Source organism: Mucilaginibacter sp. KACC 22063 (assembly GCF_028736115.1).
Lineage (GTDB): Bacteria > Bacteroidota > Bacteroidia > Sphingobacteriales > Sphingobacteriaceae > Mucilaginibacter.
The window spans coordinates 1326173-1441515 of sequence record NZ_CP117877.1 but is presented as its reverse complement, the minus strand read 5'-3'; the positions used below and the strand labels follow the sequence as shown (position 1 = coordinate 1441515).

Here is a 115343-nt window from a genome sequence, read left to right as displayed (position 1 = left end):
GGTAAAGTAATACCCCTGTTAAGATTGACATCGGCATCAAAAGATACTTTGTAACCGGCCTTTCTAAGGGTTTCGATAATGGCCTGTACACTTAGCCGCTGCTGCAAAAAAGTGACCTGACCTTTGTCGCTCTGCGCCATAGCCGGGACTGACGTAAGCAGCCAACCGAGGCACGAGCAAAAGATGAAAATGAAGCGTAGAAGTTTTAGATATTTCATGTTTAAATTAGAATAGCATCAATGTATTGGAGTCTTTAAATTGATATTGAAGCCCTACGGCGTAGTTAATGGCGTGCAGTAAACTGTCTATGCCATCGTCTTTTATTTCGCCGCTGAAACGGGCATGCTTGCGGGCAGATGCAAAGACTGTAACCTTGATGTTGTACCAGCGTTCAATTTTTTGCGCGATCTCCTCTGCGTTATCTTCCTTAAAGAATAAAATGCCATTTTGCAATGCGGCTGCATCATGCGTTTCTACCTGTTTTATGGCTATTTCCCTGGTGATTGCTGAATATGTACCCTGCTGACCAGCTTTCAGCAAACTGGTATGATTGTTTGCAGTAACGCCCACTAAACCTGTAGCCACTTTTACCTCTGTATTGGCATTAAGACGATTGTAAACGTTAAAAGAAGTACCCAAAACGGTAACGGTTACCTTATTAGCCGTATGGATGATGAATGGCACATCAGCTTTATGCTTTACATTGAAAAAGGCTTCGCCATTTAATTGCAACTCGCGTTTGTGGATGCCATAATTGCTTTTGTAAATAATTTTTGAGGCAGGTGCCATAAACACTTCGGTACCATCTGGAAGTATTACTTTATTGCGGTTATTAGCCGCTGTTTGCAGCGATAGCTCTTTTACATTAAGGTCGGGGCTTTGCTTAAGATAGATCCAGCCCAGCATGCTTACCAGCAGGATACTTGCAGCTATACCAATTGAGATATATATGTTTTTACCTTTAGCCTTAGTGGTTTCTCCCGAATCAAAGATCCGGCTGAGTAACAGAAGCCATTGTTCATCAATATCAGTTTGTTTAAGCGGTTGCTGAAGCTGGTTTCTTCGCTTTTGCAGATAGGCCAGCAGTGTAGCATTCTCGCTTTGTTCATCAAGCCACTGCTCTACCTGCCGCTCCTCTTCGGCATTAGCTTCGGTGTTTACATATTTTAGTATAAGCTCCCAATTCATGTATGGTGATTTTAAGAGAAGAGCTTATCAGTGGCCGCTTTCACCAAAAGAAATAGTTAAGCGTTTATTAAATATTTGTTAAGGCGTAAAAAAGGAAAAAGCCCCGAAGGGCTTTCTTATGATTGATTTAAATAGCTATTTCTTCGCTGTAGGCTTTGCCAAACCTGTCCGTAGCTACCACTTTTACTTTTTTTGCATTTGCCGATGGCGTAGCAAAAAAGAGGTGGTCGGTTAGTGTAGGATCAACAAACTTGTGCTTTTTAGGCAGTTGCGGCCCTTCGTACAGTTCAACAGCCAAAGGGTCAAACGCCACCTTGCGTTCCATTTCGCCTTTGGGCTGCCCGTCTTCAAACCACTCAATTTTCCATTTAGGGTCCCAATTCCAAACATTGGCAACAACAGCTCCGGGTTCGGCTTTGTACCTTCCCTTTTCATAAACCTTAAGCTGGTAATCTTTGGGTTTACCGGTAGATTTATAATACCAGTTGACATCGCCGCCATTAATTTCGTAAACGGCATAACCTTCAGGCGTACCATCAGTACAAACGGGGCCCGTCCACCAGGCACCACAAACGGTACCATGCACGTGTTCCATCATGTTGTCGCGTTCCCACTTTTCGTTCATGTGCGTATGGCCTGACATGATATGTACTTTATAAGGTGCCAGAATTTTGTAAAGCTGCTCACGGTTTGATACCACACCGCCAATTTCTTCCTCTACTAATTTATTACGTCGTTGGCTGCCTGTATTGGTAGGGATATGCAAAGAAACAATTACCGTAGTGCCGGGCTTTACAGTTGCCAGATCCTGCTCCAGCCATTGTAACTGGTTTTCTGTAATGTAACCGATGTATTTTTTCGCAGTACCGATAAAGAAAACATCATCCAGAACCACGTAATGCACATCGCCACGGTTATATGAATAGTAGGTAGGGCCAAAATTCGTTTTAAATGTCTCTGCTGAATAATCATCTGTACGAGCATTTAAATCCATATCGTGGTTACCGATGAGATTAAAGAAAGGAACGCTGCTTATTTCAACTGCCTGTTTATAATCTTCCAGCAATTCAAAATGATCCCAAACCAAATCGCCGCAGCCTACAGCATGGATCAATGTTCCCGCAGGATATGATTTTGCCAGGTCGCGCAGATCAGGCGCTGCCTGGTTCACCAATACTTCTGCGTCCTTTTTGGAGATGATCTGAGGGTCAGCCCATACTACAAAAATGTGTTTTTTATCATCGGTATTCAGTTTCTCTAAAGCAAAGTCAGCTGTAAAAACATTTTGCGAGGTATCAATCCTTTTATAAAACTGCACCAATCCTTTTTGCTGCGGAAAAGTATATCCCGAAGGCAAGCTGATATAGACAAACTCTGCTGTTTTATTACTCAATAAGGTATAGCGGCCGCTTTTATTGGTACGGGTAATATTTATGCCATCGGTTACCGCTACGCCTGCAATACCTGCACCATTACTATGCACACGGCCTTTAAGTGTTAGGTTGGTAAGGTCCCGCTTATCGTTATTAGTTGCTGATACCGGGGCAGCCTGTACCAAGGTCTCCGGAATGGCTATTGCTGCGCCTGCGATACCCAGGCCTTTCAAGAAATCGCGTCTGTTACTCATCGCTAAAAAGGGTTTGTATTTACAGAGATGAGCACTCCCTGCCCCTTTTCCACAAAAAGAAGAAGTTATATTATTGTTAAGATAAGATTAATCATCATCAAACCACCGGCAACAGTTGCTTTATCTAAATTGCTGTGGCGCACCATATGGCTGAGCTGCTCTATGGCTTCGCGCATATTGTATTCTACCTTTTTTTCGGAGATATCCATGATACCCGCTATTTCGTAGTTCTTTAATCCGAGCAGGCGTAGTTCGATCATTTCTTTACGTGCAACCGGCAAACGGTTAATCAACTCTTCAACGATTTTGATAGATTGCTTGGCAACAAATTTTTCGAAAGGGTTGTAGCTGTCGGCTGGGATATTGAAGGTATCGTCAGATAGTTCTGCAGTTTGCGTACCGCTGATTGCTTTTAAAGCACCGTTTCTGGCTGAGCGGAACAAGTATGCTTTAATATTATTGATCTGAAGTTTTTCGCGCTGTTGCCACAGGTTTAAGAACAGATCAGATAATACATCTTTTGCCAGATCCTGATCTTTTGTAATTGAACTGATATATCTGAACAGCGGCGAATAGTTATCCCTGAAAATATCCTCAAACTTATCAAGCGTAATAATCGAAGGGGTACTAATCAGTTCCATACGGCATGCAAAATAAGCCGCTGCATATTTATTCTGCGAAAGCTTACGGTTAACTTTATGTTAAAATAAAGCTACATACTTGTTACATAAATGCAGAAAGCCCTGTTTAATCAAACAAGGCTTTCTGAAAAAGTCAGTTGCTGATTAATCAGCATTAAGTGTAGTTGCAGGTTTCAGGTGCGACTCATAAATGTATTTGATCTTGTAAGTCTGCTGAGCAGCATCATAAGCGCTCAACTGTTCATCGCGGTTGAAGTATGATTGCACCGCGTACCTGAACTCCGGATTTTTTGGAAATGCGGCAGAAATATTAGCAAGTGTAAGTGGCTGTACTTTTCCATTACCTACGCTAAAGAAATACTGATCTGCAGAAACATAACCTTTATAATGCTGTACAAGTTCGGGACGTGAGTACAAATAAAACCCGGTGGTATCAACTATTGCATATGCCTTACGGTTAAAAAAACGGTAGTCTTTGCCGTTTAAACGATAACCAAAAACATCAGCTTTATTTAACTTATACCTTTTCCCGGCAGATGTAAACGCAATTGTTTTACCTTCAAAAAAAGCATTTAACTGTAGTTTGTCTGCATCTAAAAGATAGTTGATGCGTTTAGACTGGTAGTCTTGAGCAGTAAGATAAACACCATTACCTGTTTGGGCATTGGCAATAAAAGAGGTAGCCATAATGGCTAAAAGCGAAAATATAATACGCAGCGTTTTCATTTTGTTTTTGATTAAAATAATACGTTTCCCATCATCGCGCCAAAATTCAAAATGTGCAATCCCGGACACGTTTTCGGGCTGCAAACATCGTTTTTTATGAATTAAGTTTTGGTGAGTAACGGTTTATTTATCCAAAATGACTTGTTGAATTTATCATTTTGATAATATCATGACTTTTCAAATTGTTTTAATAAAGCAAAATGTTCCAGGTCCTAAAACAAAAAAGTCCTGCAGAAATGGTTTCTACAGGACTTCAATAAGGTTATTAATTTTAATCTACCATTCAAACTCGTTGTCAGGCATACCAATAGGTGCGCCCGGCGGCATATCTAAAGCTTCTGGCGGTGCAAACTTGCCCGGATTATCCTGAAACTCTTTGATCTGCGACAAGCCAAAATACATGGCAGCCCTTTGTTTAGGCATTCCTGTTGCAGATTGTGCGCCCATCCATGCGGCAAGGTCAGTGATTTTAAGCAAGGCCTCTCCCCTTACATTTTCACCGGCATGCGTGTCTGCGGCAAGTGCAAGCAGGTGTTTTAGTACCAGGTTATTCACCATTATTTGCAGTTCGCCTTTATAGCCCGGTTGCAGCGGCGCTTTCCATGTAAGTTCGATCACTTTATCCAGTACAGGTAATAAACCTGGCTGTTTTGCATCACGTGCCTGGTATTCAATTAAGCGTGCTGCGCGTTGCGAGTCGAATAAATAATTCAATGTTGCGTTAGCCGCAGTTTCGGCAGCGCCTATCGGATCAAACGTTACACCGGTATGCCCGCCAAATGTTTCAACTGTTGAAGGATATCCTACCGGCCTCGGCGGTATCTTTTCGATCAGTTTTTCGGGCAGTGCCAAAGCATCAGGCGTAATGGTATTCATCAGCGCATCAACAGCTTTCCACTGCTCTTGCGGCTCAATCATTTTGGTAACTACCTGCCCATCATTTTTAAGTGCATGTGTAAAATATAGCCCACCTAAAGAGTTTGATACGGCTTCTATCTGGTAGCGGTGCAGCAGGTACATCGGCACCAGCACCTCTTCTAAAGTTGCCATTGGCGCATCCTCGCGGATGGCTTTTTCAGAGAAATTATCAAGGATATGCCGACGGATCATCATCAGCTTATTTAACTGGTCAACAGCATTAACGCCGTCATCCCATTGATGTGCCAGCGGATGTACGCCACCACCAATGTCAGGGATAAAGATATGCCCCTGCGCCAGTGTCTCCTTCATGATCTTATCCAGTGCTTCATCTTCATTGGTACCTTTCGGAAATTCGGCATAGCCCCAGGTGATAGCCCTTTTATCCCATGCTCCTATACCTGTTGCATAAGCGTTTGATATATCAATAGAGCCATCTGCCTTCATGGTGAAACGCGGGAAAGGATAATCCATCACCGAAGCACGGTCATGCGTGCTGGAGGTAAAGTTGTGGTACAAACCCAAGGTGTGCCCAATCTCATGAGCAGAGAGTTGGCGGATACGCGCCAAAGCCATTTGTTCTAACTTGTCAGATACCTTTTTACCATCCTCGTAAGGCTGAAGCAAACCTTCGGCAATCAAATAATCCTGCCTGTGGCGGTCTGACCCTAATGTTACTACGCCTTTAATAATCTCACCTGTACGCGGATCAGTATATGATGAACCGTAAGAAAACGCTCGTTCCGGGCTGCCCGAACGATTAACCCAGTTCACTACATTGTAACGGATATCCATTGGGTCGGCGCCTTCCGGTAATTCCTTTACCTGGAAAGCATTTTTAAACCCTGCCGCCTCAAATGCCTGGTTCCACCATGAGCCACCTTCAATCAGCGCTTTCTTAATTAGCGGCGGCGCACCACGGTCTATATAATATACAATTGGCTCTACAGGTTCGCTTACCGCGGCATTAGGATTCTTTTTATGCAGGCGGTGCCTGGCTGTAAAGCGTTTTAAAATCGGCTCGGTCATGGGTGCCGAGAAATCATAATAGGAGAACTGGTTAAAGCCCGACCGTGGGTCAAACTTGCGCATACTGAAATTATTATCAGGCAATTCTACAAAGGCCTGGTGCATGCGTACAGTAACAGCGCTTGGGTCGGCTGCTATACCGCCCCCCCTGCCGAAACCACCACGGCTACCGCTTCCTGCAAATGTAACCAGCGCTTCAAACTCCGAGTTTTTAGGAAAGTTTTTGGTGTTATCCATGTAAACTACCGACCGGGTATCATCAAAACGATAGCCACCGCCCGCATTACCGCCACCTGCACGGTTGCCCGCAGCAATGGCGCTGCCCAGATTACCGCGGCCGGTGCCCAGGTTGTCGCCTATCTTCATCACATCGCGGACGATGAATGGTGTAAGATCGATCAATACACGCCCGTCCTCGGTTGCTACAGGCGAAAACCCGAACAGTATAGATTTTGCAAAGGCATTATCAACGGCTTTCTTTTCATCTTCACTACCATTAACCGCACGGTAATTGGTGATAGGCTGCACCAGGAATACCTTTGGGCCTACCTTAATAAACTTTGTAATCACTGAAGCGGCCTGCCCGCGTTCGGGGCCGCCATTACCCACACCATCAACCAGCGAACTGAAATACAAAAATTCTCTATCAAAATCTTTTATTTCAAGGTAGACTTTGCCGCTACGGTCATCATAATAAAAATTGAAGAAGCCCTCGTACTTTTTAAGGTTTTGTGTAACAGATGCAATGCTTGCTGCAGGCCTGGCTTCGGTATTACGACCCTGGCCTTCTGCACCTGCCTGCCGGTTTTGCGCCGGGGCTGTACCATACACAGCAAGCAGTACTGCGGTAATGGGTAAAAAACACTTCATAGTTTATTGTTATTAAGGGTTTAATTAAGTTTTGGAAACATTATTCGCAAAAAATACCACTTATTATTAACAATAACTATTTGCTTAGCACAGCATAATTGAATTGTTACAATTTAGTTAATAACTTAAAAGTAAGCTTAACAGATACCGGTAGATAAGCTTTTTATTAACTCGTCTATCTGCCGGCAATTTTGTTTAATCATAGACAGCACACTTTGCAGGTCATTATCTTTATCTACCTCAAGCGTATCCATTACGTTGATAAGGCCAAGTATATTAGCTATAGGCCTGCGCAATTCATGCGAATTAAAAGCTGCTACTTGTTGCAGCAACTCGTTCTTAGTTTCAAGTTCCTGCTCATGCAGTTTATGTGCAGTAATATCAATGGCAAGCACTAGCCTTGCATTCTTGTCGCCAAAATCAATCTGATACGAGAAAATTTCAACATATTTGATTTGCCCCCCCTTTGTTACATGCCGAAATTCGCGTTTGCGCAGCTTATCACCGTTAAGGTTTTTAAGCGCAACTTCAAATTTTTTATAATCTTCGTTCGGCCTAATATCCTTTATAGTCATATCTAAAAACTCTGCTTTAGAATAACCATAAGCTTGTATGGCGGCTTTGTTCACATCCAGAAACTTAAGCGTCTTTTCTTCGAATATCCACATTGGCTGTGGGTTAAGATAAAATAGCTTGTTAAAGTCGGCGCTTGAGTTGGGCATTTAGTTCAGATAATTAGTATAAAGTGCCGTAAATTAAACTTAAAAATAAAAAACTCAACCATTTGTAAATTTGTTTTAAAAAAAATTAACATTTAAAACCTTTTACTATTTGCGTACTGGCAAATGACTATTCTGCTACTAAAATTGTTAATCAATTATTAAGGATTTGTATGTAAAAAAATTACAAAGTGTTTTTTTTACAATTAGTAAATCATACTTTTAACCGATTTTAAAAACATATATCATGATCATCATCGCTGACGGCGGCTCTACTAAAACAAACTGGTGTTTAGTTACTGAAGACGGTAAGAAGGTTTATTTCAATACCGAAGGCTACAATCCATACTTTGCAAGTACAGAGTACATTATTAAATCGCTACATGAAGGTTTACCTACCGACCTTGAAAAAGACAAAATCCGCGAGGTTAACTACTACGGTGCCGGTTGTAACGTACCCGAGAAAAATAAAATAGTTGCAGACGCTATGCAAGCCGTTTTCACTAATGCCAAAGTAAGCATTGGCCATGATCTTCTTGCTGCTGCCAGAGCTTTACTGGGCAACAACGAAGGTTTTGCTGCTATTTTAGGTACCGGTACCAATACCTGTACTTATGATGGTAAACAGATCACACAAAATATCGACTCGGGCGCCTACATTTTAGGTGATGAAGGCAGTGGTTGCTACATTGGCAAAAAACTGCTGGTTGATTATTTAAGAGGATATATGCCCGAAGCTGTTCGCAACATTTTCTGGGAAACCTATAAACTTACTCCTGACGAAGTGAACGACCGTGTTTACTCTCAGCCGCTGGCCAACCGTTTCTGCGCAAGCTTCAGCAAGTTTGTTTATGATAACAATGTAAATATCGAATACTCACGTAGTATCGTATATAACTCGTTCCAGGACTTTTTCCGTAACCTGGTAACCCATTATCCAAACTACAAAGATTATACTTTTAACTGTATCGGTTCTGTAGGTTACAACTTCCGCAATGTGCTGGAAGAAGTTGCTAACGAAAACGGAATGAAAGTGGGCAACATCATCCGCTCACCTATAGATAACCTGGTGAAATACCACCTTGAGCTTGCCTCAACTACACAGATCTAAATGAATTTTTAAATATCAGGAAGGCGCTTTGTAACCAAAGCGCCTTTTTTGTTGCAAAAATTAGGCCCTCAATGTTGATCATTATACTACAACAATATTATTTTATATATATTGATAATTTATAATGCTGGGTCAATAGTTCCGGTAGAGTTGCGCACGGAATTGACAAAAAGCTACAATTAGTAGGTATTTTTTTATGAATCTTTCCATCATTTCCATATGTACTTTCTTCTGTAACTATCATTGGATTTTCCCCTGCAATTTTTTGACAATACAACATCAACCTACAGTCTGCTTGGTTAAGATACGTTGATTTTTCATTGTCGACAGCAGCACTATCCAAAGCCTTTGTTTTTATTGCTTGATGATCTCTGAACTCGTTATTTAACAAATTCATAAAATCTCTTGAAGGAATAATACTTTTAGTATTAATATGTAAGTCCGTCCTAGTCTTTATAAAATCTAAGGAATTTAAAATGATGCCCTTCGCAGTGTACTTACATTCTTCGACCACCTCTTGAATCACCCTTATTTCACCGCTTAGATATTTCTCGCAAATTAGATTTTTTAGCTCCCCACTACTATCTAATGGAAGATAGTTCTTAACTAAGCTCATAAAAGAAGAAGTATCAAAAACGGCAACCATTTAAATAAATTCTCCTATATCGTTAATGTTTAGTTTCGAACAAAACTCATATTCGCTGATAAAACCTGAGTTTAAAGCAAATTGTAGTGTATCAAGATATAGAGGAGATCTAATAGGCTTAACAGGCGGAATTATTATTTTAATTCCTTTTGCTTCAGCTTCAATCTTTTTTTGCTCCAAAATTGCACTTTCAGCAAGAGATTTCTTTTCAATCTCGGCCATAATATTTTGAGAAATATTATAGTAAGAACTGGTGTTAATTTTTTTAATTTTTAATAACCTAGTATAAATAGCTAATTCACTTAAGTGAGTTTGTCTCGAAATTTCATTTACTAATTGATGATGATAGTCATTTTCAGCTGAGCCTTCAGTAAGTTCATTAATTATTGAATAATATCTATTACCTGCTAAGAAACCGAAAGCGAAGTTATTACACCAATTTTCTATAGAATTTTGGTTTTGATTTGGCTCATCTATTTCTATAAAATTATCTATATCTTCTTTATCCAGAAGATAATGACCAAGCTCGTGAAGTAAGGTAAATATTTCTCTCTTAATATGTTTTTGCCATTTAATTACTATAACATCTGGCGATAAATAAAATCCAGCAATATTCGCTTTTAAATTTAACCTTGGGCGTTCAACATGTTCCCATACCAATATATTAAAAGACGCCATGTTAGCAATTATTTGTTTTAAAAATGCCTTGTCATCTTTAATATTATTTGTTGGATAAATCAATGATCTAGCATATTCTGAGACAGCCAATGGATCATCCTTAATAGAGAAGTTTTTTAATATCCTATCTTTACGTATGTCTAAGAGCTTTAATAATGTTTCATATGAAATCTTTTCTTGCTCATATTTATTTACTATCTGTTTTGCTGTTAAATTTAAATCAGCATTAAAATTTTCTTTTCTAAAAAAAATACTTTCCTTTTCACTCCGGATAGGATTTTCTGGATCGACATAATATGCTAAACCTTTACCAAAGATTTTATCAACAGCATTTAAAGTACTTACCTTGACCTCTGAATTAAATACACTATCTTCATCCAGTTGCTTTTTCCTATTTTTATTAAGTAGACTTAATAGGTCGCGCTTGGAAAAGTGAAACAATTCCAGTAAGTGAAGCAATCTATGTATGTTCTGTGTTATAACTGGCATTACTAAACAAATATAGACTTTAACGCTGATTTAGCACATTCTTAAGAACACTTATCAATAATGTTTTCAAGAAAAAATAAATATTACCTGCATTTCATAAAACGGGCTACCTATCCAGGCAGCCCGTTTTTTATAATACCATATATATTGATTATTCCATCGTCAGTTCATTCTGGAATATCTTGGCGTATTTGCGTTTATCAAACTTATATAGCTTGGCGGCACGGTAAGATACGCCTTTCTGTTTTTCATCAAGTTCCTTCAAAAACCCATAGCTCAGCATCTTTTTACGAAAATTACGTTTATCCAGCTTCTTGCTTAAAATAGCTTCATAAAGCATCTGCAACTGGGTTAGGGTAAATTTCTCAGGCAAAAGCTCGAACGCTATTGGCTGGTAGCTTAACCGGCGGCGTATTTTGTTAAAGCCTGTTTTAAAGATCTCGCTGTGGTCGAACGCCAGTTTAGGGAGGTCGCTTACGGGGTGCCAAAACGCTTTACGCGCATACTGGGTAACCGGCCGTAATTCTTTTTGCCCGTTAATACGGATAAGCGCATAATAAGCCACGGTAATTACACGCCCCTGAGGGTGCCTGTTTACCTCGCCAAAGGTATGAAACTGCTCCATGTGCAAATCGCGCAGGCCGGTTAGCTCATACAAAATACGTTCGGCAGCATTATCAATGCTCTCGTTCTGGCTAACTATATAGCCCGGCAAAGCGAGCCAATCCTTAAATGGCTCTTCATTTCTCTCGATGAGTAATACTTTTAATTCTCCGGCATCAAAGCCAAATATTACACAGTCGATCGAAAATACCGATTCAAAAGTGGGTAGTGAAACTTCCAAACGTTATAGGTTTTAACTTAGGTTTTAAAGATAGATGTTATTTTGAAATCAAAAAAATAAATAAAAATTCCATCGTGTTAAATATACACGTTATCTTAGGGCGAATTTTTCAGTACCTGAAAAACATGGATAAAGTCTCAAAAATAGCTGTTCTTACTTCTGGTGGCGATGCGCCAGGCATGAATCCTTGTATCCGCGCGGTGGTTCGCACGGCCATTTACAACAATTTAGAAGTTGTTGGCGTGAAACAAGGATACCAGGGTTTGATAGATAATGATATATATGATATGAGCCGTCGGTCGGTAAGTAACATACTCGACCTCGGTGGCACCATCTTAAAAACTGCGCGTTGTCTTGACTTCCGTACTGAAGAAGGTATGGAAAAGGCCTATAAAAACCTGCAGGACCGTGGCATTAACGGCCTGGTGGTAATTGGCGGCGACGGTACCTTTACCGGTGCATTGCGGTTCTCTAAAAAATATCCTGATATTGCCGTAATGGGCGTACCGGGAACCATTGACAATGACCTTGGCGGCACCGATTATACCCTTGGATTTGATACTGCTACCAATACCGTAATTGAAGCATTAGACAAGATACGTGATACTGCAGATGCGCATGACCGCCTCTTCTTTATTGAAGTGATGGGTCGCGATGCTGGTTGTATCGCCTTACGTGCAGGTATTTCAACCGGTGCAGAGGCCATCTTATTGCCTGAGAAAGAAACCGCTATTGAAGAACTGATAGAGGGGCTTAAAGCGGGCGAATACAATAAAAAATCATCGAGCATTGTTATAGTAGCTGAGGGCGATAAACGCGGCGCCTATGACGTTGCCCAGATGGTACAGAAAGAGGTTAAGTTTTACGATGTTAAAGTAACCATTCTTGGTCACATGCAGCGTGGCGGCAGCCCAACCGCTTTTGACCGTATCTTAGGCAGCCGCATGGGCTTTGCAGCGGTAAATGCGCTTATCAACGGCGAAACGCAAAAAATGGTTGGCCTAAGGGGCAACAGCATTGCCACTACCCCGCTCGAAGAAGCATTAAACATGCATGAGTTTAAGCTGGAAGACGACCTGATGGAAATGGTTAAAATTTTAAATATATAAGCACCGGATGATTGCAGTAGTATATAGCGGATCTCATATTGCAGACTGGCGGCTGGCTTCAAAATCAAAGACCATTGCGTCTTTTAAAACGAGCAGCATCAACCCCCAGTTTAATGATGAAAAGCATATTCTGCAACTGCTTAATAAAAATATCAACCTCATACACCACGCCGAAGAAGTAAAGCGTGTGTATTTTTTTAGTGCCGGCGCCTGCACCGCAGAATTAAAGCAAGTTGTTTGCAAAGCTATGGGCGCTTTTTTTAAATTTGCCAAAATCACCGTAGAGCATGACATGCTGGCAGCTGCAATTGCCTCCTGTAAAAACTCACCGGGCATTGTTTGCATTTGCGGAAGCGGATCAAACGCGGCATGGTACGATGGTAAAAAGTTAGCGCCAAACAATTACGGCTTGGGCTATATACTTGCAGATGAGGGATCTGCAAACTGGCTTGGCCGCCAGTTAATAAAATCGTTTATGAACGAAACCCTCCCGGAGCACTTACAGGAACAGTTTGAGCACCGGTATGATGCCGACCGTAAAACGATTTTGGAAAAAGTGTATCGTTTACGCCAACCGGCACTGTTTTTGAGTTCCTTTACCGACTTCTATACAGATAATATGGCTGATCCATATATTCAGAATAAGGTTATTGAAGGTTTTAACCTGCTTACTAAAAATTACCTTCAGCCTTTGCACCAGCAAAACCCCGATGCAGTTGTACACTTCACCGGTTCAGTAGCTACGCTTTTTCAACCGCAATTACTTGCAGTACTTGAAAATGCAGGTATAGAGGTAGGCAATATTATCAGAGAGCCTATCAATAATTTGTTAACATACTACTCAAATAAAAATTAAAAAATCATGAAAATAGGAATTAACGGTTTTGGCCGCATCGGCCGCTTAGCTTTCAGAGCTGCAATTGCAAGACCTGATGTTGAAGTTGTAGGTATAAATGACCTTGTTGAGCCAGATTACATGGCTTACATGTTAAAATACGACTCAACTCACGGTAAATTTGATGGCACTATTGCAGTTGAAGGCGGCCACCTTGTAGTAAACGGTAAAACTATCCGTGTTACTGCAGAGAAAGATCCGGCTAACCTTAAATGGAACGAAGTTGGCGCTGAGGTTATCATCGAGTCAACCGGTTTGTTCTTAACTCAGGAAACTGCTCAAAAACATATTGATGCTGGTGCTAAAAAGGTAGTAATGTCTGCCCCTGCAAAAGATGATACCCCTACTTTCGTTATGGGTGTTAACCACAAACAATTAAAAGCAGATCAAAATATCGTTTCAAATGCATCATGTACTACCAACTGTTTAGCACCTGTTGCTAAAGTATTGAATGATAAATTCGGTATTGAAGAAGGTTTAATGAGCACAATCCACGCGGTAACTGCTACTCAGAAAACAGTTGACGGCCCATCGGCTAAAGACTGGAGAGGCGGCCGTGGTGCTTACCAAAACATCATCCCTTCATCAACCGGTGCTGCTAAAGCTGTAGGTTTAGTATTACCTGAATTAAAAGGTAAATTAACTGGTATGTCATTCCGTGTTCCGGTTGCCGACGTATCTGTAGTTGACTTAACTGCACGCTTAAAAACTCCTGCTACTTATGAGCAGATCAAAGCGGCTATGAAAGAAGCATCTGAAGGCGAACTTAAAGGCATTTTAGGTTACACTGAAGACGAAGTTGTATCAGAAGATTTCAAAGGTGATGCACGTACTTCAATTTTTGATGCTAAAGCTGGTATCGCATTAAGCGAAAACTTTGTAAAAGTTGTTTCTTGGTACGATAACGAGTGGGGTTACTCAAACAAACTGATCGACTTAGTACAAGAGATCGGTAAACTATAATCAGATATTACCCATTAAATAAAAAAGCCTTTCCGTTTGGAAAGGCTTTTTTATTTTAAGTATAAAGGAAAATCAAACTCTTGAAAAATAAGATTTACTATTTGTTCATATCGGGGTTCTACCCTTTCACTTTTAGATAAATAAGCATTAAACTTAAAGTGAGTATATCTATCCTTTTGCTTCAGTTCAATTACATACAATGAGAACGGTTGGTGTAAACCAATGTTAAAATTCTCTTGATTTTTCACTGACGACAAATTCATAGAATCAATTTTTTCTATAAACCGTTTAAACCCACTTTTAGGTGTTAATGTTCTTTGTATAAATTTGTATTGAGGTTGATGTTTTTTAGCTGGCAGACTAAAAATCTCTAAAAGATTTCCTTGGTAACCCAAAATACTATCTTTTGAAATAGTTATTAATCTATCTACAGACGTAGAAATATTAAATGACGCCTTAAATGTGAATTCAGAATTATTTTCAGCGACAGGAAATTGTCTTTCACCTGCATAAGTTAAATTCCGAAAAGGCATGATAGATTTTTTTGGTGAAGAGCAGCTACTAACAACAATAGCACATAGGAAAGTAAAGAAACACTGGCGCATAGGAATAAGGTTGTTTTCGAATATATCAATTAATCGGGTTTCATAATAATTTACAGGCTATCATTATATTCAAAAGCAGGAAAGTTATCTTTCCTGCTTTTGTGTTTCTTGTACTTCCGCTTTTTAGGGTAATACTCTTCCTTGCTGCCATTTGATGTTCCTTGCCGTTTCTGCTGGCGAAACTCCCACGGCGGCGTAGGGTTTGGATCTTGCCACAGCCCTAAATGTTGTTCCCGCGCCTGCTGCTCGTAAACTGCCAACGCCGGGTTGTTTGAATAATGTTTGTATTGCCACGCGTAACCGTTTTTCACCAACTCATAATTTAAGATACGGCCGTCTTCTAATATTACCTTCGCTACAGTGCGCCCGTACCTGTCATGCTCGCTTCCGTCCAGTTTTACACTTTTACCAAAGCACAAATCCGAGGTAAACTGCTTGGCAGCCTGCCCGAATGCCTGGCTTTTCTCTGGGCAGTCTACCTCGGCAAGCCTTACGGTAATATTCTGATGATCGGGCGTAAGCACCACAATCGTATCACCATCCTTCACACCTACTACCCTTAATAAATTGTCTCTCTGGCAGGCAAAAACCAAAGCGATTAACAAGAAAGTAAATGCTTTTTTAAACCTGTTCATTAATAAAGTCATGAAGGGCAAATATATATTTTAGCGTTGACGGCAATCTCTCAAAACCGAATAATTACTTTATGATTTTACCATAGTTCGCCTTTCTAAAACTATTTTCACTTTTTCATACAGGAAATCATTTTTATTATAAATTTGAAACGCAGGAACTGCCCCGGCTGCCTGTTTCCAATTATACCGCTGATAAAAATAATTTTTATGAGAAAATCATTACTTCTTATTACCTGCTGCATGCTTACAGCTTTGGGATTGCGTGCGCAAATACCTGCGCTGGAACGCGTAGAACCCATGTTTTGGTGGACAGGCATGGCAAATCCCAACGTTCAATTACTGGTTCATGGCAACAATATTGCAAGCCGCCAGGTACAGCTTTCTTACCCTGGTGTAAAGCTTGTTGCAGTGCATAAAGTTGAAAATTCTAATTACTTATTCATCGATCTTAAGCTTTTTTCTTCGGCAGTTCCGGGAACGTTCCCGATAAAATTTGTTAAAAAGGGAGAAAAGGATTTAACTTACAACTACACCTTATATCTGCGCAACCGCTCGGCTAACCGGGTACAGGGTGTAACCAACAAGGACCTGATCTACCTGATCATGCCCGACCGTTTTTCAAACGGCGACCCATCAAACGACAAGGTAAAAGGCATGCGTGAAATGGGCCTTAACCGCGACTCGATGTACAGCCGTCATGGTGGCGATATTAAAGGTATCATGAACCACCTGGACTATATCAAAGATCTTGGCGTTACTGCCATCTGGTTAACCCCGGAAATTGAGAACGATGAGCCTCATGCCTCTTATCATGGCTATGCTGTAACTGATTACTATAAAATTGATCCGCGCTATGGCACCAATGAGCTTTATAAGCAATATGTGGAGAAATGCCATGCAATGGGCTTAAAAGTAATTAAAGACCTGGTGCATAATCATATTGGTACCGAATCATTCCTGATACAGGACATGCCGATGAAAAGCTGGGTACACCAGTGGCCAAAGTACACCAACTCAAACTATCGCGATATGGCGGTAATGGACCCTCACGCTGCGGATATCGATAAAAAAATTATGATGGATGGCTGGTTTGACCATCGCATGGCCGACCTTAACGAGAACAACCCTTATGTACAGAACTATCTTACGCAAAACCACATCTGGTGGGTGGAGTATGCCGGTATCGATGGTTTTCGTTTAGACACCTACCCTTACAATGATGCCGCTTACATGGCTAAATGGGCACAGGATGTACAGCGTGAGTTCCCTAAGCTTTCCATCTATGGCGAAACACTTACATGGTCAACCGTTGATCAGGCTTTCTTCTTAGGCGGCAACACCGTTAACCGTGGCTTTGACACCCATTTACCGGGCGTAACTGATGCAGTGATGAAAGATGCCATGATGGAAGCCCTCAATGGTAAAGAAGGCTGGACAGACGGCGTTGGCCGCTTGTATGCTGTACTTACGCAGGACTTCTTATACCAGGACCCTACCCGCAATGTGATCTTTTTGGATAACCATGATATGAGCCGCTTCCTATCGGTTGTGGGCGAGGATTTTACCAAATACAAATCAGGCATGGCCATGCTGATGACTTTACGCGGCATTCCGCAAATGTATTACGGCGACGAGATCCTGATGAAAAACTTTTCGAACCCCGACGGCCTGGTGCGTGAAGATTTTGCAGGCGGATGGGCAGGTGATAAAGACAACAAGTTTACTGCCGATGGCCGCAGTAAAAAAGAAAACGAAGCTTTTAACTACGTCCGCACATTGGCCAACTACCGTAAAAACACCACTGCTTTGCAAACAGGTAAACTGCTGCAATACATTCCGCAAAAAGGTATTTATGTGTATTTTAGGTACGATGATAAAAAGCGTATAATGGTAGTATTTAACGGCACAGATAAAGAAGATTCAATTGAAACGGCTTATTTCTCTGAAGGCATAAAAGGCGCCACTAAAGCTAAAAATGTGATCACCGGTGAAACGGTTGATATTAAAAAACTGACTTTAAAAGGCAGGGAAACCCTTGTACTTGAGCTGATACCGGCAACTGCCAAACAATAACATTCATGACGACAACTATTAAAGCCTGTATTTTCGACCTTGATGGGGTAATTGTAGATACAGCTGTTTATCATTATAAAGCCTGGAAACGCCTAGCTAATGAACTGGGTTTCGATTTTACTGAACACCAGAACGAACAGTTAAAAGGCGTAAGCCGCACCCGCTCGCTCGAACTGATACTGGGTTGGGGCGGTGTCACCAAAACCGCTGAAGAACAGGTAGAACTGGCCACCAGAAAAAACAACTGGTATGTGGAGATGATCAACCAGATGACACCTGCTGAGATTTTGCCCGGAGCAAAAGAATTTTTAGAGGCATGCCGAAATACAGGGTTAAAGACCGCATTAGGTTCAGCCAGCAAAAACTCCATGACCATTTTAAACAAAGTAGGCATTGCCAATTTATTTGATGCCATTGTTGATGGCAACCATGTTACCACACCCAAACCCGATCCTGAAGTATTTTTAAAAGGTGCCGAAGCACTAGGGGTTGCCCCTGCCGAATGTGTGGTATTTGAAGATGCCATTGCAGGTGTACAAGCTGCTAAAAATGGCGGCATGAAGGCTGTAGGTATCGGCTCGCCTGATGTATTAACCGAGGCTGATCTGGTAGTAAGCGGCTTGGACAAAGTAACTATTGAAACAATAAAGGAATTATAAGTAAACCCGCACGTCATTGCGAGGCTTAACGCTGAAGCAATCACCTATTTACAGAGCCGCTCTGTATAGTTAAACGGCATAGTTCGGGATTGCTTCGTTCCTCGCAATGACGGAGGGTCGACGCAAGGGAAGAAATTCTTCCTTACAATAAAAACGACAATTAAGATTAAAAAGATCACAATTACACATACATGAAAGATTATATCAAAGTTGATGAGTGGAAGATCATAGAAGAAGGATTTAATCCTCATTACAATAAAATATCAGAAAGTATCTTCAGCCTTGGTAACGGCCGTATGGGTCAGCGCGCCAATTTTGAAGAGGCCTACAGCGGCGAAACCTTGCAGGGCAATTATGTTGCCGGGGTTTACTATCCGGATAAAACCCGTGTGGGCTGGTGGAAAAACGGCTATCCTGAATACTTTGCCAAAGTACTTAACGCTGCCAACTGGATTGGTATTGATATACGTGTTGGAGGTGAGCCAATTGATTTAGCTACAAATAGAGTTGATGAATTCCGACGGGAATTAAATATGAAAGAAGGATTTCTGAAAAGAACCTTTAGAGCAGATGTAGGTAAAACTTTAGTAGACGCAGAAGTAATCCGTTTTTGTAGTATCGTTGATGACGAAGTAGGCGTAATCCAATATAATTTTCGACCTATAGGTGTAGATTCTGCTCTTACAATTGCAATTACACCTTACATAAATGGCAATGTAAAAAACCAAGACGCTAATTATGATGAAAATTTTTGGAATGAAATAGATAAAAATATATGGTCTGACGGTGGTTACGTCCACATGAAGACCAAGAAGACAGGCTTTGATGTCGTAACGGGCATGAAATGCGTTATCCTAATCGATGGCAAACCTGTAGATGTCAAGCCGGAGCCCGTGGTTAAAGAAAAGTTCATCGGCATTGAATATAAATTATACGTGGAGGATATGCAGGAGGTTACGATCTTAAAATTTGCTGCTAATCTTTCTTCACAAAATCATACCGTTGATCAGTTAATAGATAATCTAAAAACTGTTCTTGAAAAAGCTATCGACAAAGGTTTTGAAACCATGCTTGCCGAACAGGCAGCAGCCTGGGCAGAGAAATGGAAACATAACGACATTATCATTGAAGGCGATGCTTCGGCACAACAAGGCATCCGCTTTAATATTTTCCAGCTTAACCAAACTTATACTGGCGAGGATGACCGCCTGAACATCGGCCCTAAAGGCTTTACCGGCGAAAAATACGGCGGTTCAACTTACTGGGATACCGAAGCTTATTGCGTTCCGTTTTACCTGGCTACTGCACCTCAAAAAGTTACCCGCAACCTGCTGCTTTACCGTTATAAGCAATTAGGCAAGGCTATTGAGAATGCAGCATCGCTTGGCTTTAAAAATGGCGCAGCATTGTATCCAATGGTAACTATGGATGGCACCGAGTGCCATAACGAATGGGAGATCACCTTTGAAGAAATCCACCGTAACGGTGCTATAGCTTATGCTATCTTCAATTATGTACGTTACACCGGCGACGAAGCTTACCTTGCTGATTATGGTCTGGAAGTACTGATTGCTATCGCCCGTTTCTGGTCGCAGCGCGTGAACTGGAGCGAGGACAAGCAACAGTATGTTATGCTGGGTGTTACCGGCCCTAACGAGTATGAAAACAACATCAACAACAACTGGTATACCAGTACCATTGCTGTTTGGTGTATGAAATATGCTTTGGAAGTTGCTGAAAAAGTGAAGTCGGCAGATGCTGATAAATATCACGCTTTAGCAGCGAAAATCAGCTTCAATGAGGCTGAGGAATCGGCAAAATGGAGTGACATTATCGAAAAAATGTACTATCCATACTCAGAAAAACATGGCGTGTTCCTACAGCAGGATGGTTACCTGGATAAAGAACAGATTTTAGTGAAAGATTTACCTGCCGACCAGCGCCCTATTAATCAAAAATGGAGCTGGGACCGCATACTTCGCTCCTGCTTTATTAAACAGGCAGATGTTTTGCAAGGCATTTACTTCTTTGAAGATCAGTATGATATGGATACCATCCGTCGTAACTTTGATTTTTATGAGCCGCGTACCGTGCATGAATCATCGCTTTCACCATGCGTACACGCCATTCTTGCTGCCAAATTAGGCGACGAAACACGCGCTTATGAGTTTTACCTGCGTACATCGCGCTTAGATCTTGACGATTACAATAACGACACTGAAGACGGCTGCCATACTACCTCAATGGCAGGTACATGGATGTCGGTTGTTGAGGGATTTGGCGGTATGCGCGTTAAAGATGGCAAATTATCTTTCCAGCCTTTCCTGCCGGCTAAATGGAATTCATTTTCATTCCATGTAGGCTTCCGCGGCACTTTGCTAAATATCAAAGTAAGCAAAGATGGTGTGCAGATCACTAACCATTCAGAAGCAGAAACTGTAGTGATCGTACACGGTAAAGAACAGCTTGTAAAAGCAAACGACGAGCTATTGGTAGAAGCTTAATTCATCATAATGAAAAGAAGAAAGTTTTTGATACTTGGTTTATTGTTGCCTGCCTTAACTTTACAGGCACAGCATAAGCCGTTATCAAAACACAAAAAGCAAATGGAAGTAGCTACCGACCACAAACTGATCATATACCAAATGTTGCCGAGATTATTTGGCAATACTAAAACCACCAACAAATTTTACGGATCCATTGAGGAAAACGGTGTAGGTAAGTTGGATGACATTAACGATGCGGCACTGCAATCGATCAAAAAAATGGGGTTTAGCCATATATGGTACACGGGTGTAATTGAGCATGCCACCATGACCGATTATTCAGCCTATGGCATTAAGCCTGATGATCCGGATGTTGTGAAAGGCCGCGCTGGTTCACCTTATGCTGTTAAAGATTATTATGACATTGACCCCGATTTGGCTGTTGATGTAAAAAACCGCATGGCCGAATATGAGGCTTTGATCGAACGCACCCACGCCAACGGGTTAAAAGTTATCATGGATTTTGTGCCTAATCATGTTGCCCGTACCTATCACTCAGATGTAAAGCCTGCAGGTGTACATGATTTTGGTGAACAGGATGATAAAACCCAGGCTTTTAGTGCTAAAAACGATTTTTATTATATTCCTGGCCAGTCATTCAAAGTGCCAGGCGGTTATAATCCGGGGGGCGATGATTTTCACTCCCCTTTAAAGGATGGGAAGTTTGACGAAAATCCCGCTAAAGCTACGGGTAATGATGCCTTTACTGCCTCACCGTCTATCAATGATTGGTTTGAGACCGTGAAATTGAATTACGGTGTAGATTATGCGAACGGCCGCACCGGGCATTTCGATCCTATTCCGCCGGTGTGGCAAAAAATGTATGACATTTTACATTTCTGGAGCGAAAAGCGTGTCGATGGTTTCCGTTGTGACATGGTAGAAATGGTGCCGGTAGAATTTTGGCAATGGGTAATTGGGAAATTAAAAGCAGAACATCCCAATCTTATTTTCATTGGCGAAGCTTACAATGTAAACGAATACCGCACTTATCTTTTCAAAGGTAGGTTTGATTACCTGTATGATAAAGTGGGACTCTATGATGGCATTAAACGACTGGTGAGAAACGAACAAAATGCCACCACATGGGATATTAACAAAGTTTGGAACCACGACTGTGCAGGTTTTGACGAACGCATGCTCCGCTTTATGGAAAACCACGACGAGCAGCGCATTGCCTCAGCAGATTTTGCAGGCAACCCCTGGCTGGCTGTTCCGGGCATGATCGTTACCGCCACACTTAATACCGGGCCTGTAATGGTCTACTTCGGTCAGGAAGTTGGCGAACCGGCAACCGTAGCGGAAGGTTTCAGCGGTGCAGATGGGCGCACTACTATTTTCGACTATTGGGGCGTTCCCGAGTTTCAAAAATGGGTAAACAACGGCAAATATGACGGCGGCCAGCTATCAGAACAACAGCAGCACCTGCGCCGGCTTTACAGTAATCTGCTAAACACCGTAAAAACAAGCGATGCATTAAGCAATGGCAAGTTTTATGAATTAATGGTTGCTAATGAGCACAACACCGGCTTTAATACTCGCCTGTATATGTACATGCGTTACACTGATAAAGAAAGGGTACTTGTAGTGGTCAACTTTAACCGTAGCGAGCAGCATGTTAATGTAAAGCTTCCGGCAGATCTTTTGGAGCAGTTGCATTTAAGCGGAGCCGTTAACGCCCAAGACTTGTTAACAGGAAAGGTTTTCCATACCGGTAATATTGAACAGGGCTTTGACCTGGCTTTACCGGCGAGTAGCGGAGTGATGCTAAAGATAAATTAAAGTACACGTCATTGCGAGGCGTGAAACGCCGAAGCAATCCCCGATTTGCAGTTGGCTGTAAGGTTGAGATTGCTTCGTTCCTCGCAATGACATGTGAGATATTGTTTCGGCATCTCATTAAATAAGTAAAGTGTTTTAAAGACACTCGGCAGGTGGGATGCCGAAACAAGTTCGGCATGACAGGAAATACATGCACGGCTTGACTAAAAACAACCAATTAACTATTGAACCAATAAACAGTTATGAGTATTAAAGAAAAACCGCGCCTAACCTTCTGGCAAATCTGGAACATGAGCTTTGGCTTTTTGGGTATCCAGTTTGGTTTTGCGCTGCAAAACGGTAATGCCAGCCGTATACTGCAAAAGTTTGGCGCCGATGTAGAACACCTGTCGTGGTTCTGGCTGGCTGCGCCAATTACCGGTATGATCGTTCAGCCGATTATTGGCCACTACAGCGACCGTACCTGGAACCGTTTAGGCCGCCGCCGTCCTTACTTTTTAACCGGGGCTATATTATCAGCATTAGCGCTTTTCTTAATGCCTAACTCAAGTGCGCTGGCTTCTTTCGCACCTGCTATCATGGTTGGAGCGGGTATGCTCATGATCATGGATGCTTCGTTCAACGTAGCTATGGAACCATTCCGTGCATTGGTTGCCGATAACCTTCCTGATAGCCAACGCGGGCAAGGCTTCTCCATTCAAACCTGCTTAATTGGTTTAGGTGCAGTAATAGGTTCAAACCTGCCTTATGTGTTCACCAATTGGTTTCATATTTCTTCAACCGCACCCGCAGGCCAGGTAGAAGACAATGTTAAATATTCGTTTTACGTAGGCGGTACTATCCTGTTGCTCAGTATACTATGGACCATCATCCGCACTAAGGAATACCCCCCTGCCGAATATGCATCTTTTCACCCCGAAGAAGAAGTTCAGGAAAAACATAAAAGCGGCTTATCAGAGATCCTTACAGACCTTGCACGCATGCCCAAAACTATGAAACAGTTAGGGCTGGTACAGTTCTTTTCCTGGTTCGCGCTTTTCTCAATGTGGGTATTTACCACCCCGGCAATTGCAGCACATATTTACCATGTGCCGCTTGGCGATACTTCATCAAAAGCTTACAGTGAAGCCGGTGATTGGGTAGGTGTTTTATTCGGTGTTTACAATGGCGTTTCGGCTATTTATGCTCTGATACTACCTGCCATAGCAAGGGCTACAAGCCGTAAAAAAGCGCATGCATTTTCACTCGTTATGGGCGGAATTGGCTTATTATCAATCTATTTAATTAAAGACCCGCACTGGCTTATTTTACCAATGATAGGTATTGGTTTGGCCTGGGGCAGTATTCTGGCTATGCCCTATGCGATATTATCCAGCTCAATCCCTGCTAAAAAAATGGGCGTTTATATGGGGATCTTCAATTTCTTCATCACTTTCCCGCAAATTGTAAATGGATTTTTAGGCGGGCCGATCGTAAAACATTTTTACAACGGCCAGGCGATTTACGCCATTGTATTAGCCGGTATTTTTATGCTTTGCGCGTCTGTATCAGTACTTTTTGTTCAGGATAGTAAAGATATCAGCGTTGCTAAAGCGCTGGCCGACTGATAAAACCTTAATCTTTGGCTTAATAATTGGCTGATATGTGGTATATTGGCATTCCCAAAAAGCCATAAAAAGGTTGAATTAGTTAAAACTGTTTGCATGGACGAAAACATACTTAACCCCGAATTAATTACCAGCAAATTAATCGAAGAAGAGGAAGAGTTTCATCACTTAAATAATCCCGTACTGGGCTTAAAGCCCATCGTAAAAAAATATCTGAATGCCGTTACCGGCATTGAACAAAAAGGTAACCGCTTTTACTTTACAGACAGCGAAGCACGTGTAGAGATCAACGTAGTTACAGACGAGATCATCCGGGTACGTTTAGCACCTCATGGTGTGTTTCTTGAAGAGTTTTCATACGCTGTTCCTAAACTTCAGCAAAAAGCACTTGTGTTTTCGTTGCATGAGGACGAGAATGAATACCGCGTATCAACCAATACCGTAAACTGCCATATCAGTAAAAAGGATTTTGTGATCTCTTTTTCTGATACCCAAAACCATATCACCAGCCAGGATGCTGTACCCATGCACTGGGAAGAAAACGTACAGTTTGGCGGCTATTATGTGTTTGGCACCAAAGTTTGTCACAAAGACGAAGCCTTTTTCGGCTTAGGCGACAAGGCATCGGACCTTAACTTACGTGGCCGCCGTTTTAAGAACTGGAACACCGATGCTTATTCATTCGGCTGGAATCAGGATCCGCTTTACCGCAGTATCCCCTTCTATATCAGTTTAAATGAGGGCATGGCTCACGGTATTTTCTTTGATAATACTTTTAAAGCAACGTTCGACTTTGGTTCTGAGGACCGTAGCAAGACCAGTTTCTGGGCTGATGGCGGCGAACTGCAGTATTATTACATCCACGGCCCGCACATGATGGATGTGGTTAAACGCTACCATATCTTAACCGGCACACATCCTATGCCGCCGCTTTGGGCGCTGGGTTACCACCAATGTCGCTGGAGCTATTACCCGGAAGCTAAGGTACGTGCGGTTACTAAAGGTTTCCGCGAGCAAAAAATCCCTTGCGATGGTATCTACCTGGATATTGATTACATGGACGGTTACCGCTGCTTTACCTGGAACCGCAAATATTTTCCTGACCCAAAGCAGATGATCAAAGATCTGGCTGCCGATGGATTTAAAACCGTTGTTATTATTGATCCGGGAATCCGTGTAGACGATAATTACTCAGTATTCAGGGAAGGAAAGGAGAAAAAATATTTCTGCCGCCGCTGCGACGATTACTTTATGGAAGGCCACGTTTGGCCGGGACGTTGCCAGTTTCCTGATTTTACCAACCCGGAAGTACGCGAATGGTGGGGTGGTTTGTTTGACGAACTGGTAGACATTGGCGTAGCCGGTGTTTGGAACGACATGAACGAACCTGCCGTTTTCGGTGCAGGTACTTTCCCTGATGATGTACGCCACCAGTATGATGGCTATCGCGGGTCGCACCGTAAAGCACATAACGTTTACGGTATGCAAATGGTACGCGCTACCTATGAGGGCTTGCGTAAGCTGATGAAAAACAAACGTCCGTTTACCATTACCCGTGCCGGTTATTCTGGCCTGCAACGCTATGCCTCCGTTTGGACCGGCGATAACGTGGCATCATGGGAGCATTTGCGTTTAGGCAATATCCAGTGCCAGCGTTTATCCATGTCGGGCGTTCCGTTCTGCGGAACTGATATTGGCGGCTTCAGCGGAGAACCAGACGGCGAACTGTTTACCCGTTGGATACAGTTGGGCACCTTCTCCCCTTTTATGCGCGCACACTCTGCCGGTGATACTAAAGAGCGTGAACCGTGGAGCTTTGGCGAACCATTTACTGCTATCAACCGTAAATTTATTGAGTTAAGATACCGTTTACTGCCTTACCTGTATTCAACATTTTGGGAACATCACCGTTATGGTTTCCCTATTTTGCGCCCTGTAATATTACAGGAACAGGATGAGCTTACCAACCAGGCACGCCAGGACGAGTTTACCTACGGAGATAAAATATTGGTATGCCCGGTATTAGAGCCGGGGCAAACCAGCCGCCGCGTATACCTGCCAAAAGGCACATGGTTTAATTTCTGGACCAATGAGATGTTTGAAGGTGGCCGTGAGGTTGTTGTCCCTACCCCATTGGAAACTATTCCACTGTTTATAAAAGCAGGTGCAGTTATCCCGGAATACCCGGTAATGCAATACGTAGGCGAAAAAGAAATAGAAGAAGTTAAACTGACCGTTTACTACAGCGATCACGATGTAAATTCCTTCCTGTTCGAAGATTACGGGGAAACTTTTGCTTACGAGCAGGACATTTATCTGGAGAAGAAATTTATTGCAGGCGGTAAAGAAAACCTGTTCACCATACAGCAAAGCATGGAAGGCCTTTACACCCCTCGCTATGAAAATTATCACTTTAAAATAGTAGGGCTACCATTTAAGCCATCTAAAATTATTGCTGATGGCAAAGAGGTAACAGAACTTGAATTTACAGATAGTATCCTCGAATTTAAGTTCACTAAAAACTTCAAGCACATAGACATTATCAAATAACTCAAACGCCCCTTTCCAGGGGCGTTTTTATTTTACATCCTTACCTTTAATCAATTACTTTTTTGTTCCAAACAATATTGCTACTATTACATTAGCAATAAAAACAAGCAACAATTTCATACGTTCAACCTATAAGGCATATATACATAGCCTGTGATCTATCCAATGGCAAAACAAAGCGATAAAGCTAAATCAGAATCAAAAGCTAAAAAGAAACCGACTACCGAAATAGCCGAAACCGATTCTGCACCTATACAAAACACCGCACCGGAAACAGTAAAGCCAGTTAAGAAAAAATCAGCCAAAAGCATTTCACCTGATGCACCTGCTTTTCCTGAGACTGAACCAATAAAGGCCATCAAAAAAAACGGCAAGAAAAAGGATCTGTCTGAACCGCAGGAAACTGGTACCATATCTGCGCCTTCACCTGTTAAGTTCACAAAAAAGCCTGCAGGTAAAAAGAAATCTTCAGCCGCTGTACCCGATACATTTCACGGTCAGGAGGTCTCTGTATTTAACATTCAGCCTGTTGAACACTACACCCGCTTTACCGACTTTGATATACATTTATTCAGAGGGGGTAAACACTATAAGCTTTACGAAAAATTCGGTTCCCACGTAGTGCAGCATAATGGCATAACAGGCACTTACTTTGCCGTTTGGGCGCCTAATGCTAAATACGTTTCTGTTATTGGTAATTTCAATGGCTGGAACAAAGGCTCGCACCCGCTTTTTGTAAGATGGGACCATTCGGGTATTTGGGAAGGCTTTATCCCTAATATCGGTAGTGGCGAGGTTTATAAATATTTCATCAATTCAAATACGGGTGAAGACCTTGAAAAAGGTGATCCTTATGCTTTAAGCTGGGAAATACCGCCGAGCACTGCGTCTATAGTTAAAGATACCTGGTACGAATGGAATGATGACAACTGGATGGAAACACGCCGCCAGCATAACTCATTACATAAGCCTTATTCGGTATATGAATTACACCTGGGTTCATGGGCACGCAGTCCCGAAAGCCCCGACGATTTTTTAAATTACCGCCAGCTGGCCGACAAACTGGTACCCTATATAAAAGACATGGGCTTTACGCATGTAGAGTTTATGCCTGTGATGGAACACCCTTATTATCCAAGCTGGGGATACCAGATCATTGGTTATTACGCCGCTTCCTCAAGATATGGGTCACCGCAAGACCTGATGTATCTGGTAGAGCAGTTGCACAATGCAGGTATAGGCGTAATACTGGATTGGGTTCCGTCTCATTTTCCTGGCGATGCACACGGATTGTATAATTTTGACGGTACGCATCTGTATGAGCATGCCGATGCCCGTAAAGGCTTTCACCCCGACTGGAAGTCCTATATATTCAATTATAACCGCAACGAGGTTCGTTCATTTTTAATCAGTAATGCCATATTCTGGCTGGACCGATATCACATTGATGGTTTACGTGTAGATGCGGTTGCATCTATGCTTTACCTGGATTATTCGCGTAAGCATGGCGAATGGGAACCTAACATTTTCGGAGGCAATGAAAACCTGGAAGCCATATCCTTCTTAAAAGAATTTAACGAAGCAGTTTACCAGCTTTTCCCTGATACGCAAACCATAGCCGAAGAGTCGACATCATTTAAAGGCGTAAGCAAGCCTGTATTTATGGGTGGCTTAGGTTTTGGCATGAAATGGATGATGGGCTGGATGCACGATACCATTAAGTATTTCCATTTAAACCCTATCCATCGCAAGTACCATCACAACCAGATCACGTTCAGTTTGATCTATACCTTTACCGAAAACTTTATGCTGCCGTTCTCTCATGACGAAGTAGTATATGGTAAAGGTTCGATGTTAGGTAAAATGCCGGGCGACGACTGGCAACGGTTTGCTAACCTGCGCCTGTTATATAGTTATATGTTTACGCACCCTGGCACAAAACTGCTGTTTATGGGCAGCGAGTTTGGCCAAAGCGAAGAGTGGAACTTCCAGCATTCGCTCGATTGGCACCTGCTGCAATATGAAAGCCATTTCGGGATCCAATCAACCGTGAAAGCGCTTAATCACCTTTACCGCGACGAACCTGCTTTGTTTGATAAGCAATTTGATTACAGCGGTTTTGAATGGATTGATGGCGGCAATGCAGAAGATTCTATACTGGTTTATGCGCGTAAAGCTAATGACAGCGCTAATGATGTGGTAGTTGTGCTGAACATGACACCAGTTGTACGCTATGACTATCGCGTAGGTGTGCCTGCCGAAGGCACATGGAAAGAGATTTTCAATTCTGACAGGAAAGAATTTTGGGGCAGCGGTTTCGTAAATGAAAATGAAGTACAGTCTGAAAAAGAAAACTGGCATGGCCGCGATAATTCGATCAGGATTAATGTTCCGCCATTGGCTGCAACCATATTTAAAAGAATCAGATAATTATGAACGCGCCTAAATTCTTCTATCTGTATCTTATTATCGGTATCATAGAATTGGCTATAGCCATAGTAACGCTGGTAACACAATACCCGGATGTAAAAAAGCTGACAGTGATCAGCGAGTTTTTGATGGCCATTGGCTTTTTCTATTTAGCTTACAAGGTTTATCATGAAAAGAAAGATCACGAAATGATGTAATTTGCTAACTTGTCATTGCGAGGATAGGCACGACGAAGCAATCCCTACTTTTATCACAGGAAGATTGCCACGCTACGCTCGCAATGACAATACACAACTACTCACTATCATAAAATGAAATACGTTAAGGCAACAATAGCTGTTGTTATTACGCTGGCGCTTATATGGGCATTGCAAACCAAATTCGGGATGCTGCCACCCATTGGAAAATTCCTTAATCCATGTAATGGGTTTTGGCAAAACGCCGAAAGCAAACATCTTAAATCAGAAACGCTTAAAATTGAGGGACTGCAAAAGCCGGTAACCATTAAGTTCGATGAGAACAGGGTGCCGCATATTTTTGCTCAGAACGACCATGACCTTTATCTGGCGCAAGGTTACATTACCGCCAGTGACCGCCTGTGGCAAATGGATATACAAACCCGAAGCGCATCGGGCAGGTTAGCCGAAATTGTAGGGCCAAAAGCTTTAGGCATCGACCGCTACCACCGCCGTATCGGCATGATGTACGGTGCTGAAAATACGTTGCGCGGTTTTATGAAAGACCCGCAAGTGCGCACAGCCATACTGGCCTATACCGAAGGGGTGAACAGTTATATACATAAACTTACGCCGCGAGACTATCCTATCGAATTTAAATTGCTTGACTATAAGCCCGAAGAATGGAAGCCAATTAATTGCGCATTGCTGTTAAAACTAATGGCCGAAACTTTGTCCGGTTATTCAGATGCACCGCAAATGACCAATGTATTGCAAAAGTACGGCCCTGCTGTAACCCGCGATCTGTTCCCGGACTATCCTTTCCGCGAAGACCCCATTATCCCGGCAGGCACCAAATGGAACTTTAAACCGCTACCTATACCGCAGCCTTCTAAACATTTCCTGGCGCAACAATCAGGCATTAACGCTACCGAAAAAGTCGAAGGTATAGGCAGTAATAACTGGGCAATTGCAGGCAGTAAAACGGCAAGCGGCTACCCTATGCTGGCTAATGACCCGCATTTAAGCCTCACTTATCCTTCTATCTGGTACCAGGTGCAGCTTACAGCTCCTGATGTAAACACATACGGCGTGTCTATCCCCGGTTCGCCTTGTATTATTATTGGTTATAACAATAAAGTAAGCTGGGGCGTAACCAATGTGGATGCCGATGTTTTTGATTGGTACCAGATCAAGTTTAAAGACAATAACCGCAATGAATATTGGTATAACAACCGCTGGAACAAAGTGTCCAAACGTGTGGAAATTATCAAAGTACGCGGCGAACAACCTATTACAGATACCGTGCTGTACACCCATCAGGGCCCGGTTACCTGGGAAAGCGAAAGCAAAAAACCGGCACGCTCATACATTGAAATGCCGGTTGGCAATGCTTTAAGGTGGATAGCACATGATGAATCGGACGATTTAAAATGCTTTTATCTGTTGAATAGGGCAAGCAATTATGCAGATTACAGAAAGGCTTTAACATACTACGCTACCCCTGCGCAAAACTTCATTTTTGCCAGCAATGATAAAGATATTGCACTAACACCAAACGGTAAATTACCGCTGAAATATAAGGATCAGGGTAAGTTTATTTTAGATGGCACCGACCCTGCCGACGATTGGCATGGCTGGATTCCTGCCGAACAAAACCCGACTGCCAAAAATCCGGCTCAAGGTTATTTGAGTTCGGCCAATCAATCATCGACAGATCAAACCTATCCGTACTACATCAACTGGCATTTTGGTGCTTATGAACGTGGTAAACGCATTAACACCAGGCTTGCCGCCATGTCAAAAGCTACAGTTGATAGTATGCGTAATTTACAAACCGACACTTACAGCATTTTTGCACAGGATGCATTGCCTGTTATGCTGAAATACATTGATGCAAGTAAGCTTGATGAAGACCAACTGAAAGTGCTTGATATGCTAAAGCACTGGGACAAATATGTTACTGCTGATGCTATTGGCGCTTCTTTTTTAAATGAATGGTGGGGTAATTTTTATAAACGCACATGGAGCGATAATTTCCCCGAAAATCAAAATCTGAAGCTGCCAACCCGCGACCGTACCCTGCAACTGATGATACAACAACCGGATTCAAAATGGTTTGATAATTTGAAAACGCCAGTTGTAGAAAACTGCGGCGATCTGTTGATGCAAACATTTGCTGGTACTATAGCGCAAATGACACATAAATACGGCAAGATGGGGCCTAAATGGCAATGGGGTGATGTTAAGGAAACTTACATTAATCACTTAGCTAATATACCGGGCATGGGTGTAGGAAAATTTAAAGCCGGAGGCACAGGCACTACCGTAAATGCACTGATAGACGGGCATGGGCCTTCATGGCGTATGGTGGTACAATTAGGGCCAAATGTAAAAGGCTATGGCGTGTTTCCCGGCGGCGAGTCGGGCAATCCGGGAAGCTTTTTTTATGATAACATGTTTACCACCTGGCGAAACGGAAAGCTAAACGAGCTACTATTCTTAAATTCGGCTAATGAAAGTTCGAAACGTATAAAAACAACCTTAACACTTAATACCAAATAAATGCTGTTCCTCATCATCTTCATTTTAACATTTGCCAGCGGCTTTGTTTTTACATGGTGGGTTGGCGCTATCATCGCATTTGTTGCTGCGCTTATTACAGGTAAAACAGCAGGCCGTTCTTTTTGGGCTGGTTTTCTTGCCATTGCTTTAGCATGGATGTTACTGGCTTTGTTTAAAAGCATCCCCAATGATCATATACTGGCTGGCCGGGTTGCGATAATGCTGCAATTGCCCGGCTGGATATGGGTCTTAGTTGTAACATGCCTTATTGGCGGCTTAGTTGGCGGTATGTCGGCATTGTCGGGTGTATTAGTAAAACGGGCTTTCAAAAAAGCTGAATAATGTATTTATCTTTGCGCCGTGTACAAACCTGATCAGCAACAAATATTTTCTATCAGCAATCAGCAGCAGTTTACCGAAGCTGCCGTACAGGTGTTTCAGTTCCAGTCGCAGCACAACGAAATCTATGCAAGCTTTGTAAACGGACTGGGTATTGATGCCAATCAGGTAACAAGCATTAAGCAAATCCCTTTCCTGCCGGTCGAGTTCTTCAAATCGCATCATGTGGTTAGCAATAATGATCCTGTCGAAATTACTTTCACAAGCTCGGGTACCACAGGTATGATTACCAGCAGGCACCCGGTTACTGATGTAAGCTGGTACCAGGAAAGCTTCCGCAAGGCTTTTCAACATTTTTACGGCGATATCAAAAATTATTGCGTACTGGCATTGCTGCCATCCTATTTAGAACGGGAAGGCTCATCTTTGATCTACATGGCCGAAGATATGATACGGCAGTCTGAAAACGCTGACAGCGGCTTTTACTTGTATAACCACCAGGACCTTTATCAACAGCTGCAAAAGCAGAAAAGCCTTAACAAACCAACCATTCTGTTGGGAGTTACCTTTGCCCTGCTTGATTTTGTGGAACAGTATCAGATCAATTTTCCCGAACTGATTGTAATGGAAACCGGAGGTATGAAAGGCCGCCGAAAAGAAATGATTCGCGAAGAACTGCACGCTACTTTAACCAAAGGCTTTGGCGTTGCAGCTATACATTCAGAATACGGCATGACGGAGTTACTTTCGCAAGCCTATTCAAAGGGTAACGGCATTTTCAATTGCCCGCCCTGGATGCGGATTGTTACCCGGGACACCAATGACCCGATCAGTAACATTGGCGTTGGCCGCACAGGCGGTATCAATATTATTGATCTTGCTAATATTAATTCGTGTTCTTTTATTGCAACGCAGGATTTAGGCAAGATTTATGCTGATGGTTCATTTGAGGTACTTGGCCGCTTTGACAATGCCGACATTCGCGGTTGTAACCTCTTAATTGCTTGACAGCTAATTTTTTTATATACTTTTGCATCCGGTTTTAAAACATAACCATTACCATGATAGATAAATTTTTATACGATCAGCAGGACATGAAAGCGGTGGAGAAAGTTTACTCACGCCTTCAGGAATTACTACCTGCCGGCGAAGAAACTTTATACATAGCAACCCAAAAGAAACCGTTGGTAAATATTTTACCTGACACTATTGCCGTAACCAACAGGCGCGTATTATTCTTTACCCCTGCAAACCTTGGCCTTTCATTAAAATTTGTTGATTTTACCTGGAAAGACATTGCTGATGTTAGCATGAAAGAAGAGATTATTGGCGCGGTGTTTACAGTTAAAACAACTAAAGGCGCCGAAATGGGTGTTGATTACCTGCCTAAAGTACAGGCACGTAAATTATACCAGTTCTCGCAGCAATGCCGCGAAGAAGAGCGCAAACGCCTGGAAAGACAAGAAGGGCATATCATCAATATCCCTTCAGGCTCACAACAACAACAGCCTGCTGCACCGGTAACTCCTGTTACGCCTCCACCAGCACCAGAACCGGTTGTGGTAGCTCCCCCAACACCTGCGCCAGTTGCACCACCGGCACCAGAGCCTGTTGTAGAAAAGCCGGACGAACTGACTGAAAAACTAAAAAAGCTTAAAACCCTTTTTGATAACGGACTAATCTCTCAGGAAGAATATAACCAGAAAAAACTTGATTTGCTGAGCGATTTCTAATCGCACGGCAATGATAAATTTATAACAACCGCTGGTCAAACGTAAATGGCTGGCGGTTTTTTATTTTAACATTTTTGATAAGAGCATTTAGTGGGTTCAGAAGATAATTAAACTCCTGCGAAACGATTGCCGATGGCACTTTTAGCATCAAATGCTTGTTCTCAGTAATAAACCTGTCGCCAAAATTACGTAGTATGTCCGGTTGCGGAAACTGCTGCCAGCCTTCCGGTAATAGCTTTACATTAAGTTCCTGCAAATCTTCAGGCACTTCAAGAGTAACAATCTCAAAATCTTCAGGAATCAACATTGGTGTCAGGTGCACCAAAACCTCCAGTACAGCTAATGCCCTTGATGAAGCCAGGTACAGCATACCCTTACCTACACTATTCCAGCGGCCGCCGTATAAACGGGCGCCGGTTCCGGCAAGGTCTTCAGCATAAACCGATCTTGTAATACGATAAAGCAGCATTATGCAAAAATACCGTGTTCTATACGGCCCAACTCTTTTAAAACCATACTAAAGCCGATAGAAGTATCCAGTAATGAAACCGGAACCTCATTTTTAAAGGCATAGTTTGGGGTTTTCATCCAGAGCTTAAACTTATCCATTGACCCAAAAACCTCTTCACCACGGGTATAAAGCCGCGCAAGCTCAATGGCCTTTTCGGCATACTCGGTTTTAACAATGTTATCGTCTTCGTAACGCTGAAAAGTACGCTCAGAGATATGCATGATATCTGCAAGTTCCTGAAGGGTAATGGAAATACGCTTGGCCAATGCAACCAGTACCCGCTTAGGTAAACCTTCGCGGGTAAGGTTGATAATATCAAAATCAGAAGATAGCCTGCCGGGGTGAACCCCGCCTAAAAGCTGATAAAATGAACCCTGGGTACTTTGTACAACATAAGCTGCCATAGGTTCATTAACCTCAACATTGGTATCTTGTTTTCTTTTGTGCGACATTTATCCAAAAATATACACAAAATGTCGCAATATCAAATTATTCAACAACAATTAAAAAATAATTCTTCTTACCCTTTTGGGGGATCAGGAATTTATTGTTGATAAGATCAGTTTTTGAGTAAACATGATCTGCCGAAGGCACTTTTGTTTTATTAAGTGAAACACCGCCGGCTTGTATCATTTTACGCGCCTCACCTTTCGAAGGAAAAACGGTTGTTTTGGTTGCCAGCAGTTCTACAACGTTTATGCCATCAGCTAATTCGGCAGCAGTAATATTAAAATGAGGCACACCCTCAAACAACCCGGTTACTTCGGCATCTGTAAGTTCGTTTAAAAACTCGATACCAGTATTGCCAAATAAAAACTCAGATGATTTAATGGCTTTTTCATACGCCTGCTCACCATGCACGCGGATAGTTATATCTTTAGCCAGTGCCTTTTGTAATGCACGCTGGTGCGGCGCCTGGTCATGTTCCTGCTCTAAAGCAAGTATCGACGGCTCATCCAATAAAGTAAATATGCGGATATAGCTTTTCGCATCAATATCGGTTGTATTTAACCAAAACTGGTAAAAATTGTACGGCGAAGTTTTAGCCGGATCTAACCAAACCGCTCCACTTTCTGTTTTACCAAACTTGGTACCGTCAGCTTTTTTAATCAATTGGGTGGTTAAAGCAAAAGCCTCGCCCGCATCTTTACGGCGAATAAGCTCTGTACCTGTTACAATATTACCCCATTGGTCGCTGCCACCCATTTGTAATGAGCAGTTTTTATTCTTCCATAAATAGTAAAAGTCATAGCCCTGTACTAATTGATAAGTAAATTCTGTGAACGACATGCCGGTTTCACCCTCAAGGCGTTTCTTAACAGAATCTTTAGCCATCATATAATTAACGGTGATGTGCTTACCTACATCGCGTATAAAATCCAGAAAACTGAAATTTTTAAACCAATCGTAATTATTAACCATTTCGGCACTATTGGCACCGCTTTCAAAGTTTAAGAATTTAGCCAGTTGCGTTTCTACACACTTCAGGTTATGTTGCAATGTTTCTTCTGATAGCAAATTACGCTCAGCCGATTTTCCAGACGGATCACCCACCATACCTGTTGCACCACCTACCAGCGCATAAGGTTTGTGGCCTGCACGCTGAAAGTGAATCAAGGTCATGATTTGGGTTAAATGTCCCACATGCAATGAATCGGCAGTAGGATCAAAACCAATATATCCGGAAGCCATGCCTTTATTCAGCATTTCTTCGGTACCTGGCATAATCGTATGCAACATGCCACGCCAGGTTAATTCTTCAACAAAGTTCATTAGCGTATAAATAAAGATTGCAAAGATAAGTTTAAAGTTGAAAGGGTAAAGGAGAAAGCACAGAGGTGAAAGCAGAAAGCGGTGAGTTTAAGTTGAAAGTGAAAAGTCGAAAGCAGAAAGAGCATGTGCAGATTTGGGATTGCTCTCCGTCAGCCGACGGATCGCAATGACGTAATTTTTAGTTTTAAGCTTTTTACTTTGAACTTTATACTTTCAACTCTCTGCTTCAAGCTCTACCTCCCCCTTAACACAACCTTAATTTTAGCTTACGGCTCAAATTGGGTATATTGCGATACATCTATGAATTTTTTATCGCACTTTTATTTTGACCGCGATACGGATAATTGCTACTTAGTACTCGGTACCGTATTGCCAGACCTGCTTAAAAATGCGGACAAAACCCTGGTACTTCACCCCGAAAAACTTAGCCACCCCGATCCGCAAATTAATAGCATTATTCATGGCTGGCAAAAGCACCTGGAGGTAGATAAGCACTTTCATTCCTCTGACTATTTTAAACATCATTCGCACCAATTAAAATTAAATCTGCTGCCTGCTTTACAGGGCTCACCGGTTAAACCCTTCTTTTTAGGGCACGTGGCATCTGAATTAATTTTAGATAACTTACTATTAACTACTGACACAGTAAATGTGGCCGACTTTTATGGTCACTTGGGCGGCTGCGATGATGAAATTATTTACCGTTTTCTAAGCTTTAGCGGCATGCCTAACCCCGAAAAGTTTTTAAGGTTCTTCGATAATTTTAAATGCAACCAGTACTTATATAGCTACGCCGAAACCAGCCAGGTAGCTTATGCACTTAAAAGGATTTGCATGCGCGTTTGGGATTCGCCATTTACACCACAGCAGGAAACTGGCTTAAACCAGGTGATAGCCGCTTACCGCGAACTGATGCAGCCCGGTTTTATGGAAATATTCGATCTTATCCGGGCTAACCTTAATCCTGAAAGCTACAATTGATCCTGATTGGCAGCGGGTTGAGCAACCATGGTATTGTTGTTTGATTTTTTGAAAAACAGCCCGAACAATATTGCCGCAAGCAGGCCTGCTACACCCTGAAAAAACAATACATAACGGGCGTTAAAATGATGCGCTGCCAGGCCGGCTAAAAAATTACCGATAGGCTGCACACCCATAAAGGCCATTACATAATAGCTGATCACCCTGCCGCGCATTTGAGGTGCCACATTAGTTTGTATATAGGTGTTGGTACCTGCTATCTGTATCATCATCCCTACCCCAGCTATAGCAATACATATTAAAGCCATCCATAATTGTCCACAAAAAGCAAAAACGGCAATGCCCAAACCGCACAGCGAGGCAGCAATGACTATAGTTTTCCTTAAGTTTTCTGTTGATTGCAGAGATGCCATATAAATAGCCCCGCACAACGCACCCAACCCCGAAAGACTGTTGAGCAAACTATATGTACGTGCATTACCGTGAAAAATATCTTTGGCAAAGATCGGCAGCAGTGTACTGTATGTCATGGTGAAGAAACTGGTACAAGCCAGCAGCATAATAATCAGTTTAATATTATGCTCCGCTTTTAAATATGCCCATCCGCTGCGCAAACCCTCCCAAATGGTTGTGGTAACCCGCTCGCGCACCTGTGGCGTAAGCTTCATCATCATCAGGCATACAATTACAGCCACAAAGCTGAAGGCATTTAACAAGAAACAGATACCCGTGCCAACGGTAGTAAGGAGTATTCCTGCCACAGCCGGGCCTATCAATCGCGCCACATTTACCATTGATGAATTAAGTGCAATAGCATTTTGCAGATCAGATTTATCATCTATCAGCCTGATCATTAAGGACTGCCTTGCAGGTGTGTCAAAAGCATTTACCATACCCAGCACAATGCTTAATGTAATAATCAGCGGCATAGTATAGGTATGCGTTAAAACCAGGGTCGCCATAATGCTGGCCTGCGTCATGGCGGCTATCTGCGTGCGCAGTAAAATCTTATAATTATCGTGCCTGTCGGTTAATGCACCTCCATAAGGTGATAACAAAAACGTCGGTATTTGGCCGGCAAAGTTGACGATGCCCAGCATCAAAGCCGAATGGGTAGTACTGTAAACCAGCCAATTGATGGCGATACGCTCCATCCACGTGCCGATAAGAGAGAGCGACTGCCCGATAAAGTATAAACGGAAATTGGGGTATTTTAATGATCTGAATGTGCCAGCCATAGTATTAAGCGACAATTATCCGGCTTTTAAGTTTAGCAATATCAATTGTTAGGTAAAAATCACGTTATAGTTAATAAATAATCTTTTAAAGCATCTTAATAACAGTTACCCGAACTGTAAAACGGTTTATTTATTGATAATTATGAATGTTGAATGGCGGTTTACGCCGGGAACATATAGTTAAAAGCATATCATTTGATAAAAAACATGCTCAAAATCAGCAATTAACATTAAAATAATTTTTATCTACCAAAAATATATCTGTACCTTTGCAGTCCCAATTGACTTGGGAAAAGGAGACAATTTATTTAATGGCAAAAAAACAAGAAGCAGAAAAAGAATTAAAAGCCAAAGAAGCTGAACTGGATACAGTTGCGGTTTCTAAGGAAAAAGAAAGCATTGAATCAGAAGCTGATTCAATCTCTATTGATGAGATCAAATCTAACATCGCGGCAAACAGCAATGATTTTGACTGGGACGCTGACGACAAAAAATTTGGTAATTACAGCAACGCAGAACGCGAAAAATTTGAAAAAATGTACGATGGTACTTTCAGCTCTATCAACCAGGGCGAGATTATCACCGGTACTGTTGTAAACATCAATAACAAAGACGTGGTACTTAACATCGGTTTCAAATCTGATGGTATGGTATCATTGTCAGAATTCCGCGATACACCAGACCTTAAAGTAGGTGACACAGTTGATGTATTCGTAGAATCACAGGAAGATGCTAACGGCCAGTTAGTACTTTCACGCAAACGTGCAAAAACTCAGAAATCTTGGGAGCGCATTAATCAAGCTCTTGATAATGACGAGATCATCACTGGTTTTGTGAAGAGCAGAACTAAAGGTGGTTTGATCGTTGATATAATGGGCGTAGAAGCCTTCTTACCAGGTTCACAAATTGATATCAAACCTATCCGTGATTATGATATCTATGTGGGCAAAACCATGGAATTCAAAGTTGTTAAGATTAACCACGAGTTTAAAAACGTTGTGGTATCGCACAAAGTGCTTATCGAAGACGATCTTGAAAACCAAAAAACTGAAATTGTTGCCAAACTTGAAAAAGGCCAGGTATTGGAAGGTACAGTTAAAAACATCACTGACTTCGGTGTATTCATCGACCTTGGTGGCGTTGACGGCTTACTTCACATCACTGACATTTCATGGGGCCGTATCGAGCATCCGAGAGAAGTATTATCACTTGATCAAAAAATCAACGTGGTTGTGCTTGACTTTGATGACGAGAAAAAACGTATCGCTCTTGGTTTAAAACAATTAACCCCGCATCCTTGGCAAAACCTTGACGAAGCGATCCAGATTGGTTCGTTAGTTAAAGGTAAAATTGTTACTGTTGCTGATTACGGTGCTTTCTTAGAAATTATCCCAGGTGTTGAAGGTTTGATCCACGTTTCAGAAATGTCATGGTCACAAAATCTTCGTAATCCTCAGGAATTCCTGAAAGTAGGCGACGAAATCGAAGCAAAAGTATTGACATTAGACCGCGAAGAGCGCAAAATGTCATTAGGTATCAAACAATTAACGCCTGATCCATGGCAAAATGCTGCTGACAAATATGCAGTTGGCACTCAGCACGTGGCTACAGTTAAAAACATGACCAACTTTGGTGTGTTTGTTGAACTGGAAGATGGTATTGATGGTTTAATCCACATCTCTGATCTTTCTTGGTCTAAAAAAGTTAACCACCCTAACGAATTCACTAAAGTTGGTGAGAAATTAGACGTGGTAGTACTTGAGCTTGACGTTGAAAACCGCAAACTAAGCTTAGGCCACAAACAACTGGAAGAAAATCCTTGGGATACTTTCGAAACCGTATTTACTCTTGACAGCGTACACGAAGGTACTGTGTTAAAAGTAACCGATAAAGGTGCGATTGTAGCTTTACCTTACGGTGTTGAAGGCTTTGCGCCTACCAAACACCTGGTTAAAGAAGATGGTAAAACATTAAAAGCTGACGACGTTGCAGAATTTAAGATCATCGAATTTAACAAGGACAGCAAACGTATCGTTATCTCTCACTCTCGTATCTGGGAAGATGTTCGCGCAGAAGCCCGTGTACAAGACTTTGAAAACCGCAAAAAAGAAGCAAAAGCTACTACAAGCGCAGTTAGAAAAGTGAAAGATTCGGTAGAGAAATCAACCCTTGGTGATTTAAGCGTGTTAGCTCAGTTAAAAGAGCAAATGGAAGGTGCTGAAAGTAAAGCAGCTGCCAAAAAAACCGCTACCAAACCAGAAGAGGAAGCTAAATAAGTTATTAAATAAATTCCCTTTTATAAGCCCTGTACCTTAAAAGTACAGGGCTTTTTTGTGTTTAATAAATGTTGCTGCATTTCATCGGGTAGCATGAGAGATGTCGAAACAAGTTCGGCATGACGACCTTTTTATCATGGTTTATTGAAAAAACTGGATCACTTAAGCCAAATTAATTATCTTTGCCCAAATCCACCCAAACGATGCAAAATCTTACGTTGCTCGACGGTCAGAAGTTTCAGATAACTATACAACGCCTTTGCAGGCAATTGATCGAAAATCATAACGACTTTTCTAATTCTGTAATTATTGGTATTCAGCCACGTGGCATATTCCTGGCTAAACGCATTGCCGAGGAGCTTCGCAAGATACTTCCCGGTCAAACCATATTACAGGGCGACTTAGATATCACCTTCTACCGCGACGATTTTCGCCGCCGCGAACAATTATTGCCAAATCAAACCCGTATCGACTTTATTACCGAAGGAAAAAAGGTAATAATGATGGACGATGTACTTTGGACAGGCCGTACCATCCGCGCTGCTATGGACGCTTTACAGGCGTTTGGCCGACCGGAAAAAGTAGAACTGTTGGTACTGGTTGACCGCCGCTATTCGCGCCATTTACCGGTAGCAGCAGATTACACAGGCATTGAGGTTGATTCTATTGCATCTCAAAAGGTAGTGGTTAGCTGGAAAGAAGCAGATGCGGAAGATAAAATTACACTGGTTACTGAAGAGAAGCAGTAGCACAAAAAATATCGAACACTGAATGAATGTCATTCTGAACGCAGTGAAGAATCTTCTTAGATAATAAGTGTTAAAAGATTTCTCCTACCGTCGCAATGACAATTAATATAAACCGACATTGCGAGGTACGAAGCAATCCCCGATTAAACATTTATATATAAAGTTTAGGATTGCTTCGTACCTCGCAATGACGGAAAGGGAAAAATAAATTCAACAAATGGGACTTAGCACAAGGCATTTATTAGGCATTAAAGATTTGAATGCAGACGACATTCAACTGATTTTTGAAACGGCCGATACGTTTAAATCGGTATTGAACAGGCCAATTAAAAAAGTGCCTTCGCTGCGCGATGTTACCATTGCCAACATCTTTTTTGAAAATTCTACCCGTACGCGTTTATCATTTGAACTGGCCGAACGCCGCCTGTCTGCCGATGTGGTCAACTTTGCAGCCTCTTCTTCATCGGTAAGTAAAGGTGAAACCCTGATTGATACCGTGAACAACATTCTGGCCATGAAGGTGGATCTGGTGGTGATGCGCCATCCCTATGCCGGTGCAGGCATATTTTTATCAAAACACGTAAAAGCACAGATTGTAAACGCCGGCGACGGTGCGCATGAGCATCCTACCCAGGCACTGCTTGATGCTTTTTCTATCCGCGAGAAATATGGCGATGTTGCCGGTAAAAAAGTGGTAATAGTTGGCGATATCCTTCACTCGCGTGTGGCGCTGTCAAACATACTTTGCCTTAAACAATTAGGTGCCGAAGTAATGGTTTGTGGCCCTACTACGTTGATACCAAAATATATTGGTTCATTAGGCGTAAAGGTTGAGCACGACCTGATCAAAGCCCTTAACTGGTGTGATGTAGCCAATATGTTGCGTATACAGTTAGAGCGCCAGGACATTAAATACTTCCCGTCATTGCGCGAATACAGCATGCTTTATGGGTTAAATAAAGACATCTTAGATTCGCTGGATAAAGAAATCACCATTATGCACCCCGGCCCTATCAATCGCGGTGTGGAAATCACCAGCGATGTAGCCGACAGCAAGCAGTCCATCATTTTAGACCAGGTTGAAAACGGCGTTGCTATACGTATGGCCGTGCTTTATCTATTGGCAGGACAACCAGCATAAACTATAACCCTGAACCCCTAAAGGGGAGTTTTACATATACGCTTAACGAAGAAGTCCCGTTTGATTGTCAAACGGGACTTCTTCGTTTTATTAATCCTACCCTTCAGGCGTTGGGGTATTTATTCACCATCATCATCGCCTTTAGTGGCTGGCTTATCTCTTAAAGGCATACCGTCGCGGATTTCGTCGGTGCCTTTGGTAAGTATCTTATCACCGGCTTTAAGTCCGGCACCAAACACCTCTATTTTATCGCTGCCAGCAATACCCGGATTAACATCTATCCATTTTGCATGGTGCGTATCGTCAACCTTTATCACAAATACCTTTTCGGTAGAGCGTATCACTGCATTTTTAGGAAGTATGAAAGTGCTATCGCGGGACGGCAGCGGTACAGTTACCTCGGCAGACATACCCGGTAAAAGCACCTTATCTTTATTGTATACATCCATTTCCAGGTGTTCTGCGCGTAAACGCGGATCTAATGCCCCAGATAAACGCACTACCCTTGCAGTAAAGGTACGGCCAGGCATAGATCGTACGTTAAACTTAACCTCGTCTTTATTATTTAATCCGGCTGTATAAGCTTCTGGAATAGAAACAATCAAACGCATTTTGTTCTGCTGCTGTAATACTAATAAAGGCAGATCAGAACCTTTGCCCGATGGGCCTACGTATGCCCCTATGTTGACGTTACGCGCGGTTATTACACCATCAAACGGTGCACGTATCTGCAAATAATCAAAGTTTGCGGTAACCTGTTTGTAGAATGACTTAGCGGCTTCAACATTTGCATAATCGGCATCTTTACGGGCAGCGGCCTGGTCAATGTCGTTTTGTGCAATAGTACCCGGTGTTTTGGCTGTATTTACCAAACGGTCGTAATTAGCTTTGCTTGCCAGGAAAATCGCTTGCTGCTGTGCAATGCGCGCTTTAGCTTCTGCCAACTGCGAATTAACTTCAGGCGCATCTAACATCACTAATAGCTGTCCTTTGTGCACTTCAGAACCAACGTCAACCAATAGTTGCTTTACGTAGCTGTTGGTTTTGGCATAAAGGTCTACCTGCTGAAACGGTGCAAGCTCGCCCGGAACCTGTATTACTGATGACAGCTTCCCTTTTTCCAGTACAGTAGTTTCAACAGAAGGCGTGTCAACCGACGCTTCCTGCTGCTCCTGTGCCTGTTCTTCTTTTTCCTTTTCTTTTTTATCTCCACAGCTTGACAAAGCCAGGCCGCAAACGGTTAAAGCCAATAAGGTTCTTGAAACTTTAACCGGTAATTTTAATGCTGTAGTTTTCATTTTTATATCTACTGATAAGTATCAGGGTTGACTGCTGTTAATTAATGTGTTTCAGGATGATCGAGGTGTAACTTTGCGCCTTCTTCGTGGGTTAAAGGAACATAAAACTTGCTCTCTTTATCCTCCGGATCTAAAGATACAGATTGCGTAGTGGCTTTGCCCTGCACCCATGCAAAGATCAATGGTAGTACAAGTAATGCAGCAAAGGTTGATGCAAACAAACCACCGATAACTGCACGGCCAAGCGGCGATGTCTGGTCGCCCCCCTCGCCTAAGCCTGATGCCATTGGTATCATACCCACCATCATGGCCAAACTGGTCATCATGATTGGCCTTACACGCAATGCTGCGGCTTCACGTGCGGCTTGCAACGCATTACCGTTATATTTCCGTATTTCTTCCGCGTTGGAGATCAATAGCACCGAGTTGGATATAGATACCCCCACCGACATAATCATACCCATATACGATTGCAGGTTAAGCGTGGCACCTGTGATTTTCACTAATAATATAGAACCGAAGAGTACGGCAGGTACAGTTGACAATACTACCAATGCTACTTTGAAAGACTGGAAGTTGGCGGTAAGCATCAGGAAGATTACCACAATGGCAACCAATAAACCTGTTTGCAAACTACCTAAAGTATCATCAAGCGTTTGGGTTAAACCACGGGCAGTAATTGTCAAACCACGTGGTAGTTTACCTAATGATGCTATGGCTTTCTGCACATCGTCTGATGCGGTACCTAAATCTGTTTTATGCAGGTTAGCGGTAACCGTAAGCATCGGGATAGCACCAATATCGTCGTTCTCACCGAAAGTGGTTCCCTGTTTAATATCGGCAACGTCGCCAAGTACCGGGCGCGGTTGGTTGCTCATAATCGGGATTTCTTTAATAGAATTGATGCTCGCCATCTGGTACTCTGGCACCTCTACCTGTACGTTATAGCTCAACCCTACTTTTTCATCAAGCCAAACGTTTTTATCCGTAAAACGGGATGATGATGTAGAAGCCGTCATGGAGCGGGTAACATCTGTAAGCGAAACGCCAAGCTGGGCTGCACGTACACGGTCAATGTTGATATTTAACGCCGGATAATTAATGGCCTGGCCGATCTGCACATCGCGCAGGTATTTGATCTGTTTCAGCTTATCCATTACCTTAAAGGCATAAGCAACGTTCTGCTTTTTGTTTTTGCTTGAAATAGCAACCTCTACCGGTGTTGGCGATCCTTGGCTCAGAATTTTATCTGTAAGATCTATCGGCTCGAAAGATATCTTCACATCCGGCTGTTCTTTTGCCATCTGCTTGCGGAACTTCTCTTTAAAATCGTCGAGGTTTACTTTATAGTCTTCGGCAAGGTTCACCTGTAAAACGCCTTCCTGCGGGCCAGCCATAAATAAATATATTGGGCTGGTTGAAAATTGCGAAGGATGCTGACCAACAAATGCTGATGTTACAGCAATGTTTTTGCGCCCTACCATATTGTTTAGCATGTGAAGGGTTTTAATCATGATACCTTCAGTACGCTCTAAACGTGTACCATCAGGCGCACGCAGCCTTACCTGGAAGGTGCCCGAATTTACCTTTGGTAATACATCGCGACCCGTAACACTTAATATCAGGAATGCGAGTCCAAGTGCTCCCACAATGTATAATATACTGATCAATTTACGATTAGGTAACATGCGGTCCATCAGTTTCAGATAGCCTGCCCTGAATTTGTCAAACTTACTGTTTGATTCCGCGGCTTTCTTTTCCGCCAGTTTCATGGCGCGTTCTTTCTGCTCAGCATGTCCTCCCTCATCCTCCATAGCATATCCATCGGCATGGCTATGATCTTCATGATCGTTCTTCATCAGCCAGTTGGCCATTACCGGTACAAAGGTTTGTGCCAGTAAGTAAGATGTGATCATAGAGAAACCAATAGCAAGCGCCAGCGGCAGGAACAACGCACCTGGTATACCCTTCATGGTAAAGGCCGGGGCAAACACCGCAAGGATACAAAACAGGATGAGCAACTTAGGAAAGGCAATTTCCTTACAGGCATCCCAAATAGCTAATGCCTTTGGCTTACCCATATCAAAGTGCTGGTGAATATTCTCAATTGTTACCGTGGATTCATCCACCAAGATACCAATAGCCAGGGAAAGCCCGCTCAGCGTCATGATGTTAATGGTTTGATGAAAAAGCGACAGAAACAAGATACCTGACACGATAGATGCAGGGATAGTTAAAATTACAATCAATGCACCACGACGGTCACCCAAAAACAGTAATACCATTAAGCCGGTAAGTACCGCACCGATAGCGCCTTCTTCGGCCAAACTTTTTACAGCATTGATTACATAGGTAGACTGGTCGAACTCATAAGATAACTTAACATCGGCTGGCAAAAGCGCCTGGAAACGCGGGATTGCTTTCTTCAGATTCTGTACAACCTCCCATGTAGATGCATCAGCAGATTTGGTAATCGGCAGATAAACCGAACGCTTACCATTAACCAATGCATAACTGCTGGTAATATCGGCACCGTCTTCAACTGTTGCTACATCGCGCAGGAATAGTGTTTGGATCCCATTGCGATAGATCGGGATATCACCAAATTCAGGGATTTTTTTGATAGATGTGTTTGCAGGCGTTACGTAGTTGATATCACCAATACGTACGTTACCTGCGGGGGTATTCTGATTATTGTCGCGTATGGCGGCAACAATCTGATCGGGCGTTAAATTATGCGAACGCAACAGGCTTGGATCAACCTTTACCACTACCGTACGCGTATTACCACCAAACGGAGCCGGAGCAACAAGGCCGGGAACTGATGTAAACGACGAACGGACATAAATATTTGCCATATCCAGCAATTCGTTATTTGTCCGTTTGGGGCTGCTAAGTACCAGCTGGCCAACAGGCAGCGTGGACGCATCAAAGCGGAGTATAAATGGCGGCTGCGTACCTGGCGGAAAAATGGCCTGGGCCCTGTTGGTATAGGCCGTCACCTCCGCGGCGGCCTGGGCCATATTAGTCCCTTCGTAAAAGGTAAGCTTTATCAACGTTAAGCCCGAAATGTTACGGGTTTCAATGCTTTTTACACCCGACACATAAAGCAGTAAGTTAACGTATTGCTTACCGAAGTATGATTCCATCTGGTCTGCTGTGTAACCACCAAATGGATGCGAAACATAGATCACCGGAAGGTTCAGATCCGGGAAAATGTCAATTTTGATACTGCGCACCGCATTAAGCCCGAAGAAGAACAGACCGGCAACAAGTACCAGTACTGTAATTGGTTTCCGCAGTGCGCCCTTAATTAATCCCATTTTTATATTGTATGTAGGTAAAAATTACAAGTTGTTAATGAATACGCCGAAATCGCCGGTTGCTGCCGCCTTAAACAGGATAGCCTGCCATACATTGTTGTAGGCAATATCACGGTCTATCTGTGCACGGTTTAAAGTGTAAAGCGCCTGTGTAAAATCAACGATGTTCGATAAGCCGTTTTTATACAGAGTGCTTTTTTGCAGGTAAGCATCGCTGGCGGCCTTTACCTCTACCGGTGCTTCATTATAATTTTTAAGCGAGTTAGCGATTCGTGTCTCCGCAAGAACGCTTTGATCCTGCAATTGCTGGCTGATTAAATTATAATCATCTTTAAGTTGCAGTGAAGTATACTTCTGAGACTTTACCAGGTAATGCGTACGGAAAACACTTGTAAAGTTCCACACTACGCCCACACCTAATAAATAGTTAAAGCGGGTGGGGTCAACACCCGAACCATAGCTGCTGGTGTAATCACTTACATTGGAAGCAATATCTGATTTAAAGCCTGATCCCCTGCCCTGGTAAACACCAAATAAACTAAAAGTAGGCAAAGCTTGCTTGCTATAGTATTTTGCCTGGCTATCGCTTACGCCTATACGGCTTTGATAGTATTTAAGCAAAGGATGATTTTCTAAGCTAATAGCCGGCTGCGGATCGGTAATTTTGGGGATACCGGTTACAAAGGCGCTATCCAGCAGATAACCTTGCGGAGGCAATCCCAGGTACTGAGCCAACTGATTGCTCTGATTGGATTCTGTTTGCTGTGCATTGGTGAGCGCAATTTTGGCGTTCGATACTTCGGCATTGGCTAAAGAAGAATCGACACCCGGATTTAAACCGTTTGACACACGGGCCACCACTACACGACGCAATTCCTGCGCTCGGTTCAGGTTATCCTGCTGTGATTTGACGATGCGTTGCGCGGCAAGCAAATTAAGGTATGCAGATGCCACACGTACCTCATGCTGGAAAAGTTCCTGGTTGTAATCGTTCTGATCGCGGACTACAACATTTTTCTGTACGCCGATCTTGTCTTTGGCGCGGCCAAAAGCAAAGAAATCCCAGTTAATATTAGCCAGGTACAAAGCGCCAAAAGCGGCATTCCAGTTTTGATTAGGTAGTGCAGGGCCCGAAGATGCCACACTTAGGCCACGATAGCCATAAAGCGGGCCGTTTGTACCATTGATGGTACCATAATCCTGTTGGCCGGATAAATTAAGATCGGGAAGATACTCTGTACGTGTTTCGCTTAAGTAAGCCTTTGAGGCATTCAGCTGATTTGCTTTAGCTTTAATTGCCGGATAGTTCTCAAGCCCTATACGTACTGCATCTTTCATGCTCAAAGCCTGCTGAGCATACCCGTTAATACTAAATAGTAAAATTAATACAGTAAAGGTACTGCGGACATAATAGTTATTCAACATGGAGCAGCGTGTAAAAGAGATATGCAAATCTAAATGTTAACCACAAGATTTTTTGCATTAATCCTCTTTACTTCGCTCTTAAATTGAAATATCTGTGTAAAAATATTGTGTCATGTTGACATTATAATAACTTTACATACTTATAAGTCATTAAATGTTTCTGATTTTAACTTTCAAGCAAGCTTTTATCCAACTTTCACAATTTTATTCGATACTCCTATTGCACTTGTCAGCGCTGCCTCAACTGTCCCCATTGATGGGCCCTCATACAGGTATTCGCCCGTAAAAAAAATCGTTTCCTCAACCGGCTGGCTAAGCATTGCGCGGGATTTATATGCTTCGACAGTATCATAGGCATACGCCCCCCTTGTAAAGGGATCAGCCGTCCAGTTGACAATGTATCTTGCCACCAGCTTATTCTTTAAATCATCAATACTCATACGGAAGATATTGGAAAGCGACACCATCGCCATTTCAAATAATTCATCGTCGCTATAATCTTTATAGGCTCTTGCAGGCGGCCCGCCCAGCCAGCCTGTTAACGTGGGCTGGTGCATGGGTGCTTGTGTCCACCAGGTAGGTACCTTTTCTTCAGAGAATAGAAAAGCCATGTTAGTCAGATCTTTCCCATCGGCATGTTCCCAAAATGCTTCATTAAACCTTAATAGCACTTTTATAATAGCGCCAAAACCTAATTGGTTGATAGCTGTCTGATGCTTTTGGATTGAGGGTGAGATTTTAATACTCCCTTTTTCGCCTTCGGACAATTGCAAAATGCCCAGTGGCAAAGCGATTACCAGTTTATGAGCATGATAGGTTTCGCCATAAATGGTTTTCACAGTTACATCATTCGCTTTCCAGTGTATTGCCGTTACCTCTGCATTTAATACCAGTTTTCCGCCGTTTGCTTTAACCTGGTTAACCAGGTAACTGATCATCGTACAATAGCCGGTATCGGGCCGGTGCTGCGCACCTTCGTCCTCGTTTTGCCATTCTTCGCGCAAAGCAAAAGTACTGGCCTCGTCAGGATCGGCAGTATCATAACCTGCTACAAACTGCCGGATCGATTTCTTCATGGCATCATATTTTTCATTAGGGAAACGCTCTGACAGAAACTGATTAATGCTTATGTCCTCTTTTATACTTTGCAACTCGTCCATCAGTTTATCCCACCCTTCAATCTGCTCATCTTCCTGTGTTAAACGACCGTTTTTAAGCCGCCACATTTCGCCGCCTGCCGGGGAATAGGTTATGCCCGCTTCTTTAAACAAATTGAGTGTTACCGGCAGATCGCCATGTACAAACTCGGCACCCAACTCGGCTTTATTAAAGAAAGAGGCATCTTCGAGCGTGTGGATACGCCCGCCGGTACGGCCTCGTGCTTCCAGAACAGTTACCTTTTTGCCTGATTTTGAAAGCTGATATGCTGCCATTAAACCCGATGCACCCGCACCAATAATAATGATGTTTTCCATAAAGAATTTATACCTACAAAGTATCTATACGACTATGATGCGCCATCAACATAAAGAAAAAGCCGCCCCAAAAGTTTGGAAGCGGCCTGTATTTAAAAGTGATTGTTTTTTACTTAACTGCTAATGGCAATGCCAACGTTTGCTTTTCAACGTTCCAGCCGTCAACCAAAATGGTTGGGTTTGCTATACCTAACTTAGCAACAGGCGCACTTACATTTATCGTAATGGTTTCATGCGGGGCCAAGGTAAAATAACTTGCCGACCAATAGCTTGGCATTACTTCCTCACCGTTTTTTATTAACTGCGGGCGAACGAAAAATGCAATCTGATTGGTGTTATTGGTTAACTGTACCGTCCAGGCATTTTGGGTAACTCCCTTAATACCTTTCAATACCTTAGCCGTTACCTGCGTTTGCTTCATTTTGTTAAGCGGGGTAAGGTCATTATTTGGCGCCATCCAGTAGGTATTGTGCGATACTACCTTCCCGGCTGCATTACGCAGGTTAAGCACTACAAAACTTACACCTTTTTGCGCTGCAAGCACATCTTTAAGCGGGATCACTTTTTGAACACCTTCTTTAGCTAAACCCAAATGTTCAAGATGGATATTTTTAACCAGGCGGCTATTGATGTCATAAACGGCAGCATCGGCACTTAACATCCCTGTTGCATGGTGCGTACGGTTAATGACAGCCACGGTCGAATCATTCTGATTTAACTGAATATGCACCGGCTCAACTGCATTTTGCATCGCGTAATAACCTGCGTTTGGTTCAAGGTACCAGTCATAGATCTGCCATGCTACACTTGGGAAAGCCGCATTCAGTTTCCACAGCATAATCCCGCCTGTTTCGGTTAAACGGCTCCCGGCTGCTTCAAATATCCCCTGGTAACCTACCCAGTTCATTAGCTGCATTTTATCCGAAAACTCCACAATATCTGTTGGCTGGCCATAACGCTCAGCCATTTCTTCATAATACTTGCTGTACATGGCCGCACCCTCGGCAGCATCGTGATAACCCCAGCTATTATTCAACGGAAAAGGCAATTTTTTATCCCAGGTAAGATTAGGGATAATTTTAGGCAACGTGGTATAAGGCGGCTGCGAAGGGATACCGGTTTCATCCTTAAACACCCAGTCGTGCTGCAGATCTGCCAGCTTATAATATTCTTTAGGATCTTTCCATGCATACGGGCCGCCGCTGTAAACGCCTGCGTCCATATTATCCGGCCATGATTTATCCCAGTCGGCAGGTAAATGCGCGTGCCCCGAAGAACACGGGATAAAAGGGCGTGTACCATCCAGCTGTATCACATTGTTGCGCATGGCATAGTATAGCTCTTTACGCGCATGGCCTTCGTTACCACCCGTCCAAACTAACAAACTTGGATGATTACGCACCCGCAATATGGTGCTGACCACGTTATTAATAAATACCTTGCTTTCGAGTGGATAATCAGGCGAACCCTTGAACTCACCTTGCGTATCGCCGGTAATCCAGAAATCAGACCATACCATTAAACCATATTTATCGGCAGCATTCCAAAACGCATCCGGCGGAGTAACGCCACCGCCCCATATACGAACCAGGTTAACGTTAGCATTGCGACATAAGTGCATTTCGTAATCATACCTGGCCGAATCACGGTTCACCATCATATCCGGCACCCATGCTCCACCATTCAGATGCACACGCTGGCCGTTCACAAAAAATTCGCGACGTACATATTCATTTACAGTGGTAGCCTTAGTGCTAACCGTGCGAATGCCAAATACAAAAGTAGTATCATCAGCAATGCCTCGGGCATCAGCATATTGTAAGCGTATCCTATATAAATTAGCCCTGCCATAGCCATTAGGCCACCATAAATGCGGCTTGCTGATTAAAAGCTGGCTTATTTTATCTGCATTAAGTGAAACACCTGCAGATGAGCTTCCGCTTACTGAAACAGCCTGCGTAAACTGAACGGATTTGCCTGCAAAGTTTTCAGGTTTTATGGTCACCATCAGTTTACCTTTTGACAATGACGCGGCATGGTTATCCAGCGTAAGCTTTAATGATAGCTTAGCGACACTGGTATCGGGCAACTTAGGCAGATCAGTTACCAGTTTTGGATGTGCGATGGTAACCCCACCGGTAGTACGTAAATAAACCGGCTGCCAGATCCCCATATTACGGTCGCGCACCGGAGGGATCCAGTCCCATCCTACTGAACATAACATCGTCACATTTTTGCCGATATCCCCCGTTGGGCCGCCATTTAAATAAAATGGCCCCATTGCATCCAATTGTTCTTTATCAGGCAGGCCCGGGTAATCCAGCGGATATATTTTTACAGCAAGTGCATTGGTTTGACCTGCTTTTACCTGTTTGGTAACATCCAGACTATATTCGGCAAACATACCAGCCATTTGCGTTGAATCGGCAGCCTGCTTACCGTTAACCCATACGGCTGCACGGTAATTAATGCCCTTAAAAATCAATTGAAAGGTTTTTCCTTTATCGCCCGCAGGTACTGTAAAGGTGGTGCGGTACCAGTATGGCTTTTTCCATGGATTGGCTTCACCTGCCAGGTGCGAATACTGTTCGAGATTATATTGCTTATTAAAATCATCCGAAGCATCAGGGATATACATATTATTCATTCCATGGTAGGGATCCGGATAAATATGATTAGCCACTAAGCCGGTTAATACCGTTGATGGCACCTTTACGGGAAACCAATAAACAGGTGAATGATAGCTGGCAGATGATAGTTCACTTCCTTTTGCTGAGATCAGCGCCGAAGATTGCAACTGAAAACTGCTTAATTTGATCTGCTTAACTCCCGGAGATTGCGCATTTAAACTGAATGGCAATAGGTATGCAGCCATGCTGCATATAACTGCAAGTAATAATTTTTTCATAAGCACTTAATGATACAAACCTACGCAACAAGGACAGTTGTTGGGTTACGAAGATTTGTCCTTTATATGATACTATTTATTTTTTGTCTTGTTCCGGAGAATAACAATTGGTTCGCTCATATCCCACTGTGGCGTAAAACCTTTCTGGTTAAGCAAGCCCCTCTGGCCAATTGAAAAATTACCCAATACAATATCCTGGTCGCCATCGCCGTCAACATCACCAACATCCATGCAAATCCAGCGGCCCATTTTTTCAACAGGTATGTAATGCGATGTAAAACCAAGCTGCTTAGTTTGTTCGAGATAAGTAAAGCCCTCTTCCGGGTGAAATTTAAAATCGCTGAAGAAACCTATCGCAGCAATATCCAAATCGCCATCGCCGTCAAAGTCGGCAGCCATCGCTTTAGTACAACCATCAATATGGTAAAAGTATTGCTGTTTAAATTTCCAGTTACCCTGGTTGATAAAAATATATACCCCATGATATGGTTTCAAAACACGCGAGTAATCGCTGTTATCACCGCTGGTATATAGAATATCCAGCTTACCATCATGGTTAAAATCTACCAACTGAAAGCTGCTTGAGCCATAAATCGGAGGAAAGCGTAATATCGTTTTTTCGGTAAAGCCTCCCTTATGGTCGTTCAGGTACATACGGATACCTTCGTCGGCCTGTGCGTAAAGGCAAATCACATCCGGCCAGCCATCATTGTTATAGTCGCCTGTGGTAAGCTGCGTGCCACCGGGCAAGGCCCGCATTACATGCTTAGTAAATTTATTCCCCGGATGCTGTTCAACGTAGTACAATGCTCCCCTGTCATGCCCGAAACCGCATACCACATAATCAGGCAAACCATCCTTGTTAAAATCGGCGGTTACGGTTTGCACAGGGCGAGGCAAGCTATTGGTTATCACAACCGGCTGCTGTTTTTTACCGGCTGATAAATTGTATTCCTGAATTTTCCCTTTTGATTCGTCCGTTGGCATGATCTGGCCAATTGTTGTTAAAACAGCTACATTATCATTCCCACGCTTAACAAACTGGGCACCTGTAACCGGAGATCCAAAAGTATTTAGCAAGGTCGATTGAGCATTGGCAGTCCAACTGTAGAAACCATTTGCACCATCGCCACTATAGAGCTGGTGATTTATAGAATCAACCGCTACCATGCAAGTCATGGCCGTTGTTTGCTTATTTACGTTTTTAGGGCGTACCGCTGTAAATACTGCCCAATCGCGCAGTGGCTGTACGTCTTGCTTGGGAATAATTAATGAGTCTGGTGCATTTTTAAGATACCATTCTGTAATTTTTGCCCACTCTGCAGTTGATATGGTAGATTGCTTATCGGCAAAGTATTGGCCCATATAATCCTGTAGCCCCAGTTGCTTGGCCATTGCTGGCAAAATACCTTGCTTCCAGCTTCCTTTATCGGCAAGCTTTGGCTCGGGCAGCATGTGGCACCTGGTACAATATTGGGTTGCAAGTGTCCTGCCATCTGCTATCTGAAAAGCTTTTGTTTGATCCTGGTTATGGCAGCCATAAAAACTAACTACACCTACCGTTAAAAGGCCGGTCAAAACGCCTATCAAGGTGATTTTATTTTTAGAAGGCGCGGTCATCCTTTTCACAGGTAGAAATTTCATAGGTATTATTTTTTAGTTTGGTTGAGCAGTACGATAAAGGGTATCCGGGCATTATCATTTAAATTCTTGTTGGTTTCGATAGTTAAACCTTTGCTGTAATTCCCTAAAACTACATCGGGCTTGCCATCACCATTTATATCATTTACATCCATGCTAAACCAGCGGCCATACTTGCTTACAGGCGCAGCATGCGGTTTAAAGTACATGTTGCTATACTGCTCAAAATACACAAAGCTTTCTGCCGGATTATTTTGCAGATCGGCAAAGAAAGCACTGGTGGCAATATCAATATCCCCGTCGCCATCAAAATCTGCAGCAATGGCTTTTGTACAACCATTGATAGGATAAAAATAAGCTTGCTTAAACTTCCAGTTACCCTGGTTTAAAAAGATGTATAAACCATGATACGGTTTTAAGATACGGGAGTTGCGATAATTATAGCCGGCGGTGTAAATAATATCCGGCTTGCCATCGTGATTGACATCAACCAACTGAAAACTTGATGAGCCATACACCGGTGGAAATCTAAGCAACGATTGCTCCTTGAAACCGCCTTTGTGGTCATTCAAGAATAAGGAGATGCCTTCGTCGCCTGACCCAAACAGGGCAATGATGTCCTGCCAGCCATCATTATTATAATCGCCAACGGTTACCTGTACTGCCCCAGCCTGTTTTTTCACTTCCATACGGCTATAGGAATGATCTGCATTTTGTTTCATCCAAAAAATATGGCCGCTTATGTTTCCCTGCGCACATATCACATAATCTGTTAAGCCATCCTTATTAAAATCCCCTGTAGCAGTATAAACAGGCCGCGAAAGATCTGTTTCAATATCTGTTAACTGAGCATTTGGCGATTTCAGATCAAGCTTTAAAACGCGCCCGTTCGGGAAATCCATTGGTTCGAGCTGACCAACGCAAGATATCGCAGCATTGTAACTACCGGCAGCATCCTTATTGATCGACATATCTGCTGCTCCAGAAGGCAGCGAATATTCTTTTTGGATCCTAAGGTACTTACCCCATTTAATTAACTTTTCTATCCCAAAATCACTGGTATAGATGCTATGGCTTGCGGTATCAACTTTTACCATTGAAGTAAAAGCCGAAGCACCTTCAGGTAGCAATGCAGGCATCTGAAGTTGAAACCCTGCCCAATCATTTAACAAAGGCGTGGAACGTTTCTGGCTATCCAGTGCCATTGGTGCAGTGCTTTTATAGTAGGCAACAATATTGCTCCACTCCTGCAAGCTGATACCTACATTGGCAGCACTGTCTCTTTTAAAATAGTCGGATCCATAAGTTGAAATACCTAAATACTTAGCCATCGACGGCAGGGTATGGTATGTCCAAACATCTTTGGTAAGCGCATTAACCGGCACCAATTGGTGGCAGCCGCTGCAATGCTTTTCTGCAAGCGCCTTACCGTCTATAATCGCATTGCCGGTAAGTTTAATTTCTTTTTTATCTGAGGAACTTTGCTGATTACAGGCATTAAACCCTAATGCAGCTACCAGTAAAACAGATAAACCAAGTACATATTTAGATTTTGCAGAAGCCATAAAGATCAATTAGTCAGTTTAAGTTTATTCCAGATATATTCGCCTACTTCATGCCCCTGCACTGCACCCTGGTTTACACTATTGAGATAATGAATACCACCATAAAAACGGCTGATAGAAGTTTCGTCAGAAGCTTTGATAAATGAATCGAAATGCCGCTGCATACTAATATAGCGCAGGTCGCTGGTATCCTGAAAAGCGAAGTTATCACCAAATAAATGTGTTAAAATAGTTGAGGAAGCTGCGCTGATATCACTATGGCCGCTTGGATATTCCGGAAACGGCGGCGTTTGCAGCAGTGGGAGCCAGTTGTGGTCTATTTTATCATTGATCACCGTAACCGGGCGAATATAAGGGTCGAAATATTTATCCTCCCACGAGCAGATAAAGGCATCATACAACGCAATGGCTGTAAGCGCATAAGCCTGCGCTGTTTTCACGGCATCGGCATGTGTTTTTTTACAGGCTATAGCGGTTATACCTATCCAATGGCCACCGGGGGTGATCTTCTTATTGGCGTACATGATATGCCCGGTATGCTGTATCACAAATGGGTTATCGTCCCAATAACGCGCTATCAGTTCTTCATCTTTTGAAAGATGTGTGCATTTATCATAAACCTGCTGCACCTGCTTAAAAAACTCGCTATTTTTGTCCTCGCTGTATTTTGGCGGCGGCGGCAACCTGAACTGTGATGATGAATCCACGGCAAAGGTTTTCATAGTTCCCCAGCAATATTCTACCCCATCAAGATAATCAGGCGGTGTTGGGCGCCATTTACCGGCATCGGTACTGCCTAAAAAGCGTGGCTTTCCACGCGTTTGCGGATAATTATCAACCGCTGCCCGCTTTAATATCAGCTTACCTATGCTGTCCCCAAATGCAGCCGAACGCTCGAAAGTAGAATCGTCAAGGTTGTTCCTGAATTTTTCATAAACCCTTGCTTCGTATTTCTTTAAAGAATCGACCGAGAAGGTTACTTTGTGTGCCACTGTAAAAAAAGCATGGGTAGCAGCTAAAGTAAAATCATACTTCTTTCCTTTCTCCGGTACGGGCGGCTTACCGAAACCCTTAAGCTGAGTAATAAGCGATTTATATTTCGGATCTGTAAAACGAATAGCCTCATAAGCTGCCAATGATGTGTAACCATAAATACGGCTGGCTACCGGCGGCGTAAAAACATCGTATATGATTACCTGCGTTAGCTGGTCTTCATTCTGATGCAGTATTTCGGCAGCATCAATTTTTACAGGGTACTTCTGGTGCGAGCAGCCAAACAATAGGCCTAAAGCTAAAACGGGAACGGCTATCTTTAATAATTTAGGAAGCATCTGTTAGTTAAGTGATATGTTTCTGGTTTGGCCCAGGCTGTTGGTTATTTGCACAGCCGCCATGTTACGCTCAATATTAAAAAATCTGGCTGATTGTGACAAAAACGAAGAACCGTTATAAAACTCCATTTTGGCACTGCTGCCATTTTTATACTTTATACGGGCGCAAATATCTAAAGGCTGCAATGGCACTGTTTTAATCTGCCTGTTTAGTTCAAAAAGTTTCAATGGGCCTAAACGCTGGCTAGCGGCAACAAGATATGCACCTTTAGCATCTCTAAGTTTAACCAGTGCCTTTGCATTACCCGGAATATAAATTCCGCTTTGCAGTATCGACAACGGTTTAAAACCGCCCTTACCATCACCTTTTAGCATTAAACCATTAAAGGCATCGTACCTTCCGCTGGTAACTTCGGTGCCATAATCATTACCACTCATTGCCACATCCAGGTTACCGTCGCCATCAAAATCATCTACCACTATGCCGGATAATTGTGAGATCTGTGCCATTACAGGAAGCGGAACTGCGGTAAACTTGCCGCCACCATCATTTCTTAAATAGCACGACTGGATGTAATTAGCCTTTAACCTGATGGCACCTTTCAGTGCTTCGGGTGCGAACAACTGATCCATGGTAGCTTCGGCGTACGATTTATAGTTTTGGAATTTTATACGCAAACTGATCACCTGTTTAATGGCATCATCGCGGGTGTTAACGGGGTACTCTTTCATCTCCCCATTTTTATCCTTAAAGTACATCGAAGCAAAGGCATCATAGCTGCCGTTATGGTCAACATCGTTTGCAGTCATGTAGACCGGATATTTATCGCTTGCTTTGTAATAAGTGTTTAAGCCAACGTTACCCACTATGTAGTCGATGTCTCCGTCGTGATCAAAATCACCTGAAGCGATGGTATTCCACCACCCTAACTTATCGCTGATACCGCTTTGGCTTGTTACATTTTTAAATTTACCTTTCTCATTTTTCAGGAAGGTAACCGGCATCCATTCACCAGCAAGCACAAGGTCAGGCCAGCCGTCGTTGTCAAAGTCGGTAAATTCAGCATCGCAAACCAAGCCGATGTTTTTAAGTTCTTTGGCAACGGCAGCAGTGACATCTGTAAATTTCACCTTGCCGTTTTTGCTATCATTACGCAAGATCAGGCTTGATACCGGTTTAGGATAATTCCACGGATCAACCCTCCCCGAAACATAAAGGTCAAGGTCACCGTCTTTATCATAATCTATCGCCCTTACACAAAGCTTACTTGTGTAATTAGGCACTATAGCCGATTTATCTTCGGTAAAGTTACCCTTACCATCGTTCAGATAAAACCTGTCGCGATATGGTGCGGAATTGCGGTCGTTAGCATAACCGGCGCCTGCTATATATAAATCAAGGTCACCGTCGCCATCGGCATCAATAAGCAGCAAAGCACCGTCTTTAAAATTATCTGCAATATTTTTTTCCTCCGGATATAACTGCTTTTGCAAAAACTTGCCGTTAGGTTGCTGTAATAAAACCTGCGCCGGGTAACGCGCACTACCGCCGACTATAATATCATCAAGCCCGTCGCCATTTACATCACCCGATGCCATTGCCGGTGTATACTCAGATAGTTTATGGGGTAATAGTTTCTGCACGTTAAAATCCACATAGTCATCATCCTTGTTTTTGTAAGTGATACCTTTTTCGGCAGTTACTTCGGCAAATAACGCTTTAGTATCTGTGACAGGACGATTAAAAGTATATGGCACATGTGCATCCGCCATTTTAACTTTAAGTACCTGATCTGCCTTTACGTTAGTCAATACCTGCTTTTTAAGATTGGGCCAACGCACTACCACAGAATCAAGTTTATCGATCTTCCCTAAGCCGAAATGTGCAAAATTTTGCAGCGTTGATAAATAGCCGCGGTATGGTGTGTTTTCGTAATACTGCTGCTGGCCGTGGTTGTAATATATATTAACCAATGCGCCAAAGCCGTCGATATTTTTGCTATCGCCAACAAAGGCAACCTGCAGGTAATGGTTGCTGCCTTTATCAGCATCATTATCGCGCAGGGTGTTCTTATACACCATAGCTTCATCATTAATGTTATTAATGATCATGTCCATATCGCCGTCACCATCCAAATCGGCATATACAGCGCCATTTGAAAAAGAAGGGACGGTCATTCCCCAATTTTTAGACTCATCTGTAAATTGCAGGTCGCCGTTATTTTTGTAAGCATAATTAGGGATTTTAACTATAGGTATCTGGCTAAGTATTTGTTTAAGCGAAGCTACCTGGTAGGCCTCGTTACGGAAGGTTGTAAAATCATGATCTGTTACATCCCTTGGGTAACCGTTTGTAATGATGATATCGCGGTAACCATCATTATCAAAATCAGTGATCAGCGGGCACCAGCTCCAGTCGGTTTGTGATACACCGCTCAGAAAACCTATTTCGCTGAAAACAGGATGCGCAATGCTATCGCGTTCACCTAAAGACATGCCTTGATTAAGCTGCAAGGTATTGTGCGGATATTGATACTGGTAACCATAGTAATCACTGTTCTGATACATCTGGTATGAGTTTGGCGGCATGAACATCTTTTTACGATAGTTGTCTTCCGGGTTCATGTCCAGTGCGAACATATCCGTAAGGCCGTCATTATTAATGTCCTCAAAATCCTGCCCCATTGCTGTAAGCGATGTATGTTTAAAGTAGCTTTTGGCAGCATCGGTAAATGTACCGTCGTGGTTGTTGATATATAAAATATCGCTGCCTATAAAATCATTGGTGATGTAAATATCTTTCCAACCGTCCTGATTAATATCAACGATGCTGGCCGCATGACCATAGCCTTCGATATTCATCCCGGCTTGTTTAGATACATCTGTATAAACCGGATGGTTTAATGCCGCATTCCAATCGTTTCGGTATAACCGCCCGGTGCTGTGGTATGAACCATCAGTAATTACCGGCCGGTATAAAGTAGGGTTATCATGTAAATCAATCTCGTTCACCGCAAGGTACATATCGAGATCTCCGTCATTGTCATAATCAAAAAAGTACGCCATTGTGGAATGCGCATGTGCATTGAGGCCATACTCAGCAGCCATTTCTTTAAAATGCGGAATACCGGTTTTGTCGTTTCCCTGGTTGATGTACAATAAATTAGTACGTTTTAAAGAATCATTAAGTAATGTGTTGCACACATAAATATCAGGCCAGCCATCATTATTAATATCCACCACAGCCACGCCCCGTGCCCAGCCTCCTTTTCCGGCTACGCCTGCTTTTATGGTGATGTCTTCAAACTTGAAGTCGCCTTTATTAAGGTAAAGTTTATTAGAAACGGCATTGCCTGTAAAATACAGATCGGGCTTGCCGTCTTTATTGAAATCACCCACACCTACCCCACCGCCATTGTATATATTGATAAGCGTTAACGGGTTTAGCGAGTCGGTTTCGGTGATCTGATTTTTAAATTTAATGTTAGAATAACTGGAAGGGATTTGCTGAAAAAGAGTTGCCTTTTTACATGAGAAAACTGTAACCGAAGCAAGAAAGATAATTGCGTATTTAACAAATCTCATTGAAGAAAGATACGGCTAAAAGCATTAAATAAAAATGAGGTGGAGATATAAATCTTCCACCTCATTTTACCCTATTTAATTAATATTTAGGATTTTGTTTTAAACTTCCGTTCTGCAAATCGATCTGATTTTGCGGAATAGGATAAAGCTCGCTTTTACCTGCGGTAAAGGTTGCAGCTTTAATAGTTGGGTTTAGCATAGTAGGGATGCTGGCATCATGTGCAATGTATGCATCAATGGTATTCTTCATATAGTTTGCACCACCCGGGCCGCCATAAAGGGCGTCATAACGTTGCAAATCAAAGAAACGGTGGCCTTCCATACCTAATTCAAGCTTACGCTCAAACCATACAATTTTGCGTGCCTGGTCTTTTGAAGTAAAATTAGCCATAGTATATAAACCAACTTTGTAGTTAGCTGCATACTGCGTATTATCAACAATAGGTTTGCTGGCATCGCCATTGGTATAACCGGTTAAACGGCCTTTTACCCAACCGCTTGTAGTTGCCGCACGTGCACGTACCTGGTTTACATAAGCCATAGCCTGTGCAAGGCTACCCACCTCAACTTCACACTCAGCAGCCCACAATAATACGTCGGCAAAGCGGATCATGTTATAGTTGTTTGAGTTAGATTGGTTTGGAGCCCAGCCATTATAAGTATCGCTGGTTGATGATTGCTGTGCTTTGTAATAAATGTTTTTGATAGGGCTGTAAGGACCACCATTTGGCTGGTCACGTGTCCATGCTGCTCCTGGGTGAGTACCCCAGTCAAGGTATGGAATACCACGACGGCCAACAGACCAGTCAAGGCGTGCATCAACCGGAGTAGTGGTGTCAGGAAAGTAAGTAGCGTCTGTAGCTGCAACACCCTGGTCACTTTTTAAGTCGCTACTGTCAAAGCTATCCAGCAATGGAAGCCCAGTTGTAGGATCTACTTTAAACGAGTTAACAAAGCTGAACGATGGCTGGTAAAAACCGCAGCAGGTAGCCGGGCCACCGCTTGGATAGTTCAACGCATCACCAGCGTTACCATTGAAACCGCTTGAATTATCACCTACAGACATTTGTACAGAAAACACTGCTTCCGGACCATTTTTAGTAGACGGGTTAAAGTTATTGGCAAATGGGCCCAACGCATATTTGGCACCGCTTGAAGTAACACCATTGTTTATCACATCAGCAAGTGCGGTTTTAGCCTGATCATACTTATGATCAAACATGTAAGCTTTCGCTAAAAATGCTTCTGCAGCATACTTATTAGCACGGCCAATTTGAGTTTGGGTGGTTGGAAGAGCAGCTACTGCAGCGCTTAGGTCAGCCTCAATTTTATCCCATATCGGGCCTGGGTTACCTACATTCAGGTTGTTAGCTGTATATGTAACTGTCTCATCAACAAACGGAACGTTTCTCCATATTTTAGCTGCCTCCAGATGGTAAACAGCTCTCAGGAAACGAGCTTCTGCGATAAGCTGTGCTTTATAAGTTGCATCAATTGAACCGTCTGTTACCAGCGGAATTTCGCGTAACACATCATTTGCACGCTGAACGCCGTTGTAAATATTCCTCCACTTGTTAAGAATATAATCATTAATCACACTTACATTGTGCTGCATGATTTCAGCAGCGTAAGGCTGATCGGTAGGGTTTGACCCTTTGTAGGCATCATCAGATGCAATACCGCCAAAGCTCCAGTTACTTACTGTAGTTTGCCATGCATCGCCGGACTGGCCCTGATAAACACCGTCCAAAAGAGAATATGCGCCTATCAATAATCCCTCAACACCTGCCCTGTTTGCAAGCACGTCTTTTGTTAATGTACCGGTAGAAGGCTTATCAAGGTAATTTTTACAAGAGTAAGTTACCGATAGCAGAGCCATTGTACACGGAACTACGATTTTATAGAATTTATTTTTCATGTCTGATCTCTTTTAATGCTTAGAATGTTAAGTTAAGACCTAAGATGTATTGCCTTTGGTTGTTCGGATAACTACCATAGTCAATACCAAAGGCTCCGCTCGCATAGTTACCGCTTACACCATTAGCAGTAGATGGCTGCAACTCAGGATCTAAACCGTCGTATTTTGTAATGGTGAACAGGTTAGTGCCTTGCAGATAAATGTGAACCTTGCTGATACCAACACGTTTTAACAGATTTGGGTTAATGGTATAACCAATTTGTAAAACACGCATTTTCAGGAACGAACCGTTTTCAACATAATAAGTACTTGGAATGGTTGAACCCATTGTTTGCGAATAGGTTGCTTTAGTAACGGTTGGATTTGTTACACCCGGAGAACCCCATGAGTTGTATAATGCTGCACTTGATTTAGCACCCACAAATGATGGATAGAAATCTGTAAAATACTTGGTGTAGTTAAAATCGTCGTTACCCTGTGAACCATACAATACGGTAGTAAAATCAAAGCCTTTATAAGTAGCGCTCAGATTTAAGCCATAAGTAAAATCAGGATTTGGGTTACCGATAAATGTACGGTCGTCAGAGTTGATTTTACCATCGCCATTGATATCTGCATACTTAAATGAACCGGCAGCTGCACCGTCATAAGTTGCGCCGGTAGCGGCTTCTGCATTGCTGTTATAAATACCAATTACTTTATAGCCGTAGAAAGTACCGATTGGCTGTCCGTTAGCATCACGGGTAATGGTACCCACGCGTGAGCCTGACAGATCTACGTAACCAGTACCCGGGATATTGCTGATCTTGTTTTTATAGGTAGTAAGTGTTGCACCAATATTGTAAGTGAAATCACTACCTGCCCTGCCATGATAAGTAGCAGAAAAGTCGATACCCTTATTTTGAATGTTGCCAAGGTTTACAAACGGCACACTTGCCCCACCTACGGTTGCAGGCAATGGCTGAGGGAATAATAATCCGCTAACCGTCTTTTTGTAAAACTCAACCGATACATCTAAATTTTTGATAATAGTTGCATCAAAACCAATGTTGGCAATTTTGTCTGTTTCCCAGCTTGTAGCAGGGTTACCGATCTGGTTGTTATAAAAACCTTGCTGTAATACGTTGGTACCGTTAACAGCATAATATGATGTACCAAAACCTGCACCATACAATGTTAAAGAGTTATTACCCGGTGTATTTGCATAGCTACCTGCTTCACCGTAGCTACCACGGATTTTTAAATCATTCAACCAGCTGATACCTTTCATAAAGTCTTCCTGAGAAAGGCGCCATGCTACAACTGCAGCAGGGAAATTACCCCATTTTTTGTTGCCAAAACCAGAGTATCCGTCCCTTCTGATCGTACCGCCGATGATATATTTATCATTATAAATGTAATCTACACGTGCGAATAATGACTGGATAGAAGTAGGCTGGAAGGCATAACTTGAAGCCACATTATTTTTAGTACCGTTACTTACGTTACCATAATCTGGTACTACAGAAAACAGGTCTGTAGATGTGCCACCTATATATCTGCCTACAGTTAATCTTTGCTCGTAACCAGCTAAAGCATTAATGTTATGCTTACCAAATACTTGCTTATAGTTTAACGTGTTTGACCAGTTATAGCTGGTTTGATATTGAGATTGCTCACGGTAACCATTTGAACTGTTGTGTGCTTCGTAATCATTATAAGCATTTAAGGCACTGAAGCCATACTGCCAATCGCTAATTACTGTACCGCCGAATAATGTACGTGCAGTAAAATGTTTCAGGAAATCAACTTCGGCAAATGCATTTCCCTGAATAGTCCAGCTTTTGTCGCGACTGTCTTTTGCCCTAACCTGGTTAGCTACAGGGTTTGATGCGTTACCCAGCGGCTCGCCACCCGGACCAGTATAAGTACCACCATAATTACCACCGATATCGTATACAGGTATCTGAGGCATAATACGGTAACTCATAGAAATGGCATTACCTTCCTGCTGGTTACCATAACCTGGTAAATAGAAAGATGATGGGTTTATGTTACCCAAGAAAGGTGTTTCCCTGTAATAAATATTAGCCGTTTCGCCTACGCGGATATGATCTGTGATGGCAAAAGTAGTATTAACACGTGCCTGGTATCTTTTCAGGTAAGTTTCGATCAGGGTACCTTGTTGGTTAAGGTAGCCTAATGACATAAAATACTGGTTTTTTTCGTTACCTCCGCTTGCGCTAATTGTGTGGTTCTGAATTGGGGCAGATTTATAAATCTCGTGGAACCAATCTGTACCAGCCTGATTAAATTTCTGGATCAGGAAGTCGTTTGACGGATTATTTGCATCAAAACGATACAAAGACAAATCAATGTTACTACCTGCGCCAGAGCCTTGAGTACCGTTCCAACCATAAGTAGGGATGGTACCCGGCCCACCCGGATAAATTTTATTGTAGGTGGCAGCATCATTGGCAACATAAGTTAACCTCGACATATCCTGTGGTGTAAGGATGTGCCATACGTTACCGCCCGGAGGCACTTGCGTGCCGTAAAAGCCATCATAAGAAATGGTTGATTTACCGCTTCTACCTTTTTTGGTAGTAATTACCACAACACCATTACCACCTGATACACCATAGATAGCCGCAGAACCTGCGTCTTTCAAAACGCTGATACTTTCGATATCATTAGGGTTAAGGTCAGACATGCTGGTTGTTTGCACACCATCAATTACATAAAGTGGCGAACTGTTACCAATACTTGAAATACCACGAACAAATACGTTACTACCTGCACCCGGAGCACCTGAAGTTACTACAGTTACACCCGAAGCCTGGCCTTGTAATATTTGGTCTGTACTACTGGTAGGGATCTTTTTAGCATCGTTAACAGAAACTGTAGCTACAGCACCCGCAATATCTTTTTTGCGTTGTGCGGTATAACCAGTAACCACCACTTCGTTAAGTGATTTGTTATTTACCTGTAAGGTAACATTGTAGCTGGGTTGCCCTGTAACAGCAACCTCCTGGGCGGTATAGCCCACATAAGTAATTACGAGCGACTGGCCCGACCGTGCATTAATGGAGAAGTTACCGTTAACATCAGTCACCGTACCTTCCTGAGTACCTTTAATGCGGACAGCGGCCCCGACAATGGGCTGCCTGTCATCACTGCCGATTACCCGGCCGGTGATTTTTGTTTGAGCCGTAACTACCAATGAAGAGAGCAGGCAGCATAGCAGCAAACACAATACTCTCGCCTTGAGGAGTAAACTTTTAAACATGAGATTGAGATTTTAGTTGATTAATTATTGATTTTTATTTTGAGCCTTATGTTGAGAGAGAGAGAGAAAGGCTTTATAAGCTAAGGACTACCCCGGAGTGCGCACACCCCATGCTGCACATGCAATTTATGTGAGCAGGCTTGTTGTACAGAAATAAGCTTTTGTAAACGTTTTACCATATAGTAACTACAAAATCTATTAACGTATTTACATCAAAGCAATGCGTGTGTCACATTTACTTTGTTGTTATAATAATATCAGTTTATATAATTTATACCCGGTTATAAAGTATAATTGGCGTTTAACTAATGTAGATTAAGTGTAACGTATACACAAGTATTATATAAGAATTATTTTTTATTTAATAAAACCCCTAATTTTTCACAATCATTATAATTTAACACCCCTTATATTTAATTGTATTTATAATTTTGAGGTGTTTTATTTAATAAATCTTAAAGACATATTGTATTAAAAAAACGATTTCAAACGTTTTCGTAATTCAAAAAGTTAAATAGTATAAATTTCTATTGGCAAAGTTTATTTAGATTGCAATAAACCTTTAATGCTAATTTAATATTGAAGCGGTTAAAAATACAATCAATCATTTTACTGCAGCCGTTGAACTAAGGTTTACTTGTTAAAAAATTTATAGGCATTTTGCCTGATGATAAACGCTATCCTACTAACTATTAAATGTTTACAAGACAGGAATTAATTGATTATTCAAACGAAGCCAGAGAAAAATGGCTGATACATATATCTATAGATTGTGTGGTTTTTGGATTTCACGAGGGGCAACTTAAAGTACTTTTACTAAAAGTAAAGGATGAAGATAAATGGTATTTACCCGGTGGATTTGTGCAAAAGCAGGAACCTCTTGATGACGCAGCCAGCCGCATACTAAGAGAACGTACCAGCCTCGACCAGATTTTTCTGCAACAGTATCATGTATTTGGCGACCCAAACCGTACAAGGCCGCATAATGAAATGTATAAAGGCATTGTTGATGATGAAAAAAATAATTGGTTTAGTAACCGTTTCATCAGTATCGGTTATTATGCACTTGTTGATTTTCATAATACGATACCTGTACCCGATCTGCATGCCGAATTATGTACCTGGTTTAGCTTAAACGAACTTCCGGCACTTAATCTCGACCATAAACAGATATTGGATAATGCGCTTTATGCACTAAGGCTTCAACTTAATTATCAGCCTATCGGCTATAACCTGATGCCGCATGAATTTACTATGCCAGAGCTGCAAAAGCTTTATGAAACTATTTTAGATAAAAAACTCGACCGTCGTAACTTTCAGCGTAAGATATTAGCTTACGATATCCTCGACCGGTCTGAGTACCCACGTAAAGGCGGCGCGCATAAAGCTCCATACCTGTATTCTTTCAATTTGGAAAAATATCAGCAGGCTTTAAAAGAAGGTTTATCTTCTGGGTGGTAGATTTCAAAGGTCAGGTGACTGAGGTTTGAGTGTTGGAGGTGCGAGTGTCTGAGGTGCGAGAATGAAAGAAGTGTGAGTTTCTGAGGTGCGGATTAAAATAAAAACTCGAACCTAATAACTGGCAACACGCAACTAATAACTCGCAACTGAATACACACAACTCGTTACTGAAACAGGCAGCTCGCAACTGAAGAAGCTAAATGCTAATTTTCAGCCGGTCGTAAGCCAGGTATATGCCTTTGGGCAGTTCCTTGCTTACATCTGCATGTTTACCTAAGCGGTGGCTGATATGGGTAAAATAGGTTTCTTCTGCTCCTATTTCCTGTGCAAAGTCAATGGCTTCCTCAAGTGTAAAGTGCGAAATATGGCTTTGCCTTTGCAATGCGTTTATTACTAATATTTTACTGCCTTTTATTTTTTCCTTTTCCGCATCACTTATTGTTTTAGCATCGGTGATATAAGTAAAGTCCTTTATGCGGAAACCTAAAACGGGCAGTTTATAATGCAGCACTTCTATGGGAGTAAAATTCATTCCTGCCGCGCTAAATCGCTGTAAACTGATCGTGTGCAAATTCATTTGAGGTATGCCCGGATATTTAAACTCCGTAAAAACGTAATAAAATTCTCGCCTCAGCGCTTCTTGCACACGCTCTGTTGCGTAAATATCCATTGCCTTTTGCTGCTTAAAGTTAAAAGCACGGATATCATCCAAACCAGCAATATGGTCTTTATGTTCATGGGTAAAAACCACAGCATCAAGCCGCTGTACGTCTTCGCGAAGCATCTGGTACCTAAAATCGGGGCCGGTATCAATCACCACGGCAGTACCATCATCATCCTGCAGCATAATTGACGAACGCAGCCGCTTATCATGCTTATCAGTTGATTTACATACTTCACAGTTACAGGCTATAACGGGCACTCCCTGCGATGTTCCGGTCCCTAAAAACGTAACTATCACAGTTGCAGTTCTGTTTGTTTAATTTGCTGATAAAATGCCTGCTGCTTTTCGTCGAGCAGTTTCTGATCTACTTCTAAAGAACGGATAAGTTCTTGCAGAGCCTGTATCTTACTTTCAAGATTCGAAAACTTGTTTACTACCACCATCCTGCTGCTTTGCAACAGACAGGCGCCTGTTTTAAAATTACCTTTTTCATACCTCACCCTGTAACCTGCCGATTTCAGCAGATTTTCGAGCTTTTCGAGTGTATGGTTAGTAGCAGTTAGCATATAGGTGTAATTTCAAAATTAATAAATGCAGCTAAATGTTTGCAATTATTCAACAAAAAAGGCTGCAATTGCAGCCTTTAAATATTATCGTAAGTCAACCACCTCGACTCCAGGGTGTGCCTTGGGGTCAAACGTGAAAGTATTATCTGGCACGTTTGCATTACTACTGAACGACTTAATGGTATAGTTATACTTGTTACCATTTCTATCAAAGATCAAAGCACTGTAAATTTGCTTTTGAGCTTTATCAATAAATAAACGCACTTTAAATATCGACTTTTTAGCATCCAACGGGCTAAGCTCAATCACCTGGCAAAGCTTGCCATTCAGTTTCTGATCACCTGTATATAAATACTTAAAGCCTTTTTGGTAAATGGTAAATATCTGGGCAGGGTTTAAACCTTCGCCGCTTTTATCCACTTCATTTACCTGAACCTCGTTATCCTTTTTAAGATAAGTCCATTGGCTTTTACCATCGCTGATGATTTCCTGAGCAATCACCGGCTTGCCTGCAACAGGTTTACCATAAATGGTTACTTTAAATTTATTGCTTTTTGATTTAGCAACAAGTGTACCTGTCTGTGTTTCTCTAATATTAGCCTGCGGGTTCTCTAATGCAAAAACAAAGTCTGTTTTTACAGCATCATAAGTTTTATACTTATTGGTAACCTGATCTAATATGGCTTTAGCCTGGGTATCTTTTTGAGCAAAAGTTTTGCCTAATGTAGCCAGACTGATTATAGTAAATAAGATAGTTTTTTTCATAAAATTCAGCCGCCAAAGGTAATGACCTTAGCTTAAATTAGATAAAAAGATTTCAGATTGGTTTAATCCTTTTTTTGCAGTTCTTCAAGATGTCTTTCCAGGCTGTATTCGTCAGGGTATAAAACCTCACGGGCTTTGCTGCCTTCAAACGGACCAACAATACCTGCGGCTTCTAACTGATCAATGATACGGCCTGCACGGTTATAACCTAATTTAAGCTTACGCTGAATTAACGATGTTGAGCCCTGCTGATGTAGTACAATTAAACGCGCTGCGTCTTCGAACATCGGGTCACGGTCAGACGGATCAAATTCTTTGGGGCTGCTGCTTGCCTCGCCCTCTCCCACATATTCAGGCAACAGCATTGCAGTTGAATAGCCACGCTGGTTACCAATAAAGTCGGATATTTTTTCTACTTCCGGCGTATCAACAAAGGCACACTGCAAACGAATCAGGTCACTGCCCATCGCCAACAACATATCACCACGGCCAATTAACTGATCAGCACCGCCTGCATCCAAAATGGTACGAGAGTCTATCTTTGACAATACCCTAAATGCCAAACGAGCCGGAAAGTTAGCCTTAATGGTACCGGTGATAATATTAACCGATGGGCGCTGCGTGGCAATAACCAGGTGAATACCCACCGCACGGGCAAGCTGCGCTAAACGGGCAATTGGGGTTTCTACCTCTTTACCGGCAGTCATCATTAAATCGGCAAACTCGTCAACCACTAATACAATGAAAGGTAAAAAGCGGTGGCCTTCATTAGGGTTAAGCTTACGGTTAACAAACTTGGCGTTATACTCTTTCAGGTTACGTACCTGTGCATCTTTAAGCAGGTCATAACGCTGATCCATCTCAATACACAAAGAATTAAGTGTATTAATTACCTTCTTAGTATCAGTGATAATGGCATCAGCCTCGTCAGGAAGCTTAGCCAGGAAATGCCTTTCTATTTTGCGGAACAAAGTTAACTCCACCTTTTTAGGGTCAACCATTACAAACTTAAGCTCGGCTGGGTGGCGTTTGTAAAGCAACGATACTAATATCGCATTGATACCAACCGACTTACCCTGGCCGGTAGCACCTGCCACCAATAAGTGTGGCATCTTAGCCAGGTCGGCAATAAATACTTCATTAGAGATGGTTTTACCTAAAGCTATAGGCAGATCCATTGTGGTGTTCTGAAATTTCTCAGTAGCCAATACACTACGCATAGATACCATTTCAGGATGCTGATTAGGCACCTCGATACCTATAGTACCCTTACCCGGCATTGGCGCAATAATACGGATACCTAAAGCTGCAAGGCTAAGTGCGATATCGTCTTCCAGGTTTTTAATTTTGGAAATACGCACACCCGGCGCAGGGATGATCTCGTACAAGGTTACTGTTGGGCCTATGGTTGCCTTGATCTTATCAATCTCAATATTGTAGTGATTAAGGGTCTCTACAATTTTATTTTTATTGGCTTCAAGCTCACCGGCATCAACAGCTATTTTATTTGAACCATAGTTTTCAAGCAGGTCAAGTCCCGGATATTTATAACCCGAAAGATCAAGCTTGGGATCAAATGTTCCGAATTTGTCTACCAGTTCGTTAGCAGTAACTTCAGTTTCTTTTTCAATCGGCAGTTCAGCCTGCGGGCGCGTATCTTCAACAGTAAGCGGGATGTCCTCTACTTCCGACCCACCTTCTTCCATTAAAGGTTCAGGCGTTAAAGTAATCGGCTCGTGCAAAATGTTGTTTTGCAAAACTGTTGTATGTGCTGTACTATGCGGTATAATTTCTTCCTCGTGTATAGGCTCAGCTGCTATAATAGGCTTATGCACCACTACGTTTTGCTGCAAAGGCGTTGTTGGCATAGGCGGCTCTGGGATAGGTTCAAACCTGGCCCGGTTTGTTTTTTGCCATTCCACCGGTTCTGAAATCAACTCATCTTCCAATTCTACCGGCTCTGGTACAATACCATTGGCTACAGATGGCATAAGCCCGCCTTTGGTTTTACGTTCAGGCAATTTAAAGTCGATGTTATAAGCAATGATCAGTACGGTTAAAGCTGCAAACACCAGTAAAAACCCTGTACCGGCCTGCCCTATCTGGGCATCAAGCAAACGGTTGGTCCAAAAACCAAATTCGCCTTCTAAAAAGTGCGGATAGTCAGATATTAAACCATGTATAAAACCAACAGCAATTGATAAAAATACAATGCTGAAAAAAGAATAAGCAAGCGTTTTAGGTATAGAAAACAACCTTACCTTAAACAGCATGCGGTAACCTATTACCACAAATATAAATACAAACAGGTAAGAGGCTACACCAAACCACTGGTATATAAACTGGTCTGAAAGCAGAGCGCCAAGTTTACCCATCCAGTTATCTACAATAGGATCTTTAATGCCATTGTCAAGAAGCTCCTGCTGGGTTTTAAAAAGGTTATGCCAGCCGCCATTAGCGCGCGACACATAGCTTTGGTCCTGCTGCCAGGTAAACATATAGGCAGTAAAAGCCATAAAGAAAAATATGGCGAGTATCAGGCAAAATAACCCGGCAATTTTTACAAAACGGCCATCGTGAAGGTTAAAATCAGGCAGTTTTTCAATGCGCGACTTAACTGTCTTTTCACGTCCGTTTTTGGCAGGTCCGTTACCCTGGCGTGGCTTATTTTCGTCCCTGAAACTATTAGAAGATTTAAACTGATTTCCTTTTGGCGGCATCCGTATCGACAGTTAAAAACGCAAATATAAAGTTAATAGATAAAAGCGCCATTCGTAATATTTTTTAAAATATTTGTAATATTGATTTATGAGCGTAGAACAATTGGAAGCATATATTGGTTCGGCAGATATTATGGGATTAAAAAGGCTGTTTACAGCCAACCCATCGCTGGCTACTGCCAATACCAGTTACAATGTATCGCCGCTTATGCTGGCCTGCTACTTTAAAAAGCCGCAGATTGTTTCGCTTATACTCGAACATTTAAGCGAAATTAATTTGTTCGAAGCGTCCGCTGCGGGTAAGTTTGATGCGGTGGCTTACCTGGTGCAGTCGCAGCCTGATTCTATAAATGATTATGCGCCTGATGGCTTTACCCCGCTTGGCTTGGCCTGTTATTTTGGGCATTTGGAAGTAGCTAAGTATTTAATTTTAAAGGGAGCTGATGTCAACCTGCCTGCCGATAACAATTTCCGGGTTGCACCCATACATTCGGCAGTGGCTGGCAACTTTACGGCTATTACAAAGCTATTGATTGAAAACGGCGCCAATGTAAATGTGGTGCAACAGGCTGGCAGTACGCCCCTACACGCAGCCGCTCAGAATGGCAACCTTGACATCCTTATCTTATTACTGGAAAATGGCGCATCGGTTGATGCACGCATGGAAGGCGGCAAATTACCTGCCGACCTTGCACGCGAAAAAGGGTTTAAAGAAATAGCCGATATATTAAGCTGATCTTAAAATCAAAACCTTACATTGCGCGTTGTAAACATATAAATTACGATTCATGAAAGCTGAAAAAATGGTAATGCTTACCGGCAGAGAATATCAGGAGATAAAAAGCAAACTTGATAACGACCAGTCTTGCATATACAACATCGGCACTGAAGCAAAGCCCCAGATAATAAACGTAACCAACATTTACCTGGATACCGATCCTGATTTTACACGTAACCCCCGCCAGTTTGCCAAGGTACACGACGATAAATCTGTTCAAGTAAAAATAGAGTACGACGACCAGGTTTAACTATTTAAGGCCTGCCAGTTAATCACTTAGTTTTTGATAACCCTGGGATAATCGGATATAATTGCCTTCTGTTTCTTAAGTGCGGAAACCTTTAAAATAGAAAATTCAAAGCCGGGATTTAACGCTGGCTTTTTATTAAAGATCGGTTATCCTTGAATGGATACGCTTTACATAGTTGCGGATATCAAGCACAATTCCTGCAAAAAAATAAAATACCAGCGGAAAACCTACTGCCAGAAATGATGAGTAAATAAAAAATAGCCTGATTTTGGCTATAGAGATATTAAAGCGTTCGCCAAGATAGGTGCAAACCCCAAATGAGTAACGCTCAAAAAATGTTAGAATACGCTGTATCATCTCAAACCAATCTTAATATCTTGTTTCCAACGCCGCATTGCAAACACTTTTTAAAGTTGCAATAATTGTTGCGAAGTTCCAATAGGGCCTGTGTTTCAAAAGCAGTTTTAGTTTTCAATCCTAAAACGTCGAAATCATCTATAATGTTATTCTGTTCTGCGGGCAACTCTTCTAAAAGCTGTAAGCATCTGCTTATGTATCGTTGTTGCTGATGGTACTTGCCGTAGCTAAACAAGGTGAGCGCCAATGTATTAAGCAATATGTTGTTAACAGAGCTCTCCCCCATTTGTTTTGATACTGATTTACTTTCTGTACCGAAACGATAATGGGTATCCCAATACGGATTTACTTCGATGCCTGCAAACAGATCAATCAGTTGCGGAATCTCTTTAATCTCGATAATCTTAGAAAACAAATGGTTTGATTTTACAATGAGTGCAGCAAATTGTGCCAGCCTGATTGTTGGAAAGTTAAGCGGCCGCATGCGGGCAAATTTCCATAAGTGCTTTTCAACGGGGTTGAGGTTATATTTTTTACGAAGAAACTGGTATTCAGTTTTGAGCTTGTTGGGATATTCTTCCGTAAAGTCTTCTTCAAGAAAACCAGCCTGGCCAAATATTAATGCTTCTATTTGTAAAGGAGAATTTTTATGCTTGGCCAAAACGGATTGCGGTAAAGATTTAGCCAGCATCTCAAATGGCAGCGCATTAACTTTAAAACCAAAATTTGCAGCTAAATGCTGGTAAAAAGTTTCTTCCCAATCGCCTTTATTATGCGCTAATGATTCTAAGATCAAAGCCGATTTCTTCTCTAAGCGTTCCACTAAAACGCGGGTGAGCCAGTTACGCATAGTTAAACTATCTACAGAAGCAATAGTTGCCTCGCAGGGGATTAAACGCTGATTGCCATAAATCATTTGATGGTAGCGGCTATAAAGTTCGGCTGGGATACGCTCAGCCAACTCTAATGTTGGAAGGTCGCGGCGCAACAAGGTTTCAGGAATATCATTTTTATAAACCACATGCAACACCACATTGTCATAAGCCTTATCATGGTGGTGGCCGTGCTTTCGCCAGTCTGATGCGGCAACGTGGATCTCTACATTTCCGGCCCAAATGGTGTTGCCAATTTTAACACGGGCATTACTGAAATCCGGCCCGGCATTAGTGTTTTGTAAACCCGGGTTTAATATTTCTATATCTTCACCGGCAGTGGTTTTCAGCGCTGTGCGATCAAAAAGCCTGAATTTCCATACATAGTACAAAAAGTCTTCGGTGAAAAGCATAGGTTATCGTGTACGGTTTGTTTATTTCAAATGTAATTAAAAGCATGAAGATTATAGCAACCGTAAATACCCTGCGAAGCATCTGCACATGGGTACGCCTACATCTTCAAAAATTACCTTAACTTTGTGCCATACTACCGGGGTATCCCTACCAGTTATGATTAATATAAACACCTTATTTCAGGAAGCAGTTCAGTTGCTTCGTCACCTGATATCTACACCCTCTTTTAGTAAAGAAGAAAATCTTACGGCCAATATCGTTAATGCTTATTTAGAGCAACACGGCGTAGCAACACACCGTAAAATGAATAACGTTTGGGCATGGAATAAACACTTTGACCCGGCAAAGCCTACCATTTTGCTTAACTCGCACCATGACACGGTAAAGCCAAACTCGGGCTATACCCGCGATCCTTTTGAAGCTAAAATTGAAGACGGCAAGCTTTATGGCTTAGGCAGTAATGATGCAGGTGGATGCCTGGTATCGCTTATTGCTACCTTCCTTTACTTTTACGAAAAAGAAGGCCTGAAGTACAATTTTTGCCTGGCTGCTACTGCCGAAGAAGAAATTTCGGGAGTTAATGGTCTTGAACTGATCATTCCTGAACTTGGCAAACTGGATTTTGGCATTGTAGGTGAACCCACCTTAATGCATCTTGCTATTGCCGAACGCGGGCTTATGGTGCTTGACTGTACAGCGCATGGTAAAGCAGGCCATGCCGCACGCGAAGAAGGCGAAAACGCCATTTATAAAGCGATACAAGACATCGAATGGTTCCGTACCTATCGTTTCCCTAAAGAGTCGGAAGTTTTTGGGCCGATAAAAATGTCGGTGACCATCATCAATGCAGGTTCGCAGCATAACGTAGTACCTGCCGAATGTACTTTTACCGTTGATGTGCGTGTTACAGATGCTTACCGCAACGAGGAAGTGTTAGAGATGATCCGCGAGCATGTAACCAGCGAGGTAAAACCACGTTCTATCCGTTTAAAGCCATCATCAATAGATAAAAACCACCCTATAGTACAAGCTGGCATCGCTTTAGGCAGAACCACTTACGGTTCGCCAACTACGTCAGACCAATCGCTATTAGATATTCCTTCTGTGAAAGTAGGCCCCGGCGATTCGGCTCGTTCACATACCGCAGATGAGTTTATCTATGTAAATGAAATTGAAGAAGGCATCAATTTGTATATCCAGATGCTGGAAAAGATATGCTGAATTTGAGTGAGGAGTTGAAAGCTGAAAGCAGAAAGCGAAAAGCTGAAAGTCGAAAGCAAAAAACATCTTGTGTCATTGCGATCTGCCGAAAGGCAGAGAAGCAATCGCTAATAAGAAAATTGTTTTTTCAAATCGGGGATTGCTTCTTCGTTGCACTCATCGCAATTCACGAGAATCTGAAGCAACAAACACTTATCGTCATTGCGATCTGCCGAAAGGCGGAGAAGCAATCTCCGATTTGCAAGAGCAATCTACTACTTTGTGATTGCTTCGTTCCTGGCAATGACATTTCAACGATCTCACTTCTACTCAAACAACTCCTGCGCTTCGGTATAGTACGTTTTACGGGAGCCTTCTTTCACCAAGATCTTCTCACCTTTTGGTGTTTCCTTTTTGCGTGTATGATGCACCTGCAGAAAGTCGCGGAATTCGCCGCTGATGATATCCGGTTTTGCTTTTATAATCTGCTTTTGTGCTTCAGTTAAAACGCTGTGTACTGACTTTGCCAGATCTTTAACCTTATTGTCAGGTATTTTATTGGCGACAGAAAACGGCGATATACCTGCATCGTATAAAATCTCGTCGGCATAGGCATTTCCAATTCCCCTGATAAATTTCTGATCGAGCAAAATGGTCTTGATCGCGGAGCGTTTCTTAGACAGCTTCTCCACAAACCATTTTGCATTTACCGTTTTATCCAGTGCATCTGGCACATCTGTTTCCGGCGGATCAAGCGTTGGCGTAGCTGCTCCCTGAAAATCGGTAAGCGCCAGCCCTTCGCCATCGTCAAAGTTCATGTCTAAAACCGTGTACTTATTTTCGTTATGCGTTTTAAACAAATGCAGTTGCCCGTGCAGCATTAAATGCAAAGCAAGTGTATGCTTACCGAAATCAAAGTAAAGTTCCTTCCCGCTGCGGTAAACCTTTTTCAGTTTATGTCCATGCAATGCCTGCTGCATATCATCCGCGCTTACTTTGGCTTTACGGCTGTTTACATTTAACCATTTCAGCGTTTTACCGGCTAACTGTTTATCCAGGTTATGAGCAAAAACTTCAAGATCGGGCAATTCGGGCATAGCATTAAATTTTCAAGTACAACACCTGAAATTAACTATTGCTTGCCAAGTATAGGCGAAAATTTTCCTTCATAATCTTTTACATAACCATCAACTTTTGCATACAACGCCGGTTGGTTATTTTCTTTAGCTAATCCTGCTAATCCATTAAGTACCGACATACCGATTTGCACGGTACGGGTGTCTAACGTATCGGGATTGTCTTTCATTAAATGATAGTTATAATTCAGCTGATCGGTTACATAAGCAGCGATACTGTTTACATACTTATTACCCAGTTTAACATCCTGTAAATGGTAAGCGGTATCTGCTACATAAAACTTACGTGCCGCCACGTCTATGTATGGGTTAAGGTCGGGCATTACTTCATCAAACTTGTGAAGGGTATTTAAGGCTAAATCTTTATGGCCTTCGGCAACAAGGCTTTGCGTCAAAGTCATGAATGTGTTTAACAGGATAGGATAAAACATATCAGCCGATTGGTTATCAAGATAACGGGCGTGTTTGTAATTGCCATATTTATACTTGTTCACCATGTTATCATACATCACCAGCGAGTTTACCCTGTCACTATCCTGATCATCTGTAGTGGCTTCTTTTTTAAACGGCAACAGGCGGCTATGCAAACCTTCCTTGTATAAGTATGGGCGCAAGCCAAAAGAATCGGCATCACTCATAGAATAGGCAAAGCATATGGGACGTTTCCAGTTGTTATGTACCAGGATGTCCATCATGGCTAAATTACCTTTGGTAAGGTAATCGGCAGGGAACTTCCACTCCATCGTATCAGCCAGGCGGTCTTCTTGTCCCGGCGCAATTACATGGTTGGCAAGCACTGCTTTTTTATCAATGGTCAGCTTAAAATTTTTGGTAGGTAAATAGTTCTCCGTGCTGCCATCCGTATACTCAACCTTGGCCTGCGGATTGTCAGACATTACAAAATCGTACACCTCTTTCAATTCTACCGAATCGGGCAGTTTGGCATCATTGTAACGAATGATGTCACGCACACCGTCTTTATATTTATCATAAGCCATTGTTATTGGCAGCGGAGCCGAGTTGTTCACACTGCGCTGCATCTGGCGGATGTTCCAATCCCCAGTAAACAGTTCCGTATTTACTATACGTACATCAGGACGTACGTTTTCCACCTCTTGTAAATACCACAGCGGATAGGTTTCATTATCGGCAGTGGTAAACAGTATCGCATTTTTCGGGCAGGTCATCAGGTAATCATAAGCCAGGTCATGCGCTATAGCTTTGGTAGAACGATCATGCCCGCGCCATTCTTTACTTGCTAATAAAACCGGGACAGCAATTAAACAAGCTGCAACACTTGCATAAGCAGCAACCTTTCCTTTCAACTTTTTCATTACCAGATCGGCCATGGCAAGCACACCTAAACCAATCCAAATGGCAAAAGCATAAAAAGAGCCTACATACGAGTAATCCCGCTCGCGCGGCTGCAGGTTATCCTGGTTTACATAAAGTACAATGGCCAGTCCCATAAAAAACCACATCATCAGTACTACCAGTGCGTCATTTTTATTTTTACGATACTGGTATACAGCACCCAATAAGCCAATAATCAGTGGTATGGCATACAGCGGCATGTAGTTATTGTTGCTCAAGATAGAATTTGGCAAGTGCTTGCCATGATCAAACCATCCGCTTGTCCAGTTGCCATTTAAATCTTTGGTGCTGGTTTGTCCATCGGTTTCATTATAACGGCCTACAAAGTTCCAAAGGAAGTAACGGAAATACATCTGGTACATTTGCCAGCTAAACATAAAGTTCATGTTATCTGCAAAGTTTGGCGTATGGCTATCGCTCAGTTGCAGCCATTGTTTAAAGAAGCTGACATCCCCGGGATCATTACTATACAAACGCGGCAGAATAGTATTATGATCATAGATAAGCTTTTGCTGCTTGCCTATCATCTCATATTGCTTATCGCCTTTGCGGTAAAGCGTGCGGCCTTCTTTTTGGTCAATTGGCTTGGCATCATAATATTGTCCGTAAATAAGCGGCGGAGAAATATATTGAACGCGGTTAAGGTATCCCCCTAAAGTAAAGGCATTATCCGGGTGGGTATTATTGAGCGTGGTGTTAGCATGTGCCCGGATCGGGATCATGGTAAAAGAGCTGTAGCCAAAATAGATAAAGGCTACACAAACCAGTGCCAGGTTAAGCGCACGTTTTTGCTTTCGGATACTGTAAACAATACCAGCTGCCAAAGCACCTAACAATACCACAATAAAAATCAATGCACCACTATTAAATGGCATGTGCAGCGAGTTGACCACAAACAGATCGAAATAAGCAGCAAACTTAACCGTATACTGAATAATACCGAACTGCACAAAAGCCAGCAGCACTACGCCTGATAAAAATGCGATCAAAGTATTGCGGTTACTGATCTTTTTGCTTCTGCGGAAATAATAAACCAAAGTTAGTGCAGGTATAGTAAGCAGGTTGAGTAAGTGGATGCCTATGGACAAACCCATTACGTAGGCTACCAGTACCAACAGTCTGTCGGCACCGGGCTCATCAGCATGCGCTTCCCATTTTAGTACGGCCCAAATAACAACTGCGGTACATAGCATAGCCGGAGCAAATACAATGGTTTCCACTGCCGAAAACCAAAACGTATCTGTATAAGTAAACCCTATGGCACCCACCAAACCGGCACCCATAATAAGTATGGTTTGTACATTTGAAGGCAGCTCTCCCTTTTTTACCAGCAGCTTATGGGCTAACAGGGTAATGGTCCAAAACAGGAACATAATAGCTACACTACTGGCCACCGCCGAGCCAAAGTTGGTAAACAGCGCCACCTTTGTTTTATCGCCGAATGAGAGTAGTGAAAATGCTTTACCTAACATGGCAAACAAGGGATAACCAGGCTGGTGCGAAACTTCGAGTTTGTAGGCACAGGAAATAAATTCGCCGCAATCCCAGAAACTTACCGTACGCTCAAGCGTAAGCGTGTAGGTTACAATGGCTATGATGCAACAAAGCAAGCCCAGCAGGTTATTAATTTTCTTGTAAGACATGATTGGTAAAGATTAGTTGTTGACGGGCTAATATCCAGATAATAAATTATGATGATTGATAGTCAACCAGTTCCTTAACATTTTTTAACAATATTTAACAAATAGCCTCACCCAACCCTCTCCAAACGGAGAGGGCTAAACGAGTTGCTTTAAAAGATTACTTGTGTTTATTTATCTTTACGGCATGGATGGCAAAAACCGCAAAGACGTTTACCCTGGATTGGAAGTAGATATCATTTTAAAGAAAGACCAGCGCAGCGGCAAACGCACCAATGGCATTGTAAAAGACCTGCTTACCAGTGCAGCTTTCCATTCGCGCGGTATAAAAGTACGGTTAGAAGACGGGCAGGTTGGCCGGGTGATTGAAACTTTTGAATAAGACGCGGGTTTGTAAGCATTAAAGCATAAATTTAACCCGATGCCCCGCCGAACCGTTAAACCCAAAACTGCAAGAAAACCACTTATTACCGCCGACGCGCATTACCGCGTATTTATATCGCTTGCCGTAGCGCTTATTATCTTCTTTAGTACTTTCCATACGGTTAGCATGTTTACAGCTATTTTATTAGGCTGGATGGGCTTTTCGTTAAGCGCAACCATTATGGACTGGATCATCATCTTCACTGCCAACCCTAAAACCTTCAGTGAAAACTACACACTTGGCGACAGCAACCGAACCATGGTTTTTATATTGGTGATCATTGCATCGGTTTTTAGCTTATTTGCCATTGTATTTCTTTTGCTGGAAGCCAAAAACGGCTCTAAAGCCGAAGTAAGCTGGCATGTGCTGTTAGCCATAGGGTCTGTAATTGTATCGTGGGTATTGGTACATACCATTTTTGCATTACGCTATGCACACTTGTATTATGATACCGACGATGACGATAGCGGAGATAATAAACCGGTTGGTGGCCTCGAGTTTCCGGGTGATGAGAAAGAGCCTGATTATCTTGATTTTGCCTACTTTTCATTTGTGATTGGTATGACCTTTCAGGTATCGGACGTGGAAATTTCTGATAAACATTTACGCCGCCTGGTACTTGTGCATGGCCTTATTTCCTTTGCCTTTAATACAGCTATTGTAGCATTAAGTATCAATGTAATTTCGGGGCTGATAGAAAAATAGCATTTTAGTGCTACCTTACACCTATGCAAAAACCCGACAGCCTCATTTTTGATATGGACGGTACTCTTTGGGATGCCGTAGATGTTTATACCTGCTCATGGAACAACGTTTTCAATGAATTAGGGGTTGATATTGTGGTAGAGCGCGATAACCTTGCCCGTATGGTAGGCTGGGAGGGTAAAAAGGTGATTGCTGAAATTATGCCCGATTTTGATGACGACCGCCGCACAGAAATTTACGGGCTTGTTGCACAGCAACGCCATCAGCTGATACCTGAAATGGGCGGCACTTTATATCAAGGTGTTAAAGATGGCTTAAAGCAACTGGCTACGAAGTATGACTTATTCATTCTGAGTAATTGCGCAAAAGGCATCATTCAGCTGTTTATAGACTGGGCCGGAATTGGTGATTACATTAAGGATGAAATGGCTTACGGCGTAAACTATATGCCCAAAAACCATAATATTAAATTGCTGATGGAAAAGCATGGCCTTAAAAATCCGGTTTATATTGGTGATACCGAAGGCGACGGAGAGCAGAGCCGTTTGGCTGGCTTGCCTTATGTGTTTGTAACTTATGGCTTTGGATCTACCGAAGATTACGATCTGAAGTTTGATAACTTTACTGATTTCACCGATCATTTCATGGCGCTTTAACCACCAAAGCACAAATTGTAAGTTAAAGTTAATATTTCATAAACCTTTCATTATCAAATAAGGTTGTATCATTGAGAAACTGAAACAATTGCCTGATGAGCTTATTTCGTACACCCAACTGCGTTAAACCGCCTTTAAATAAACAAACCATAGTTATCACCGGTGCTTCAAGCGGCATTGGCCGTGCTACCGCAATAGAACTGGCACGCTATGGCTGCAAACTGGTATTAGCTGCCAGGAATAAAGAGATACTTGACGAAGTGGTTGAGGTGTGCGATCGTTTAGGGGCTAAAGCGATTGCCGTTGTTACCGATGTAACAGACCCACAGGCAGTGCAAAACCTGGCTAAAGATGCCTGCATATTTGGCAAATGCATTGACGCATGGATAAATATTGCAGGCATAGGTTTATTAGGTGATTTTTCTACCATCCCGGTAGAGGCGCATAAACAAGTTATTGAAACCAACCTGATGGGGTATTTATATGGCGCTTATGCTGCTATCCCATATTTTAAAAAACAAGGCTGGGGAACCATTATCAACATGAACTCGGCGGGCGGATACGTGGCAATGCCTTACTCTGTAGCATATACTGCCAGTAAATATGGCGTGCGTGGCTATTCTGAAGCATTGCGGACAGAATTGATAGATTACCATGATATTCATGTTTGTGATGTTTATGCAGGTTTTGTTGATACTCCCGGCCCTGCACATGCAGCAAACTATACAGGTAAAAAATTAAAACCTATTCCGCCGGTTATACCTACTACAAAAGTAGCGTCACAAATTGTTGAGTTACTGCAGCACCCGAAAGACTATGTAATGGTGGGCAGCACCGCATACATGGCTAAATTAGGGCAAATTGTTTCACCCAAACTTACCAGGTGGTCATTACTTAGGTTTATGCAGCTTTATTTTAAGAACGCCGAACCAGAACCTGTAACTAACGGAACCATATTTGCACCTAATAACGACAGTTATAAGATTGCGGGTGGCTATACTTCAAAAACAGTTACACCAAGCCGGATTAAATTAGGAGGAATTGCAGCCGCTGCTGCGGCAGGTGCATTTTTTATTGTGCGTAAGTTATTGTAATTTGTATTCAGCAAAAACCCAGTAACCTTCTTCATCTTTTTTATAGATAGCGGTATAAGCTATGCCTTCTACTTTAATGTCAAAAGAAAAAGACTCAAGGCTACGGTCGGCAGGGGCATACAGATCGGCAACGTTATCTGCCACTATCTTTATGGCTTCAAACTGTTCATCGGGTAAAGGTGGTAACGGCATCCAGTGGGTAACCTTGTCTAATTCGGTGTCTTTAGTTAACCACTTGTTTTCGGTACTGTAAGCTACCTGTATGTTACCAAAAGGCTGATAGGCTTCATTCTCCGTGATTACCATTACCGGTATATTAGCCTCGGGCAACTTAACTTTTACAGATATCCATTCCATGCGGCAAAGATAGCAGCATTTTCACTGTCAGCATTAAAGCAACAAGTAGTTAAATAAAAAAGCGCCGGTGCTTTACACCGGCGCTCAAATATCTGTTACTATTGTTTAGCAATTGTTGCCGTCGATGTCACAACTGTTACCATCTGATGTAGCTGATACGGCTTCATCGCTCCAGGCTTTCTGCAAGGCATCAGCAAATACAGGTTCAGGCTGTGCACCAGATACGGCATATTTTCGGTTGATCACAAAAAATGGCACAGCTCTTATGCCTAACTCTTCGGCTTCGCGCAGATCATGGTGAACATCATCTGAAAGTTCTTTTCCAGATAAAATCTTTCTAATCTCATCTTCCTCAAGTCCTGCCGCCTGGCCTATTTCAACAAGCGTATCCATATCATCAATATTTTTACCCAGTGTAAAATAGCTTTTAAACAATTGTTCTTCTGCCTGGTCGCCAAGGTTATGCTGTTTAGCCAACTGTAAAAGGCGATGCGCATTAAAACTATTGGCCACAACGGCGTTGTCCATAAAATAATCAAGGCCAACTTGTGCTGCCATATCGGTTACCTGTCCGTTTAACTGGCGGGCATAGTCTATTGTCCAGCCTTTGGCTTCAGCAAGGTATTCATGAATGCTGATGGTAGGGTCGGTTTTCATCATCGGGTTAAGCTGAAAGCTTTTCCACTCAATTTCAACCTCATCTTTATGTGCAAAGTCCTGAAGCGCTGCTTCAAACCTGCGTTTGCCGATATAGCAAAACGGGCACATGACATCAGACCATATTTCAATTTTCATAACAGCAAATGTAGCCCCGATACTTTATAATGGTGTAAGCCGGATGTAAAAAGTGAACAGCTATTTGGCCCTTGCTAAGGTTGTGTGATAATTGCTGCCCTGTACATCAATATCTAATGATACAGAATCGGCATATGCTTTTCCGGTATGCGGGATATCCAAACCCTGAATGTTTGTGCTAAAAGTAAAGCTATCGCCGTTTACTTTACCATTTTCGATACTGCCGTTACCATGTGATGTTTCAAACGTACCGGTAAGTTTATCGCCATCAACTTTAAAGTTGTAGGTAAGCGGTACATTTTCATTATTAAAATTAAGGTTGCCTGTCCATTTACCGTCAAGCGATGCAAAGTAAGCCCACGCACTTAAAACCATTGCGCAAAGCAATACCAGTGTTGTAAAAAATTTCTTATTCATGTTTTATTTATTGGTGAAACAATATAGCAATATGGTTAGGTAAAGTGTATTAAGTATTAACAAAATATCATGTTTATATCAAACAAGTGGAGCAGTAAGGGTGTTTTACTAATGTATTAACCAATACCATGGGCCATACTGAAAAACACTTTAAGTTTATAAACAGCAAAACTGGCAATACCTTATATTATCATTCTGTAAAAGAAATTGAAAATCCCGGGCAGCTTAAAGCAGAACTTGAAAAAATACGCGACAAAGTTGCCGCCACAAACGGGGTATTTATGGAAACAATTTACTGGGAAGAAATTCCGGATAATGGCGAGGTTCAATAACCAGGCGAGGTATACCTGTATATAGGTGCAAATACCCCTTCGCTGGTTGTATAATAGCTTTTACCATCGCGACTGAAACCAATGGCTTCGCCTTGCTTCTCTTGTTCATAATCCAACACCTTCGCATTGCGCATCATGGCTTTCCAAACAGGTTCACCAGCTTCGCGGCGCCAATAGTAAACGTTAACATAATTCTTTAACAATATCTGCTTTCCATCAGCAGATATATCACCGGCGGTGATCCACTTTAACGGCTGCAAACCTTTAAAGTGCAGTTTGCACCGGTAAGTCATGGTCACCGTATCCCCTGCTTTATAAGTAAGCGGAGATGTGTAAACACTTACCGAGTCTTTTCTTTTTGATACGATATAAAGCAATTTTTCAAGCGGGTCAATCATCATTGTTTCCGCATCCTTTGGCCCGTCGGGATATTTCAGGTATAACGGAACAGTTTCTATATTGGCAACCTGGTTATAGTCAGCAGCTACCTTGGGTTCGGCAAAACGATAAATAGTTAAGTATTTGCGGCTCGCACCGTTATCACCTATATCACCCAGATACAAATAACTTTTGTTTTTAATAGGCCCCGGCCCTATTGCAATATCCTCGCAATCCTGTACGCCTAACGGCGAACCGCTGCTGCCTTTAAAATAATAGGTGGTTTTTAATTTGCCGTTTTCGTTGATTGCAAAAAAGCGACTGGTGTCACCGCTGTCATTATGTACATAAAATACCCCGGAATTAACCGCTGATGCCACAATACCCGAAGTTTCGTCCATTGCCTTATCCTGCAGGCGGCCTACCTCAGCAGGTTTGTCGCCAAAACGATGATGCGCATATGCCACAAAGAACATGGCAACCACCATGACTACAAGTATAATCTTTCTCTTTTTTATTTTACGCTGCGGCATTATTAACGTTGCAAAGAAACGCAAACATCATGAACTTATTATTAAGTGTTTCCTTTTATTGATAAAATGGCAACATTTATGCCATTATCATCAATTGCAGTTAATTAATAATAATGTAGGAATGACAATAATTTTATTTAAAATTGAAAACCGGAAACCAAATTGATAAATCGGAGTTCATTTTCCTATAAAAAACATATCATGCATCTGCTACAGTTTAAACCTAAAAATTTAATGATCGTGCTGGGTGTAATTGCCGGTACTATTTCATCTTGCAAAAACACTGTAAAAAATAATTCGACAATGACCGACAGTATCACTACCGATAAGGCGCTACCATCCCCGTCAGGATTTGAACAGACTATAGACGGCAAGCAGGTTAAGCTGTACATTTTAAAAGGAAAGAACGGCATGCAGGCCGCCATCACTAATTATGGCGGGCGCATTGTAAGCCTGCTGGTTAAAGATCAGAACAATAAGATGGTAGACGTTGTTGCGGGGTTTGATAATTTGAAAGGCTACCAGGAATCAACAAGTAACTATTATGGTGCTTTAATAGGCCGCTACGGCAACCGCATTGCCAATGGCCATTTTAAATTGGATGGTAAAGATTATAACTTGTTTATAAATAACGCGCCAAATACACTGCATGGCGGTAAAGTTGGTTTTGATTCAAAGGTTTGGGATGCCGAGCAACCTAATGAGCATCAGCTTGTACTTACCTATCACTCGGCTGATATGGAAGAAGGCTTCCCAGGCAACCTTGATGTAAAAGTAACTTACAGCGTTACCCGTTATAACAGCCTTGAAATTATGTACCAAGCTACTACCGATAAAAAAACGGTAGTAAACCTTACCAACCATGCTTACTTTAATTTAAATGGCTGGGGAAGCGGCGATATTTTAAAACACGTAATGCAGATCAATGCCGATGAGTACACCCCGGTTGATAAAAATCTGATACCTACCGGTAAGCTGGCCAGTTTAAAAGAAACCCCGTTCGATTTCAGGGCACCCTTACCTATAGGCGACCGTATCAATAAAGATAACGAACAGCTCAAGATTGCAAACGGCTATGACCATAACTATGTATTAAACAAGCATAACACACAAATACCTGTAGCTACTGTAATTGGCGACCAAAGCGGCTTAATTATGAAGGTATTTACCACCGAGCCAGGCATGCAGTTTTATACCGGCAACTTTATGAAAGGCGCGTACAAAATGAAGGGCGGCCATCCGGATGATTTCCGCACTGCTTTTTGTCTTGAAACGCAGCACTTCCCTGATTCGCCAAACAAGCCGGAATTTCCATCTACTGTTTTGGAACCTGGCAAAACTTACAAAAGCTTAACGCTATATCAATTCGAGCGTAAATTCCATTAAATAGATAAGGCTGCCAATGGCAGCCTTATCTATTTAATATGGTTACTATTAGTTTCCTTTACTGCTCACATCATCGTTGTTGATACTACGTTGATTTTTCTTAATGTCGCTGCTCAGCTTACCAAATTTATAGCTTACACTAAAGCTGAAAGTACGGTATAGCTGGTGATTGACGATCTGCTGATAAAAGTCGGGCGTGGATGTAAATTGCTTATAGCTATAATGATTTGCCCAGGGATTATTAGTAATTGCAGTAAGCGTTAGATTTTTCTTCAGGAAACTTTTACCTACGCTAAACGAGCTGTAATAAAAATCATTTGATCCGCCCTGTAAAAAGATAAGCCTGCGGTTATACCCACCGGATGCACCAACTGTCCAGTCATTTCCGGGTTTGTAAGTTAGGTTGGCGAAACTATTCGTACGAGGTCCTTTGTTACTATAAAAGGTTCCGTTGTAAGTTCCGTTTATCCACACGTAAAATAAGCCTGTATTAAAATTGATGTTCAATTTTTTTCCTAAAGGATAATTGCCATTAATATTCCAGCGGGCTATTTTATTTTTTCCGGCATTTTCATAAGTATTTAGCGTCAATGTATCTGACAGCAATCTGGTAACGCTTACTATGGAATTATTGCTGTACATATAACTTAAGCGGGTGCTTATGGTTCCCACTCCTGATTTTGTATAGCTCAATTCAAACAAATTACTCACCACCGGCCGCAAATTAGGGTTACCTGTGCTGATGATCTGCGGGTTGGTACGATCAACAAACGGGTTTAGCTGCCATATACCCGGACGCTCTAACCGGTTAGTATATCCAAAAGTTAAGCTTTGATTTTTCTTAAAGCTCCTCATGATCGAAAGCGAGGGAACCAGGTTACTGTAGTTCATATTAAGCGAACTACTTGTAGCAGAAAAATCAGCATCCACGTGTGTATATTCAAAACGCGCGCCTCCCTTAAATGTCCAGTTTGGGATCTTATAAGTATATGAATTGTAAGCGCTGTAAACATTTTGGTGATAAGTAAAATCATTGGCAGCAGTAGGTATATACTGCACTACGTTGTTTAAAGTATCCAGGTTAAAATTATTGGTATTGCTAAAGTTATTGCGCAAAATGGCTTTTGCACCCGCCTCTATGGTAAGGTCTTTTAAAGGATGTACATAATCCAACTGAAAGGTATGTTCCCGTGTACCTGCATCATTTTGTTGATTATAGTTTGGGATACTGTAATTAACCCTGTCTTCGGCAACTACGGTGCTTGCCTGTCCATTTGCCGAGTAAACGTATCTGTATGATGCGGTTAGTAATTGCTGTTTGTTACGCTTAAATCCTAACTGGTAATTCAGGCTCAGGTCGGTACCATTCCAACTGTTATTTCCATCATTTAGCAAGCGATAGGCTGACAAAGGCGCGTTACTTGTAAAAGTGGTATAGCGGTCGTAATCCTCGGTAAACTTTCCGTTGTTGTAATTCAGCGATGCCGTTAACAGGTTCAGGGTATCAATTTCGTAGCTTAACTCTGTACTACCATAAACGTAGTGTCCGCCCCAACTATTGGTACCGTTTTGTACCAGCATTGATGCGGGCGAATAAGTTTGCCGGTAACTATCATAACCGGTGCTGTTATTAAATTGCCTGCCAGTGCCCAAATAACCAGATATACCAAACTTACCTTTTTTAGCGGTAGCTGTTAAGTTGATGTTTGGCCCCCAACGGCTGTTAACCCGGCTTGACAACGTTCCATTATAGCCATCGCTTGTGGCTTTGGTGGTGATAATGTTAATGATACCCGCCAAACCCTCGGCATCATATTTTGCAGGAGGCGTAGTTATTACCTCTATTTTTACTATGGTACTTGCCGGCATTGATCGTAAAACATCTTTCGGGTTACTGGCCAGCAAAGCCGACGGTTTTCCGTTAATAAATATGCGGTAACTGCCGCTGCCCTGCAATTGTATGTTATCGTCGCCATCAACACTAACCAACGGCAGCTTACGCAGCATATCCATAGCAGTCTGCGCCTTGCTTTCCGGGTCTGCCTGTACATCATAGCTGATACGGTCAATCTCCTGCTTAACCAAAGGTTTGGTCGAAGTAATCTTCACTTCATTAAGCTGGCTGGTAGATGCTGATAATAAAATCCGGGTTAAATTCATCGTCCCGTCTTCAGCTAATTTAAGGTCGATACTGGCAATAGTTTTTGTTTGGTAGCCTACAGACACAACGGTTAAAACATACTTTTTAAGTGGCAAGCCGCTCAGTTCAAAACTGCCATTGTCTTTTGTCAGGCTGCTTTTAACAGGCAGTTTGGTTTCAGCATCGCTTACAGATACGGTTGCATAACCCATCGCGCTGTTTTTTGCAGAATCGATTATAACCCCTTTAATTATTCCTTTATTGGCCGTGACTTGCGCATGCAATGCCAATGCCGTGCAGAACATGGTTATTGTGAATAGTAGTTTTTTCATAGGCTGTGTCAATAGTTTTGGTTATTTCTATTTTAAAAAGACACAGGCCATTTTCAGAAGTGACAGTATTGAATGCTTTTTGAGGTCGGATAACGCATGACCCGATAATCAAGTAACAAATAATCAAGCTGTTAAGTGAGATAAAAAAAATAAATAGAGCCTCACCTAATCCTATCCAGTCCAAAGGACTCCTGCGGAGGAGAGAGGACTTTAATTTCTGAACATTGCATAAGTTTATGAGTCCCTCTCCTTTGGAGAGGGTTGGGGTGAGGCAGAATATTGGGGTGAAGCTAAATATTAGGGCAAAGCTACATGCCTATTGTATAAATCAGTTGCAAACCAGTATCTTCATGTTTTTAAAATCAGGATATGGAATTTGGGAAAGTTGAGGATGCACAAGGCTTACTACATGATCATTTTATTTTACCGCCCGATACCGCTTTAACCGCAAAAACATTAAAGGAAAACAAAAACAATAAGCCTTTACAGGCTTATGTGGGGTGTGCCAAATGGGGAAGAAAAGAATGGGTTGGCCAAATCTATCCGCCCAAAACCAAAGAAGCTAATTTCCTGGACGAATATGTAAAGCACTTTGATTCTATTGAACTGAATGCCACTTTCTATAACGTTTACCCGCCCGAAACCATAGCTAAGTGGGCAGAGAAGGCACAAGCTAATCCGCATTTTAAATTTTGCCCCAAGTTTTCGCAAAGCATTAGCCACATACGCCGCTTAAAAAATGCTGAAGAGGTTACTACTCAATTTTACAACGGAATACTGGCTTTCGGCGATAAGCTTGGCCCCTTGTTTTTGCAATTGAGCGATAACTTTACACCGAAAAGTTATCCCGAACTCAAAGCCTACCTGGAACACTTACCTACCGATGTACCCGTATACGTGGAGGTAAGGCACAAAGAATGGTTTAACACAGCAGGCACAGACAAGGATATTTTTAAGTTATTACACGACCTCAATATCGGGTCGGTGATTACTGATGCAACCGGCCGCCGCGATTGTGTACATATGAATCTGCCAACGCCACATGCTTTTATCCGTTATGTGGGCAATGGCTTAATCCCAACCGATTACACCCGTGTTGATGAATGGGTGGAGCGTATTAAAAAATGGGCTGATGAAGGATTGCAGTCGCTTTGGTTCTTCATGCACCAGCACAATGAGCGCTACTCGCCCGAACTGGCCGACTACACCATTGAGAAACTGAATGCCACATTGGGAACCAATATTCGCCGGCCGCATTTTCTTAATGACGAACCTCCTACGTTATTTTAGTTTTTCAACCGTAAGGATTGAAGTGTTTAATCTTGATTATTGTCTCTCAAACCTTTTTTACATCTTTGCAACATGAGCAAACTTTGGCAAAAAGATACGGATGTAAATCAGCTGGTAGATCAGTTTACCGTAGGTAAAGACCGCGAGTTAGACAACCAGATGGCAGCTTTTGATGTTTTAGGATCATTGGCGCATACCCGTATGCTTAATACCATTGGTTTGCTTGAAGACGAGGACCTTGAAAAAGTACAGCAGGAATTGAAAACTATTTACCAGCAGGTACAAAACGGGGATTTCCTGATTGAAGCTGATGTGGAGGACGTACACTCGCAGGTTGAACTGCTGCTTACCCGCCGTATTGGCGATGCCGGTAAAAAAATACATAGCGGTCGCTCTCGTAATGACCAGGTGCTGGTAGACCTTAAACTTTTTTTTCGGAACGAGTTACAGCAAACAGTTGAGGCAACCCACCAATTGTTTGAATTGCTGATCGAACTAAGCGAAAAACATAAGGATGTATTATTACCCGGCTACACCCATTTACAGGTAGCTATGCCATCGTCCTTTGGTTTATGGTTTGGCGCGTATGCAGAAAGCCTGGTTGATGACCTTGAGCTTGTACGTGCGGCTTGGAATATCACCAATAAAAATCCGCTTGGTTCTGCTGCCGGTTATGGGTCTTCCTTTCCGCTTAACCGTACGCTTACAACAAACCTTTTAGGTTTTGAAGATTTGAACTATAATGTAGTTTATGCACAAATGGGCCGTGGTAAAACCGAACGCATTATTGCACAGGCTATATCTGCTGTTGCAGCTACACTGGGCCGTATGGCTATGGACCAGGTGCTTTACCTTAGCCAGAACTTTGCATTTGTAAGCTATCCTGCAAATCTTACAACCGGATCAAGCATTATGCCGCACAAAAAAAACCCGGACGTTTGGGAAATTATGCGTGGCCGCTGCAACCGCTTGCAGGCATTGCCAAATGATGTAGCAATGATGACCACCAACTTACCATCAGGCTATCACCGCGAAATGCAGTTATTAAAAGAATTGCTGTTCCCGGCATTTGCCGAGCTTCGCCAATGCCTGGAGATGGCTACCTTTATGCTGCAGCATGTCACCGTTAAAACAGATATCCTTAACGACCCGAAATATACTTATCTGTTCAGTGTTGACGAAGTGAACCGCCTGGTGTTAAGCGGAACACCATTCCGTGATGCTTATAAGCAAGTTGGCTTAGCCATCGAGCGCGGCGAATTTGACCCGGCTAAAGAAGTGAATCACACGCACGAAGGCAGTATAGGCAACCTGAACAACGATAAAATTGTAGCTAACATGAACGCCATGCTGCAAAGCTTTAATTTTGATAAAGTGCAGCAGGCGATAAACGATTTAGTAAGCTAAAGGCGGCTTAATGCTGCCAGTCGCCGAATTTTCCCATCTGATAGTCGCGATAAGCTTCAACTATTTCCTGTTCGGTATTCATTACAAACGGGCCTTGGGCAACTATAGGCTCGTTAAATGGATGTGCATAACCAAATAGCACAATACTTTCTGTATCTGCCGACAAAGTGAGTTCGCCGCCAGTGGTATCAAATTCTGCCAGGTGCAAAGCTTTAACTGCTGTACCGTTGGCTGTTACCTCGCCACGCACAACGTAAAAGAAAATATTGTTCCCCGCCGGTACAGTAATAGTAATCTTTCCTTCCGGCTGAAATCTGATTACGTTGAAATGCAACCCGGTTTCAGATTCGAGTGCGGCTTTTTGTCCATCCCAATCACCGAAGATCAGGTCTGCCTCTACCCTTCCATCATCTGATTTCACTACCGGTATCTCTTCCTTTTGCTTACCGATATAAAAAGGCTCCGACATTTTTAAACGGGCAGGCAGGTTAAGCCATAGCTGCAAAATTTCGAGCGGACCGCCATTTTGCTTAAATTCATCCGACGATACTTCAGAGTGGATAACACCGCGACCTGCACGCATGTACTGTATACCGCCTGAACCAATCACGCTTTCGTGCCCGCTGTTATCTTTATGCGAGATATCACCGTCGATCATGAAAGTAACGGTTTCCATACCCCTGTGCGGGTGTGGGCCGAAAGGTAGTCCACGGTTATGCGGTTTATACACCTGCGGGCCATGATGATTTAAAAACAAAAAAGGATCAATGTAATCGATATATTGTGTCGGTAAAGCACGATAGGTGATCAGGTCGCCCATGTGTGCATCAACAGCCTTATAGATTTTTACTACTTGTGCCATAAAAGCTTAATTATTTATTGGTTGTATTGTTTCAATAACAGTAAAACCAAGTTTAAGTAAATGTATTTTTGTAACAACTAAGCAAAATTATGCAAAGCGAAACTAATGCGGCTTATACTCGTGCAAAAACTTTTAAAGCTAAAATTATACGTGCGGCGGTTGGCGCCATGTTTTTTATGGCTGGCTTGTGCTTTGCCAGCTGGGCATCGCGTATAGCAACTATACAACAAAAGCTTTCTCTTAACGATGCTGCTTTAGGGGGCGTGCTACTTGCGTTGCCTACGGGGTTGATGATTTCGTTACCCGTTTCTGGATGGCTGGTAAATAAAATCGGAAGCCGCCGCATGCTCTCTGTTGCATTAATTATTTATGCTGTTGCCCTGATTGGCCTTGGCAGTGTAAACCAGGTTTTTTATCTTATCGTAATACTGGTATGTTTTGGCTTTGCAGGTAACATGACCAATATTGCTGTAAATACGCAGGCCATTGCTACTGAAAAACTATACACTAAGCCTATTATGGCATCCTTCCATGGGTTGTGGAGTCTTGCAGGTTTTGCTGGCGCAGGTATAGGTACTTTTATGATCGCTAAAAGCATTGCGCCCATCTATCACTTCACAATCATTGCATCAATAACTACGGCAGCTGTTATTTTATGCTGGAAAAACCTGCATAACGACCGTAATAAAAACGCTGAAACACCGGCCTTCATAATGCCAGACCGCTCGCTGATCAAGCTTGGCCTTATCGGCTTTTGTTCTATGATATGTGAGGGGGCTATGTTTGACTGGAGCGTGATCTATTTTAAAAAGATCATCATGGCTGATAAAGCCTGGATAGGCGCAGGTTATACCGCATTTATGCTTACTATGGCATCGGGGCGCTTTATTGCCGACTGGTTTGCGCATAAATTCGGGCTTAAACGCACTTTGCAACTTAGCGGTGCACTTACAGCTACCGGCCTGGCAGTGGCAGTGGCATTTCCTCACCTCATCACGGCTATTATCGGTTTTCTATTAGTTGGGTTTGGCGTATCTTCAGTTGTTCCGCTGGTTTACAGTGCAGCAGGTAAATCAAAAACAATGTCGGCAGGTACAGCAATTGCAGCCGTATCTACAATTAGCTTTGTAGGTTTCCTGATCGGGCCGCCTACCATTGGCTTTTTAGCAGGCGCATTTACGCTAAGGGCATCATTCACTTTCATTGCCATCATGGGTTCGTGCGTAACAATATTGGCCACCAGGGCTAAGCTTGATAATTGATATATTTGTATAGAAAATTATGAGTTTTAACGAAGATATACGCTGGAAACAGCGCTTTTCTAATTACAAAAAAGCTCTTGCACAACTTGAGCGTTTCGTGACTAAAAATGATTTATCTGACCTTGAAGAGCAGGGCCTTATCAAAGCATTTGAGTATACTTATGAATTAGGGTGGACTACGCTAAAGGATTACCTCGAATATCAGGGAATATTAAACATGGCGGGCTCGCGTGATGTAATCCGTGAAGCGTTTAGGGCAAATCTGATTACTGATGGCGAAAAGTGGATGGACATGCTTAAAAGCCGTAATCTTACTTCACATTCATATAATGAAGATACTGCTGATGAAATAGCTGATGCCGTTATAGAAGTATATTTTAAACTGTTTAAAGAACTTGAGCTTAAATTAACAGGCTTCAATCAGCAAGCATTAGATCTATGAAGTTCGGCTTATCAAATGAGGTGATTGAAAAAATCAGGCAAACAATAACAACTAATCCAAAAGTAGAAGAGATTATTGTATACGGATCCAGGGCTAAAGGGAATTATAAATCAGCATCAGATATTGATATCACACTTAAAGGCGACCAGCTCGTTTTACAGGATCTGAATAAATTAGCAATCATGCTGGACGACTTGCTTTTACCTCAGAAAATCGACCTTTCAATTTACCATCACATCTCCAACGCCGACTTGTTAGAACATATCGAAAGAATTGGCCAACCCTTATAAATTCAATGCCTTGCCTTGCTGCGGGTAGATCAGATTTAATTGCAGTTTGTTTTCGGCCTTTAGCTGCTGTTTAATTTTCACAGTGTTACTATAGGGCAATTTAAGGTGAGTGACAATAACGTTGAGTCCTTTAAGTTCATCTTTACTTGTAAGTAAGCTCAGATTGTCAAACTCTTTCATTAACCACTTTGGGGTAAAATGACCGAACAAGCTTTTATCTGGTACTTCGTTAGGGAACGAAGTCTCGATCATGATTGCTTTAAGGGTTTTTGATTTTATTAAAGGGGCAACCGCCTCCCAAAGCTTATGCATATTGGTACTTTTTTCGATTTCATCTGCACCGGTATCCCCTAAGTAAAGCACATAACTATTTTTTGATTTTACAAGAAATGCTGTACTGGTAAGGTTTGAATGACTTAACGGGAACGCCGTTACCGACATTTCTGTGTTTGGTACGGCCATTTCTTCACCTGGAGTTAGTTCCTGGTAATGAAACTTTTTTAAAGCTGGCGCTTCGCCTGCGTCGGTAAAATTTGCCCAGCTTTCCCACGTAAAGTAATGCGTCTGCAAAACTTTAAGACAATCTTTTAATCCGTAAATATTTTTAACTGTATCATCGGGTGCGTTTATTACCATACCCGCTAAATGGTCGAGATGCGAATGAGAGATAAAATAACCCTTGATGTATTGCCTTAATATATGCTCGGGAGTTCCGCTGAATACTTTGTTGGCTATTGCCTTTTCTATACCTGCGTGCAGGGTACCGGCATCAAGGCATATGAAATTATTTGAACCGGCCGGGGCCAGCATGTAAGCGGATAAGTTGCTTTCATCTGCTCCACCCAAAACGCCAAGCGGTACAAGTTTAAAAGAATTTTGAGCCGTTGACCTTAATGATAAAAGGCAAAAAATAAAAGCAGCAATACGACGTAAGTATACCATTTAGCACAACAATTTATCTGCAAAATAAATTATTTACACCAACTCTTAAATACTTACTTACAATTACTGAGGATAGTTGCTGTATATATTGTATTTGTCCATCACATACCTGCCTTTTAAGCAACTTGTGCAGAAATACTTTTTTAATGGGAGCCAGAACAACACATTTTTAACAAACGCACTGCGCCGGATACGTGTATCCATTTGACACTTACACCGTTTGCATACGGGGTATTGATTTGCCCGCTGAATCAGGGGCATATCCATTTGGGTAACCATTTATTAGATAATTAGGGTCCCCAAAATTATAATATTAATTATAATTATTTAAAATATAATCTTAAAAAATAATTCTATTTCCTTTATATTAATAAAATATCGCCATATAAACAATATAGAAAATCTATATAATAAAGATTAACATATTTCTTTATGAGAAATAATATTTATTCGGTTTTCATTTTTTTCTCGGCCGATTTTTTATACTCATAATCTCCGCCCAGTAAATACCCCCATGGTTTAAGGCTTTCTATGCGGTCAAATATAATTTTCATAATCGCAATTGTGGGTATAGACAGGAACATACCAGACAGTCCCCACAACATTTCTCCAAGTAATATACCCAAAAATGTGATCAGTGCATTCAATCTAACCTTTGATCCTACAATGATCGGTAAAAGCACATTTGCGTCAACAGCGTGTATGGCAATCACGCTTATTGCAACAATAAGGGCTTTTGTTAATGCGCCGGTAGCAAACGTGATCAGCGTACTTAAAGCCAGTGCCGTAAATATACCTACATACGGAATAATGTTAAACAAGCCTGTTATGATACCAAGTAAGGCTGCATAACGTATACCTACTATCCAAAACACAGTGCAGGCAATACCTGCTACAATAACCATCTCCAGCAACAGGCCTAAAATATACTGCCTTAAAATGGATTGTACATTTTCTGCAATATCATGAACGGTATCTTCATGCTCATCACCAAATGCTTTTAATACAAACTGAAACAGCAATTTGCGGTAAAACATGATCAGGAAGGTAAAAATGATAATAAAGGCAAAGAACAACAGCATGCCTGATACAGACAAAAACGTATGCCCTATAACCGAAGTACCAGACGACATCAGCTTGGATGTTGTGCTGTGGATATAGTCCATCTGCTTGTCCATATTCATATGAAATGTAGACTGGATCCATCCTTGCGCATCTGCTGTTGACTGGTCTATCTGCTTTTTAAGCATCGGCCAGTCGTCTGCAAGGCGAGATATTTGTGTGGCTACCAGGTACATGATACCGCCTACAAGAAACACGAATAACAATATGGATAAAAACGCACCGGCGCTGCGTGGCAGCCTGCATTTACGTTCGAAAAAGTTTGATACCGGTAATAACAGGATGGCAAACAAGAAGCCGAACATCAGCGGGTCAAGCACATCTTTTCCGGCAATGATCAGAAAACCTAATGCTATCAGACCAACCAGGGTTAATGATAATTTAGCGTAAAACGGCAGTGCAGTAAGTTTTGCAATCATATTAAAATATATTAGTAGCTATAGGCTGAATATCGCAATTTCAACACAAATGTTACGCTAATGTTTTTGCGGATAACATGACAGGCATAGTTGGCTTGTAATTATAAACATCACTATCTTCGTTAGCATGTCAGCCGAACAGCAAACCAAACAACTAATTGAAACCCTTACTGCCGAACTTAAACAGCATAATTACAACTATTATGTTTTGGCTCAACCTGTTATATCAGATTACGACTTTGATATAAAGCTAAAAGAACTGGCTGCTCTGGAGAAAGAACATCCTCAATTTGCCGATCCGGAGTCGCCAACACAGCGCGTAGGCGGTGAAATTACGAAAGAATTTAAGACGGTAAAGCACCGCTGGCCGATGCTTTCCTTAGGAAATACTTACAACGAGCAGGAGTTACTTGATTTTGACCAGCGCATACGCAAAGCAATCGGCGACAATTTTGAATATGTATGTGAGCTAAAGTTCGACGGGCTTTCCATGAGCATGACTTATGAAAACGGTCAGCTTGCACGCGCCGTTACGCGTGGAAACGGCGTTGAAGGCGATGATGTAACCACAAATGTTCGCACTATACACAGCGTGCCTAAAAAGCTTTCGCATGGCAGCTACCCTGATATGTTTGAAATAAGGGGCGAAGTTTTTATGCACCGCAAAGCTTTTGAGCGTTTAAATAACGAAAGAATTGAAAACGGCGAAATGCCGTATGCTAACCCACGAAACTTTGCCTCAGGAACTATGAAGCTGCAGGACTCGGCCGAGGTAGCACGCCGCCCTTTAGATTGCTTTCTGTATTTTCTTTACACCGAAAAACAAGTATTTAAAACACATTGGGATAGCCTGCAAGCCGTTAAAAGCTGGGGATTTCATGTAAGTGAGCATAACAAGCTTTGTAAAGATATTCATGAAGTATTGGCCTTTATCAGTTATTGGGAAGAACGCCGTTTTGACCTTTCGTTCGATATTGATGGTATCGTTATCAAAGTAAACAGTTATGCGCAGCAGGAAGAACTTGGCTTTACGGCCAAAGTACCTCGCTGGGCAATTTCCTATAAATACAAAGCCGAACAGGCAGAAACCATCTTAGAAAGCGTGGTTTATAACGTAGGCCGTACCGGCGCTGTAACTCCGGTGGCTAACCTTAAACCTGTTTTATTAGCTGGTACAACGGTTAAGCGCGCCACCCTGCATAATGCTAATGAAATATTGCGCCTTGATTTACATGAAGGCGATTCTGTGTATGTAGAGAAAGGCGGTGAGATCATTCCAAAGATCATCAGTGTAAATACTGCAAAACGCAAAGCAGATGCTAAACCGGTTGAGTATGTAACGCATTGTCCGGTTTGCGGCACCCAGTTAGAACGCAAAGAAGGCGAAGCTGCCTTTTATTGCCCTAACGACGAAGGTTGCCCACCGCAGATTGTAAGTAAAATGCAGCACTTTGTGGGCCGCAAAGCAATGGATATTGACGGCCTTGGCGATGAAACTATTGAAACATTATATCAGCGGGGCTTCCTGAAGCACATCAGTGATATATATGATCTGCATAAGCATTATGACGACCTTAAACAGATGGAACGTTTTGGCGAAAAGTCGATCCAGAACATGCTGGCAGGTATCGAAAAATCAAAGCAGCAACCATTTGAAAAAGTTTTATTTGGCTTGGGTATACGCTATATCGGCGAAACGGTAGCGCGTAAGCTTGTAGCACATTTTAAAACAGTAGAGAAACTACAGGCTGCAACTTTTGAAGAGTTAACCGCTGTTGATGAAATAGGTGAACGTATTGCCCATAGCCTCATCGAATATTTTGAAGGCGAAAAGCACCGCGAAGAAATTGTTAAATTACAAAAACAGGGACTGCAATTTGCTGCCGAAGAAAAAGAAGTGGTATTACAAAGTGATAAACTTGCCGGTAAAACTTTCATCATTTCAGGTACGTTTGAACGTTCCCGCGAAGAATTAAAAGAAATTATTGAACAGAACGGCGGAAAAATCCTCAGCAGCATTTCAGCTAAATTGAATTACTTAGTAGCCGGGGATAATATGGGTCCGTCAAAACTGGAAAAAGCTACAAAATTAAATATTCCGATTATTAGTGATGAAGAATTGTTGGGTATGATTTAATTAGGAAGCATTAAATAACCTCGCATCATATAGCTGTAGCGACAGAAGATTTTCTGTCGCTACTATTACAGCTTATAAATCAGACGTAGTATTCAGATGTTATTTGTTTAACAAAATTTAACGTCCTGCATTACATTATTATGACATTTAATCGCATCTTTAGGGAAATCCCTAATGCATGAGGTTTAGCCTATTTTTATTAGCCCTTTCCCTTTTCTCAATTACAGCCTGGTCGCAGATAACTATTAGCGGCACCATAACCGACGATAACGATAAGCCCATTCCGTTTGCAAGTGTACTAATACGCAACACCACACGCGGCACATCTGCAAACAGTGAGGGCAATTATAAATTGCAGCTACCAAAAGGTAAATACGAAATACTATATAAAGCCATCGGCTTTCAGCAGCAGGGCCGCGAGATAGACCTTACCGAAAACCTAACGGTAAACGTTCAGCTTAACACAGCGGCTTATCAGCTTAAAGATGTCATTGTACGTGCTGGCGGCGAAGATCCGGCCTATGCCATCATTCGTAAAGCCATACGCAAACGCAAAACTTACCTTAACGAGGTAGATGCCTATACCTGCGAAGTTTATCTGAAAGGTTTGCAAAGATCATTAGGCGCACCCAAAAAATTCCTTGGGCAGAATATTGATAATATGGCTAAGCAAATCGGGCTTGATTCTAACCGTAAAGGGATTGTTTACCTTTCAGAATCTGAATCAAAACTTACTGTGATGAAACCCGATCTGGTGCATGAGGAAATGCTGTCATCAAAAGTATCTGGCAGTAACCGGGCCTTCAGCTTTAACCGTGCCGGGGAAATCAAGGTAAACCTTTATGAAAACTTCCAGGCTTACCAGGGTATTAGTAACAGGCCTTTGATATCACCTATAGCTGATAATGCATTAAACTATTACAACTACAAATGGCTGGGCACAACGGAAGAAAACGGTGAAACCATCAACAAGATACAAGTAATACCTAAACACAGCTTTGAACCGGTTTTTAGCGGGATGATCTATATTATTGATGATAGCTGGCGCATCAACAGTTTCGATCTGCAAATCACTAAGAGCGCCAATCTTAACATTGTCGACACGCTAAAAATAAGCGAACAGTACATGCCTGTTGGCAAAAAGAACTGGATGCCTGCGTCCATAAAGTTTGATTTTACGGGCGGCTTGTTTGGGTTTAAATTTGGCGGTTATTTTTTAGCGGTATACCGCGATTATAACCTTGATCCGAAAATTAATAAAAAAGAGTTTGAAGAGTTAATGCGCGTCCCTGTCGGTGTCAATAAAAAAGACTCCACTTACTGGAAACAACAGCGCCCGGTTCCGCTCACATCTGAAGAAGTTACCGACTATAGTAAAAAAGCGGTGTTAGCTGCCAAACGCGAATCTAAACCATACCTGGATTCACTTGATAGTGTCAACAATCGTATCACACCCGGAAAGATATTGCTGACCGGCGTATTGATCAGGCATCGTACCAAAAATGAGTTTATCACTTTTGCACCGTTACCTACTACCCTGCTCTACAACACGGTAGAAGGCTTCGCCATCAATTATCAGATGTCGTATCTAAAAAAGATAGATACCATTACTAATAAATACCTGCGCATTAGCCCTAATATCAGATACGGCTTCAGCAATCATTTATTCAACGCCAATGTGAACGGCAACGTTCCAATTGGGCTTGCTAATTTGGGCTTTAACGTAGGCACCGACATGACGGATATGAATAACCTTTATCCGGCAAGTGTGCTCTCAAATACATTTAACAGTTTGATCCGCCGCAGAAACCTACAGAAGCTGTATGAGAAGCGTTTTGCAGGTTTATCATTATCCCGCCGCATAACCGGCGGCTGGCTTGGTAGTGTTTCTACAGAATATGCTGACAGGGAGTGGTATCCTAATTCATCAAATTTCAGTTTCTTCCATACCCAAAAACAATACACGTCTAACAACCCTTTACAGCCCGATCTGGACGTGCCGCTGTTTCCGCGCAACCAATCATTTAAGGTAAATATTACTACAAGCTATAATTTCAGCAATAAGTACGTTACTTATCCAAGCGGCCGGTATTATATGCCATCAAAATATCCTACGGTTGAGGTAAGCTATACCAAAGCGATCAGTAATGTATTTGGCTCAGATGCCGACTATGACCTGTTAACTGCAAGTGTTTCTAAAAGCAATATTCCAATGGGTGTATATGGCCTGTCGGGCTTTTACATTGGTGCGGGAAAGTTTCTGACCGCAAAACAGATTTACTATCCTGATTATGTCCATTTCCTGGGTAACGAGGGCTTTGGTTATCGCATAGCACCTAACCGTTTTCTTTTGCTCCCGCTTTATAACTTCAGTACACCGGATAAATACTTCGAGGCACATTTAGAGCATAATTTTATGGGCTACATCTTAAACAACGTACCGCTGATACGCAAGCTTAAGTTGCAGGAAATCGTAGACTTTAATTACCTGGCCACACCCACACTTAAAAACTATTATGAAATTGGTTTTGGTGCGCAATACTTTGGTATCAGGCTAATGTACGGCTTATCGTTCAGCGGAACCAAGCGACTCGATTCGGGCCTTAAAATTGGCTTTAGCTTTCCTTAAATTGTTACAACTTGTATCGGTTTGCATAGTCTAAAAGTCATAAATTAGCCGCTCATCAAAACCGATATAAACATGAACTATCTACCTTCGGGCAACCGTTATAAAAATATGGAATACCGCCGCTGCGGTAAAAGCGGCATCAAATTACCGGCTGTATCTTTAGGCCTGTGGCATAACTTTGGACATGTGGATGTGCTTGAGCATTTCCGCAAAACGTTACACCTGGCTTTCGACAGCGGCATTACTCATTTTGACTTAGCCAACAATTACGGCCCGCCTCCCGGCTCTGCCGAAGAAAACTTTGGCAAGCTATTGAAAGAAGACTTCCGTGGTTACCGCGACGAAATGATCATATCCAGCAAAGCGGGCTATACCATGTGGGACGGCCCTTACGGCGATTGGGGTTCCAAAAAATACCTGGTAGCCAGTCTCGATCAAAGCCTGAAACGCATGGAGCTTGATTATGTAGATATTTTCTATCATCATCGTCCTGACCCGGAAACGCCATTAGAAGAAACCATGGCTGCGCTTGACCTTATCGTTCGCCAGGGTAAAGCCTTATATGTGGGTATCTCCAACTACCCTGCTGATGAAGCTCAAAAAGCAATTGATATATTAAAAAGATTAGGCACGCCTTGCCTTATCCACCAACCTAAGTATTCGATGTTTGAGCGTTGGGTTGAGGGCGGACTACTTGATGTACTCGAGAAAGACGGCGTTGGTTGCATCCCATTCTCGCCGTTGGCACAGGGCCTGCTTACCAATAAATATTTACACGGTATCCCTGATGATTCACGTGCTGCAAAGTCGACCGGATTTTTGCAAAGCAGCCAGGTAACCGATGCGGTGATTGGCAAAGTACGCGCGCTAAATGATATTGCGCAGCAACGCGGACAAACGCTGGCTCAAATGGCGCTTGCCTGGTTATTAAAAGATCCGCGCGTTACCTCTGTGCTTATTGGTGCAAGCCGCCCTGAGCAACTGGCTGATTCTTTGAAATGCCTGGAGAACACCAAATTCGCCGACGAAGAACTGAATAAAATAGAAGCCATATTAAAATAACCCGATGAAGCAGATCAGATGGGGAATAATTGGCTGCGGCAACGTAACCGAACGCAAAAGCGGCCCGGCCTTTAATAAAGTGCCTAACAGTAAGCTTGCTGCCGTAATGCGCCGCGATGCTGAAAAAGCTGCTGATTATGCCGCACGACATAGCGTTGAGCTTTGGTATAACGATGCCGAGAAAATGATGGACGAGGCAGGCCTTGATGCTGTTTACATTGCCACGCCACCGCTTCAGCATGTTGAATATGCTTTGCGTGCCCTTGAAAAAGGCTTTAATGTTTATGTAGAAAAACCTGTAACCCGCAATGCTGATGAAGCAAGGCAGATAGCTACAGCAGTAGCTGCCAGCGGCAACAAACTTACCGTTGCGCATTACCGCCGGGCTTTGCCTATGTTTTTGTATGTGAAAAAACTGATACAGGAACAAGCAGTGGGTGATATCCGGACGGTACAAATACGCATGTGGAAAAGCACCAATGCCGAGCTGATTGCACAAACTGATGCTAACTGGCGGGTACACCCCGAGCTATCCGGCGGTGGTTATTTTCATGACCTTGCACCGCATCAGCTGGACTTGATATTACATTGGTTCGGCAAGCCAAAGGCTTATCAAGGGTATTCGCTTAACCAGTCGAAAAGTTACCCGGCAGATGACCATACCTGCGGGGAGATCGTGTTTGAAAACGGCATTGTGGTCAACGGCTCGTGGAGTTTTAATGTGGCCAAAAGCCAGGTGACCGACAGTTGCGAGATTGTAGGAACCAAAGGCAAAATTACTTTTCCGTTTTTCGGTACTATCGTTACACTGGAAAATGAGGAAGGCACTTCAACGGAAACATTTATCCATCCTGAGCATATACAGCAGCCAATGATCACTAAAATTGTGCAATACTTTAACGGCGAAGGTGAAAATCCCTGCCCTATTGAAGAAGCTGTTACGCTGATGGAAATTATAGACGCATTTACTAAATCAATTTAAAATACAATTATTATGAAAAAGCTATTATTTATGGTGCTGCTAAGTGTAAGCACTTTAAGTTTCTTTACAGCCTCGGCACAAATGGACAAAAGCAAACGTCCAAGTCCGCCGGATACTGTTAGCGCAACTTTAAAGAGCGGCGTTAAAGTAACCGTTGCTTACAGCCAGCCTGCCATAAAAGGCCGTACCATTGGTAAAGAAATTGCTCCTTACGGCAAGGTATGGCGCACCGGTGCTAACGAAGCTACCTCTATAGAGTTTAGTAAAGCCGTAAAAGTTGAAGGCAAATCTTTAGCCGCCGGTAAATACAGTATATACTCAATTCCGGGCGAAAAAGAATGGACCATTATCATCAATAAAAAAGCTACTGGTTCGGGAATGGAGTATGACCAAAATAGTGATACAATGCGCTTTACTGTAAAAACAGGCACTGCACCTGCCTTTACCGAACGTCTTAAATTTGTGATTGACCCGGCCGGATCGGTATCTTTTGTTTGGGGTGATAAAAAGGTAACTTTTACTGTAAAATAATTACAAGCGTTTATAATATATAAAACCGTATACAAAAATGCCTCTCCGATTGGAGAGGCATTTTTATTTATTATGATTTCTTTTTCGGCACTTTAGCGCCTTCTTTACGCGCTTCTGAAAGCCCGATGGCTACGGCTTGTTTTTTACTGGTAACCTTTTTACCACTACCGCTTTTAAGCTTCCCTTCTTTCATTTCGTGCATTGTTTCTCCAACTTTTTCGCTGGCTTTTTCTGAGTACTTTGCCATAACTTTATTATTTAGTAGATATACCAACTTTAAAGCAAAATACTTGCCAAGTTAAAGATTGGCTTTTTCAAGTGCATCTACATCTGCACTATTGATGAGCTTAATATTGGGCATGATCTTTTCAGCACCCCAATTCCACCAGGCAATGGTATTAAGCCTTTCGATAGTAGTTGCATCAAAACGCATACGTATAATACAAGCAGGATTGCCACCAACAACGGCATAGTCAGGAACATCTTTTGTTACCAAAGCACCTGTGGCAATGATACAACCGTTTCCAATCTTTACTCCGGGCATAATGGTGGCACCGTGACCAATCCAAACATCGTTGCCAATGATGGTATCGCCTTTAAACGGATACTTACTTTTTATATCGGCACCTTCATTAATTTGCTCCCAGTCATTACCGAAAATGGCAAACGGGAATGTAGAGATTGGGGCGGTTTCATGATTGGCGCCGTTCATAATAAATTTTACGCCGGAAGCTATGGCACAAAACTTCCCGATAATCAATTTATCACCTAAAAAGTCGAAGTGATAAATCACATTCTTTTCGAAATTATAAGGGTCGTCCAAATCATCGTAATAGGTAAAATCCCCTACTTCAATATTGGGGCGGGTGATGATATTTTTAAGAAAAACTAAATTTTTATAATGCGGCAATGGGTAAACCACATCAGGATCTGGTCCAACAGGCATAAAATATACTTTTAATAATAACAGACTGAACTATAACAGGAAGCGTGCGCCTGCCGGTTAACATTAATGTTTGTATTGTACAGACAGGCTGTTATATTACCATTGGAGTAGCTGCCTGATATTTGCAGGCACTTCAAAAGTAATAATTTTTGGAAACATAGTTTTATACATTTGCCCTGATGAATACCATATCTGATACTGACTTAATACTGAACGCCGACGGCAGCTTATACCACCTTAACCTACTGCCCGGAGATATTGCTCAAACGGTTATCCTGGTAGGCGATCAAGACCGTGTTGCAGAGGTGAGCAGGCACTTTGATAGTATAGAATTAAAAAAGGGAAAACGTGAGTTTATTACGCATACCGGACACATGGGTAACAAACGGCTTAGTGTGGTATCAACCGGTATCGGTACAGATAATATCGACATTGTTTTAAACGAGCTTGATGCCTTAGTAAACATTGACCTGCATACACGCACTGTCAACCCTGAATTGAAACAACTCAATTTTATTCGTATCGGCACATCGGGTACCGTTCAGGCTGATATCCCTGTAGATAGCTTACTGGTTTCTGAATCCGCTATCGGCATGGATGCGCTGATGCATTTTTACAAGCATAAGCTAACTGATGACGAGCAAGCATTATTAAATGCTTTTAATTATACTTTGCCGAATGATTTTTCACTGAAGCCTTATATAACTTCTGCAAGTGACGAGCTGCTTAGCAAGCTTAGCGAAAATTTGCCAAAAGGTATAACCATTACAGCCCCTGGTTTTTATGCGCCGCAAGGCAGGCAGGTACGGGCACAATCGGTAATTCCGCAATTGCTTGATATTATTGAGAAATTTGAGTTTGATGGCAAACGCATTACCAACCTGGAGATGGAAACAGCCGGAATTTATAGCATGGCCAAAGCCTTGGGGCATAAAGCAATCTCATTTAATGTGCTGTTGGCAAACCGTATAAAAAATAATTTCAGCAGGCAACCTGCTGAAATTATGCAACGCTTTATTGTTGAAGTACTGGATAGAATAGCAGCGATGTAAATCGCCGCTATTATTACTTTTTGCTGTTCGAAGGCTTGTTAGCCAGCATTAATTCTTTAATATATTTTACAGGCGAGCTGCCATAGCTTAAGAACTTCTCGTTAAACTCTTTCAGCTTGTACTTATCACCCATTTTCTTTTTATAAGCATCTCTTAAATCTACGATTTCCTTATAACCGGTGTAGTAACTGGTTAACTGTACACTGCTTACGGTCACACGTTTCCATTTACCTTCTGCTTCGGCCTGTTGCTGAAACGCTTCTCTTGTCAGCATTTTTATAGCCTGTTCTTTAGTCATGTTACCGGTATGTACGCTTATATCAAGTATGGTATTGCAAACCGAACGCAGGTTCCACTTATACCACATCAGCCACATTTCGGGTTCATTATTGCCATAGCCGTTTTCCAGCATCATTTGCTCTGTATAAACCGCCCAGCCTTCTATCATGGTACCATTACCCAAAACAGATTTAATTAAGCTTGGCGACTTATTGGCATATACCAGTTGGGTATAATGACCGGGGATTGCTTCATGTATACAAAGGATCTGCAGCATGTATTGGTTATACTCCCGCAGGTAGCTCTCTGCTTTTGCAGCAGGCCAGCCACTTAAGCTGCCCACATTAAAATAAGTGTTACCGGTTTTATCATACGGGCCGGGCGAACTTACAGATGCACCTGCCACACCAGCCATATAAGCTGGTTCTTTACGTACCACTAAAGGCTTGGTCGGGTCTATGTATAACAGGTCTTTTTCTTTAACAAAGGTGATCAGCTTAGGGATCTGCTTTTCAATAGCCGACTGAAATTCGTCCGGCTTAACGTGTTTAGCAGAAAGCGTGTCGATCATATCCCCTATCAGCTCAAGCGTATCTGACGGCATTGGCTTGCTGCCAAAATACTTAGGCCACAATTGCTTACTATACTTCGCCATTTCGCGATGCAGGTACTTTTTACGATCCATAGCCGCGTTGTAGATCTGCTGTACCGTTGAAGATGCTTGTATATCGTACTTAAATTTATCGTTGTACAAATCTTTGCCCAACCTGAAACTGCGCGGCTTGTCATTTTTAAATGCTTTTAACCAGGCTGCATAACTTTTAATAGCTTCGGTAGCCAACTTAGCCCTGTCCAGCATTTTTTGTTTTTCAGCCTGTGGGATGTTGGTTTTCTTCAATGAGTCAGCGAAATCCGATTCAAATACCGATACACCACCTGTATGCTGATCTATAGCCAAGTTGGTAAGCTCCACCACCGGATTTTTGATCTGCTTTTCGGCCTCTTTGTAATACATAGGCACCTTCTCCATTTTCTGGTAAAAGCTGCGCAGGCGTTTATCCAACGGCTCGTATTTCTCGTTCAGAATATAAGCAAATGTACCTATCACATTATATGATGACGGGTCCCACTCAAATCTCTTTTCTTGCTGAATACCCCACTGCAAACCCTGCATTTGATTCTCAATCAGGTGATAATCGATCTTTGCCCCGTCTGATAAGGTATTCAGGTCAAATTTCCCTAACGAATCTAACTGCCTTTTAGCAAAGGTGATCAGTTTATCCCTGCTGCCTGCATCGGGTATCACTAATAAGCTATCGTATTTATGGTAGCCGGTTACGGTAGCCCAATCAGGGTTCTCTTTCCATAAGGCATCTAAGAAGTGGCCTTCGTAAGCACCGAACGCTGTGCTGTCGGCCTGTTGCATGGAGCCACTTCCACCATCTTTTTTACAGCCGGTAAAAATGGCTGCAGAACAGAATAAAGCTATAATTAAGGGTTTTCTGATCACTTTAATCGGGGTTTGGTTATCAAACGATAAACTTAAACATAATTTCAAACTTTTGGCGTTTCAGATGTTTTGTTAAAGTATTAAACATAAAAATGCCTACCTAACCAATTTGGTATTACAATGAACAATCATCAAATTTTAACCGACGAGATCGTCAAACTTTTGCAGGGTGGTACTGCACATGCTTCATTCCAGGATGCTATTGATGGCCTTGCACCCGAATTACGCGGCGAACGCCCTTATGGCTTACCCTACAGTATATGGCAACTGGTTGAGCATATACGCATAGCACAATGGGATATGCTGGAGTTTAGCAAAGACGGTAATCATCAATCGCCCAAATGGCCGGATGATTACTGGCCTAAAGAAGCTGCACCAAAAGACAATGAAGCATGGGATAATTCGATTAAACAAATAGAAAGTGACCTGGAAGAATTTATCCGTTTATTAAAATCAGAAGATATTTACACAAAAATACCGCATGGCGATGGGCAAACCATTTTGCGCGAGGCTTTACAAATGGCAGACCATACCAGCTATCATATCAGCGAGATTATTTTAATCCGAAGGCTATTGAAAGCATGGAAATAGAAAAAGGCGAAGAGTACTCTTCGCCTTTTTCTATTTTAGTTTACTAATGAAGCTCAATATCGCCGGCATCAATTCCGGTTTTAACGGCAGGTCCGGGTTGGTGTAAGTCGCCAGGTTTTTATCACGCTCAACAGGGGCGCTTTTTAAAACATAGTTCATTTCGGGGATGATCGTCATCTGTACATCCGAGCGTCCTTTTTTCAAACGCTCGGCATCAGCTACCGTGCTTTGCAGATCTGAGGTACCCTGAATTACCAGTGTAGGCACCTTTACGATCTTTACGAAATGCTGCGGGTCATATTGCATCCAGGTCATTAAATAAGGCTGGATACTTGGGCGTGCAAACGAATACAATGAGGCATCTACATTATCCTGAACCTTACCACGGCGCAAGCTATCCAGTATTGATTTAAATCTGGTACCCACATAATCAGTTTGTGCTTTAGCCTGTTCTGTAAGAATCTCGTAAGCAGGCCTTCCGGCACCCTCTAATGAAATGAAGCCTGCAACAGGCTGGTCGCGCGATGATACAATAGCCACCAGCGAACCTTCGCCATGTCCAAGCATAATAACTTTTGAAAAGCGCTCATCGTCATGCAACTGACTGATCATGCCTACCGCATCATCTACATAATCGCCAAAACGTAACTGCGATTCTTTAAATGTGCCGGTACTCTCGCCAACCATACGCTTATCATATCTTAAACTGGCAATGCCGTTCTTTCTAAATTCCTGTGCTAATAATTTATAACTGTTGGCATTAATACCCAGTTTAGCACTGTTCCCATTTCTGTCTATAGGCCCCGATCCGGGTACAATAATTACGACAGGCACCTTTCCGCTTGCATTTGCAGGCATAGTTAAAGTGCCATAAATAGTGCCTGTAAGGCCTTTCATTTTATACGCCGATTCGCCATCTGATGCATCAATTGCAGAAGACGATTCGATTGGCTTAACTGGAGGTTTAGCGCTTCCTGTTTCTGTATAATTATCAAATAATAACCCGGCAAGCTGATCTTTGCTGTTAAGGCTGATCTTCATGGCCAGGATGTTTCTTGAAAAACCAATTTTGTAAGTAGCTACCCCTTTATCAATACCAAGAAATGAGGTTTGAAGCATACTGCCGGATTGTGCCTGCAACTGGCCAATGGCCTGTGCGTTTTTATCGGCTGTCATGGTGTTGCGCACCTCAGGCGAAAACATGCTGAATATACTGTCAGACTGTTTTGCATTGTAGTACCGCTTAAACTTCACAATAGCGTTTTTATAATTTAAAGGCTCACCTTGCCCATAAGCTTTAATTGCAAACAAAGCAATTACCAGAAGCAGCTTCTTCATATTTATTTCATTAACTAATGGCGAAATTAACAATAGTTAACGTTAATCTGCATACGGATAACTGTTGATTAATATTTTTCAACATAAACAAAAAAGAACCAGTATTTAAATATATTGTAACTGTTTTCTTAAAAAATCGTATAAAAGAACGTGTGATTAACTATCTGCTTAATATTTATTTATTAAATAAATAACTTAATACTGACCTTGCCTTGAGAAACCTTATACCTGCTATTTTCCTTATTTTTTTTGTCAGTATTACAAAGTATGGCTTTGCTCAAATAAAATCGACTGCTTTACAGGGGCATGTTATAAATGAATCGCTTACTGCTGCCGAAGCCGCCACGGTTGTTTTGCTGCTTCAACGCGATTCTTCTTTTTACCGTTCTACAAGTACAGATAAAAACGGTTTATTTAAGTTTTCAGCGATCAAGCCTCAGGCATATATTATTATGGTGACCAAGGTTGGGGCTAAAACTTTTTACTCCAAGCCTTATCATATATCTGCCAATAATATCACCATCGTTGACACTATAAGGTTAACACCATCAGCCGTAAACCTAAGCGAAGTAATTGTTACCGATAAAAGAAAGTATATTGAAATACGCCCGGATAAAACGATCCTGAATATAGACCGCAATATACTGGCCAATGGCGTATCGGCTTTTAATATATTATCTAATGCGCCGGGCGTAAGAATAAATTCTGGCGGTGTTGTAAGTTTACGTGGCAACCAGCAGGCCAGCATTGCCATTAACGGAAAATTGCTGCGGCTTAATGATGCCGACATGGCCACTTATCTGCAAAACCTGCAATCAGACAACATTGACCAGATAGAACTGGTACAAAACCCTTCGGCAAAGGATGATAACATGGGCAATGGCGGTTTCATCAATATTATTTTGAAGAAAGGTAAAAATGAAGGTTTTAACGGCAGCGCTACAGTTACCGGCGGAGATGGCAATTATCACCTTTATAACACGGCTTTTTCAGGGAATTACCGTACACGCAAAGTGAACATTTTTGGGAATATCGGCTATAATTACCGCTATACCGATCACACCATCAATACGCTGCGCGAAGTGTACAGCACAAATCCTATTTTACTGGATACACGCTATTACAACAATCAAAAATCCCCCGTGGTAAGCTTCGGTATCGGTACCGATTTTAATATAGATTCGGCCCATACTATAGGATTCTTAATCAAAGGATCGTCAGATAACAGCAAATTTGACAAAAACACTTCTACCTATAAATCTATCAATGCCATTCCAGATTCAAACTTTACTACCCTGTCAAACCTGAAACGTAGTGTTGACATTATTAATTACAACATCAATTATGCCGGCAAAATTGGCCGTACCAACCAGACACTAAGTGCCGATGCTGACATGGGAATATATAACAGGCATAACAATGAGGATATCTTCAGTTCCGCAAAACAAGCAATAGTTAAGTCGTTATCCCCGCTCAAAGCTTCGCTCATCAACGGAAATGACACATTAAAGAACATTGCCCCCACCAGGTATACCAACAATACACTAAAGGTTGATTATACAAATCCGATCAGTAAAGGTATACTGTTTGAAGCAGGTATTAAAGGCGCCTATATAAAGAATGATAACAGTCAGAACTTTTCATATTTAACTGACAATGGTTTCGAGCCTATTTCCGACTTAACCAGCCAGTTTATCTACAAAGAAAAAACCGGGATAGCCTATATCAATTTTACCCAAACACTAAGCAGGTTTAATTATCATGCAGGTTTGCGTGTACAACGCACCAATGTAAATGCAAATGTTGCAACCTATGGCATTGGGTACCAGCGCAACTATATGCAATATTTCCCGATGGTACAGTTTAATTACCAGGCAGATAAAGCTTCACTGATCACCTTAGATTATAACCGTACGGCAGAGTTGCCCGGCATGGAAAGCCTTAACTCAACCATAGCTTACCAGGACAATTACAATTATACCGTTGGCAACCCGTATTTAAAACCTGCCTATAGCAACCTTGTACAGTTAACCTATACACTTAATGATAAGTATAATATTGCCGGCTTTTATCAGACCACATCCAACTTCTGGCATTTCAGCTATTTTTATCAAAATCCGGCAAACAGCATCTTAATAACTACACGCCTCAATATAAAACGGATGAACTATTACGGGATAAAATCATCGCTTCCTGTTGATATTACTTCGTGGTGGAATGCAAACCTTTACGCTGAGTTTTCCTATTATCATTTTAAAGATGATGTATTGAAACTTGACAAAGGCGGTAAGGACATTATATTTAACCTTAACCAGGACTTCTCTATAAAGAAAAATTGGAAGCTGAATGTAAGCGGCAACTATGAATCTCCATCTTATTTTGGATTATCGAGTTTAAGGGAAGTATATTACGTTAATGCGGGCATAAGCAAGTCTTTCCTTAACCGCACAGCTTCGTTAAGCCTTGCAGCCGAAGATATATTTAACACCCGCAGGGATAGCTATATGACGATGTTTTCTAACATTGACATCAGCGGATACGATAAGCGCTCTACGCGCATTGTACGTTTAAGCTTTACCTACCGTTTTGGCAAAAAGACGGTAAAAGCTGCCCGCAGACACATTACAGGCAATGATGATGAACAGAAGCGCGTAGGTAACTAACCCGCATGCCCGGTAAACATCCCGATAACAATAATCATGAGTACAAAAATGGTTATCCCTGTATAGAGATAGTCCTTCTCCATGATAAACCCTATGGCCGAACAAATAATACGGATCACCGGTGTGGCAATAAGCAGCACAATACCTGCCTGAATAATAGCTCTGCCACGAAAGGTAACAATGCCGTTTAATATGCCTCGGGGTGTTTGAAGAAACTCGGGTACACCGCTGAATGTTTTGTAATCGGCTATGGTATGGCCATGCCTGTACAAATAAATGACACCGCCTATAAATACTACAGCCATTGAGATAATTACCCCTAAACGTAACACCCAGCCTATTACGGCCTGCATGTCTTTATCTTTAAAGTTAGATCCGGTCATCCTTTAAATTTTACCTGTAACACCATTGTAAATCATTTGCACTGCCAGTACAGTTACAATAACAGCAAATACCCAGCGCAGCCATCCCGATGATTTGGCATGTACCAATATCTTTGAACCCGTTAACGCTCCAAGTAATACACCAATTACTACTGGCATAGATAATCCGGGATCGATATAACCTCTTTGCAAATAGACCACCGCACTTGCAGCTGCCGTTACGCCGATCATAAAATTACTGGTGGTAGTAGAAACCTTAAAAGGGATGCGCATGATACTATCCATAGCTACTACTTTAAGCGAGCCAGAACCAATGCCCAGCAATCCTGAAATAATACCGGCGAAAAGCATCATGATAAAACCACCGCCCACTTTACGTACCCCATATTTCACCTCGTCTTCAGCTGTTGGATATGACCCGTTGAGCTTTAACTTTTGCGCCCACTCACTTTCGGTTTGCGATATCACCTGTACCTTTTTCTTTAAAGACATAATCGCCGAGAAGATCAGGATAACACCGAATATCACAGCAATTACAGGGGCATGTATATACAGTGAAAGCACGGCTCCTAATAATGCACCGGCGGTTGTGGCAATTTCCAGAAACATACCGATCCGAATATTAGTGATGCCTTCCCTTACATACGCCGCCGCCGAACCCGAAGAGGTAGCAATAACTGAAATGAGTGATGCACCGATGGCATAATGGATATTTACATGTAGCACCAGCGTTAACAGTGGGATAATAACCACCCCGCCACCTAAACCTGTGAGTGATCCTAATAAACCGGCAAAATAGGCGCCGACTAAAATAATTAAGGTAAAAACAATTACAGACATTGGTTACATGGCGTTGATTGCGCTAAAGTAACAATAGTTTTTGGGAGCAGCCTGTTTCG

92 protein-coding genes (1 of these 92 cut by a window edge) are annotated in these 115343 nt (G+C 42.2%); 43 read left to right on the top strand and 49 right to left on the bottom strand.

Annotated features, from left to right (window positions below; all coding sequences use genetic code 11):
- The 7 genes from PQ461_RS06370 to PQ461_RS06340 all read right to left on the bottom strand — a co-directional run.
- Nucleotides 1-218, bottom strand: partial view of a SusC/RagA family TonB-linked outer membrane protein gene (locus tag PQ461_RS06370; protein WP_274302533.1) — the start only. The gene continues 3235 nt to the left of window position 1, outside the view; the window shows 218 of its 3453 coding nt (coding positions 1-218); it begins with the start codon at nucleotides 216-218; its stop codon lies beyond the left edge, outside the window.
- Between the two features lie 7 nt (nucleotides 219-225).
- Nucleotides 226-1188 carry a FecR family protein gene (locus PQ461_RS06365; protein WP_274302532.1) on the bottom strand — a complete coding sequence of 321 codons (963 nt, stop codon included), beginning with the start codon at nucleotides 1186-1188 and terminating at the stop codon, nucleotides 226-228.
- Nucleotides 1189-1315: 127 nt separating this feature from the next.
- A complete protein-coding gene (locus tag PQ461_RS06360; protein WP_274302531.1) occupies nucleotides 1316-2815 on the bottom strand; it encodes a calcineurin-like phosphoesterase C-terminal domain-containing protein in 1500 nt (499 codons plus the stop codon).
- A 65-nt stretch (nucleotides 2816-2880) separates the two neighbouring features.
- The gene (locus tag PQ461_RS06355; RefSeq protein WP_274302530.1) at nucleotides 2881-3456 is read right to left on the bottom strand and encodes an RNA polymerase sigma factor; all 576 of its coding nucleotides are present in this window, start codon (nucleotides 3454-3456) and stop codon (nucleotides 2881-2883) included.
- Nucleotides 3457-3600: 144 nt separating this feature from the next.
- Nucleotides 3601-4182, bottom strand: a complete 582-nt coding sequence (locus PQ461_RS06350) for a hypothetical protein (protein ID WP_274302529.1) — start codon at nucleotides 4180-4182, stop codon at nucleotides 3601-3603.
- Nucleotides 4183-4458: 276 nt separating this feature from the next.
- Entirely contained in the window at nucleotides 4459-6999 is a 2541-nt protein-coding gene (locus PQ461_RS06345; RefSeq protein ID WP_274302528.1) for a zinc-dependent metalloprotease, read from the bottom strand.
- Nucleotides 7000-7136: 137 nt separating this feature from the next.
- Nucleotides 7137-7721 (bottom strand): PAS domain S-box protein, encoded by a 585-nt coding sequence (locus PQ461_RS06340; RefSeq protein WP_274302527.1) that lies wholly within the window; start codon nucleotides 7719-7721, stop codon nucleotides 7137-7139.
- A gap of 244 nt (nucleotides 7722-7965) precedes the next feature.
- Here PQ461_RS06340 and PQ461_RS06335 point away from each other — a divergent pair, with 244 nt between their 5' ends.
- On the top strand, nucleotides 7966-8829 hold the full coding sequence (locus PQ461_RS06335; RefSeq protein ID WP_274302526.1) for an N-acetylglucosamine kinase: 864 nt from the start codon (nucleotides 7966-7968) through the stop codon (nucleotides 8827-8829).
- A 97-nt stretch (nucleotides 8830-8926) separates the two neighbouring features.
- Here the strand turns inward: PQ461_RS06335 and PQ461_RS06330 are convergent, their stop codons facing one another.
- The 3 genes from PQ461_RS06330 to PQ461_RS06320 all read right to left on the bottom strand — a co-directional run bounded on the left by PQ461_RS06330 (nucleotide 8927) and on the right by PQ461_RS06320 (nucleotide 11486).
- Nucleotides 8927-9475 (bottom strand): DUF4411 family protein, encoded by a 549-nt coding sequence (locus PQ461_RS06330; RefSeq protein WP_274302525.1) that lies wholly within the window; start codon nucleotides 9473-9475, stop codon nucleotides 8927-8929.
- On the bottom strand, nucleotides 9476-10642 hold the full coding sequence (locus tag PQ461_RS06325; protein WP_274302524.1) for an ImmA/IrrE family metallo-endopeptidase: 1167 nt from the start codon (nucleotides 10640-10642) through the stop codon (nucleotides 9476-9478).
- A 151-nt stretch (nucleotides 10643-10793) separates the two neighbouring features.
- Entirely contained in the window at nucleotides 10794-11486 is a 693-nt protein-coding gene (locus tag PQ461_RS06320) for an NUDIX hydrolase (RefSeq protein WP_274302523.1), read from the bottom strand.
- Nucleotides 11487-11611: 125 nt separating this feature from the next.
- On the opposite strand from PQ461_RS06320, the gene pfkA reads away from it, so the two are divergent.
- Genes pfkA through gap form a run of 3 tightly spaced genes read left to right on the top strand, consistent with a single transcriptional unit; the run spans nucleotide 11612 to nucleotide 14453 of the window.
- Complete coding sequence (gene pfkA / locus PQ461_RS06315) at nucleotides 11612-12595, top strand: 6-phosphofructokinase (RefSeq protein WP_274302522.1); 984 nt, start codon at nucleotides 11612-11614, stop codon at nucleotides 12593-12595.
- 7 nt (nucleotides 12596-12602) lie between these two features.
- Nucleotides 12603-13451 carry a hypothetical protein gene (locus PQ461_RS06310; protein WP_274302521.1) on the top strand — a complete coding sequence of 283 codons (849 nt, stop codon included), beginning with the start codon at nucleotides 12603-12605 and terminating at the stop codon, nucleotides 13449-13451.
- Between the two features lie 6 nt (nucleotides 13452-13457).
- A complete protein-coding gene (gene gap, locus PQ461_RS06305) occupies nucleotides 13458-14453 on the top strand; it encodes a type I glyceraldehyde-3-phosphate dehydrogenase (protein ID WP_274302520.1) in 996 nt (331 codons plus the stop codon).
- A gap of 50 nt (nucleotides 14454-14503) precedes the next feature.
- On the opposite strand, the gene PQ461_RS06300 is transcribed toward gap, so the two are convergent.
- Entirely contained in the window at nucleotides 14504-15058 is a 555-nt protein-coding gene (locus tag PQ461_RS06300; RefSeq protein WP_274302519.1) for a hypothetical protein, read from the bottom strand.
- A gap of 50 nt (nucleotides 15059-15108) precedes the next feature.
- The gene (locus PQ461_RS06295) at nucleotides 15109-15693 is read right to left on the bottom strand and encodes a thermonuclease family protein (RefSeq protein WP_274302518.1); all 585 of its coding nucleotides are present in this window, start codon (nucleotides 15691-15693) and stop codon (nucleotides 15109-15111) included.
- A 207-nt stretch (nucleotides 15694-15900) separates the two neighbouring features.
- Here PQ461_RS06295 and PQ461_RS06290 point away from each other — a divergent pair, with 207 nt between their 5' ends.
- The 12 genes from PQ461_RS06290 to PQ461_RS06235 all read left to right on the top strand — a co-directional run bounded on the left by PQ461_RS06290 (nucleotide 15901) and on the right by PQ461_RS06235 (nucleotide 34153).
- A complete protein-coding gene (locus tag PQ461_RS06290; protein WP_274302517.1) occupies nucleotides 15901-17766 on the top strand; it encodes a glycoside hydrolase family 13 protein in 1866 nt (621 codons plus the stop codon).
- 5 nt (nucleotides 17767-17771) lie between these two features.
- The gene (gene pgmB, locus PQ461_RS06285; RefSeq protein WP_274302516.1) at nucleotides 17772-18425 is read left to right on the top strand and encodes a beta-phosphoglucomutase; all 654 of its coding nucleotides are present in this window, start codon (nucleotides 17772-17774) and stop codon (nucleotides 18423-18425) included.
- A gap of 191 nt (nucleotides 18426-18616) precedes the next feature.
- Nucleotides 18617-20929 (top strand): glycoside hydrolase family 65 protein, encoded by a 2313-nt coding sequence (locus tag PQ461_RS06280; protein WP_274302515.1) that lies wholly within the window; start codon nucleotides 18617-18619, stop codon nucleotides 20927-20929.
- A 9-nt stretch (nucleotides 20930-20938) separates the two neighbouring features.
- Nucleotides 20939-22753 (top strand): alpha-amylase family glycosyl hydrolase, encoded by a 1815-nt coding sequence (locus tag PQ461_RS06275; RefSeq protein ID WP_274302514.1) that lies wholly within the window; start codon nucleotides 20939-20941, stop codon nucleotides 22751-22753.
- Nucleotides 22754-22995: 242 nt separating this feature from the next.
- On the top strand, nucleotides 22996-24360 hold the full coding sequence (locus PQ461_RS06270) for an MFS transporter (RefSeq protein ID WP_274302513.1): 1365 nt from the start codon (nucleotides 22996-22998) through the stop codon (nucleotides 24358-24360).
- 96 nt (nucleotides 24361-24456) lie between these two features.
- Complete coding sequence (locus tag PQ461_RS06265; RefSeq protein WP_274302512.1) at nucleotides 24457-26910, top strand: glycoside hydrolase family 31 protein; 2454 nt, start codon at nucleotides 24457-24459, stop codon at nucleotides 26908-26910.
- 165 nt (nucleotides 26911-27075) lie between these two features.
- Entirely contained in the window at nucleotides 27076-29340 is a 2265-nt protein-coding gene (gene glgB / locus PQ461_RS06260; protein ID WP_274302511.1) for a 1,4-alpha-glucan branching protein GlgB, read from the top strand.
- Nucleotides 29341-29342: 2 nt separating this feature from the next.
- Nucleotides 29343-29537 carry a hypothetical protein gene (locus PQ461_RS06255; protein WP_274302510.1) on the top strand — a complete coding sequence of 65 codons (195 nt, stop codon included), beginning with the start codon at nucleotides 29343-29345 and terminating at the stop codon, nucleotides 29535-29537.
- Nucleotides 29538-29651: 114 nt separating this feature from the next.
- Complete coding sequence (locus PQ461_RS06250) at nucleotides 29652-32081, top strand: penicillin acylase family protein (protein WP_274302509.1); 2430 nt, start codon at nucleotides 29652-29654, stop codon at nucleotides 32079-32081.
- Nucleotides 32082-32423 (top strand): hypothetical protein, encoded by a 342-nt coding sequence (locus PQ461_RS06245; RefSeq protein WP_274302508.1) that lies wholly within the window; start codon nucleotides 32082-32084, stop codon nucleotides 32421-32423.
- An 18-nt stretch (nucleotides 32424-32441) separates the two neighbouring features.
- Nucleotides 32442-33428 (top strand): LuxE/PaaK family acyltransferase, encoded by a 987-nt coding sequence (locus PQ461_RS06240; protein WP_274302507.1) that lies wholly within the window; start codon nucleotides 32442-32444, stop codon nucleotides 33426-33428.
- Between the two features lie 53 nt (nucleotides 33429-33481).
- Nucleotides 33482-34153 (top strand): PH domain-containing protein, encoded by a 672-nt coding sequence (locus PQ461_RS06235; RefSeq protein ID WP_274302506.1) that lies wholly within the window; start codon nucleotides 33482-33484, stop codon nucleotides 34151-34153.
- Nucleotides 34154-34172: 19 nt separating this feature from the next.
- On the opposite strand, the gene PQ461_RS06230 is transcribed toward PQ461_RS06235, so the two are convergent.
- Genes PQ461_RS06230 through tyrS form a run of 3 tightly spaced genes read right to left on the bottom strand, consistent with a single transcriptional unit; the run spans nucleotide 34173 to nucleotide 36437 of the window.
- Nucleotides 34173-34622 carry an RES family NAD+ phosphorylase gene (locus tag PQ461_RS06230; protein WP_274302505.1) on the bottom strand — a complete coding sequence of 150 codons (450 nt, stop codon included), beginning with the start codon at nucleotides 34620-34622 and terminating at the stop codon, nucleotides 34173-34175.
- Nucleotides 34622-35116, bottom strand: coding sequence for an Xre family toxin-antitoxin system antitoxin (locus PQ461_RS06225; RefSeq protein WP_274302504.1), 495 nt, complete (start codon nucleotides 35114-35116; stop codon nucleotides 34622-34624). Before PQ461_RS06225 ends, PQ461_RS06230 begins: the two co-directional genes overlap by 1 nt.
- A gap of 37 nt (nucleotides 35117-35153) precedes the next feature.
- On the bottom strand, nucleotides 35154-36437 hold the full coding sequence (tyrS, locus tag PQ461_RS06220; protein WP_274302503.1) for a tyrosine--tRNA ligase: 1284 nt from the start codon (nucleotides 36435-36437) through the stop codon (nucleotides 35154-35156).
- A gap of 300 nt (nucleotides 36438-36737) precedes the next feature.
- Between tyrS and PQ461_RS06215 the strand changes: the two genes are divergently transcribed.
- Entirely contained in the window at nucleotides 36738-37418 is a 681-nt protein-coding gene (locus tag PQ461_RS06215; protein WP_274302502.1) for a hypothetical protein, read from the top strand.
- Here PQ461_RS06215 and PQ461_RS06210 read toward each other — a convergent pair.
- On the bottom strand, nucleotides 37409-38656 hold the full coding sequence (locus PQ461_RS06210; protein ID WP_274302501.1) for an MFS transporter: 1248 nt from the start codon (nucleotides 38654-38656) through the stop codon (nucleotides 37409-37411). The two genes, PQ461_RS06215 and PQ461_RS06210, sit on opposite strands and share 10 nt — an antisense overlap.
- A gap of 311 nt (nucleotides 38657-38967) precedes the next feature.
- Between PQ461_RS06210 and rpsA the strand changes: the two genes are divergently transcribed.
- From rpsA to PQ461_RS06195, 3 genes are all read left to right on the top strand, one after another.
- Nucleotides 38968-40932, top strand: coding sequence for a 30S ribosomal protein S1 (rpsA, locus tag PQ461_RS06205; RefSeq protein WP_274302500.1), 1965 nt, complete (start codon nucleotides 38968-38970; stop codon nucleotides 40930-40932).
- A 203-nt stretch (nucleotides 40933-41135) separates the two neighbouring features.
- The gene (gene pyrR / locus PQ461_RS06200) at nucleotides 41136-41681 is read left to right on the top strand and encodes a bifunctional pyr operon transcriptional regulator/uracil phosphoribosyltransferase PyrR (protein WP_274302499.1); all 546 of its coding nucleotides are present in this window, start codon (nucleotides 41136-41138) and stop codon (nucleotides 41679-41681) included.
- A 217-nt stretch (nucleotides 41682-41898) separates the two neighbouring features.
- Nucleotides 41899-42822 (top strand): aspartate carbamoyltransferase catalytic subunit, encoded by a 924-nt coding sequence (locus tag PQ461_RS06195; RefSeq protein WP_274302498.1) that lies wholly within the window; start codon nucleotides 41899-41901, stop codon nucleotides 42820-42822.
- A 119-nt stretch (nucleotides 42823-42941) separates the two neighbouring features.
- Here PQ461_RS06195 and PQ461_RS06190 read toward each other — a convergent pair whose 3' ends face one another.
- From PQ461_RS06190 to PQ461_RS06140, 11 genes are all read right to left on the bottom strand, one after another.
- Nucleotides 42942-44120, bottom strand: a complete 1179-nt coding sequence (locus PQ461_RS06190) for an efflux RND transporter periplasmic adaptor subunit (protein WP_274302497.1) — start codon at nucleotides 44118-44120, stop codon at nucleotides 42942-42944.
- Nucleotides 44121-44161: 41 nt separating this feature from the next.
- Nucleotides 44162-47443: an efflux RND transporter permease subunit gene (locus PQ461_RS06185; protein WP_274302496.1), complete on the bottom strand. Its 3282-nt coding sequence runs from the start codon at nucleotides 47441-47443 to the stop codon at nucleotides 44162-44164.
- 24 nt (nucleotides 47444-47467) lie between these two features.
- Nucleotides 47468-48868, bottom strand: a complete 1401-nt coding sequence (locus PQ461_RS06180; protein ID WP_274302495.1) for a TolC family protein — start codon at nucleotides 48866-48868, stop codon at nucleotides 47468-47470.
- 185 nt (nucleotides 48869-49053) lie between these two features.
- Nucleotides 49054-50343, bottom strand: a complete 1290-nt coding sequence (locus PQ461_RS06175) for a flavin monoamine oxidase family protein (protein ID WP_274302494.1) — start codon at nucleotides 50341-50343, stop codon at nucleotides 49054-49056.
- 109 nt (nucleotides 50344-50452) lie between these two features.
- Nucleotides 50453-53251, bottom strand: a complete 2799-nt coding sequence (locus PQ461_RS06170; RefSeq protein ID WP_274302493.1) for a glycoside hydrolase family 2 protein — start codon at nucleotides 53249-53251, stop codon at nucleotides 50453-50455.
- A 72-nt stretch (nucleotides 53252-53323) separates the two neighbouring features.
- Nucleotides 53324-54895, bottom strand: a complete 1572-nt coding sequence (locus PQ461_RS06165; protein ID WP_274302492.1) for an FG-GAP repeat domain-containing protein — start codon at nucleotides 54893-54895, stop codon at nucleotides 53324-53326.
- A 5-nt stretch (nucleotides 54896-54900) separates the two neighbouring features.
- Nucleotides 54901-56457: an FG-GAP repeat domain-containing protein gene (locus PQ461_RS06160; protein WP_274302491.1), complete on the bottom strand. Its 1557-nt coding sequence runs from the start codon at nucleotides 56455-56457 to the stop codon at nucleotides 54901-54903.
- Between the two features lie 5 nt (nucleotides 56458-56462).
- On the bottom strand, nucleotides 56463-57788 hold the full coding sequence (locus PQ461_RS06155) for a vanadium-dependent haloperoxidase (RefSeq protein WP_274302490.1): 1326 nt from the start codon (nucleotides 57786-57788) through the stop codon (nucleotides 56463-56465).
- Nucleotides 57789-57791: 3 nt separating this feature from the next.
- Nucleotides 57792-61373, bottom strand: coding sequence for a VCBS repeat-containing protein (locus PQ461_RS06150; protein WP_274302489.1), 3582 nt, complete (start codon nucleotides 61371-61373; stop codon nucleotides 57792-57794).
- Between the two features lie 79 nt (nucleotides 61374-61452).
- Nucleotides 61453-63291, bottom strand: a complete 1839-nt coding sequence (locus tag PQ461_RS06145; RefSeq protein ID WP_274302488.1) for a RagB/SusD family nutrient uptake outer membrane protein — start codon at nucleotides 63289-63291, stop codon at nucleotides 61453-61455.
- A 19-nt stretch (nucleotides 63292-63310) separates the two neighbouring features.
- Nucleotides 63311-66559 carry a SusC/RagA family TonB-linked outer membrane protein gene (locus tag PQ461_RS06140; protein ID WP_274302487.1) on the bottom strand — a complete coding sequence of 1083 codons (3249 nt, stop codon included), beginning with the start codon at nucleotides 66557-66559 and terminating at the stop codon, nucleotides 63311-63313.
- A 696-nt stretch (nucleotides 66560-67255) separates the two neighbouring features.
- Here PQ461_RS06140 and PQ461_RS06135 point away from each other — a divergent pair.
- Nucleotides 67256-68020: an NUDIX hydrolase gene (locus PQ461_RS06135; protein ID WP_274302486.1), complete on the top strand. Its 765-nt coding sequence runs from the start codon at nucleotides 67256-67258 to the stop codon at nucleotides 68018-68020.
- A 196-nt stretch (nucleotides 68021-68216) separates the two neighbouring features.
- Here the strand turns inward: PQ461_RS06135 and PQ461_RS06130 are convergent, their stop codons facing one another.
- The 4 genes from PQ461_RS06130 to PQ461_RS06115 all read right to left on the bottom strand — a co-directional run bounded on the left by PQ461_RS06130 (nucleotide 68217) and on the right by PQ461_RS06115 (nucleotide 72735).
- On the bottom strand, nucleotides 68217-68981 hold the full coding sequence (locus PQ461_RS06130; RefSeq protein WP_274302485.1) for an MBL fold metallo-hydrolase: 765 nt from the start codon (nucleotides 68979-68981) through the stop codon (nucleotides 68217-68219).
- On the bottom strand, nucleotides 68978-69250 hold the full coding sequence (locus PQ461_RS06125; protein ID WP_274302484.1) for a hypothetical protein: 273 nt from the start codon (nucleotides 69248-69250) through the stop codon (nucleotides 68978-68980). The genes PQ461_RS06130 and PQ461_RS06125 overlap by 4 nt, the downstream gene beginning before the upstream one ends.
- Before the next feature lie 84 nt (nucleotides 69251-69334).
- Nucleotides 69335-70015 (bottom strand): outer membrane lipoprotein periplasmic chaperone LolA1, encoded by a 681-nt coding sequence (gene lolA1, locus PQ461_RS06120; protein WP_274302483.1) that lies wholly within the window; start codon nucleotides 70013-70015, stop codon nucleotides 69335-69337.
- Nucleotides 70016-70077: 62 nt separating this feature from the next.
- Nucleotides 70078-72735: an FtsK/SpoIIIE family DNA translocase gene (locus tag PQ461_RS06115; RefSeq protein ID WP_274302482.1), complete on the bottom strand. Its 2658-nt coding sequence runs from the start codon at nucleotides 72733-72735 to the stop codon at nucleotides 70078-70080.
- Nucleotides 72736-72823: 88 nt separating this feature from the next.
- Here PQ461_RS06115 and PQ461_RS06110 point away from each other — a divergent pair, with 88 nt between their 5' ends.
- The gene (locus PQ461_RS06110) at nucleotides 72824-73471 is read left to right on the top strand and encodes an ankyrin repeat domain-containing protein (RefSeq protein WP_274302481.1); all 648 of its coding nucleotides are present in this window, start codon (nucleotides 72824-72826) and stop codon (nucleotides 73469-73471) included.
- A 52-nt stretch (nucleotides 73472-73523) separates the two neighbouring features.
- Nucleotides 73524-73763, top strand: coding sequence for a hypothetical protein (locus PQ461_RS06105; RefSeq protein WP_274302480.1), 240 nt, complete (start codon nucleotides 73524-73526; stop codon nucleotides 73761-73763).
- A 135-nt stretch (nucleotides 73764-73898) separates the two neighbouring features.
- Here the strand turns inward: PQ461_RS06105 and PQ461_RS06100 are convergent, their stop codons facing one another.
- Together PQ461_RS06100 and PQ461_RS06095 are read right to left on the bottom strand one after the other, a co-directional pair.
- Nucleotides 73899-74120, bottom strand: a complete 222-nt coding sequence (locus PQ461_RS06100; protein WP_274302479.1) for a PspC domain-containing protein — start codon at nucleotides 74118-74120, stop codon at nucleotides 73899-73901.
- A gap of 1 nt (nucleotide 74121) precedes the next feature.
- On the bottom strand, nucleotides 74122-75405 hold the full coding sequence (locus PQ461_RS06095; RefSeq protein WP_274302478.1) for a DUF2851 family protein: 1284 nt from the start codon (nucleotides 75403-75405) through the stop codon (nucleotides 74122-74124).
- A 157-nt stretch (nucleotides 75406-75562) separates the two neighbouring features.
- Here PQ461_RS06095 and PQ461_RS06090 point away from each other — a divergent pair, with 157 nt between their 5' ends.
- Entirely contained in the window at nucleotides 75563-76627 is a 1065-nt protein-coding gene (locus PQ461_RS06090; protein ID WP_274302477.1) for a M20 family metallo-hydrolase, read from the top strand.
- A gap of 305 nt (nucleotides 76628-76932) precedes the next feature.
- On the opposite strand, the gene PQ461_RS06085 is transcribed toward PQ461_RS06090, so the two are convergent.
- Both PQ461_RS06085 and PQ461_RS06080 read right to left on the bottom strand, forming a co-directional pair.
- Nucleotides 76933-77703 (bottom strand): Fpg/Nei family DNA glycosylase, encoded by a 771-nt coding sequence (locus PQ461_RS06085; protein WP_274302476.1) that lies wholly within the window; start codon nucleotides 77701-77703, stop codon nucleotides 76933-76935.
- Nucleotides 77704-77738: 35 nt separating this feature from the next.
- Complete coding sequence (locus PQ461_RS06080) at nucleotides 77739-80759, bottom strand: glycosyltransferase family 117 protein (protein ID WP_274302475.1); 3021 nt, start codon at nucleotides 80757-80759, stop codon at nucleotides 77739-77741.
- A gap of 184 nt (nucleotides 80760-80943) precedes the next feature.
- Between PQ461_RS06080 and PQ461_RS06075 the strand changes: the two genes are divergently transcribed.
- The 4 genes from PQ461_RS06075 (at nucleotide 80944) to PQ461_RS06060 (ending at nucleotide 83635) form a co-directional block, all read left to right on the top strand.
- Nucleotides 80944-81138: a YwbE family protein gene (locus tag PQ461_RS06075; protein ID WP_274303988.1), complete on the top strand. Its 195-nt coding sequence runs from the start codon at nucleotides 80944-80946 to the stop codon at nucleotides 81136-81138.
- A gap of 39 nt (nucleotides 81139-81177) precedes the next feature.
- The gene (locus tag PQ461_RS06070; protein WP_274302474.1) at nucleotides 81178-81885 is read left to right on the top strand and encodes a DUF1345 domain-containing protein; all 708 of its coding nucleotides are present in this window, start codon (nucleotides 81178-81180) and stop codon (nucleotides 81883-81885) included.
- 23 nt (nucleotides 81886-81908) lie between these two features.
- A complete protein-coding gene (locus PQ461_RS06065) occupies nucleotides 81909-82541 on the top strand; it encodes an HAD family hydrolase (RefSeq protein WP_274302473.1) in 633 nt (210 codons plus the stop codon).
- Between the two features lie 95 nt (nucleotides 82542-82636).
- Nucleotides 82637-83635, top strand: a complete 999-nt coding sequence (locus PQ461_RS06060) for an SDR family oxidoreductase (RefSeq protein ID WP_274302472.1) — start codon at nucleotides 82637-82639, stop codon at nucleotides 83633-83635.
- On the opposite strand, the gene PQ461_RS06055 is transcribed toward PQ461_RS06060, so the two are convergent.
- The 3 genes from PQ461_RS06055 to PQ461_RS06045 all read right to left on the bottom strand — a co-directional run bounded on the left by PQ461_RS06055 (nucleotide 83627) and on the right by PQ461_RS06045 (nucleotide 85204).
- Nucleotides 83627-83992, bottom strand: a complete 366-nt coding sequence (locus PQ461_RS06055; protein ID WP_274302471.1) for a DUF551 domain-containing protein — start codon at nucleotides 83990-83992, stop codon at nucleotides 83627-83629. The genes PQ461_RS06060 and PQ461_RS06055 overlap by 9 nt on opposite strands.
- A gap of 105 nt (nucleotides 83993-84097) precedes the next feature.
- A complete protein-coding gene (locus PQ461_RS06050; protein WP_274302470.1) occupies nucleotides 84098-84787 on the bottom strand; it encodes a DsbA family oxidoreductase in 690 nt (229 codons plus the stop codon).
- A 60-nt stretch (nucleotides 84788-84847) separates the two neighbouring features.
- Nucleotides 84848-85204: a hypothetical protein gene (locus PQ461_RS06045; protein ID WP_274302469.1), complete on the bottom strand. Its 357-nt coding sequence runs from the start codon at nucleotides 85202-85204 to the stop codon at nucleotides 84848-84850.
- 128 nt (nucleotides 85205-85332) lie between these two features.
- Between PQ461_RS06045 and PQ461_RS06040 the strand changes: the two genes are divergently transcribed.
- Nucleotides 85333-85536 carry a hypothetical protein gene (locus tag PQ461_RS06040; protein ID WP_274302468.1) on the top strand — a complete coding sequence of 68 codons (204 nt, stop codon included), beginning with the start codon at nucleotides 85333-85335 and terminating at the stop codon, nucleotides 85534-85536.
- Here the strand turns inward: PQ461_RS06040 and PQ461_RS06035 are convergent.
- Nucleotides 85530-86447 (bottom strand): hypothetical protein, encoded by a 918-nt coding sequence (locus PQ461_RS06035; protein ID WP_274302467.1) that lies wholly within the window; start codon nucleotides 86445-86447, stop codon nucleotides 85530-85532. The two genes, PQ461_RS06040 and PQ461_RS06035, sit on opposite strands and share 7 nt — an antisense overlap.
- A gap of 201 nt (nucleotides 86448-86648) precedes the next feature.
- Between PQ461_RS06035 and PQ461_RS06030 the strand changes: the two genes are divergently transcribed.
- Entirely contained in the window at nucleotides 86649-87833 is a 1185-nt protein-coding gene (locus PQ461_RS06030; RefSeq protein ID WP_274302466.1) for an aldose epimerase family protein, read from the top strand.
- A 48-nt stretch (nucleotides 87834-87881) separates the two neighbouring features.
- Here PQ461_RS06030 and PQ461_RS06025 read toward each other — a convergent pair whose 3' ends face one another.
- Nucleotides 87882-90305, bottom strand: a complete 2424-nt coding sequence (locus tag PQ461_RS06025) for a TonB-dependent receptor (RefSeq protein ID WP_274302465.1) — start codon at nucleotides 90303-90305, stop codon at nucleotides 87882-87884.
- A gap of 369 nt (nucleotides 90306-90674) precedes the next feature.
- Here PQ461_RS06025 and PQ461_RS06020 point away from each other — a divergent pair, with 369 nt between their 5' ends.
- Both PQ461_RS06020 and argH read left to right on the top strand, forming a co-directional pair.
- Nucleotides 90675-91595, top strand: a complete 921-nt coding sequence (locus PQ461_RS06020; protein WP_274302464.1) for a DUF72 domain-containing protein — start codon at nucleotides 90675-90677, stop codon at nucleotides 91593-91595.
- Between the two features lie 72 nt (nucleotides 91596-91667).
- Nucleotides 91668-93002 carry an argininosuccinate lyase gene (gene argH / locus PQ461_RS06015; protein WP_274302463.1) on the top strand — a complete coding sequence of 445 codons (1335 nt, stop codon included), beginning with the start codon at nucleotides 91668-91670 and terminating at the stop codon, nucleotides 93000-93002.
- A 7-nt stretch (nucleotides 93003-93009) separates the two neighbouring features.
- On the opposite strand, the gene PQ461_RS06010 is transcribed toward argH, so the two are convergent.
- A complete protein-coding gene (locus PQ461_RS06010; RefSeq protein WP_274302462.1) occupies nucleotides 93010-93864 on the bottom strand; it encodes a pirin family protein in 855 nt (284 codons plus the stop codon).
- Nucleotides 93865-93953: 89 nt separating this feature from the next.
- On the opposite strand from PQ461_RS06010, the gene PQ461_RS06005 reads away from it, so the two are divergent.
- The 3 genes from PQ461_RS06005 to PQ461_RS05995 are packed head-to-tail and all read left to right on the top strand — an operon-like array spanning nucleotide 93954 to nucleotide 95858.
- Nucleotides 93954-95126 (top strand): MFS transporter, encoded by a 1173-nt coding sequence (locus PQ461_RS06005; protein ID WP_274302461.1) that lies wholly within the window; start codon nucleotides 93954-93956, stop codon nucleotides 95124-95126.
- 19 nt (nucleotides 95127-95145) lie between these two features.
- A complete protein-coding gene (locus tag PQ461_RS06000; RefSeq protein ID WP_274302460.1) occupies nucleotides 95146-95568 on the top strand; it encodes a nucleotidyltransferase substrate binding protein in 423 nt (140 codons plus the stop codon).
- A complete protein-coding gene (locus PQ461_RS05995) occupies nucleotides 95565-95858 on the top strand; it encodes a nucleotidyltransferase family protein (RefSeq protein ID WP_274302459.1) in 294 nt (97 codons plus the stop codon). The genes PQ461_RS06000 and PQ461_RS05995 overlap by 4 nt, the downstream gene beginning before the upstream one ends.
- Here PQ461_RS05995 and PQ461_RS05990 read toward each other — a convergent pair.
- Together PQ461_RS05990 and PQ461_RS05985 are read right to left on the bottom strand one after the other, a co-directional pair.
- On the bottom strand, nucleotides 95853-96800 hold the full coding sequence (locus PQ461_RS05990) for an MBL fold metallo-hydrolase (RefSeq protein WP_274302458.1): 948 nt from the start codon (nucleotides 96798-96800) through the stop codon (nucleotides 95853-95855). The genes PQ461_RS05995 and PQ461_RS05990 overlap by 6 nt on opposite strands.
- A gap of 446 nt (nucleotides 96801-97246) precedes the next feature.
- Nucleotides 97247-98341, bottom strand: a complete 1095-nt coding sequence (locus tag PQ461_RS05985) for an AI-2E family transporter (RefSeq protein ID WP_274302457.1) — start codon at nucleotides 98339-98341, stop codon at nucleotides 97247-97249.
- 127 nt (nucleotides 98342-98468) lie between these two features.
- Here PQ461_RS05985 and ligA point away from each other — a divergent pair, with 127 nt between their 5' ends.
- From ligA to PQ461_RS05960, 5 genes are all read left to right on the top strand, one after another.
- On the top strand, nucleotides 98469-100478 hold the full coding sequence (gene ligA / locus PQ461_RS05980) for an NAD-dependent DNA ligase LigA (protein ID WP_274302456.1): 2010 nt from the start codon (nucleotides 98469-98471) through the stop codon (nucleotides 100476-100478).
- Between the two features lie 178 nt (nucleotides 100479-100656).
- Nucleotides 100657-103107 carry a DUF5686 and carboxypeptidase regulatory-like domain-containing protein gene (locus PQ461_RS05975; protein ID WP_274302455.1) on the top strand — a complete coding sequence of 817 codons (2451 nt, stop codon included), beginning with the start codon at nucleotides 100657-100659 and terminating at the stop codon, nucleotides 103105-103107.
- A 72-nt stretch (nucleotides 103108-103179) separates the two neighbouring features.
- Nucleotides 103180-104169 (top strand): L-glyceraldehyde 3-phosphate reductase, encoded by a 990-nt coding sequence (gene mgrA / locus PQ461_RS05970; protein WP_274302454.1) that lies wholly within the window; start codon nucleotides 103180-103182, stop codon nucleotides 104167-104169.
- A gap of 4 nt (nucleotides 104170-104173) precedes the next feature.
- A complete protein-coding gene (locus PQ461_RS05965) occupies nucleotides 104174-105151 on the top strand; it encodes a Gfo/Idh/MocA family protein (RefSeq protein ID WP_274302453.1) in 978 nt (325 codons plus the stop codon).
- A gap of 12 nt (nucleotides 105152-105163) precedes the next feature.
- Nucleotides 105164-105682, top strand: coding sequence for a DUF2911 domain-containing protein (locus tag PQ461_RS05960; RefSeq protein ID WP_274302452.1), 519 nt, complete (start codon nucleotides 105164-105166; stop codon nucleotides 105680-105682).
- Nucleotides 105683-105752: 70 nt separating this feature from the next.
- On the opposite strand, the gene PQ461_RS05955 is transcribed toward PQ461_RS05960, so the two are convergent.
- Nucleotides 105753-105929, bottom strand: coding sequence for a DUF6496 domain-containing protein (locus PQ461_RS05955; protein ID WP_274302451.1), 177 nt, complete (start codon nucleotides 105927-105929; stop codon nucleotides 105753-105755).
- A 51-nt stretch (nucleotides 105930-105980) separates the two neighbouring features.
- Entirely contained in the window at nucleotides 105981-106628 is a 648-nt protein-coding gene (locus tag PQ461_RS05950; protein ID WP_274302450.1) for a CatB-related O-acetyltransferase, read from the bottom strand.
- Nucleotides 106629-106807: 179 nt separating this feature from the next.
- On the opposite strand from PQ461_RS05950, the gene PQ461_RS05945 reads away from it, so the two are divergent.
- Nucleotides 106808-107680, top strand: coding sequence for a nucleoside phosphorylase (locus tag PQ461_RS05945; RefSeq protein ID WP_274302449.1), 873 nt, complete (start codon nucleotides 106808-106810; stop codon nucleotides 107678-107680).
- A 13-nt stretch (nucleotides 107681-107693) separates the two neighbouring features.
- Here the strand turns inward: PQ461_RS05945 and PQ461_RS05940 are convergent, their stop codons facing one another.
- The gene (locus tag PQ461_RS05940; protein WP_274302448.1) at nucleotides 107694-109469 is read right to left on the bottom strand and encodes a DUF885 domain-containing protein; all 1776 of its coding nucleotides are present in this window, start codon (nucleotides 109467-109469) and stop codon (nucleotides 107694-107696) included.
- 120 nt (nucleotides 109470-109589) lie between these two features.
- Here PQ461_RS05940 and PQ461_RS05935 point away from each other — a divergent pair, with 120 nt between their 5' ends.
- Nucleotides 109590-110060 carry a DinB family protein gene (locus PQ461_RS05935; RefSeq protein ID WP_274302447.1) on the top strand — a complete coding sequence of 157 codons (471 nt, stop codon included), beginning with the start codon at nucleotides 109590-109592 and terminating at the stop codon, nucleotides 110058-110060.
- A gap of 30 nt (nucleotides 110061-110090) precedes the next feature.
- On the opposite strand, the gene PQ461_RS05930 is transcribed toward PQ461_RS05935, so the two are convergent.
- Nucleotides 110091-111398, bottom strand: coding sequence for a serine aminopeptidase domain-containing protein (locus tag PQ461_RS05930; RefSeq protein ID WP_274302446.1), 1308 nt, complete (start codon nucleotides 111396-111398; stop codon nucleotides 110091-110093).
- Between the two features lie 212 nt (nucleotides 111399-111610).
- Here PQ461_RS05930 and PQ461_RS05925 point away from each other — a divergent pair, with 212 nt between their 5' ends.
- Nucleotides 111611-114061: a TonB-dependent receptor gene (locus tag PQ461_RS05925; RefSeq protein WP_274302445.1), complete on the top strand. Its 2451-nt coding sequence runs from the start codon at nucleotides 111611-111613 to the stop codon at nucleotides 114059-114061.
- Here the strand turns inward: PQ461_RS05925 and PQ461_RS05920 are convergent.
- Entirely contained in the window at nucleotides 114058-114444 is a 387-nt protein-coding gene (locus PQ461_RS05920; RefSeq protein WP_274302444.1) for a DUF1634 domain-containing protein, read from the bottom strand. The genes PQ461_RS05925 and PQ461_RS05920 overlap by 4 nt on opposite strands.
- Nucleotides 114445-114447: 3 nt before the next feature.
- Entirely contained in the window at nucleotides 114448-115284 is an 837-nt protein-coding gene (locus PQ461_RS05915) for a sulfite exporter TauE/SafE family protein (RefSeq protein ID WP_274302443.1), read from the bottom strand.
- Nucleotides 115285-115343: the final 59 nt, after the last annotated feature.

Coding starts and splice junctions, on each gene's coding strand:
- PQ461_RS06080 (WP_274302475.1), bottom strand. CDS start 80,759: ATGTCTTACAAGAAAATTAATAACCTGCTGGGCTTGCTTTGTTGCATC.
- mgrA (WP_274302454.1), top strand. CDS start 103,180: ATGAACTATCTACCTTCGGGCAACCGTTATAAAAATATGGAATACCGC.
- PQ461_RS05935 (WP_274302447.1), top strand. CDS start 109,590: ATGAACAATCATCAAATTTTAACCGACGAGATCGTCAAACTTTTGCAG.
- PQ461_RS06300 (WP_274302519.1), bottom strand. CDS start 15,058: ATGCGCCAGTGTTTCTTTACTTTCCTATGTGCTATTGTTGTTAGTAGC.
- PQ461_RS06010 (WP_274302462.1), bottom strand. CDS start 93,864: ATGGCACAAGTAGTAAAAATCTATAAGGCTGTTGATGCACACATGGGC.
- PQ461_RS06125 (WP_274302484.1), bottom strand. CDS start 69,250: ATGCTAACTGCTACTAACCATACACTCGAAAAGCTCGAAAATCTGCTG.
- PQ461_RS06100 (WP_274302479.1), bottom strand. CDS start 74,120: ATGATACAGCGTATTCTAACATTTTTTGAGCGTTACTCATTTGGGGTT.
- PQ461_RS06335 (WP_274302526.1), top strand. CDS start 7,966: ATGATCATCATCGCTGACGGCGGCTCTACTAAAACAAACTGGTGTTTA.
- ligA (WP_274302456.1), top strand. CDS start 98,469: ATGTCAGCCGAACAGCAAACCAAACAACTAATTGAAACCCTTACTGCC.
- gap (WP_274302520.1), top strand. CDS start 13,458: ATGAAAATAGGAATTAACGGTTTTGGCCGCATCGGCCGCTTAGCTTTC.
- PQ461_RS06265 (WP_274302512.1), top strand. CDS start 24,457: ATGGACGAAAACATACTTAACCCCGAATTAATTACCAGCAAATTAATC.
- PQ461_RS06145 (WP_274302488.1), bottom strand. CDS start 63,291: ATGAAAAATAAATTCTATAAAATCGTAGTTCCGTGTACAATGGCTCTG.
- PQ461_RS06020 (WP_274302464.1), top strand. CDS start 90,675: ATGGAATTTGGGAAAGTTGAGGATGCACAAGGCTTACTACATGATCAT.
- PQ461_RS06185 (WP_274302496.1), bottom strand. CDS start 47,443: ATGGGATTAATTAAGGGCGCACTGCGGAAACCAATTACAGTACTGGTA.
- PQ461_RS06190 (WP_274302497.1), bottom strand. CDS start 44,120: ATGAAAACTACAGCATTAAAATTACCGGTTAAAGTTTCAAGAACCTTA.
- rpsA (WP_274302500.1), top strand. CDS start 38,968: ATGGCAAAAAAACAAGAAGCAGAAAAAGAATTAAAAGCCAAAGAAGCT.
- PQ461_RS06230 (WP_274302505.1), bottom strand. CDS start 34,622: ATGCTGCTTTATCGTATTACAAGATCGGTTTATGCTGAAGACCTTGCC.
- PQ461_RS06000 (WP_274302460.1), top strand. CDS start 95,146: ATGAGTTTTAACGAAGATATACGCTGGAAACAGCGCTTTTCTAATTAC.
- PQ461_RS05945 (WP_274302449.1), top strand. CDS start 106,808: ATGAATACCATATCTGATACTGACTTAATACTGAACGCCGACGGCAGC.
- PQ461_RS06235 (WP_274302506.1), top strand. CDS start 33,482: ATGATAGATAAATTTTTATACGATCAGCAGGACATGAAAGCGGTGGAG.
- PQ461_RS06215 (WP_274302502.1), top strand. CDS start 36,738: ATGAATTTTTTATCGCACTTTTATTTTGACCGCGATACGGATAATTGC.
- PQ461_RS05990 (WP_274302458.1), bottom strand. CDS start 96,800: ATGGTATACTTACGTCGTATTGCTGCTTTTATTTTTTGCCTTTTATCA.
- PQ461_RS06160 (WP_274302491.1), bottom strand. CDS start 56,457: ATGGCTTCTGCAAAATCTAAATATGTACTTGGTTTATCTGTTTTACTG.
- PQ461_RS06055 (WP_274302471.1), bottom strand. CDS start 83,992: ATGGAATGGATATCTGTAAAAGTTAAGTTGCCCGAGGCTAATATACCG.
- PQ461_RS06070 (WP_274302474.1), top strand. CDS start 81,178: ATGCCCCGCCGAACCGTTAAACCCAAAACTGCAAGAAAACCACTTATT.
- PQ461_RS06105 (WP_274302480.1), top strand. CDS start 73,524: ATGAAAGCTGAAAAAATGGTAATGCTTACCGGCAGAGAATATCAGGAG.
- PQ461_RS06090 (WP_274302477.1), top strand. CDS start 75,563: ATGATTAATATAAACACCTTATTTCAGGAAGCAGTTCAGTTGCTTCGT.
- PQ461_RS05955 (WP_274302451.1), bottom strand. CDS start 105,929: ATGGCAAAGTACTCAGAAAAAGCCAGCGAAAAAGTTGGAGAAACAATG.
- PQ461_RS06270 (WP_274302513.1), top strand. CDS start 22,996: ATGAGTATTAAAGAAAAACCGCGCCTAACCTTCTGGCAAATCTGGAAC.
- PQ461_RS05995 (WP_274302459.1), top strand. CDS start 95,565: ATGAAGTTCGGCTTATCAAATGAGGTGATTGAAAAAATCAGGCAAACA.
- PQ461_RS06250 (WP_274302509.1), top strand. CDS start 29,652: ATGAAATACGTTAAGGCAACAATAGCTGTTGTTATTACGCTGGCGCTT.
- PQ461_RS06345 (WP_274302528.1), bottom strand. CDS start 6,999: ATGAAGTGTTTTTTACCCATTACCGCAGTACTGCTTGCTGTGTATGGT.
- PQ461_RS06065 (WP_274302473.1), top strand. CDS start 81,909: ATGCAAAAACCCGACAGCCTCATTTTTGATATGGACGGTACTCTTTGG.
- PQ461_RS06140 (WP_274302487.1), bottom strand. CDS start 66,559: ATGTTTAAAAGTTTACTCCTCAAGGCGAGAGTATTGTGTTTGCTGCTA.
- PQ461_RS06030 (WP_274302466.1), top strand. CDS start 86,649: ATGCATCTGCTACAGTTTAAACCTAAAAATTTAATGATCGTGCTGGGT.
- PQ461_RS06340 (WP_274302527.1), bottom strand. CDS start 7,721: ATGCCCAACTCAAGCGCCGACTTTAACAAGCTATTTTATCTTAACCCA.
- PQ461_RS06085 (WP_274302476.1), bottom strand. CDS start 77,703: ATGCCCGAATTGCCCGATCTTGAAGTTTTTGCTCATAACCTGGATAAA.
- PQ461_RS05960 (WP_274302452.1), top strand. CDS start 105,164: ATGAAAAAGCTATTATTTATGGTGCTGCTAAGTGTAAGCACTTTAAGT.
- PQ461_RS06060 (WP_274302472.1), top strand. CDS start 82,637: ATGAGCTTATTTCGTACACCCAACTGCGTTAAACCGCCTTTAAATAAA.
- pfkA (WP_274302522.1), top strand. CDS start 11,612: ATGGATAAAGTCTCAAAAATAGCTGTTCTTACTTCTGGTGGCGATGCG.
- PQ461_RS06360 (WP_274302531.1), bottom strand. CDS start 2,815: ATGAGTAACAGACGCGATTTCTTGAAAGGCCTGGGTATCGCAGGCGCA.
- PQ461_RS06325 (WP_274302524.1), bottom strand. CDS start 10,642: ATGCCAGTTATAACACAGAACATACATAGATTGCTTCACTTACTGGAA.
- glgB (WP_274302511.1), top strand. CDS start 27,076: ATGGCAAAACAAAGCGATAAAGCTAAATCAGAATCAAAAGCTAAAAAG.
- PQ461_RS05915 (WP_274302443.1), bottom strand. CDS start 115,284: ATGTCTGTAATTGTTTTTACCTTAATTATTTTAGTCGGCGCCTATTTT.
- lolA1 (WP_274302483.1), bottom strand. CDS start 70,015: ATGAAAAAAACTATCTTATTTACTATAATCAGTCTGGCTACATTAGGC.
- PQ461_RS06180 (WP_274302495.1), bottom strand. CDS start 48,868: ATGTTGAATAACTATTATGTCCGCAGTACCTTTACTGTATTAATTTTA.
- PQ461_RS05950 (WP_274302450.1), bottom strand. CDS start 106,628: ATGCCTGTTGGACCAGATCCTGATGTGGTTTACCCATTGCCGCATTAT.
- PQ461_RS06165 (WP_274302492.1), bottom strand. CDS start 54,895: ATGAAATTTCTACCTGTGAAAAGGATGACCGCGCCTTCTAAAAATAAA.
- PQ461_RS06225 (WP_274302504.1), bottom strand. CDS start 35,116: ATGTCGCACAAAAGAAAACAAGATACCAATGTTGAGGTTAATGAACCT.
- tyrS (WP_274302503.1), bottom strand. CDS start 36,437: ATGAACTTTGTTGAAGAATTAACCTGGCGTGGCATGTTGCATACGATT.
- PQ461_RS05975 (WP_274302455.1), top strand. CDS start 100,657: ATGAGGTTTAGCCTATTTTTATTAGCCCTTTCCCTTTTCTCAATTACA.
- PQ461_RS06110 (WP_274302481.1), top strand. CDS start 72,824: ATGAGCGTAGAACAATTGGAAGCATATATTGGTTCGGCAGATATTATG.
- PQ461_RS06290 (WP_274302517.1), top strand. CDS start 15,901: ATGAGAAAATCATTACTTCTTATTACCTGCTGCATGCTTACAGCTTTG.
- PQ461_RS06175 (WP_274302494.1), bottom strand. CDS start 50,343: ATGGAAAACATCATTATTATTGGTGCGGGTGCATCGGGTTTAATGGCA.
- PQ461_RS06295 (WP_274302518.1), bottom strand. CDS start 15,693: ATGAACAGGTTTAAAAAAGCATTTACTTTCTTGTTAATCGCTTTGGTT.
- PQ461_RS06210 (WP_274302501.1), bottom strand. CDS start 38,656: ATGGCTGGCACATTCAGATCATTAAAATACCCCAATTTCCGTTTATAC.
- PQ461_RS05985 (WP_274302457.1), bottom strand. CDS start 98,341: ATGATTGCAAAACTTACTGCACTGCCGTTTTACGCTAAATTATCATTA.
- PQ461_RS06005 (WP_274302461.1), top strand. CDS start 93,954: ATGCAAAGCGAAACTAATGCGGCTTATACTCGTGCAAAAACTTTTAAA.
- PQ461_RS06035 (WP_274302467.1), bottom strand. CDS start 86,447: ATGCCGCAGCGTAAAATAAAAAAGAGAAAGATTATACTTGTAGTCATG.
- PQ461_RS06155 (WP_274302490.1), bottom strand. CDS start 57,788: ATGCTTCCTAAATTATTAAAGATAGCCGTTCCCGTTTTAGCTTTAGGC.
- PQ461_RS06025 (WP_274302465.1), bottom strand. CDS start 90,305: ATGAAAAAACTACTATTCACAATAACCATGTTCTGCACGGCATTGGCA.
- PQ461_RS06150 (WP_274302489.1), bottom strand. CDS start 61,373: ATGAGATTTGTTAAATACGCAATTATCTTTCTTGCTTCGGTTACAGTT.
- pyrR (WP_274302499.1), top strand. CDS start 41,136: ATGCAAAATCTTACGTTGCTCGACGGTCAGAAGTTTCAGATAACTATA.
- PQ461_RS06275 (WP_274302514.1), top strand. CDS start 20,939: ATGAAAAGAAGAAAGTTTTTGATACTTGGTTTATTGTTGCCTGCCTTA.
- PQ461_RS06115 (WP_274302482.1), bottom strand. CDS start 72,735: ATGCCGCCAAAAGGAAATCAGTTTAAATCTTCTAATAGTTTCAGGGAC.
- argH (WP_274302463.1), top strand. CDS start 91,668: ATGAGCAAACTTTGGCAAAAAGATACGGATGTAAATCAGCTGGTAGAT.
- PQ461_RS06135 (WP_274302486.1), top strand. CDS start 67,256: ATGTTTACAAGACAGGAATTAATTGATTATTCAAACGAAGCCAGAGAA.
- PQ461_RS06045 (WP_274302469.1), bottom strand. CDS start 85,204: ATGAATAAGAAATTTTTTACAACACTGGTATTGCTTTGCGCAATGGTT.
- PQ461_RS06075 (WP_274303988.1), top strand. CDS start 80,944: ATGGATGGCAAAAACCGCAAAGACGTTTACCCTGGATTGGAAGTAGAT.
- PQ461_RS06195 (WP_274302498.1), top strand. CDS start 41,899: ATGGGACTTAGCACAAGGCATTTATTAGGCATTAAAGATTTGAATGCA.
- pgmB (WP_274302516.1), top strand. CDS start 17,772: ATGACGACAACTATTAAAGCCTGTATTTTCGACCTTGATGGGGTAATT.
- PQ461_RS05930 (WP_274302446.1), bottom strand. CDS start 111,398: ATGAAGAAGCTGCTTCTGGTAATTGCTTTGTTTGCAATTAAAGCTTAT.
- PQ461_RS06350 (WP_274302529.1), bottom strand. CDS start 4,182: ATGAAAACGCTGCGTATTATATTTTCGCTTTTAGCCATTATGGCTACC.
- PQ461_RS06050 (WP_274302470.1), bottom strand. CDS start 84,787: ATGAAAATTGAAATATGGTCTGATGTCATGTGCCCGTTTTGCTATATC.
- PQ461_RS06280 (WP_274302515.1), top strand. CDS start 18,617: ATGAAAGATTATATCAAAGTTGATGAGTGGAAGATCATAGAAGAAGGA.
- PQ461_RS06310 (WP_274302521.1), top strand. CDS start 12,603: ATGATTGCAGTAGTATATAGCGGATCTCATATTGCAGACTGGCGGCTG.
- PQ461_RS05920 (WP_274302444.1), bottom strand. CDS start 114,444: ATGACCGGATCTAACTTTAAAGATAAAGACATGCAGGCCGTAATAGGC.
- PQ461_RS06040 (WP_274302468.1), top strand. CDS start 85,333: ATGGGCCATACTGAAAAACACTTTAAGTTTATAAACAGCAAAACTGGC.
- PQ461_RS06355 (WP_274302530.1), bottom strand. CDS start 3,456: ATGGAACTGATTAGTACCCCTTCGATTATTACGCTTGATAAGTTTGAG.
- PQ461_RS06365 (WP_274302532.1), bottom strand. CDS start 1,188: ATGAATTGGGAGCTTATACTAAAATATGTAAACACCGAAGCTAATGCC.
- PQ461_RS06095 (WP_274302478.1), bottom strand. CDS start 75,405: ATGCTTTTCACCGAAGACTTTTTGTACTATGTATGGAAATTCAGGCTT.
- PQ461_RS06330 (WP_274302525.1), bottom strand. CDS start 9,475: ATGGTTGCCGTTTTTGATACTTCTTCTTTTATGAGCTTAGTTAAGAAC.
- PQ461_RS06170 (WP_274302493.1), bottom strand. CDS start 53,251: ATGAAAAAATTATTACTTGCAGTTATATGCAGCATGGCTGCATACCTA.
- PQ461_RS05965 (WP_274302453.1), top strand. CDS start 104,174: ATGAAGCAGATCAGATGGGGAATAATTGGCTGCGGCAACGTAACCGAA.
- PQ461_RS06245 (WP_274302508.1), top strand. CDS start 32,082: ATGCTGTTCCTCATCATCTTCATTTTAACATTTGCCAGCGGCTTTGTT.
- PQ461_RS06255 (WP_274302510.1), top strand. CDS start 29,343: ATGAACGCGCCTAAATTCTTCTATCTGTATCTTATTATCGGTATCATA.